Annotated in this window: 87 protein-coding genes and 4 pseudogenes (2 of these 91 cut by a window edge); 44 read left to right on the forward strand and 47 right to left on the reverse strand. The window is 42.4% G+C overall.

Translation table 11 applies throughout. The annotated features are described in order from the left end of the window. Positions 1–1,793: the 3' portion of a Helicase associated domain protein gene (locus tag C825_RS20150; protein WP_010799911.1), read on the forward strand. The gene continues 469 nt to the left of window position 1, outside the view; only the last 1,793 of its 2,262 coding nucleotides appear in the window; its start codon lies beyond the left edge, outside the window; the stop codon is at positions 1,791–1,793. Positions 1,794–1,869: 76 nt separating this feature from the next. On the opposite strand, the gene C825_RS20155 is transcribed toward C825_RS20150, so the two are convergent. The 11 genes and pseudogenes from C825_RS20155 to C825_RS20205 all read right to left on the reverse strand — a co-directional run bounded on the left by C825_RS20155 (position 1,870) and on the right by C825_RS20205 (position 12,889). Then, positions 1,870–2,499 carry an outer membrane beta-barrel protein gene (locus C825_RS20155; RefSeq protein WP_010799912.1) on the reverse strand — a complete coding sequence of 210 codons (630 nt, stop codon included), beginning with the start codon at positions 2,497–2,499 and terminating at the stop codon, positions 1,870–1,872. Positions 2,500–2,529: 30 nt separating this feature from the next. Further along, positions 2,530–3,195 (reverse strand): DUF4136 domain-containing protein, encoded by a 666-nt coding sequence (locus tag C825_RS20160; RefSeq protein ID WP_007652832.1) that lies wholly within the window; start codon positions 3,193–3,195, stop codon positions 2,530–2,532. Positions 3,196–3,419: 224 nt separating this feature from the next. Then, on the reverse strand, positions 3,420–4,100 hold the full coding sequence (locus C825_RS20165) for a YiaD family glycine zipper/OmpA-like lipoprotein (protein ID WP_007652831.1): 681 nt from the start codon (positions 4,098–4,100) through the stop codon (positions 3,420–3,422). A gap of 42 nt (positions 4,101–4,142) precedes the next feature. Beyond that, positions 4,143–4,469 (reverse strand): hypothetical protein, encoded by a 327-nt coding sequence (locus tag C825_RS20170; RefSeq protein ID WP_007652830.1) that lies wholly within the window; start codon positions 4,467–4,469, stop codon positions 4,143–4,145. Positions 4,470–4,543: 74 nt separating this feature from the next. Next, positions 4,544–4,885: a DUF6565 domain-containing protein gene (locus C825_RS20175; RefSeq protein WP_010799913.1), complete on the reverse strand. Its 342-nt coding sequence runs from the start codon at positions 4,883–4,885 to the stop codon at positions 4,544–4,546. A 97-nt stretch (positions 4,886–4,982) separates the two neighbouring features. Continuing rightward, positions 4,983–7,570: pseudogene (clpB, locus tag C825_RS20180) on the reverse strand (ATP-dependent chaperone ClpB). A 262-nt stretch (positions 7,571–7,832) separates the two neighbouring features. Next, a complete protein-coding gene (locus C825_RS20185; protein WP_228100173.1) occupies positions 7,833–8,333 on the reverse strand; it encodes a MutS2/Smr-associated SH3 domain-containing protein in 501 nt (166 codons plus the stop codon). A 36-nt stretch (positions 8,334–8,369) separates the two neighbouring features. Next, on the reverse strand, positions 8,370–9,782 hold the full coding sequence (locus C825_RS20190; protein WP_010799916.1) for an endonuclease MutS2: 1,413 nt from the start codon (positions 9,780–9,782) through the stop codon (positions 8,370–8,372). A 405-nt stretch (positions 9,783–10,187) separates the two neighbouring features. Then, complete coding sequence (locus C825_RS20195; RefSeq protein WP_010799917.1) at positions 10,188–10,952, reverse strand: ADP-ribosylglycohydrolase family protein; 765 nt, start codon at positions 10,950–10,952, stop codon at positions 10,188–10,190. A gap of 30 nt (positions 10,953–10,982) precedes the next feature. Then, a complete protein-coding gene (locus C825_RS20200; protein ID WP_010799918.1) occupies positions 10,983–11,501 on the reverse strand; it encodes a phospholipase D-like domain-containing protein in 519 nt (172 codons plus the stop codon). A 29-nt stretch (positions 11,502–11,530) separates the two neighbouring features. Continuing rightward, positions 11,531–12,889 (reverse strand): DUF4886 domain-containing protein, encoded by a 1,359-nt coding sequence (locus C825_RS20205; RefSeq protein ID WP_010799919.1) that lies wholly within the window; start codon positions 12,887–12,889, stop codon positions 11,531–11,533. A gap of 156 nt (positions 12,890–13,045) precedes the next feature. Here C825_RS20205 and yaaA point away from each other — a divergent pair, with 156 nt between their 5' ends. Together yaaA and C825_RS20215 are read left to right on the forward strand one after the other, a co-directional pair. Continuing rightward, positions 13,046–13,810 (forward strand): peroxide stress protein YaaA, encoded by a 765-nt coding sequence (gene yaaA / locus C825_RS20210; RefSeq protein WP_007652812.1) that lies wholly within the window; start codon positions 13,046–13,048, stop codon positions 13,808–13,810. Between the two features lie 80 nt (positions 13,811–13,890). Beyond that, positions 13,891–14,937, forward strand: coding sequence for a 6-bladed beta-propeller (locus C825_RS20215; protein ID WP_010799920.1), 1,047 nt, complete (start codon positions 13,891–13,893; stop codon positions 14,935–14,937). A 266-nt stretch (positions 14,938–15,203) separates the two neighbouring features. Here the strand turns inward: C825_RS20215 and C825_RS20220 are convergent, their stop codons facing one another. The 3 genes from C825_RS20220 to pheT form a co-directional block, all read right to left on the reverse strand. Next, a complete protein-coding gene (locus C825_RS20220) occupies positions 15,204–15,944 on the reverse strand; it encodes a hypothetical protein (protein WP_010799921.1) in 741 nt (246 codons plus the stop codon). A gap of 132 nt (positions 15,945–16,076) precedes the next feature. Beyond that, a complete protein-coding gene (locus C825_RS20225) occupies positions 16,077–16,808 on the reverse strand; it encodes a YebC/PmpR family DNA-binding transcriptional regulator (protein ID WP_007652801.1) in 732 nt (243 codons plus the stop codon). A gap of 35 nt (positions 16,809–16,843) precedes the next feature. Beyond that, positions 16,844–19,306: a phenylalanine--tRNA ligase subunit beta gene (gene pheT / locus C825_RS20230; RefSeq protein WP_010799922.1), complete on the reverse strand. Its 2,463-nt coding sequence runs from the start codon at positions 19,304–19,306 to the stop codon at positions 16,844–16,846. A gap of 280 nt (positions 19,307–19,586) precedes the next feature. Between pheT and C825_RS20235 the strand changes: the two genes are divergently transcribed. Then, on the forward strand, positions 19,587–21,869 hold the full coding sequence (locus C825_RS20235) for a sensor histidine kinase (protein WP_010799923.1): 2,283 nt from the start codon (positions 19,587–19,589) through the stop codon (positions 21,867–21,869). On the opposite strand, the gene nrfA is transcribed toward C825_RS20235, so the two are convergent. Then, positions 21,841–23,328 carry an ammonia-forming cytochrome c nitrite reductase gene (gene nrfA / locus C825_RS20240; protein WP_010799924.1) on the reverse strand — a complete coding sequence of 496 codons (1,488 nt, stop codon included), beginning with the start codon at positions 23,326–23,328 and terminating at the stop codon, positions 21,841–21,843. The two genes, C825_RS20235 and nrfA, sit on opposite strands and share 29 nt — an antisense overlap. Before the next feature lie 170 nt (positions 23,329–23,498). Here nrfA and trmD point away from each other — a divergent pair, with 170 nt between their 5' ends. After that, a complete protein-coding gene (gene trmD, locus C825_RS20245; protein ID WP_010799925.1) occupies positions 23,499–24,179 on the forward strand; it encodes a tRNA (guanosine(37)-N1)-methyltransferase TrmD in 681 nt (226 codons plus the stop codon). Positions 24,180–24,329: 150 nt separating this feature from the next. On the opposite strand, the gene C825_RS20250 is transcribed toward trmD, so the two are convergent. The 11 genes and pseudogenes from C825_RS20250 to C825_RS27780 form a co-directional block, all read right to left on the reverse strand. After that, positions 24,330–25,886: a hypothetical protein gene (locus C825_RS20250; RefSeq protein ID WP_010799926.1), complete on the reverse strand. Its 1,557-nt coding sequence runs from the start codon at positions 25,884–25,886 to the stop codon at positions 24,330–24,332. Positions 25,887–25,893: 7 nt separating this feature from the next. Further along, entirely contained in the window at positions 25,894–29,883 is a 3,990-nt protein-coding gene (locus tag C825_RS20255; protein WP_010799927.1) for an SUMF1/EgtB/PvdO family nonheme iron enzyme, read from the reverse strand. 175 nt (positions 29,884–30,058) lie between these two features. Then, positions 30,059–31,534 (reverse strand): RagB/SusD family nutrient uptake outer membrane protein, encoded by a 1,476-nt coding sequence (locus tag C825_RS20260; protein ID WP_010799928.1) that lies wholly within the window; start codon positions 31,532–31,534, stop codon positions 30,059–30,061. A gap of 24 nt (positions 31,535–31,558) precedes the next feature. After that, positions 31,559–34,696, reverse strand: a complete 3,138-nt coding sequence (locus C825_RS20265; protein WP_010799929.1) for a SusC/RagA family TonB-linked outer membrane protein — start codon at positions 34,694–34,696, stop codon at positions 31,559–31,561. A gap of 159 nt (positions 34,697–34,855) precedes the next feature. Next, positions 34,856–38,971: a hybrid sensor histidine kinase/response regulator transcription factor gene (locus tag C825_RS20270; protein WP_010799930.1), complete on the reverse strand. Its 4,116-nt coding sequence runs from the start codon at positions 38,969–38,971 to the stop codon at positions 34,856–34,858. An 83-nt stretch (positions 38,972–39,054) separates the two neighbouring features. Then, positions 39,055–41,523: a glycoside hydrolase family 2 TIM barrel-domain containing protein gene (locus tag C825_RS20275; RefSeq protein ID WP_010799931.1), complete on the reverse strand. Its 2,469-nt coding sequence runs from the start codon at positions 41,521–41,523 to the stop codon at positions 39,055–39,057. Between the two features lie 26 nt (positions 41,524–41,549). Next, entirely contained in the window at positions 41,550–42,794 is a 1,245-nt protein-coding gene (locus tag C825_RS20280) for a glycoside hydrolase family protein (RefSeq protein ID WP_010799932.1), read from the reverse strand. A 48-nt stretch (positions 42,795–42,842) separates the two neighbouring features. Continuing rightward, positions 42,843–44,009, reverse strand: a complete 1,167-nt coding sequence (locus tag C825_RS20285; RefSeq protein WP_010799933.1) for an alginate lyase family protein — start codon at positions 44,007–44,009, stop codon at positions 42,843–42,845. Between the two features lie 149 nt (positions 44,010–44,158). Further along, positions 44,159–44,998 (reverse strand): DUF5032 domain-containing protein, encoded by an 840-nt coding sequence (locus C825_RS20290; RefSeq protein WP_010799934.1) that lies wholly within the window; start codon positions 44,996–44,998, stop codon positions 44,159–44,161. Between the two features lie 103 nt (positions 44,999–45,101). Further along, positions 45,102–45,998: a cation:proton antiporter regulatory subunit gene (locus C825_RS27775; RefSeq protein WP_350339014.1), complete on the reverse strand. Its 897-nt coding sequence runs from the start codon at positions 45,996–45,998 to the stop codon at positions 45,102–45,104. Between the two features lie 294 nt (positions 45,999–46,292). Next, positions 46,293–47,362 (reverse strand): annotated as a pseudogene (locus tag C825_RS27780) (cation:proton antiporter); the annotation flags it as partial. Between the two features lie 137 nt (positions 47,363–47,499). Here C825_RS27780 and C825_RS20300 point away from each other — a divergent pair. After that, the gene (locus C825_RS20300) at positions 47,500–48,363 is read left to right on the forward strand and encodes an alpha/beta hydrolase (RefSeq protein WP_010799937.1); all 864 of its coding nucleotides are present in this window, start codon (positions 47,500–47,502) and stop codon (positions 48,361–48,363) included. Between the two features lie 299 nt (positions 48,364–48,662). On the opposite strand, the gene C825_RS20305 is transcribed toward C825_RS20300, so the two are convergent. The 3 genes from C825_RS20305 to C825_RS20315 all read right to left on the reverse strand — a co-directional run bounded on the left by C825_RS20305 (position 48,663) and on the right by C825_RS20315 (position 52,040). Beyond that, complete coding sequence (locus C825_RS20305) at positions 48,663–50,879, reverse strand: GH92 family glycosyl hydrolase (RefSeq protein ID WP_010799939.1); 2,217 nt, start codon at positions 50,877–50,879, stop codon at positions 48,663–48,665. Between the two features lie 103 nt (positions 50,880–50,982). Next, positions 50,983–51,840 carry a twin-arginine translocase subunit TatC gene (gene tatC, locus C825_RS20310; RefSeq protein ID WP_010799940.1) on the reverse strand — a complete coding sequence of 286 codons (858 nt, stop codon included), beginning with the start codon at positions 51,838–51,840 and terminating at the stop codon, positions 50,983–50,985. Between the two features lie 5 nt (positions 51,841–51,845). Next, positions 51,846–52,040, reverse strand: a complete 195-nt coding sequence (locus C825_RS20315) for a Sec-independent protein translocase subunit TatA/TatB (RefSeq protein WP_007652767.1) — start codon at positions 52,038–52,040, stop codon at positions 51,846–51,848. Between the two features lie 140 nt (positions 52,041–52,180). Between C825_RS20315 and fabD the strand changes: the two genes are divergently transcribed. Beyond that, positions 52,181–53,062, forward strand: coding sequence for an ACP S-malonyltransferase (fabD, locus tag C825_RS20320; RefSeq protein WP_010799941.1), 882 nt, complete (start codon positions 52,181–52,183; stop codon positions 53,060–53,062). Positions 53,063–53,174: 112 nt separating this feature from the next. Here fabD and C825_RS20325 read toward each other — a convergent pair whose 3' ends face one another. The 6 genes from C825_RS20325 to C825_RS20350 form a co-directional block, all read right to left on the reverse strand. After that, positions 53,175–53,627, reverse strand: coding sequence for a hypothetical protein (locus C825_RS20325; protein WP_010799942.1), 453 nt, complete (start codon positions 53,625–53,627; stop codon positions 53,175–53,177). Continuing rightward, entirely contained in the window at positions 53,611–53,844 is a 234-nt protein-coding gene (locus C825_RS20330) for a hypothetical protein (protein ID WP_086004272.1), read from the reverse strand. The genes C825_RS20325 and C825_RS20330 overlap by 17 nt, the downstream gene beginning before the upstream one ends. Further along, positions 53,831–54,280 (reverse strand): N-acetylmuramoyl-L-alanine amidase, encoded by a 450-nt coding sequence (locus C825_RS20335; protein ID WP_007652753.1) that lies wholly within the window; start codon positions 54,278–54,280, stop codon positions 53,831–53,833. Before C825_RS20335 ends, C825_RS20330 begins: the two co-directional genes overlap by 14 nt. A 188-nt stretch (positions 54,281–54,468) precedes the next feature. After that, complete coding sequence (locus tag C825_RS20340; RefSeq protein ID WP_010799943.1) at positions 54,469–54,696, reverse strand: DUF4248 domain-containing protein; 228 nt, start codon at positions 54,694–54,696, stop codon at positions 54,469–54,471. After that, positions 54,689–55,303: a DUF6633 family protein gene (locus C825_RS20345; RefSeq protein ID WP_228100169.1), complete on the reverse strand. Its 615-nt coding sequence runs from the start codon at positions 55,301–55,303 to the stop codon at positions 54,689–54,691. The genes C825_RS20340 and C825_RS20345 overlap by 8 nt, the downstream gene beginning before the upstream one ends. Then, on the reverse strand, positions 55,215–55,826 hold the full coding sequence (locus tag C825_RS20350) for a DUF4373 domain-containing protein (protein WP_010799944.1): 612 nt from the start codon (positions 55,824–55,826) through the stop codon (positions 55,215–55,217). The genes C825_RS20345 and C825_RS20350 overlap by 89 nt, the downstream gene beginning before the upstream one ends. A gap of 281 nt (positions 55,827–56,107) precedes the next feature. On the opposite strand from C825_RS20350, the gene C825_RS20355 reads away from it, so the two are divergent. Next, positions 56,108–57,028 (forward strand): Rpn family recombination-promoting nuclease/putative transposase, encoded by a 921-nt coding sequence (locus C825_RS20355; RefSeq protein WP_010799945.1) that lies wholly within the window; start codon positions 56,108–56,110, stop codon positions 57,026–57,028. A 223-nt stretch (positions 57,029–57,251) separates the two neighbouring features. Here C825_RS20355 and C825_RS20360 read toward each other — a convergent pair whose 3' ends face one another. Continuing rightward, a complete protein-coding gene (locus C825_RS20360; RefSeq protein ID WP_010799946.1) occupies positions 57,252–58,346 on the reverse strand; it encodes a hypothetical protein in 1,095 nt (364 codons plus the stop codon). Between the two features lie 306 nt (positions 58,347–58,652). On the opposite strand from C825_RS20360, the gene C825_RS20365 reads away from it, so the two are divergent. The 29 genes and pseudogenes from C825_RS20365 to C825_RS20505 all read left to right on the forward strand — a co-directional run bounded on the left by C825_RS20365 (position 58,653) and on the right by C825_RS20505 (position 88,391). Beyond that, positions 58,653–58,892 carry an NVEALA domain-containing protein gene (locus C825_RS20365; RefSeq protein WP_010799947.1) on the forward strand — a complete coding sequence of 80 codons (240 nt, stop codon included), beginning with the start codon at positions 58,653–58,655 and terminating at the stop codon, positions 58,890–58,892. A gap of 3 nt (positions 58,893–58,895) precedes the next feature. Further along, positions 58,896–59,954 (forward strand): BF3164 family lipoprotein, encoded by a 1,059-nt coding sequence (locus C825_RS20370; RefSeq protein WP_010799948.1) that lies wholly within the window; start codon positions 58,896–58,898, stop codon positions 59,952–59,954. A gap of 8 nt (positions 59,955–59,962) precedes the next feature. After that, positions 59,963–60,844: a DUF1573 domain-containing protein gene (locus C825_RS20375; RefSeq protein ID WP_121719594.1), complete on the forward strand. Its 882-nt coding sequence runs from the start codon at positions 59,963–59,965 to the stop codon at positions 60,842–60,844. Between the two features lie 202 nt (positions 60,845–61,046). Next, positions 61,047–61,328 (forward strand): NVEALA domain-containing protein, encoded by a 282-nt coding sequence (locus C825_RS20380; protein WP_010799950.1) that lies wholly within the window; start codon positions 61,047–61,049, stop codon positions 61,326–61,328. Positions 61,329–61,527: 199 nt separating this feature from the next. Continuing rightward, positions 61,528–62,085, forward strand: a complete 558-nt coding sequence (locus C825_RS20385; protein WP_010799951.1) for a hypothetical protein — start codon at positions 61,528–61,530, stop codon at positions 62,083–62,085. Positions 62,086–62,092: 7 nt separating this feature from the next. Continuing rightward, positions 62,093–63,124 carry a BF3164 family lipoprotein gene (locus C825_RS20390; protein WP_010799952.1) on the forward strand — a complete coding sequence of 344 codons (1,032 nt, stop codon included), beginning with the start codon at positions 62,093–62,095 and terminating at the stop codon, positions 63,122–63,124. 67 nt (positions 63,125–63,191) lie between these two features. Next, positions 63,192–63,783 (forward strand): annotated as a pseudogene (locus C825_RS20395) (DUF1573 domain-containing protein); the annotation flags it as partial. 192 nt (positions 63,784–63,975) lie between these two features. Beyond that, complete coding sequence (locus tag C825_RS20400; RefSeq protein WP_010799955.1) at positions 63,976–64,206, forward strand: NVEALA domain-containing protein; 231 nt, start codon at positions 63,976–63,978, stop codon at positions 64,204–64,206. A 93-nt stretch (positions 64,207–64,299) separates the two neighbouring features. Beyond that, a complete protein-coding gene (locus C825_RS20405; protein ID WP_010799956.1) occupies positions 64,300–65,319 on the forward strand; it encodes a BF3164 family lipoprotein in 1,020 nt (339 codons plus the stop codon). 4 nt (positions 65,320–65,323) lie between these two features. After that, positions 65,324–66,415 carry a DUF4934 domain-containing protein gene (locus tag C825_RS20410; RefSeq protein WP_010799957.1) on the forward strand — a complete coding sequence of 364 codons (1,092 nt, stop codon included), beginning with the start codon at positions 65,324–65,326 and terminating at the stop codon, positions 66,413–66,415. Positions 66,416–66,811: 396 nt separating this feature from the next. After that, positions 66,812–67,936: a transglutaminase-like domain-containing protein gene (locus C825_RS20415; RefSeq protein WP_228110495.1), complete on the forward strand. Its 1,125-nt coding sequence runs from the start codon at positions 66,812–66,814 to the stop codon at positions 67,934–67,936. A 7-nt stretch (positions 67,937–67,943) separates the two neighbouring features. Next, positions 67,944–68,813, forward strand: coding sequence for a signal peptidase I (gene lepB / locus C825_RS20420; RefSeq protein ID WP_010799959.1), 870 nt, complete (start codon positions 67,944–67,946; stop codon positions 68,811–68,813). Between the two features lie 249 nt (positions 68,814–69,062). After that, positions 69,063–69,335 (forward strand): hypothetical protein, encoded by a 273-nt coding sequence (locus C825_RS20425; RefSeq protein ID WP_010799961.1) that lies wholly within the window; start codon positions 69,063–69,065, stop codon positions 69,333–69,335. A 44-nt stretch (positions 69,336–69,379) separates the two neighbouring features. Then, a complete protein-coding gene (locus C825_RS20430) occupies positions 69,380–69,631 on the forward strand; it encodes an NVEALA domain-containing protein (RefSeq protein ID WP_010799962.1) in 252 nt (83 codons plus the stop codon). A 71-nt stretch (positions 69,632–69,702) separates the two neighbouring features. Continuing rightward, the gene (locus C825_RS20435; protein WP_010799963.1) at positions 69,703–71,205 is read left to right on the forward strand and encodes a DUF4221 family protein; all 1,503 of its coding nucleotides are present in this window, start codon (positions 69,703–69,705) and stop codon (positions 71,203–71,205) included. A 42-nt stretch (positions 71,206–71,247) separates the two neighbouring features. Beyond that, positions 71,248–72,129 carry a DUF1573 domain-containing protein gene (locus C825_RS20440; RefSeq protein ID WP_010799964.1) on the forward strand — a complete coding sequence of 294 codons (882 nt, stop codon included), beginning with the start codon at positions 71,248–71,250 and terminating at the stop codon, positions 72,127–72,129. A 218-nt stretch (positions 72,130–72,347) separates the two neighbouring features. After that, positions 72,348–72,578, forward strand: a complete 231-nt coding sequence (locus C825_RS20445) for an NVEALA domain-containing protein (RefSeq protein ID WP_010799965.1) — start codon at positions 72,348–72,350, stop codon at positions 72,576–72,578. Positions 72,579–72,842: 264 nt separating this feature from the next. Next, a complete protein-coding gene (locus C825_RS20450; protein ID WP_250690607.1) occupies positions 72,843–73,928 on the forward strand; it encodes a DUF4221 family protein in 1,086 nt (361 codons plus the stop codon). Between the two features lie 212 nt (positions 73,929–74,140). Next, positions 74,141–75,571, forward strand: a complete 1,431-nt coding sequence (locus C825_RS20455) for a transglutaminase-like domain-containing protein (protein ID WP_228100089.1) — start codon at positions 74,141–74,143, stop codon at positions 75,569–75,571. A 4-nt stretch (positions 75,572–75,575) separates the two neighbouring features. Beyond that, complete coding sequence (lepB, locus tag C825_RS20460; protein WP_010799968.1) at positions 75,576–76,451, forward strand: signal peptidase I; 876 nt, start codon at positions 75,576–75,578, stop codon at positions 76,449–76,451. A 52-nt stretch (positions 76,452–76,503) separates the two neighbouring features. Next, positions 76,504–78,450, forward strand: a complete 1,947-nt coding sequence (locus C825_RS20465) for a transglutaminase-like domain-containing protein (RefSeq protein ID WP_228100088.1) — start codon at positions 76,504–76,506, stop codon at positions 78,448–78,450. 128 nt (positions 78,451–78,578) lie between these two features. Continuing rightward, the gene (locus tag C825_RS20470) at positions 78,579–80,501 is read left to right on the forward strand and encodes a discoidin domain-containing protein (protein ID WP_044214713.1); all 1,923 of its coding nucleotides are present in this window, start codon (positions 78,579–78,581) and stop codon (positions 80,499–80,501) included. Further along, entirely contained in the window at positions 80,498–80,974 is a 477-nt protein-coding gene (locus tag C825_RS20475; protein WP_010799971.1) for a hypothetical protein, read from the forward strand. The genes C825_RS20470 and C825_RS20475 overlap by 4 nt, the downstream gene beginning before the upstream one ends. Positions 80,975–81,126: 152 nt before the next feature. Beyond that, entirely contained in the window at positions 81,127–82,320 is a 1,194-nt protein-coding gene (locus C825_RS20480) for a DUF4934 domain-containing protein (protein ID WP_010799972.1), read from the forward strand. A 137-nt stretch (positions 82,321–82,457) separates the two neighbouring features. Continuing rightward, positions 82,458–82,904 (forward strand): HU family DNA-binding protein, encoded by a 447-nt coding sequence (locus tag C825_RS20485; RefSeq protein WP_010799973.1) that lies wholly within the window; start codon positions 82,458–82,460, stop codon positions 82,902–82,904. Between the two features lie 202 nt (positions 82,905–83,106). Continuing rightward, complete coding sequence (locus tag C825_RS20490) at positions 83,107–85,059, forward strand: hypothetical protein (RefSeq protein ID WP_228100087.1); 1,953 nt, start codon at positions 83,107–83,109, stop codon at positions 85,057–85,059. Positions 85,060–85,091: 32 nt separating this feature from the next. After that, the gene (locus tag C825_RS20495; RefSeq protein WP_010799975.1) at positions 85,092–86,630 is read left to right on the forward strand and encodes an alpha-N-arabinofuranosidase; all 1,539 of its coding nucleotides are present in this window, start codon (positions 85,092–85,094) and stop codon (positions 86,628–86,630) included. Positions 86,631–86,763: 133 nt separating this feature from the next. Next, complete coding sequence (locus C825_RS20500) at positions 86,764–87,675, forward strand: glycosyltransferase family protein (protein ID WP_010799976.1); 912 nt, start codon at positions 86,764–86,766, stop codon at positions 87,673–87,675. Positions 87,676–87,794: 119 nt separating this feature from the next. Next, entirely contained in the window at positions 87,795–88,391 is a 597-nt protein-coding gene (locus C825_RS20505; protein WP_007652692.1) for an RNA polymerase sigma-70 factor, read from the forward strand. 3 nt (positions 88,392–88,394) lie between these two features. On the opposite strand, the gene C825_RS20510 is transcribed toward C825_RS20505, so the two are convergent. The 8 genes and pseudogenes from C825_RS20510 to C825_RS20545 form a co-directional block, all read right to left on the reverse strand. Then, entirely contained in the window at positions 88,395–89,735 is a 1,341-nt protein-coding gene (locus C825_RS20510) for a sulfatase family protein (protein ID WP_010799977.1), read from the reverse strand. 34 nt (positions 89,736–89,769) lie between these two features. Then, entirely contained in the window at positions 89,770–90,672 is a 903-nt protein-coding gene (locus C825_RS20515; protein WP_007652679.1) for an alkaline phosphatase family protein, read from the reverse strand. A gap of 80 nt (positions 90,673–90,752) precedes the next feature. Continuing rightward, positions 90,753–92,573, reverse strand: coding sequence for a RagB/SusD family nutrient uptake outer membrane protein (locus tag C825_RS20520; protein WP_010799978.1), 1,821 nt, complete (start codon positions 92,571–92,573; stop codon positions 90,753–90,755). Positions 92,574–92,609: 36 nt separating this feature from the next. Beyond that, the gene (locus C825_RS20525) at positions 92,610–96,071 is read right to left on the reverse strand and encodes a TonB-dependent receptor (RefSeq protein ID WP_010799979.1); all 3,462 of its coding nucleotides are present in this window, start codon (positions 96,069–96,071) and stop codon (positions 92,610–92,612) included. Between the two features lie 192 nt (positions 96,072–96,263). Then, the gene (locus C825_RS20530; RefSeq protein WP_010799980.1) at positions 96,264–97,283 is read right to left on the reverse strand and encodes a FecR family protein; all 1,020 of its coding nucleotides are present in this window, start codon (positions 97,281–97,283) and stop codon (positions 96,264–96,266) included. Positions 97,284–97,388: 105 nt separating this feature from the next. Beyond that, positions 97,389–98,990 (reverse strand): SusD/RagB family nutrient-binding outer membrane lipoprotein, encoded by a 1,602-nt coding sequence (locus tag C825_RS20535; protein ID WP_010799981.1) that lies wholly within the window; start codon positions 98,988–98,990, stop codon positions 97,389–97,391. A 15-nt stretch (positions 98,991–99,005) separates the two neighbouring features. Next, positions 99,006–102,109 (reverse strand): annotated as a pseudogene (locus tag C825_RS20540) (SusC/RagA family TonB-linked outer membrane protein). 96 nt (positions 102,110–102,205) lie between these two features. Further along, a complete protein-coding gene (locus tag C825_RS20545; protein ID WP_007652667.1) occupies positions 102,206–103,489 on the reverse strand; it encodes a DcaP family trimeric outer membrane transporter in 1,284 nt (427 codons plus the stop codon). 126 nt (positions 103,490–103,615) lie between these two features. Between C825_RS20545 and C825_RS20550 the strand changes: the two genes are divergently transcribed. The 3 genes from C825_RS20550 to C825_RS20560 all read left to right on the forward strand — a co-directional run bounded on the left by C825_RS20550 (position 103,616) and on the right by C825_RS20560 (position 106,602). Next, on the forward strand, positions 103,616–104,287 hold the full coding sequence (locus C825_RS20550) for a peptidylprolyl isomerase (protein WP_007652665.1): 672 nt from the start codon (positions 103,616–103,618) through the stop codon (positions 104,285–104,287). A 19-nt stretch (positions 104,288–104,306) separates the two neighbouring features. After that, positions 104,307–105,065 carry a peptidylprolyl isomerase gene (locus tag C825_RS20555; RefSeq protein ID WP_010799983.1) on the forward strand — a complete coding sequence of 253 codons (759 nt, stop codon included), beginning with the start codon at positions 104,307–104,309 and terminating at the stop codon, positions 105,063–105,065. A 202-nt stretch (positions 105,066–105,267) separates the two neighbouring features. After that, positions 105,268–106,602, forward strand: coding sequence for an MATE family efflux transporter (locus tag C825_RS20560; protein ID WP_010799984.1), 1,335 nt, complete (start codon positions 105,268–105,270; stop codon positions 106,600–106,602). Positions 106,603–106,685: 83 nt separating this feature from the next. On the opposite strand, the gene dpp5 is transcribed toward C825_RS20560, so the two are convergent. After that, entirely contained in the window at positions 106,686–108,791 is a 2,106-nt protein-coding gene (gene dpp5 / locus C825_RS20565) for a dipeptidyl-peptidase Dpp5 (RefSeq protein WP_173012335.1), read from the reverse strand. Between the two features lie 85 nt (positions 108,792–108,876). Between dpp5 and C825_RS20570 the strand changes: the two genes are divergently transcribed. Continuing rightward, a complete protein-coding gene (locus tag C825_RS20570; RefSeq protein ID WP_007652658.1) occupies positions 108,877–109,368 on the forward strand; it encodes an SPOR domain-containing protein in 492 nt (163 codons plus the stop codon). A gap of 234 nt (positions 109,369–109,602) precedes the next feature. Here the strand turns inward: C825_RS20570 and C825_RS20575 are convergent, their stop codons facing one another. Together C825_RS20575 and C825_RS20580 are read right to left on the reverse strand one after the other, a co-directional pair. Next, complete coding sequence (locus C825_RS20575; RefSeq protein ID WP_007652657.1) at positions 109,603–110,481, reverse strand: carbohydrate kinase family protein; 879 nt, start codon at positions 110,479–110,481, stop codon at positions 109,603–109,605. Between the two features lie 172 nt (positions 110,482–110,653). Beyond that, complete coding sequence (locus tag C825_RS20580; RefSeq protein ID WP_010799986.1) at positions 110,654–113,386, reverse strand: hybrid sensor histidine kinase/response regulator transcription factor; 2,733 nt, start codon at positions 113,384–113,386, stop codon at positions 110,654–110,656. A 101-nt stretch (positions 113,387–113,487) separates the two neighbouring features. Between C825_RS20580 and C825_RS20585 the strand changes: the two genes are divergently transcribed. The 3 genes from C825_RS20585 to C825_RS20595 all read left to right on the forward strand — a co-directional run. Then, positions 113,488–113,955, forward strand: a complete 468-nt coding sequence (locus C825_RS20585) for a WbuC family cupin fold metalloprotein (protein ID WP_007652655.1) — start codon at positions 113,488–113,490, stop codon at positions 113,953–113,955. A 3-nt stretch (positions 113,956–113,958) separates the two neighbouring features. Continuing rightward, positions 113,959–114,471: a DUF4833 domain-containing protein gene (locus C825_RS20590; RefSeq protein WP_007652654.1), complete on the forward strand. Its 513-nt coding sequence runs from the start codon at positions 113,959–113,961 to the stop codon at positions 114,469–114,471. Between the two features lie 140 nt (positions 114,472–114,611). After that, on the forward strand, positions 114,612–115,343 hold the 5' portion of the coding sequence (locus tag C825_RS20595; protein ID WP_010799987.1) for a PD-(D/E)XK nuclease domain-containing ATP-binding protein. The gene runs 888 nt beyond the window's last position; the window shows 732 of its 1,620 coding nt (coding positions 1–732); its start codon is at positions 114,612–114,614; the stop codon falls past the right edge of the window.

Here is a 115,343-nt window from a genome sequence, read left to right on the forward strand (position 1 = left end):
CTCCCAACGTTACGATCATTGCCGAGATCAAAAAAGCAATCGGCAGGACAATGCCACATGTCGCCTACCGGACTTTCCAGGCATTAGTCCTGAATCGCGGTACGGTGGGTGAACTCAAAGCGGATCATATCATTATCGACGAGTTCCATCATTTCGGGGCGGAGGTATGGGGACAGGCTGTACAGGAAGTAATTGATAATAATCCGGAGGCCCGTGTACTGGGAATGTCGGCCACTCCGATACGTCCCGAAGAGATGCTCGATACGGTAGAGGTCTATTTCAAGGGAAACCTGTTCCATGAACTGTCTTTGTCTATGGCCTGGTATTATAAGATACTGCCTGTCCCGGTTTTGGTACAAAGTGTATTCGATCTGAATAACCAGCTGGATAAGGTACAGCGAATGTTGAACAGGAGCGACTGTACATCTGAAAGGCGTAAGCGTATTCAGGACAAGATAGACTTTGCCCGTCTCGACTTTCGCGGTTCGTTGAGTGCATCGGAACTGATCCGGCGTTATTTGCCGAAAGAAGTAAAGAAAATGCTTGTTTTCTGTAAAGACAAGGAGGACCTTCAGCATATGATTCCCGAAGTATCGAACTGGCTCGGGCAGGCTGGCTTTGAAACGGAAACATTCGAGATTCATAACGGGCTGAGTAACCGAGAGAATGAAAAGACATTGCGTCGTTTCCGTAGGGAAACAGGAAAACTGCATGTCCTTTTCTCCATAAACATGCTGATTGAAGGATTGCATGTGGAAGGAGTAGATGCCGCCATGTTCCTGCGTCGGACGGAGTCGTATGTGGTAGCCTTGCAACAGTTGGGCCGCTGCCTGAAAGCCGGTTCGGACCGGCATCCGGTAGTGCTAGACTTCGTCAATAATCTTTCGGGCCGTTCTGTTTATGAGGCTATGTCAAGGGAGTTGGCTTATCATCCGGCGATCCGTGCTCCAAAGAGCTTTAAAGGCTTTATGGAATTTGAGGTTACGGGGTTCCTGTCTGATATCCGTGCCCGTGTGGATGATATGCTGGCGGAACTGGATGCATGGCCGGTGATGTATGAACGTTTGATCGAATATAAGGAACGTGAAGGACGCTGGCCGCAGGCGGCCGAAGGAAAGTTGGGAAACTGGTGCAACACCCAGCGGATTGCCCGGAAGAAAGGGACGTTATCGGAAGATTATATCTTGCAGCTGGACCGGATCGGTTTTGAATGGGAGGTACAGGACAGCCGCTGGATGAACTGCTTTGAAGAACTGAAAGCATTTATGGCTGTAGAACACCGTTGTCCCAAACGCGGCGAAAACAAACTGAATACCTGGTGCAATACCCAACGCCAAACACGAAAGAAAGGTCTCCTTTCCAATGAAAGAATCCGGTTGCTCGATTCGATCGGCTTCTGGTGGGAACAGGATCTGGATTCGCTTTGGACGGAAAACTGGCAGCAGGTACTTGCTTACTATAAAAAACACAAACGCTGGCCCAAAAGCAATGAAGGCAAAGCCGGCAGCTGGTGTAACACCCAGCGCAAGAACCGGAAACAGGGTTTACTTTCGGCTGAACGCATCGCCCGGATGGATGCCGAAGGTTTTATCTGGACTATCGATGATGTCTGGATGGAAAACTATGAAAAACTACAACAATTCTTCTCAGAAAACAACCGCTGGCCAACCGCCCGTGAGAACAAACTCGGCAGTTGGTGTTTCGTACAGCGCAGAGCCTTAAAAAAAGGTGAACTCCCTCCTACCCGTAAAAATCTTCTGGATAAGATCGCATTCCCCTGGAATTTAAAATAAAAAACGGGAAACTGCCGCTGCAGCCTCCCGCTTTCTAATAAACTACATAAAACACTTAAAAGAACAAACTTCTATTTTAGAACGCAACACCGAAGCGCACTCCCCAGTTGTTTATTCCGTCCATGGAATAAGTCAGGACTTTACTTTTGTTTGTTGCATAATTATAGTAAGCAGCTACGTGCAAACCGAATTTCTTTTCAGGAGTAAAGAAAATATTCATACCGATTTCAGGAGCTACATAGAATCCCCATTGACGGTCGTACACTTTCATTACATTCATATAAGTCGACATTTCACTGTATTCTGCACCTAATTTAGCTGAAACATAAGGTTCAAACTGTCCTTCGCGGGTAAAGCTATAACGGAATGCAGCACCAAAAGGCAACTGGAATAAAGAATGTTGCTGATCAGAAGTGATAGCAGATGTTTCGCTTACGTTGAGTGTCTGACGGTCAATATATTTATTGTTCGTGTGATAAGAAATAAATGCACCTACTGCAAAATTAGGAACCACATAATAACCGGCTTCACCATGAGCACCCCAACCGCTTGTCTTGTCGGCAAAGTCATTACCGAACGGAGAGTTGATATCCCAGTCGATATTGAAATACATATTGTTTACAACCTGGGCGCCAGCCAGTGAAGGAATCGCTAAACAGGCGATAAGTAAAGCGACTAATTTTATTGATTTATTTATCTTTTTCATAAGACTCAAATTTTACTGATTCGCGTTTAATTATTTCCTGATATATGGTGATTGAACAAATGCCTGATCAATTGCACGGATGGATAGCTGAGTATCGATCTTATTTGAACCGGACAATAAACCTGCCATATATGAAGTCCAGATAACCGGTAACTTTGCATCAGCAGTCTTTGGTGTCGGAGATTTCAGGTCGACCATTTCAGCAAGCAGTGAACCTACGCTGTAGCTGTAAACAACAGGGTACGGATAATACCAGTCGTGCCAGTCATAACCCCATGTCGGTCCCCATCCCGGTCTCCAGTAATTAGGTGCCCAATAACCTGGGTAACCCCACCACCAATAATTGTTGTCATACCAGTTTGTAAAATAATTTACATTTTCAACAAAAGAAACCTGCAAACCCAGATCTGCTGTTTCTTTGTCCATTGTGCGAGTGTAACCACGGCTTTCCATGTTACTGATAATTGTGGAAGTGATATCGTCTGCTTCAGTTGCTGTCCAGTACTGAGGCTTCTCGCTGTTGCCAATTACCAGTACACTATCAGGAATGTAGAATGTGGTGAAAGACTTGAAATCGGTCTTACTATCATGATTTGTGTACACCACGAAATCATTATCCAGCTTTGACATATCCGGATCTTTCTGACAAGATGCCAGTAAAAGGATCAACAAGAAAAAAGGAATAATCTTTTTCATCTCATTTTAACGTTTAAAACAGTTTATACTATTATTTGTGCTTATATATAAGTTACTCATGAAACAACAAGAAATTAAAAAAGGTTCTCTTCGATGTTATTTTGACTGTGTTAATTAACTTGTTGTAAGACTTCAAAACGCTCGTAAACGATAGTTAAAACGAGAAAAGGCCCGGAATAACTTACGCTATTCCAGGCCTTTCGATTATCTTTTAAAATAAATATTTATTTCAATGTCCCCTGTTGAGCATCCTGTATCATCTTTTCGTTGGCAAGGATCAGGATTTCCACACGGCGGTTCAGTGCACGTCCTTCCGGAGTGTCGTTGCTGGCAACAGGATCGTGAACACCTTTGCCTTCATATTCCATGCGGCGACCGCTTACACCCTGGTCTACCATCATATAGTCATATACGCTTTTAGCTCGTTTTTCCGACAAAGTCTGGTTGTAGTCCACCTTACCGGTGTTATCGGTATAACCAACGATCTTGATGTCGGTATCCGGATTTTCGTTCAGGCTGACAGCCAGTTTACGCAATGCACTGCGCGAAGCATCGCTCAATGTACTTGAATTAGTCGCAAACAGGATACCAGAATCGAAAGTAACTTTCAAAGCTTCACCATTATTAATGGTCTCAACGGTTGTTTCGGGAGGAAGAGTTGCTTCCAGCTCCTTCTTCTGTTTATCCATCTTTTTACCAATCAAAGCACCGGCCGTACCACCGACAGCAGCACCGATAACTGCTCCTAATGCTGTATTACCGGCCAATGCACCAATACCTGCACCGGCGGCTGCACCACCACCTACTCCAATGGCTGTTCCTTTACCGGTATTTGTCCATGTTCCGCAACTCGTAAATACTACTGCCATACATAGCAGTACTGATAATAGTTTTAAATGTTTCATCTTTTTGCTCTTTTATAAACTTTATATGAATATAACAGTTTATCAATCGAACATGTTGATAGAATCGCAATATTCAAGTTCGCCCTGCACAATAAAGCCTATTGCCTCGGGATCGAATTTGCCAACACCATCCTTCTGCGCATTCTTTACTACATATTCAATCAATTCATCCTCATCTATTTCAATGTCGGCATCATCGTCAGCATCATCGTTCAGATAACCGCGTGATTCGTAGAAATCGTAGATCAGGTCTACAATATAATTGATATCGTCATTGCTGAATTTGCCTTTCAATTCCTGGGGAAGATAGTTCTGAATAAATTTTACAGATTCGTCTTCATCGTAAATCAAATCGTCTTTGTCGCTCATAACTTTTTCAGTTTAATTGGTTACATACTTATGCAAAGATATTGCTTTAATTGATATTTTAAAATAATTGCAGGCTATTTGATCAATAAGTCCAAAGCATTATTTCCATCTTTCAGTATGTTGTCGATGATGCCGTGCTTGGTCTGGATTGTCAGATAAGTGGCTTTCAACTTTGTGATACCGATCATTTCATCTGTAGAAAGTTCGGAACTATACTTATCATATTTTGTTTCGGCAAATTCGATATATTTCTTTTCCACTTCTTCCCAATCTGCCTTAGAATACTTATCGGCACCAGCCTGTACTTTTTCTACGAACTTCGTGAAGTCCTTTACATACGATTCTTTAGATTCCCCGCAACCGCTTAATGTAAAGAGAGCCATCACAGCAACCATCATCATTAAAAACCTTTTCATATTCTTTTCCTTTTTAGATTAATGTTGCAAATGTAAACAAAAAAAGACCCGGATTTACAACAAACCCGAGTCTTAATCAATTTTCAATTTTTAATTTTCAATTCTTAAAGACCAACCCCTCCCCTTCGCGATCGATCGTGATCGGACGGTTCTTGTCAATCTTCATGCCCAGAATTTCCTTCGACAGTTCGTTGAGGACATACTTCTGGATGGCACGTTTCACAGGACGGGCACCGAACTGGGAATCGTAACCGGCATCCGAGATAAAGTCGAGAGCGGCATCGGTAAAGTTCAAAGCGATACCGTTGTTTGCCAGCATTTTTTTCACACCGTTCAACTGTAAAGTGACAATCTTACGGATCTCTTCCTCGTTCAACGGAGTGAACATGATGATCTCGTCGATACGGTTCAGGAATTCCGGACGGATGTTCTTCTTCAACAGTTCCAGCACCTGGATACGGGTTTCATCGATCACCTTTTCACGGTTGTCGGGCGTAATCTTCTCGAAACTTTCACGAATCAGCGATGAACCCATATTGCTGGTCATGATGATGATGGTGTTCTTGAAGTTTACGACACGGCCCTTGTTGTCCGTCAGACGCCCGTCATCCAATACCTGCAAGAGAATATTGAATACATCCGGATGCGCCTTTTCGATCTCGTCGAAGAGGACAACGGAGTATGGCTTACGACGGATAGCTTCCGTCAACTGACCACCTTCATCGTAACCGACATATCCCGGAGGTGCACCGATCAAACGAGTCGCACTGAATTTTTCCTGATATTCGCTCATATCGATACGCGTCATCATATTTTCATCGTCAAACAGATATTCAGCCAACGCTTTGGCCAACTCTGTCTTACCGACACCTGTCGTACCGAGGAAGATAAAGGAACCAATCGGACGTTTCGGGTCCTGCAATCCGGCACGGCTACGACGTACGGCATCGGCTATCGCACTGATTGCCTCATCCTGACCGATCACACGGGTATGCAGTTCGTCTTCCAAACGAAGCAGTTTGTCCCTTTCGCTCTGCAACATCTTATTAACAGGGATACCTGTCCAACGGGATACTACATCGGCAATATCTTCGCTGTCGACTTCCTCCTTGATCATGGCAGCAGCACCCTGCATCGTATGCAATTTGGCCTGTACTTCCTTGATCTCTTCTTCTTTGGCTTTTACTTTGCCGTAACGGATTTCGGCCACTTTACCGTAGTCGCCTTCGCGTTCAGCTTTGTCGGCTTCGAATTTCAGGTTCTCGATGTCTATCTTGTTCTGCTGAATCTTGTTGATCAATTCTTTTTCGCTTTCCCATTGAGCTTTCTGTTTTCTCTCTTCTTCTTTGAGGTTGGCGATTTCCTTGTTCAACTGCTCCAGCTTGCCTTTGTCGTTCTCACGTTTGATCGCTTCGCGTTCGATTTCCAACTGTTTGATACGACGGGTTACTTCGTCCAATGATTCCGGTACGGAATCTACTTGCAAACGCAGACGGGCGGCAGCCTCATCCATCAAGTCGATTGCCTTATCCGGCAAGAAACGGTCGGTGATATAACGGCTTGAAAGCTGGACGGCCGAAATGATCGCATCGTCTTTGATACGAACCTTATGGTGGTTTTCGTATTTCTCCTTCAAACCACGCAGGATAGAAATGGTATCCAGTTCATCCGGCTCTTCGACCATGACAACCTGAAAACGACGCTCCAGGGCTTTATCCTTTTCAAAATATTTCTGATACTCATCCAGGGTAGTCGCACCAATGGAACGCAATTCGCCACGTGCCAGTGCCGGCTTCAGGATATTGGCGGCATCCATAGCACCGTCGCCCTTTCCGGCCCTACCAATGTATGTATTTCATCAATAAAGAGGATAATCTCACCTTCCGATTTAGTTACTTCATTAACAACCGACTTCAGACGTTCCTCAAATTCACCTTTATATTTAGCACCGGCAATCAAAGCTCCCATATCCAAAGAAAAAATCTGTTTCGATTTCAAATTCTCCGGAACGTCGCCACGTATAATACGATGTGCCAAACCTTCGGCGATAGCGGTCTTACCCACCCCTGGCTCACCGATCAGGATCGGGTTGTTCTTTGTACGACGGCTCAGAATCTGCAATACACGACGGATTTCATCGTCACGGCCAATCACCGGGTCGAGTTTACCGCTACGGGCACGTTCGTTCAGGTTGATAGCGTATTTGCTCAATGAGTCGTATGTATCTTCTGCGGACTGACTGGTTACCTTATTACCTTTACGCAATTCTTCGATCGCTTTTTTCAGTTCATTCTCCGTCACACCAGCATCTTTCAAGATCTGTGAAGCAGTACTCTTCACGGTGAATAAAGCGAGGATAATATGTTCCAGAGAAACATACTGGTCGCCCATCTTACCGGAATAGTCGATTGCTTTCTGCAAAACGGCATTCGATTCGCTTGACAGATAAGGTTCACCGCCGGATACTTTCGGATAGGATTCTATCTGACGATCCAGCACCATGTTCAGATTCTGGATATTCACACCCAGTTTCTGGAAAAGGAAGTTCGTTACGCTCTCGCCCGTCATAATGACAGCCTTAAGCAAATGAACAGGCTCAATCACTTGCTGGTTGTTCTTCTGAACCAACTGAACGGCCTGCTGAACAGCTTCCTGTGATTTGATTGTAAAATTGTTTAAATTCATATGCTATATTATTTTCTTGTTATCTTTATTATTTTCAAATTTCACTGATATATCTACAAAAGAAATACCAGAATAAAAATAAGACATTTTGTCATATTTATACAAAATCAGAGAAAGATACCATGTCGTTCAGTCGGAAGTAACGACACATTACGTACTTTCGAAGAGAAAACAACAAGAAAGCAAAAAAGGTTTGCCGGATAGTGTTATATTCGTTCCGAAAACTGGATCTGAGAAATCACACCCCGAGAATAAGGAGTTTTTATTTTCTCTTTTTACTTACCAGCGTTAACCGTTTCAGGGCAACAGTGCTTCTCATCATGCCGAATGCAACAGTGGCCTGTTTACCCTGTAACTCCAGGATAACGCCGACTGTCGGTTGACCGTCCAATTTCACGCTATCTCCTTTTTCGATAACGGCATTTTCCAAAGATTGCTTCTTTACAGGATTCACCGCTTTATCTTTTGATGACTCAAGAGACCCGGCAGCTTCTATCGCCCTAGCTTCAATCACTTTATGTTCAATGGCTGTTATCTCTTTCCGCTTATCTTCCCAATACAATTTATCCCGTGCGATAGATTGCAGGAAGTTATCCATATTGATAAAATCCTCACCCATTTTAGCAGACGAATCAACAATAATATCTTCCGGAAGACCGATCCTGCGGGCTACTTCAACAGCAAACGAACTTCCCGGACTGCCGATGGAAAGTCGGTATAACGGCTGCATGCGTTCAGCATCGTAAAGCATGGCTCCGTTCACAACCCCGTCTGTCTCATAGGCAAAATGCTTCAGGTTCTAGAAATGAGTTGTTATTACCCCGAAGCTATGTTTCCGGTTAAAACGGTCGAGTATGGTTTCAGCGATAGCACCTCCGATTTGCGGTTCCGTCCCACTACCGAACTCATCTATCAGGATAAGCGTTTTATTATCACAGTTTTCTACAAAAAACTTCATATTGGTCAGATGCGAAGTATAGGTACTAAGACTGTTTTCTATGCTCTGCCCGTCTCCTATATCGACAAAGATATGATCGAATATACCTGTCCGGGAACTTTCATCCACAGGGACAAGAAGTCCGCACTGCAACATATATTGCAGTAAGGCAACCGTTTTCAGACAGAGGGACTTACCACCTGCGTTTGCTCCGGAAACGATCAGTAACCTGTCCTTCCTGTTCAACCTGATATCCAAAGGGAACGCTTCCTTATTCTGTTGACGCAACTGTATATTCAGTAGCGGATGCACAGCCTGTATCCATTCCACCTGTTGTTCATTTTCAAAGACCGGTTTGATCCCATTGATACGCAGGGCAAATGAAGCCTTGGCACGGATAAAGTCCATTTCGCCCATAAAGAGATAGGAACGCATCAGATCAGCAAGATGCGGACGTACCAGATTTGTAAATTCGATCAGTATCCTTGCAACCTCACGGCGTTCATCGTTCTCCAATTCACGAAGACGGCTACTGGCTGCTGCCACTGCTTCCGGTTCGATAAATACCGTTTTACCACTGCCTGAATCGGCATGTACCACACCTTTGATCTTTCGTTTATTGGCTGCATTGACCGGAATCAACATATGACCTTCACGCAGACTGGGTTGTGCATCCCTGCCGATAAGTCCTGCCGCCTGCGGCTCCCGTATCGCTATCTGCATATTACGGGTAATGGCTTTTGCCGCTTCGACCTTGTCCCTGCGTATATCCGCAAGCCGGCGCGAAGCATTATCTTTCACTTGGCAGGATTTATCCAATATGGAATTGGCTTTATCAATCAACAAGGGGAAAACGGTTATCTGACCGGCCATAAATGTCAATGAGGGATACTTCATTCTTCCGGTATCCGTCCTGGCATTATGCAGAAAGGCTACTATATTGCTGATAGTCTGAAGAGAATTCATCAGCCCGGCTATTTCTTCTTCCGAAAGCCATGCTGTTATATCCTCTCCTATCCGATGCAGGGTATCGCGGACATCCAAAAAGAAATCGACCGGGAAATCTTCTTTATTACGCAAGATTTGTAAAAACTCCCCTGTTTGCTCCAACCATCTGGCAATGGTGGCATAGTCTGTCGAAAAGTCCATCGCTGCGACTTTTTCTTCTCCCAGAGTACTTAAACATTTTTCTGTAACAAACTGACGAATTGTATCTATACCTATTCTTTGTTCAAAATTATTCGGGTAAATCATGTTCTCATTACTATATAGCATTGGCCGTCCATCAAATTTATAGACCAATATCTGTTTATAAAATAGTTTATTTAGAAAATGAGATTATCCATATTCCGACAGAATACCAACAAAACGATTGATCCGCCTCTCGCAAATATGCGAAGCTGACCGTTAGTATAATGACATCTCAAAGATCGGAGATGTGAACTCGAAATACGAATTTATACCGATGCACTAAACATAAAAAGGTTATTATATTGTTTTATTTACTCTGTTCGTGCCGCAAAGATAGTTTGTTTTTTTAGATTTACAAGAGGCTTTCTGTCTTTGAGTCATTTTTTTAATACCTTTGCGCTCAGACATTTCCAGTTTGAACGCATTATCTATTATGCTATTATGATGAAAAATGGAGTAAAGTTTCTACCTTTCTTTAATATCTAATGATTATTTATTTCTAAATTCACTTACCACTTTTAGGAATTCATTCGGTAATTTATTGTAAACCTGTTGTTTTATATCTTCCGGCATCCCATAATAAGCCTCTGCAATCCCTCCTGTTATGCAAGCCAGCGTATCGCTATCGCCACCCAGCGAAACAGCCAGGCGGATGGCATGCTCGAAATCCGAACTATCCAGAAAGGCTATGATCGCTTCGGGAACGGTTCCCTGGCAACTAACATCAAAAGAATAGTCCGGACGAATGTCATCGCAGGAACGGTCCAGGTCGTAAGAAAAGGCGGTTTCTATATATTGCTTGATCTCCTGTTTGCTCTTTCCGCTTCGTGCCAGGTAAATAGCGGCAGCAGTGGCTTGTGCTCCTTTTATCCCTTCGGGGTGATTATGAGAGACAATAGCCGTTTCCTTAGCCACTTCCAATGTCTTTTCCAATGAATCGAATTTCCATCCGACAGCACTTACCCGCATCGCCGAACCATTTCCCCAACTATTATAAGGTAACGGATTCTCTTCCATAAGCCAGTAACTAAAACGGCCACCATAACCGCCCATCGGACAAGGATATTCAGCTGAATACCGCTGCATAACCTTCACCAGGTCTCCCCCATTCAGCAACCAGTCCGCAACGGCCACTGTCATGATTGTATCGTCGGTATAATCGCTTTCGTCCGTAAACAGCGGGAAGTCCGTTGTCTTTATATTATCAAACTCATAAACGGAGCCAATGATGTCTCCAGCTATTGCACCTGTCATAATTCTATACTTTTACAAAGTTTCAATTTATTATTCACTAACAATCCTATCCAAACAAAACTTTTTCCGTTTACAGGTCTTACAGGGAATCCCCATCCACAAACAGTCAAATTGGTCGACAGCCTCTTTCACCAGTTCTTCCACCGAAGTAAATATTCCTGCTTCAAAGTTGCGGTTATCTTTTCCTTTCATGCCCAAAGCGGCTCCCGTTAAGTTTGCCGACCCAATATAGGCCTGCTTCAAATCGAATATCAACAGTTTGAAATGGACACGCGGACACAATACACGTTCCATCCGGCTCCAAAGCAAGGGATATTTATCGAAGTCGTCCCGAAAGTTCTGTCCCGGTTCTTTGGCATGGATCAGACGGACCTCCACACCTTCCTTCACCTTCTGTTCCAAAAGCTTCAGCAAGGGGACAGCATCTTTTCCTTCCTTAATATACAGATCTTTAATATCGGCAGTCCCGATCCAGATCGTCCGCCTGGCTTGCCGGATAGCTTCGATAAAGAAGGTATAATGTTGTTCGTTTTTGATGTACTGTAGCATAAATAGTAACTTCTCTGATATGGCCGCAATTAATCGGTTGGTGGCATTACGGTAAAAGGTGTATTACAGGCATTTATAGCTGCCTGTTGGCATATTCTAAAATTCTTTTCCGTAACAGGGACATCTCCATACGCATCAAGGAAAGGAGTATCAGAAAGTTCGACCTTGTAAACAGAAGCTATTAATGCCTGAAACAGCGTGCAAGAGGCAGTGTACCGGCCTATACCGCAATCAAGATGACGATAATCTCTCGTTATATCCAACGGAGAATTGTTCAGGCTCGTATTTCTTAAGTTCTGGATTGCGGTACCGACCGGCACCAGTATATCCACTTCAGATTGGTTCATCATTACTTTCGTCGCATTGGTGATGGCTTTGTACATCTTCTGTTGATTATATCCGTACTTACCAAAATACTCTTCCTGACATCCGGTTCCATATGCCCAGGGCATTTGCCAGGCAATAACAGGTTTGGATTTACGGCATTCATTTTTTGCAATATCGATCAAACTGGAAAAAACAGGCTGATAAGTTTGATACCTTCCCGCATCATAAGAAACTTGTTGAAAGGTTATGATATTCCAATCAGCATATTGTAATGCTTGCTTCAATGTAAAATTATCCGATATAGTCGTCCACTCCATTTTATCATTTGTAACTTGATATATACCGATGGGAGAATTCTCCATATAACCTTCATAAAACTTTCTTAGAGAAGCTCCTCCCGCAATGAGGTGACCGATACAAATATGACTCAAACCAACTGATTTAATAATCCTGGGCAGCCCACTTGTCGCATCTTCCGTAAAACTATTTCCAATACATAATATTTTCAACGAGGCAGGACGGGCAGGAAGATGTTGCTTCTTATCAGACAAATGATTATTACTATTCTGCCTCATAAACCGGAGGATCGTTCTGTCAGAATAATAAAAATAGAAGAAATGCCTTGACTCTATTATATTTTTAAGGACAGGGATGTCAGGCATATCCAAAGGCATACCGGCCTGTATAGTCGTACTTTTTTCGTTTATCGACCAATTTCCTCTGCCATCGACATCTATAGACTGAAGGTTTGATTCGGAATTTGGTATGTTCGATAGGGCCTTTATATCGGTATTGACTCCATTGATCAACCAATTATTATTGTTTCCGATGGTTGTATAAAAGACTTTCTTTCCGCCGGGAAAAGAGATGACACTATTATCGCTGAACAAAATCTCGAAGGAACCGGACGTTTGCTTAATTTCCCGAATGGACAAATCATTTTGCAAAGCCTGAAATAACAGCTCCTGGGAGACCCCAACCCAATCATCGCCTTCCTCTTTTTCCGCACATGAAATATTCAAAAGGAAAAACAAGCAAGCGAACAAAACATGTATCCTCATACCCACATTCATTTTATGCAGGCAAATATATAATATAACTTGATTTAACGGATTTCTGAATAAATAAAAAAATTAAACGCATAAAGATTTAACAACAGCACCAAGTTGTATTTGTTATTGTTACTTTTACCTGTTGAAACAGATAAATAAATTAGTATGCTGATTATATTGACCTCGGCCAAAACAATGACCGGTACATCCAAAATAAAAGCTCCTGCCGGGACGATGCCCCGTTTCGCACAGGAAGCGAATGAGATAGCCCTGAATATGGCACAGTTCTCTACCGACGACCTGAAAAAGATTCTGAAACTAAATCCCAAACTAGCATTGGAGAATTACAACCGGTTTCAGGAATTCCATACCGCAGAGGTACACTCCTTACAGGCATTACTGGCTTATACCGGAGTGGTTTTCAAGAATATCAACCCCAAAGATTTCACGGAAGATGATTTCCTGTATGCAAACGACCATCTGAGGATTGCCTCCATCTGCTACGGACTGCTTCGTCCGCTCGACCTGATCAAGCCTTACCGAATGGAATATGAGGTGAAGCTGCCGGAGTTAGGAGAAGGAAATATGTATAACTATTGGCGTCCGCGTCAGACAGAACTGCTGATCGACGAAGTAAAAAAGAGCGATAACATCCTGATAAACCTTGCCAGCCAGGAAATACAGGGGGCATACGACTGGAAGAAAGTCGGGAGCACCGTCCGCATCATCACACCGGAGTTCAAGGTATGGAAAGACGGAAAAGCGCAGACTATCGTGATCTACATGAAGATGGCCCGCGGACAGATGACACGGTATATACTGAAAAACAGGATCACTGATCCGGAAGCTCTCAAAAATTTCTCCTGGGAAGGATTTACCTACGACGAGAGTCTGTCGAACGGGGATAACTGGGTTTTCCTGCAAAGCTAAATGAAAAGAAATTGCCGCTTTGTTCAATAATCCGGAGATAAAAACGTTATATGTATGTTCCTTTTTAAATGAATGATGAAATGAAAAAGACCTGTTTGCTATTACTTTTGCTCGTTGGAATAATCTACATAAACGAAGGTTACAAGATTATAAGCGAAGATATGCCGGTGAAAAGCACCACCGAAGGCTCCCTCTCAGACGTTGCCGACGAAGTGATCGCCATTCCGCTGGAAACAACATCCGACTGCCGGCTGAAACATGCCACACAGATCAAGCGCGACAGGAATGAATTGTTCCTGGTAAGCAACGGCCAGCTTTTTCATTTCGACTGCTCCGGCAAATTCCTTAGCCGGATCACCAGTAATAAGCATTTCCTGGTTACCGATTACGTCATCGATCCGCTCGAAAAGCAACTGATCGTCATGGACGACCGGGAAAACGTTTATTATTATGATTACGACGGGACATTGCTGGAAAGGAAAAGCCTTGCCGGAATCAATCCATTGAAAACCCCTACCCGCCTGATGTACCATAACCGCCATATATGGATGACGGCACAATCGTTGTCGCCCTCCGAAGAGGGGACCGGCAAACAATGTGTCAACCAGTGGCTTTATAAGTTCGATACGACATTCAACCTGCAGGATGCCCGCAAACTGACGGCTGCCGACCTGGGACGGTTCTATCTGGGTGCCTGCTTTTCTACCGAACTGTCCGTTACCAACGGGAATGTCTACGCCTATTCGCCTTCCACCCAGCCGGACGAGTTGCTGGCAGATACGCTTTACCTGATCAGACGGAACAAACTGAATATACATGAGGAATATTCTTCAATCCTCCCCCTCTGCATAGCCGGACGTTATTTGGTTTCCACTTACTCGGACGCAACTGATACGGATAAGAATTATACGTTCTGTTACGATCGCCGGGAAGACTATGCCTATAATGTAACAGGAGGCTTCGAAGATAATTTCTACCATACGGGAAGGGTTCCCGACCTGAAATCACTGGATATTTATAACAATTCTTTCTGTTATTGCCGTTCAGGAGAAGAAGTAAAGAAAGCATTCCCGGATCGCACGGAAGAAGATAATCCGGTGCTGTTCATTGTTAGGATGAAGGCATAATGAAGGATAAGGTAATTATAGCAAAATAGATATTTCAAATATTGTCAGGTTTGAGCTATCTTGTCCCCGTGCTTAACACGGGGCCGCAGAAGAACCAGCAGTATCAAAAGATACATATAGGATACGGTCTGTACCTTTGCGATCCCGTGTCAAGCACGGGAACGGGATAGCTCAATTTTTCCTAAATTGGCACATTGGCATATTACCACATTGGCTCATTATTTCCTAAGAATGAAATTATTCTACTACAATTACCCCCCTCTTTATCAGAACAATCTGCCGCAAAAGCGCAGTTTCATAACCGGATAAACAGTCAGTTTATCTATGATTTTTGTGAAACTGTCGTCTCCGTCGGTTGAAGTACTACCCAGGATTCCGGCGTCCGTATACACTTTGGGAGTTCCGTGGAACTGAACACCTAATTCAAACTGTACGCCGATACGCTTTTTAGGAACTGCACGTCCGAAACCTACTCCCAGATAAGGGCGGAATCCGGCTGCTTTAAGACCGCCGGCGATATTACCATCCTTGTCTACCGGGATTGTCTGATCACCGATAACAATACCGGCCTTTCCACCTTCGTTCACATATTCCTTCAACTCATCGCTGTGGCCAGTGATCTTCACTAACTTGGAACCGCCGAAATAAGCACCGGCCGTCACAAAGAAAGAAGAACTCAGGAACGGATAGTAGTTCACCAATAATTCTCCGGAAGCACGGCTCATACTACCTTTAAGGTCAAGCGTACTCGGATAGCTTCCCAGATCGGGATCATTCAGTTCCACATCCACATCTGTGCTGATTTTAATACCCGGCATAAACGAAACACCTCCACGGATCGCAAAATGGGGAGTGACCGGAGTCGCTACATCAACGCCAATACCTGTTGTTCCGGCACTTACACCAACTGAGAGAGAATTAAAAATCCCCAGCTCTTTCTGAGCGGAGACATAAGAAGAAATTACACTCATAGCTATGAGTGCACACATAAAAATTACCCTTTTCATAATCCAATAGAGTTATTATTAATACTAGCGGCTGCAAAAGTAATGAAATAAATATAACTTACATAAAAAAAAGAAGTGGTACCGAAATTAATCCGATACCACTTCTTTTTTCTTATAAGGTCAAAGCGAATGTTATTCTTCTCCGCTTTCGTCTTCCTTCATATTATGGAATACATTCTGTACATCGTCATCTTCTTCCAGCTTTTCAATCAGCTTATCCAATGTTTCACGCTGTTCGGCTGTCACTTCTTTCAGATCGTTCGGGATACGAACAAACTCGCTGCTTGTGATTTCGTAACCGTTCTCTTCCAAATATTTCTGGATAGCGGAGTTCTGAGCAAATTCGCCGTAAATAACGACTTCTTCTTCGTCTTCGTCTACTTCATCCACTCCATAATCGATCAGTTCCAGTTCCAGATCTTCCAACGAAATACCATCTTTCTTGTTGATATGGAATACACATTTATGATCGAACAGGAATTCAAGGCTACCGCTTGTACCCAGTGAGCCGCCATGTTTATTGAAATAACTGCGCACATTGGCAACCGTACGGGTTGTATTATCGGTCGCTGTTTCCACGAAGATAGCAATACCGAACGGGCCGTAACCTTCATAAGTCATCTCCTTATAACCGGAGAAATCTTTTTCTACAGCACGCTTAATGGCACGTTCCACATTTTCTTTCGGCATATTCTCCTTCTTTGCATTCTGCATCAAAGCACGCAAATGGGGGTTATTCTCCGGATCAGGACCACCTGCTTTCGCAGCAATAGTGATTTCCTTACCCAGTTTTGTGAATACGCGGGCCATATTACCCCAACGTTTAAATTTTCTTGCTTTACGGAACTCAAACGCTCTTCCCATATTATATCTGTATTATATTATTATAAACTTTTGTCTTATCTCAATGATGCACCCAGTTTGCTTTCCAGATTCTTGCGAATCTTCTGCATGATCGCGTCGATCTGTTTGTCGTTCAATGTCTTCGTTTCATCTTGCAGGTAGAAACTTACAGCATACGATTTCTTTCCGGCCGGCAGGTTCTTGCCTTCGTAAACGTCGAACAGGGAAACCTCCTTCAACAGTTTGCGTTCGCTTTCTTCGGCGATCTTTTCGATCTCAGCAAACTGAACGGACTTATCCAGCAACAAAGCCAGGTCACGTTTTACTGCCGGGAATTTAGAGATCTCGGAGAATGTCACCTTATTCTTCTTTGTTTCCTTCATCAGCAATGTCCAGGACAACTCAGCATAATATACCTCGAAATCAATATCCATAGCCTTGCAGATCTTACGGTTTACGATACCGAACGTACCCAGTTCACGGCCCGAAGTTGTTGTAATACTTACGCCTGTTGAATAAATATCATTGCTCAGGTTTCCGAAGACAACCTTCTTCAGATTCACACCCAGACGGATAAGGATATTTTCCACATAGGCTTTCAGTTCATATACGGTAGCCTTTTCATCTGCATGCGCCCAACTGTTTTCCACACGGTCGCCGCAAACCCATAATCCCAGGCGATAGTCTTCCGAGAATTCGGCCAGTGTAGCGTCTTCACGCTTCTTCTCTACATTATAATCGTAGCAGTTGCCAAATTCAAAGAAACGGATATTGCCGTTTTTACGTTTCACATTATGTTCGATGCTTTCCAGACCACCGAACAACAATGTCTGACGCATACCGTTCAGGTCTGCACTCAGCGGGTTCATCAGCATAACGCAATGAGAAACCGGATAAGTAGTCAGTTCATCGTAATAAGCGGAACGTGTCAGCGAATTGTTCATGATCTCATTGAAACCTGAACCGCAAAGCTGTTCAGAGATCAAATTCTGCAAATCATAGCTACGGTCGGTAGCTGTCTTGTAGCTCAGGTTCGATTTTACACTGTCGCTGAACTCTATATTATTATATCCGTAGATACGGAGGATATCTTCAATTACATCGACATCACGCTGTACGTCGATACGGTAAACCGGCACATGGATGGTCAGACCTTCGGTTGTTTCCGAAACGATTTCCATCTCCAGGCTAGCCAAAATACTCTTAACCGTCTCTACCGGAATGTCCTTACCGATCAGACTGTTGATCTTGTTGTAAGTCAGTTCCACGGTATAAGGCTGTACCGGATTCGGATAAACATCCTGAATAGATCCGGTAATCTTACCACCGGCTACTTCCTGGATCAACAGAGCGGCACGTTTCAATACATAGATCGTATTGTTCGCATCCAGACCGCGTTCGAAGCGGAAAGAAGCATCGGTGTTCAAACCGAAGCGACGAGCTGTCTTACGGATCCATGTCGGATGGAAACAAGCCGATTCAAGGAATACATCCGTAGTCTGCTCCGTCACACCTGAATCCAGGCCGCCGAACACACCACCGATACACATGGCTTCTTCCGTATTGCAGATCATCAGGTCACGATCGGTCAACGTACGTTCAACACCATCCAGGGTGACGAACTTGGTACCTTCCGGCATTGTCTTCACGATCACTTTATCGCCTGTCACCTTGCCTGCATCGAATGAATGCAGAGGCTGTCCCATTTCATGCAATACATAGTTGGTTACGTCCACTACGTTATTGATAGGACGCAAACCGATTATATTCAGACGGTTTTTCAACCATTCCGGACTTTCTTTTACTGTTACGCCCTTGATCGTAACACCGGAGTAACGGGGACATGCCTCCGTATTTTCAACGATCACTTCGATAGCCGGAGTTTCATCGTCGATCTTGAAAGCGTCGACAGACGGACGTTTCAGTTCTGTCGGCTTACCGTTCTGTTTCAGGTAAGCAGCCAAGTCGCGGGCAACACCGAAATGGGAAGTTCCGTCCACACGGTTCGGAGTGATATCCACTTCCAGCACATAGTCGCTCTTTACATTATAATATTCCTTGGCAGGAGTTCCTACAACCGCATCAGCCGGAAGCACGATAATGCCGGCATGGTCTGTTCCGATACCGATCTCATCTTCCGCACAGATCATACCGTTCGACTCAACGCCACGGATTTTTGATCTTTTAATGGTAAAGACTTCGTCACCGTCATAGAGTTTCGTACCGTTCACAGCGACAACCACTTTCTGGCCTGCTGCGACATTGGGCGCACCGCAAACGATTTGCAAAGGTTCTTCCCCACCGACATTCACCGTCGTGATATGCAAGTGGTCAGAATTCGGGTGTTCCACACAAGTCAAAACTTCGCCGATAACCAGTCCTTCCAGTCCACCTTTGATCGTTTGAACTTCTTCTACTCCCCCGGTTTCCAAACCGATAGAGGTTAGTGCTGCTGATACTTCTTCGGGCTGCAAGTCGAAATCAAGATACTCTTTCAGCCAGTTGTAAGATATATTCATTGTTCTAAAATTTATTCAATCAAGTTTCTATGCGTCTGCGAGATTCCCCGCTTGCGGCAATTTGACTGGCAAAAGTACAAATAATAGAATAATTATTCAACGAGTGTACGGACTTTATTCTTACCACAAGCCAAAAAATCTTATTAATCAACGGTTATTTCATTTCCAAATCTTTGTCCAATATAAAAATTCAGCCTAATTTAGAGGCGTAATTCTTACTGAATATCAAAAAATACAAACACACTAGGGATAAAATATTTACTTAATCATTCATAATGTAATGTCTAACAGGATTCTATCAGTGCAATATATACTCATACTTGTCCTATTTTTTATTCTAAATAGCTCATGCAACCAGACAACGCCTCATAAACACATATTAATCATCCAGTCTTACGAAGCCGGCCTCCCGGCATATAAGAAAATGAAAAATATCTTTGCCGAACAATTACGGAAAAGAGACATACATGCAGAGGTCCATACCCTTTATCTGGACGGAACCAAGAAAACGGAGAAAAAACAAAAACTGACTATATATGAGGAACTGAACAGGTTATCATCCTGGAATCCGGATATCATCCTGACCTGTGACGATCCGGCCCTGAATGCCTTACTGACCTGCGACCATCCTTCCGTTAAAACGACTCCGATCGTCTTTACCGGAGCGAACTACCCGAACGTGCCATTCATTCAAAAACAGTCCAACATAACAGGCTTCCGTGACAAACCGGATTACAGAACCAATATAGAACTGATAGAACAACTCATAGGAAAATGTATTGTTGTGCGGGTTACCGACGATATCTATGCAGACAAAATCATCCTGGCAGACATGGATGAACAGATCAAAGATATCTGCAAAACAAACAATATTTTCTCCCCGGACAAAATACGCTTATCCGGAAAACGCGGTACCTCCATCTCCAAAAACAAAAAAATAATACCGGACGCCATGTACATAAGCACGATCAACGGAAAATCGACCCGTTCGTTGATCAAAGGGTTAGGCGAGAACTATTATAACAAGGCCTATTTGGCAATCAAAAGAGATTATCTGACCCTCTCTCTGGGACGTTTCAGTTCTTTCCCCGGTTTTTCGGTCCTCAACGAAATGGTCGGTTATAATTATGGTGTAATCGGAGGATATGTCACCACACAGCAAGAACAAACAACCCTGGCCGCCAACCGTATTGCCGATATACTGAACGGGGCTCCGGTAAGTAACTTTCCACAAATTACGGAGGCAGGCAAAAAGTACATATTCGATTATAAAATACTCGACCAATGGGGAATCAGTCTCAACAAACTGCCGAGAGACAGCGAGATCGTAAATATCCCCTTTTATATCCGTTACCAGTTCTATATTATATGTATAGCAGTTTTACTGGGAATTATACTGATAATTATTATCATTTACCAGCGAATGTTGTATAAGAGAGAGGCTGCCCATAAAAAAGAGGTGCAGGAAAATCTGAAACATGAGAAGGAATTTCTCTCTTTCGCTTTGGAGAGCGGTAACATTTTCACATTCCGGTATAAAAACGGAACCTTCTATTTCGACAAAGAGTTTTATCATTATCTGAATATGCCAGAAGAGCCCATCAGTGCGGAACGTTTCAGCAAGGCTATCCACCAGGACGAACAGGCTGATTTCCAATTAAACAGGTATAAGCTGGATCATGGTTTTCCCTCCCGTCAGATAACCAGAAGAAGATATGATTTTAACGGACAAGGTCATCAGTGGTGGGAATTCCGGTATGCCCAGAACACCAACATAAAGACTGCCGGCAATGATTATTCCGTCGAAGTAAACGGCCTCTGCCTTAATATTCAGCAAATCAAGGAAACAGAAATCAATCTGACCAAGGCCCTGAAAAAGGCGGAAGAATCCGATAAGATGAAATCGGCCTTCCTGGCCAATATGAGCCATGAGATACGTACACCGCTCAACGCCATCGTCGGCTTCTCCCAACTGCTGAGTTCGGATATGGAACTGGAGCAGGATGAAAAAAATGAGTTTATCGGCCTGATAAACACGAATAACGACTTGCTTCTCAAACTGATCAGCGACATTCTGGACCTGTCGCGCATCGAGTCCGGACAAATATCCTTTACCTATGCAGACTGCGATCTGAATCAATTGGTGGAAGATATCTTCAATACACATCGCGTACTGATGCCTCAGGGAGTAGAATTGCTCAAAGAAGTTCCGGAGATTCCGGCCATTATCAACACAGACCGTTTCAGACTGACCCAGGTAGTTACTAATTTCATTAACAATGCGACAAAATTTACCACTCACGGATATATCAAAGTCAAATACGAATACGACACCGAACATATCCTGCTGTCGGTCGAAGATACGGGAAAAGGTATTCCCAAAGATAAGATAAAGCAGGTATTCGAACGTTTCCAGAAACTGGATGAGTTTGCCAAAGGAACCGGTCTCGGACTGGCAATCAGCCTGAGCATTATAAAAACGTTTAAAGGAACCATCCTGTTGGATTCGGAAGAAGGGAAAGGCAGCAAGTTTACTATCTCGCTACCCTATACTCCTCAATAAAACGCTTATTGGCTTTTGCCTCTTTAGTCCATTCCGGTATAACGGTTTTCAGAAATTCATCTTTGGCAGCCAGTTCTGATTTCATATCCAGACCTATATATTTCTGCGCCTTCTTCTTGGTTGAGATATCGGGCATGGGTACTTCTTGATTATAACCGTGTTTGTTCAGTACATCTTTTATGACCAGGCGTGCCTGCATCGTTTTATACAGGCCGTCGCCTAAAATACGTTGTACTTCCTGGGGAGCATGGAAGGCAGCGCCATGGGAAGCGATAGCAAAATCCCAACGCCACTGGGCCTGGCGAAGCAGTTTGAGCACGGGCTCCATCTGGTTATCCGACGCACCCCTGTCCCAGGCAAACTGCGCTTCGATATGTGCTTTCGCCAATTCCTTTTCCAATTTATTACGTAATTCCATGGCTTTGTTCTGCCGGGTATATACGTCCTGACGAAGCACTTCCGCACTTTCATGATGACAGGTCTGGCATGTTTTTTCGATCATCGCCAACGGGCTTTGGATATGATGATTATTATATGACCGGAGCTCTTCCTCGACATACGGCATATGGCACTCACCGCAGGAAACGCCCCGGCGGGCATGGATCCCCATCTGAGCCAGTTCAAAATCCGGATGCTGGGCTTTCAACATGGGAGTTCTACTCAGTTTATTGACATAATCGGAAAAACCTATTTTATCGTAGTAGTTCTCAATAGCTTCGACAGTATACCCGGAATCCCAGGGAAGAACAACCTCTTTATTCTCCCCTTTTAAATAATACTCCGCATGGCACTGAGCACAAACAAGCGAACGCATCCTTCGGTCCGAAGCATCTTCAATGGGATCGCCTTCCCGTTTCAGAGCGTCGATCAGGAACTGACGCGGAACACGCAAATCCATACTCTCCGGATCATGACAATCGCCGCAACCGACAGGATTGACCACTTCCGATCCCCAGTCGTACCATTTCTTTTTATAGAACCCATCCGAACCCACTTCGTCTATCAGCCGTGGAACATCCAGGCTTTTACAGGCCCAACAGGAAGCGGGCTGAGGACCATCATTCGCTTTTCGCGGAGCTCCGGTACGCAAACTATGATAAAGATCTTCAATAGCATACATATGTCCTCTCGGAGACAAATAACTTTTTGAAAAACCATAACCCGCCCACAAGATTACCATTTCGGGCCGCATAGCCAGAATGTCTTCGGCCTGATTACCGTTATACAAACTTTTGAAAGTCGTATCCGCCGTATTTTTCCAACTCTTATATTCGTAGGAATTCGATAAATCCAGTTCATTGGTTTGAAAAAGATCTTCCGTTCCTCCGTTTTCCACTTCATCGATAAATATGATTTCTCCCCTATTTACATAAGAATATCCTGTAGTCACGATTAAAATGGCTATAACAGTTGCGAGCAGCAACACTTTTAAATACCCTACACCTAGTGTTTTTTTCATCAGATATAATTTGCTTATATAAAATCCATATACAAATAGCTTTAATAAGCTTTGATTTTTGAGCTGTTTGATTTAGATTACAAATGTAGTAAAAAGATATTATGGACCAAGAGAATTTTGATAACTATAAAATAAAGCTGTATTTTTGCAGCATAAATAAATGAACCTCTATGCGTATCGACATACTGACCGTACTTCCGGAAATGATCGATGGAATGATTAATTGCTCCATCGTCAAAAGAGCACAGGACAAGGGACTGGCTGAAATCCATCTACATAACCTGCGTGACTACACGACTAACAAATGGCGCCGTGTAGACGATTACCCTTTCGGTGGTGAGGCCGGGATGGTGATGCAGATCGAACCGATCGACCGGGCTATCTCCGCTTTGAAAAGCGAACGGGAGTATGACGAGGTAATTTACACCTCTCCCGACGGGGAAACATTCAACCAGCCGATGGCGAACAGCATGTCCCTGCTCAATAACATGATCATTCTGTGCGGTCATTATAAGGGGGTCGACTACCGTATCCGTGAACATCTGATCACCCGGGAAATATCCGTAGGCGACTATGTCCTGACAGGTGGTGAACTGGCTGCCGCTATTATTACCGATGCGGTTGTCCGCCTGATACCCGGAGCCATCGGTGACGAACAGAGCGCCCTCTCCGATTCTTTCCAGGATAACCTGCTGGCTCCGCCGGTTTATACACGCCCGGCAGATTATAACGGTTGGAAAGTTCCGGATGTGCTTCTCTCCGGCCACCAGCGCAAGATCGACGAATGGCGGTTGCAGCAGGCACAGGAACGGACGGCACGGCTACGACCGGATTTGCTGAAAGGGGAATAAATCGAAACAACTTTTTTGACAAAATAACACCCTACCAGGTATTTTATAAGCATATTGATATGTTAAAAAATATTACCTGGTAGGGTATTTTCATTTACCCGGTATATTAATCCGATTTAGCCGGTAGAGTAGTTACATTTTGATAGTTGCCTATTTTAGCAAAATACTCAAATCATTATTCTTTTGTCGCGCCATCAATTGCGCTATATATAAGGAACGGGGAAATAGATTGATCTCATTCTGTCCTTCCCAGATGCCATTCGGGCGATCGGTAAAATGGCCGGGATACTTCTCTCCTTTCAATCCTATACAATAATTATGCCCCGAAGTCCACGGGTTCTGTACAGCAGCACGGTTCACCCGGCAATTCCACAATACCTGCGTCACGCCTGCCCAACCATGTCCGCTTCCCATCTGGCCGCGGTCCTGTACGTTTATTTCGCCATCGGTGACGATATTATCATACAACGTGCCGACAGACCAACGGTGGTGCGGACCTATATCGGCAAACGTCTGCGAAGCCGTGCAATTATAAAAGACATTCGGACCGCATACCTGTGCACCGGTTACATAATCATGACGGCCTTCCGTCGCCTGGCAGTTCATAAAGAGATTCTGCTGCCCCCAGTTATTGAAGGAATAACGATAGCCTCCGGTAATAAGTGATTTTGCTTCCAGGCAACGACAATCCACAACAGAGACATTTTTAGCAAAACGTTCGCAACTGACAGCCGAGTAGCCGAAATAACGGGCCGTGATGTTCCGCACCCAACAGTTTTCCGCCTTATCCAGTCCAACGGCAATCCAACCGTGTTCCAGGTCTTCATAATCTTCAAACTCGGATTCAAAGCAGATATCCGATATACCGACCTCACTGATACGTCCGTCGAACGTATATTTATAGACTTCGCCGCCTCCAAACTTCTTATCCATCTGCATCACGACAGGGTTGTCGATAAAAAGACGGTTCCCTTCGATCTTCGTGATCTGACGCTCGAAAGCCAGGTTATATTCCTGCGGCGTCCATTGGCGTGTACCTTTCCGTTCCACGATCTGATCCATCTTAATGGCATGGATCCATTCCTGGGTACCGGGACGGTAAACGATCACCCGGTCGCCCACTTTAAAACCTTTTGTCGACGAAACCCGGAATGAATGGGTACCGACCGGCACGAAATCGTCTGTTATCTTCACCCGTGTATCCGGTATTTCCTTCATCGAACCGGCTCCTTCCACCCGGATCAAAGTACGACGCTCTTTACCGGTAGCGATCAGACGGGTTTCATTGATATTATCGCCTTCTCCCATCAACACGATACCACCGGTGTTTATCACGACAGAACCGGCAATCCTGTAAACGCCCCGTTTTAAAAGGATCGTCCCCCGATGGCCGTTTTCATCCGGCTGCCTGCGGGATATTTCATCGACAGCCTCTTGTATCAAGGCTCCGCTATCCCCTTCTTTTACCGGAGAAACGACTTTAACGACCGGATATCGAGGAATACTTTTATCGCCATGATGATAGCCTACCCGGCTGAAATCAGGTATGGTATTGCCGTCTTTATCGGGAATATAAGTCAGAATACCTTCCTCACTGATCCTGACCAGCGAGGACTGCCAGGCCGGCGGCAGCTTCGTCTGTGCATGGCTACAAACGAAAGCTGCTCCGGCCACTAGTCCGATTATGATTTGTTTAAATGCGCTCATTCGATACTTAATCTTCAATGATTACACGGAAACCTACATTATGCACTTTCTGCCAGGGCAGATAAGATTTACGGTAATAGGCTGTCGAAGTTTTCGGATGATCGGTCCAGGAACCGCCGCGTACCACTTTTTCGGTTCCGTTACCTTGTGCCTTCTCGTTATAAGGATAAGGCAGATAGTCGGAACGTGTCCATTCGGCGATATTACCCTGCATATCATACAATCCCCAGGGGTTAGCCTGATAACCACCACCTTTCACCATCAGCATATTGCCGTCGTCGACATTATTGTCTTTCGGCTGGTATGTGTAGTATTTGTACCAGGGATCACCCGGGCTCATCGGTTGCGGGTTCACACCTCTTACCGCCAGCTTGTTCAGTTGTTTGTCACCCATATTTTCATAGGCGGCAAAATCGGTATTCAGCGCCCCGTACCAGAAATCGGATTCACTACCGGCACGACAGGCCCACTCCCACTGCATTTCGGTCGGCAAAGTCACTTTCAAACCGGTTTTCTCACTCAGTTTCTCACAGAAGGCCATCGCCTCTTCCCAACTGACACGGATGGCGGGTTGTTCCGGATTGTTGGCCGGATAACCCTGGTGCACATGATCCTTCCACAGCTGGTTCACGAAACGGCTGTTATGATCGGGGAAAATCGTACGGAACTGCTCGTTACTCACCTCTATCTCCGCCATCCAGAATGCCTTTTTCACCTCCTGTTTGTTGGCCGGAGAGTAATCGGAATGTCCCTTGTTACTTCCCATCACGAACTTACCGGCCGGGATGCGTACAAAGTTCATCACGATACCCGGAGCCAGCTCGATGCTCTTCTTTGTCTCCTGTTCCTTTGCCAGCATGCTCTTAGCGATTGTTGCATCAAACGGCCAGCCTTTCACATTCACTTCTTTATTTTTATATTCCCTGCGTTCCGGTTTTACAGGAGACGGCTTCGGTTGTTTGTCCAGATAATCGGCATAGGCACGGATCTCCGACTGCCAGTCTACACCGGAACCGGCATATTTCTCCGTCAACTCCGTACGACGACTGATCTGCTCTACTCCCTTAAAGATATTTGCTTTAAATTTACTATGATAAGGAGCATTAAAGTCAATCCAGTTATAAAGCGTTTTCCATTCCTTATCGGTCAGTTCAACGCCATGATGTCCGGTTTTCAACATCTTGATCAGCTGGCTGGTCGAGGCATGATATTCGTACGGATTCAAGACTTCGATCTCCGCTTCCGGTCCCTGACGGTGGATATACGGATGAAGATTCAGATAACTTTTGCCAAATCCGGTAAAATCATCGATACGCCCACCGGTAAAATCGGCCAGTTTATTGGAACCGTCATGGCAGGCGATGCAGGCACGGTCCAGCACCGGCTGTACTTCGAGTTCGAACGTGAACGGACGCTGTCCGCCTTCCGGCAATGCGATCGCATGCGGTTTGATAGTCGAAGCGACCACACGTTTCGGGATAGGTATCTGATTCTGGTCTTCGTGGCAACCGATACAGGAGACGGTTTCTCCCGGCATTCCGGTCAGCCAGCTACGCATCCACTGCACGGCACGTCCGCACGAATCCAGCGGCTGAAGCGAGATCGGCGTATTGGCGGGGATAGTGAACAATGCAGAACCATCCTCTTCGACCGGCACCGTACCCAACAGGCGTTTGATATCCCATCCGCTCTGAACACCCTGTGCCCAATGGTCGGACGGAGTTTTATTATAAGCATATTCGTAAGACAACACACGGAATGCTTTCACCGTACCACGGGGTACGCCCTTCAAACCTTCACCTTCGTAAATATCCTGGATAAAGACAGTCGCCTCCTTCGTGCCCGGTTTCGTACGGTCGGGAATAATGGGGGGAACCGGAGTTTTCTTTACCGGTATCGGGTGGATCAATCCTTCACCTTCATACTCGGCAATCAGCGTCAGGTTATCATACACGTCTACCAGATAAATGCCCCATAAAGCATTCGGATTCAATTTGGCGGCAACCAGATAATATTTATCGTTCAACGGATAAGGCTTGATAAACTGAGGCCAGACACCATCCACCAGCCGGTCTTTCACGATCGGTTCGATCTTGCGGTCGCGGAATGGCAGTTCCTGCACCATTCCCAGTTCCGACTTGCGGCCTTTGGAGGGATCGAACAGGATCAGACGGCCGGAACGGGCAACGCCATGGTGTCCGGAGATGATTCCGACAAAACCGGATGCCTGGCCGGGTATCGGTTTCGCGTCGAATGTGCTGTTCGGAAAATAAGAGCCGCTGCCGTAAAGTGCTTTCTGCTCGGTTCCGTCAGGATTCATATGCATCACGAAGCGGGAGAAATAATGTGTCAGGTCGGTGTACTCCCAACGGGTATACATCACCTTGCCATTGTGCATGATGACCGGCGACCAGTTGGCATCCTGGTCGAACGTCAGACGACGCAGGGAACGGTCTTCCGGATTATAAAGCACCATATTACCGACCTCATCATTCCCGTTTACGCAAGGAACACCGTTGTAACCGATATTGGATACGGCAATGATCTTTCCCGAAGGCAACCAGGTCGCATCAAAGAACTCGAGGTCTTTTTCGGGTGATTCAATCAGTTTTTTCAAACCTTTCCCGTCCAGTCCCACTTCGAAAACCTGCCAGCGCTTATCGGTGTCGATCATGGAAAACATCACACGGTCGGCATCCCAATGCAGTTTCAGGTCGGGAACGGACGAACCGTTATCCGGCTTGAAGATGGTACGTGACTGAATGTCGCCGCGAAGATTCGATAGTTCGACGATCTCCGCATCGAATCCGCCACGCGGGGCGGAAGTCTGGTTCGACCAGTTATTATTCTGTGTTCCCAGCGAACGGGGATTGACCTGGCGGGCAGAGGTACCGATATGGTAACGGCCCACGATCAGTTTATCCATATCCAGTTCCGGATTGGCCAGCAGTATTTCCCGTTTTAACTGTAAAGCCTGCCGGGCATCTTTCAGTGTATTTTCATCGTTTGAATAGATACCGGCAAAACCTTTGCCTACCAATCCTTTTAAGGTAGACAATCTGGATTGGTTTACGGCCTGGTCAAACGACTTACTGCGTTTCATATCATTGAAAGCCTCTTCGATGGCCCGCATATTAAGCCAGCTCAGCGATTCCTGCAATTCGTATACTTTCATGGCATCCTGTGCTATATTCAGGTATGCCACCACTTGTTTATCCAGTTCTTTCTCCTGACCGGCAGCGGCGATACGGGCTGTAAAATATTTTTTATCCGCCAGCAGGTCTACGACCGATTCGGCGATATGTTTTTCTATGGTAGCATCATAGGTTGTAACCAGGGCTTTCATGTCGCTTCCGGCAAACGGAAGGAATTGTGCCGATTCAGCCGGATAGTCGGCAATAATATCTTCGGATAACTCTTTGCCCGTTATCCCCTGCAAGCGAAAAATAGCGGTCCCTGCGGAGGAACGGTTTTCCAATCCGATTTCCGCTTCAAAACGGACATATTTTTTATCCAGCGGAACGACGATCTGTGAGTTGGCATTCGCCATAATCGTCCGTTCGTATGTTTTTCCTTTCATAATGACCGGAACACCTTTGGCATTGGCGTTAAAGACCAGGCGGCCTGTACCGGTATCCTTAAAAGTATCTTTCAGATCGTTCAGCCAGACGGAAGAGCCGTCGGTCGCGATCAATCGGGCGTTTGCCCATACAGCCTGGTCGTCGGCAGTTCCGTCGACTGTACCCCAGGTATAAAGTACCATTTCATCCAGTCCGGTCACATCGGCGGTAAACTTCTCGGCAGCTTGTTTCGCCTTGATAACCTTTGAAGAAACCGGAAGGCTGTTCTTTTTCATCTGTTCGTAAGCATTCTGTTTGGCAACGGCAATTTTCTCAGACCAGGAAGCAAGCGTGTTACCCTGCTTTTTCTGCTTTTGAGGAAAAGCGGAAAGCGAAAAGGCCAGGCAGGCTGATAAAACAATTAAACTCTTTTTCATGATATCTGTCTCTTATATTTTACGATGATCTGCACTACCGGTTTATGAAATCCGGTCCCTTTTGTTAGTGGGGGTATCCCACTAACGTTAGCAGAGATGTGCCACTAAAATCGGAAAGAAAGCCCCGCCTTTAACAGCGGAGCTTCTCACCCATACTTAAATTATTATCGAACGATTAATAGTTCGGATTCTGGATCAATACGCCGTTAGAGAAGTCGATCTGCGACTGCGGCAACGGGAAATACTCATGCGCCTTCGACCAGGCAGTCACATGTCCGGACAAGAGAGGATCGAGTTCAAGGCCATTCAGTTTATCCATGATTTTCCAACGTTTCATATCATAGTAACGGATCAACTCAAACGGAGTTTCTACGCGGCGTTCATGGCGGATATTTTCACGCAACTGATCCTGTGTCAGATTGGTTGCCAGGTCAGCCAATCCTGCACGCTTACGCACCTGATTTACCATATCGGCAGCACCACCGATACCTAATTCATTGGCAGCTTCAGCTTTTAAAAGTAGCAATTCACCCCAACGCAGATAGATGAAATCCGTTTCACTACGGAAACTTGCTCCCCATGAATCGCCTTCTTTCATTAACGGGGTCAGATATTTAACCATTGCCTTCTTCAAATCACTTTTAGGTAATGATAGCAATTCACCACCGGGCCACTGATATTTATCATCAAAAGCAACAATCTGACCTAATCGGTTATCACCTTCTTCATAATCATTTGTCAAATTTGCGACAGGGCGAACCGCAGCATAGTCACCATATATACGGTCAAAATCCGTATAATTATTCGGAGCAAGATATTTTATAGAGAAAACAATTTCATTGCTGCCTTCTTGAGTATCGTAAGTGAAATTATCTGCATAACGATCGGTCAGTGAATATCCATTGATTTCATTCAATAAATTATATGCTTCCTGTACCTCGTCCCGATTAGCCACTTTACCATCTTCACCATAAGCATGGTACATCAGGAGACGCGCTTTTAGCCCTTTGGCAGCACCTTTGGTTGCATGCCCACCAGCACCTTTAAAAGTCTTGTCATCCATTTTATCGATAGCCGTCTGCAAATCAGTAATCAAATTTTTGTAAACTGTTTCCAAAGGCTCCTTCGCCATATTCTGAGTTACAAGATCCAGCGGTTCGGTTGGATAAGGCACTTCCCCATAGCACAAATAAAGCAGATAATAACAGTAGGAACGAAGAAATAACACTTCACCTTCGTACTGATTACGTACACTATTCATATCCGCTCCTTCATAGTTTTTCAACTGATAGAGGAATATATTCATACGAGCAATGGCAGAATAGGCCTCGTTGTAAAGGTCAGGAATAAAACCGGTCATCGACGGATCTATATTGTCTGCCTGAATCATATAGGACAAATAGACATAAGAAGACCCGGAACTTCCGTAAGCATTATCCGTTAAACAGTCGAAAACAATCGACCGATGCGACAATGTATTTTGTTGCATGCCTTGATAACAACCGGTCAATGCAGAATCAAAATCAGACTTGGATTGCCAGAAGATACTTTCCGACGGAGTTGTCGTCGGAGGGGTATCCAGAATATCTGAACAGGAAGACATTGTCATCATACCGGCAACCAACAGGGATATATATGATAATTTATTCATTTTCATAATTGCTTTACGATTTAATTAGAATTCAAGATTTACACCAAATGAAATAATACGGTTCTGCGGATAATAGACCAGACGCGTACCTTTTGTCGAATTATAGTTACGTTCCGGGTCACCTCCCTGCGGGAATTTAGTAAATGTCAGCAGATTATCACCGGAGAAGTAGAAACGCAGACGTTCGATCTTCGCTTTGCTTGTCAATGCTTTCGGTAAGGTGTAACCGAATGTCAGGTTCTTCAAACGGAAGTAAGAAGCATTGTATAACCAATAAGTACTTTCACGTTGATTCTTTGCGCCTCCCAGATCGGCAAAATACAAGCGGGGATATTTAGCATCCGTATGCTCTTCTGTCCACATATTGTCTATATAATCCTGAGAGATCGGTGAACCCTGGTAGAAAGGACGTAATCCCCAACCACTGGCATAATGTTTGACTCCCTGCACACCTTGTCCCATCAAAGAAAGATCAAATCCTTTCCAACTGGCAGCCAGGTTCACTGTATATTCGAAGTCCGGTAAACGGCCGTCCAAAACCTTACGGTCATTTTCATCGACTACACCGTCAGGAACCCCATTCGGACCACTGATATCGGCATATTTGATATCACCCGGCAAAGTCTTGTCATTAAATTGCTTAGGAGAATTAGCAACATCTGCTTCATCCTTGAAAATACCGATTGCTTCATATCCGTAATACGACTCGTAAGGTAAGCCCTCCTTATAGATTAAACCTTTAGAAGAGTCAATATAATCAGTACCATATTTTGTCAATTCGTTTCTCGTACGATCAAAGAAGACACCGGCATTATAACTCAACCCTTTAAATACACCTTCCTGAATATATCCGTTATAAGCCAATGACACTTCAATACCTTTATTGACCATTTCACCTGCGTTGATATAAGGAGCTTTCAAACCTAATAATGAATTACTCTGTGCTTCACGCAAAATATCATATGTTCTTTTCTTATACCAATCGAAAGTTACATTGAAACCATTAAAAGCTGTAATATCGATACCAAAGTCACCAATAGAAGTAGATTCCCATTTCAGGTCACGATTAGTAAGAGCTGTCTGAGCCACACCGGCATTCAGGTTTGAATTATCAAAGCTGTAATCCTTACCGGTTGTAACCGAGGCATAATAAGAATAAAGATCTATATTCTGGTTACCCAGGATACCCCATGACCCACGCAACTTCAGGCTGTTCAACCATTCCCAGTTCAGTTCTTTCATCCACTCTTCTTCTGTCACACGCCATCCCAAAGAGAAAGAAGGGAATATCCCCCAGCGAGAATCGGAAGAAATACGGGAAGAACCGTCATAACGAGCATTTACTTCCAACAAATAGCGTTGTTTGAATGCATAGTTTGCACGGAAGAATGCGGACATAATTCCCCACTCCTCTGATTTACCAGAATTAGTCTGTACGGAAGCAATACCGGTATTCAACTCATGCAATGGGAAATCGTAGTTCTGGCGATAGCCGGAAAGGTTGTCCAGTTTATAATATTCCAGATTATAACCGGCCATTACAGAGAAATCATGTTCTTTATTTGGAGTTGCCCAGTCATATTTCAAATAAGTATACAAGTTATAATAAGAACTATTATTCATCGTACTGGTTAATCCTGTACCTCCGGTATTCAGCGTTCCATTCTGTTTGCCATCGTGATAATAATAGATCGGTGTAGCCATAGCTCCCCAAATTTTTTCATGTTGCTGTTTGTAACGCATGGCACCTTTTGTATACCACGTCAAACCTTTGATCGGATTTACTTCCAACCAGGCCTGTGCATTTACATCCGTATTGACATTCGTCTTAAAATTTTCAGTTTCTACAATGGCAACCATATTCTTATTGTTAGACTCAAAAGAAAATGCCTTTGAAGCATAACGTTTAATTCCTGTACCATCATCCGGGAGCCAAGGCATATAAGTTGGAGCCTGCGAAATTGTAGACAGGTAAGCATCCGTATCACCCTGGCGTGTTTCCTGACGATTGCTGCGGCTACCGGTAAAATACATTCCAAATTTTACCCAATCATTTACTCGTGAAGTAAGATCAAGTGTTGCATTGTAACGTTTAAACTCCGAACCTTTCAATGTTCCGGGCTGATTGACCATACTTAAAGATGCATTATAAGATGTTTTACCAGTTGTACCTGCAATACTCAGATTATGCTGTTGTACAAATGCAGGATTAAACATATAGTCAAGCCAGTTGAAACTCGGGTACTTGGTTGGATCAGACGGATTAGTATAATTAGCAATCATTTCATCCGAATAACGGTCGGTAGCCGGAGCACCGGAATTATCTTTAGCCATATTAAAATACTTCATATAGGTAGGAGAATCCCAAATCAGATCTAACAAAGTAGTCGGATTGTAAACAGCAAAGTTTCCGTTATAGCGGATAGAAACACGTTCTTTCACCTCCGAACCATTCTTTGTAGTAATCAAAATCACACCGTTTGCAGCACGCGAACCATAAATAGAAGCCGAAGCAGCATCCTTCAACACAGAAACACTTTCAATAATGTTCGGGTCGAGGGAGGCGAGGTCTCCCTCGACACCGTTAATCAGGATTAACGGATCGGAACCGGTACCGGAATAAGTACCCTGACCACGTACACGGATCTGAACTGATTCGCTACCTGGCTGACCTTTATCGGAAGTGATACGCAAACCCGGCATCTGGCCTTGCAACATGGTAGATGTATTGGCTACTGGACGTTTGGCAATTTCTTCTCCCGTCACGGCAGAAACGGCACCGGTCAGGTTCACCTTTTTCTGCGTACCGTAACCTACTACGACTACTTCATCCAAATTCTGGGTATCTTCATGGAGAGTAATTTTCAGGCGGGCATCACTTGTTACTTTTATTTCCTGGTCTTTGTAACCAAGATACTTTACTAATAAAACATCGCCGGTTTTAGCCGGGACAGTGAAGTTCCCTTCTACATCTGTAATAATACCTGTGGTTGTTCCTTTCACTAGTACAGATACCCCGATCATCGGCTCTCCGAATTCATCCAGAACGATTCCGGAGATAGTCTGTGTTTGCGCGAACAAACTTAGACTTGAGTTAAACGCCACCATTAATAATAATAATCGCCAAAACGATTGAGTGGCCCTTTTGATTTCTTTTTTCATTTAATCATGGATTTAATTAGACTTAAAATTTCAACAAATTCAATAACACAAAGAAACATATTCTCTTTTTTACAAAAGAAAACATGCTTCCAATTTAGTATTAAATTATTCTATATGAATAGATTGATACAAAAGTGACAGAAAAGTGATACGATTTTATCAGCAGCCCTGTTCCTGATTGTTTTTCATCTGCACAAATTCAGTGGGAGTGCATCCATAAAAAGCCTTAAAGGAATTGGAGAAGTAAGAGTGACTGTTAAATCCAAGATGTGACGCAATTTCAGAAACATTCATTTCGGATTCTTTCAACAATTTTGCCGCCATCTCGAGGCGTTTGTTACGGATCAGTTCCATCGGTGAAAGTTCGGTGATGGATTTGAGTTTACGATAGAGATTTGCACGACTGATACCGATTTCCGTGCATAATAATTCGACATCCAGCTTTTCATTGGATATGTTTTTCTCGATCACATCAAACAGTTTCTGGGAGAAACGTTCGTCGGCCGACTTCACCTCGATCCCCATCACATCCGGGGAGAAACGTTTTCCATAGAGTTTTTTCAATTGCTCCCTCGAGGCCAGCAGGCTGCGGATACGTGTCTGCAACACGTCCATATTGAATGGTTTCACAATATAATCGTCCGCTCCCGCCTGGAATCCTTCCTTGATATGGACTACCATCGAACGGGCAGTCATCAGAATAACCGGGATATGTCCGATGCGGATGTCATTCTTGATCATCGTACACAGTTCCAGTCCGTCGCGCTTCGGCATCATGATATCGCTAAGTACCAGGTCTGGGAAATCCTGCACTACTTTTTCGTAAGCCCTCACCCCATCGGCTGCTTCAATGACAATATATTCGGCTTCCAGGCTTTTCTTCAGATAATCACGTACATCCTTATCATCCTCGACCAGCAAAATCTTATATTTAGGTTGATCTTTATTCTCCGTCACCGGCAACGAGACCGATATATCCTCCGTATTCGTTATTTCCGCAATTTTATCTATTTCCCTGCTCTCTATCTGTTCTTCAGAGAATGCCGAACGGGATACCGGAAGGATAACGACAAAGCAAGCACCTTTTGTTTCCGTATGATCCACATAAATTACCCCACGATGGAGTTGTACAATCGTATAAACAAGACTCAGGCCGATACCTGTCCCCGACAAATTAATACCGGACGTTTCAGGAATCTGATAGAAAGGAGTGAATATCTTATCCGCCTCTCCTTCTTCAATCCCTTTACCGGAATCTTTGACTTTCAGGATTACGTACTGACTATTTTCATCTTTATACAATCCGTCGGTCCGTTTCGGGTCCAGTTCTTTCAAGGTTACTTCCGACACCTCCATAAGAACAGATTCACCGGAAGCCGTATATTTGAAGGCATTCGACAAGAGGTTAAAGACAACTTTTTCCAAGAGGGATTTATCAAACCAGCCATTGATCGTTTTAGGAGTACAATTCAGGGTGAATTTGACTTCATTGGTCAAAGCAATCTGATTGAACGCATAATAGATTTCTTTGATATATTCGCAGATATCTCCTTCACTTACCTTCAGGTCCATGCTACCCGCCTGGTTCTTATGCAGGTCCATCAGCTGATTGACAAGAAGCAAAAGTTTTTGGGCGTTCTTATAAATAATGGATAGCTTGTCATGCAACTCTGCCGGAATATCCACCCGTTTGACCAGTTCTTCAAACGGAGTGATAATCAGCATTAAAGGGGTACGCAACTCATGAGAGAAGTTTGTGAACAGGCGTATCTTTGCCTGATGAAATTCTTCCTGTTTTTGTTTCTCCAGTTGTTTCATCTTCAGCCCGGCTTCCAGGTTACGTTTGATATTTACATAATAAAGAATTCCGTAAATAATAGCCGCTAAAGCAATAACATAAAACAGATAAGCATACCAGGTCCTCCACAGAGGCGGCTGCACGATAATAATCAATGAACGTCCTTCCTCATTCCAGACACCGTCATTATTAGAGGCTTTTACGAGAAAAACATATTTGCCGGGACTCAGGTTGGTATAAAATGCGGAATTACGTTCTCCTACATAGTTCCAATCCGTATCATATCCTTCCAGTTTATAAGCATACTGATTTTGCGTCGCATAAATATAATTCAAGGCCTGGTAAGTGATTGAAAAGTTATTTTCATTATAAGCCAAGCGGATCGTTTCCATGCCGTCCAATACTTTATCCAGGATAGCAGACTCATCGCCGACTTCCACCGGATGGTTGTTTACAGATAATTGCTCCAGCACCACAGGCGGAATATTATTATTTTTATCCATCGCCTCCACATGGAATGTCACAAAACCGTTGCTTCCGGCAAAACAAAGACTTCCATCCGGCAAGGCGATGCCACTATGCAATGTAAATTCACGAATATCTATTCCGTTATGACGATGATAATTCCTGACTTCATCTTTCGCCGGATCAAACATGATCAGGCCGTTTACCGTACTCATCCATAACCGCTGATCGCTGCTTTCCACCAACGTACAGATATTATTGTCCAGCAAACCTTCCCTGACAGTCATTATCCGCCGGATCGCTTTCGATTCATCCAGTTGAAAAATACCACCTCCGTAGGTTGATCCCCATATCTCACCGGATTTAGTCCGGACAATCGCCGATATATAGTTATTGGGAATCCTGTATTTCTCAACAGAAGCCTCATTGGAATATTTTGTCAGCTGTTTTTTATGCGTATCGAAGCGGAGCAATCCTTCGGCCGTACTTCCCAGCAAAAAGACACCGTCTTCTTCTTCCAGAATACAACGTACATTTGAAAAATAGATCGGTTCATCTACATTATTACAAAAGGTAGTAACCAGGGAATCATTCACAAAACAGGTCAGTCCAAATTCGGTCGATGCGCCACCCACCCACAAAACACCATTATGATCGCGAATGATAGAATAGATGGAATATTCAATCGGATACTGATGATACAAGGAAAACTTTTTGGTTTTGATATTAAACTTGTAGATTTCCCCTTTAGTCGTTCCGCACCAGACATAGCCGTCTTCGTAAAAAACGGATTTAATGATATTCGTATTAAATGCGAACCGGACGGAAGGATCGATCAGGTAATAATGTGACTCATTCGTCCGCTTATTATAATTCAATAATCCATACCCTTCCGTTGCTATCCATAAATCTTCAGGAGATTCATACGTAATCGCTCCGTAAATACCAGTCCTGATATTCAATTCTTCCTGCGGTTTATGAAGGACAAAGCGGTTTGTGAATTTATTCAGATAATTAACCCCTCCGGCAAATGTCCCGACCCACAGCGTTTTATCCCGGTCTACACAAAAACAATAAACCGAATAATGGCTCAACGACTTGTTTATATCATCGTAACCGGCCACCTTTACAATCCGTTCGGTCGCTTTATCCAAATCAAAAATGCCATCAAACGTACCGATCAGCAACTTCCCCTGCCATTCGATTATACAACGCACCGAGTTATTGCTCAATCCGCTGTTTAAATTAGTATATGAGGTCACCTCGTTATCACGCAGATTGATTTTATTCAATCCGCTATTCTTACAGCCAACCCATATCTGCTTCTTATCATCTTCATAAATGGAAGTAATATTGTTGTTATTCAATGGCATATTTTTAGATTCACTCGTAAACTGACTGATCAGATTCATCTGATGGTCACATAGGAGCAATCCTTTGTTTCTTGTACCGATCCAAAATCTGCCTGAGCTATCTTCCAGCAAAGTCACTATCATTGCTCTTTCAGTATCATCTTCTATAGGGATATATTCAAAATGGTCTCCCTCCCTGTTATAGCGATTCAACCCCTCCCAGGTTCCAACCCACAGACAACCCGAACGGTCGGTGTATACCGTAGAAATACTATTGGCAACCAATCCGTTTGTCTCCAGGTTATAGCGTTTAATCTCATTTGTGTTCAGATCTATCCGGTTCAGTCCATTATTGGTTCCTACCCAGAGGTAACCTTCCTGATCTTCGGTAATGGAGGTGACGGAGTTATTCGACAGGCTCTGCTCATTTCCGTCTTCCCGATGATAGATTTTATATTCTTTTCCATTAAAACGGTTCAGTCCGTTTTTGGTGGCAAACCACAAATATCCTCTCGAATCCTGATAAATAGTCATCACAGAGAGTTGGGAAATCCCTTCATTCAGATCTGAATTAAAAGAATACAGATAGTTTGTCTTTTCTGCATACAGTGTTAGTACGGAAAGGATTAGAAATAGTATAGATAAAGATTTCCTGATCATACTTGTTGTATCTGATTTATGTAGAACAAAAATAGTAAAAGTTTTGGTTAATGATCAAGAGAAAAGTAACATTCAAATCAGATTTACTGTATTTCCATAAATACAGTCGGTATCCCCTCTGACTTAACGGCTACTATGCTCTTTCCTTTATTCAGATTTACTTTGATGCGGGCCCTGCCGTTATAGGCCTGAACCTTACGGCTGCCGGTAGATGTTCCCTGATTCTGAATCAATGTTCCATCACCTACCAGTTCAAATTCAATATACTTTTTTGAATCGAGGCAGCGAACGCCTTCCTTATCGTAAAGCTGAGCTTCCAACAACGCCATATCGCCTTCACGTGATACGATATGTACTGTAACAGAGGCTTCTTCTCCCCATTTTGCCGTCTGATATTCCTGGCTGATCTCATCCGTAATCTTTGTCTTTCCTTTTACGGCCACAGCACGGATCTCGTTCTTTCCTTCTTCATATACACAATTCCAACGCAGTCCGGCCGCCGGATAATCCTGACTGTTGCGTTTCTTCACACCCTGGCTGACACCGTTCATGAACAACTCCACCTCGTCGCAGTTTGAATAGACCAATATTTCTTTGCGGTCTCCGTGGTTACCCCAGCGCACCGGCCAGCTATGCCCGTAAATATGTACCATAGGCTCAGTCGTCCAGTATGACTGAAAGACATAATAACTTTCTTTCGGAGTGAAATCACGCTCTATTACCCCTTTCTGATTCACATACGGGACCGGATTTTCAGGACGAACAGGAGTTGAGAAATCCTTGAACGGCCAGTAAGCAGCCCCAGTCAGCCACGGCATTGTTTCCTGCTCTTTCAGATGCCAGTCGATCAGGCGGACAATATAACTTTCCGACCAGTCGCCATCCTTCGATGCACGGGCGGCACCTCCGTATAAAGAAGCATCCCCGGCACGTTCGTCGGCACCATTACCAGACTCAATACCTTTCAGATTGGCAAATACATTCTCTGAATGACGGCGGGCATGGCTGTCTCCTCCCCACTCCACATGCAGGAAACGTTTTACCTTCTGCATCTCCTGTTCCGAAACGGATTTATAATCGGTAAATACCCCACGATACCATCCCGCCCAGATAGAAGGAGAATAAACATCCACTATATCACTACAAAACTCGCAACGACGGATAGCCGTCATGCGTGTATCATCCAAACTATGAGCCAAGTCATGCAATTCCTTCATAAAAGTACGGATAGCCCCTTTATCGAACTCACTGAAATCGTTGGGCCAATCGTTTTCGTTGCCCAGTCCCCAGATAATAACGGCCGGGTGATTATGATGCTGATCGATCATATTAGTCAGCATACGGCGGGCCTGTTCCTTATATACCGGACCTCCCAGGCCTCCGCGGCACCAGGGTATTTCTTCCCAGACAAGGATACCCAATGAATCACAAAGTTGAAGGATAATATCTGATTGCTGGTAATGTCCGAGACGGATAAAGTTTACACCCATATCCTTCATCAGCTGCATTTCCGTACGCATCATATCTTCAGTCATTGCCTGAGCTACTCCGGCATGATCTTCATGGCGGTGCGTTCCCTGAAGCAAAAGACGCCGGCCATTCAGGAAGAACGGGCCTTTTTCCTGAAATTCGAATTGGCGGAAACCGAAGCGTTCTTCCGCTGTCAATGTCTGTCCGTCAGCATTTATAGTCAATTCGCAAGTATAAAGGTTGGGAGAATCCACGTCCCACAAGACGGGGTTCTTCACTTTTACTTCTGTCAGGAATTGATTGCCAAGAGGCAGAACATTTTCTATCGTTTGAGTAAATATCCGTTTGCGATTTGCATCATATACAGAGACAGTCACATCCGCCTTCCGTATATCCATCGGATTATAGAAAGAGGCTTTGACTTTTACAGAACCTTCTTTCCGGTTTGCCGAAAGTTCCGGTTCCAGGCGAATCTGTTCAAAAGAGGCTTTCGGTAGATAAACCAGGTTCAGGTAACGATACAGACCTCCGTAGAGATTAAAATCAGACAAATCGGACGGGATCATTTCCAGATCGCGCGAGTTATCGCAACGGATAGACAGAGGTATTTTTCCTTTGAAACGCTTCACCAGCTTATCATCCGCCATAAATGACTTCACGGCTTCCGTAATATCGACACTCCAACCGTCGTAACCACCTGTATGTTCTCCGACTAATGTGGTGTAAACATATACTTTTGTCTTCTGTCCGGCTCCTTCAAAATCCAATACGACACGGCCATCCGCATACGGATTATCAATTGTCAGTAGTGTTTTATACCAACCCGGTCCCTGATAATAATTCACATCGGGATCTACGGCATCTTCGGCATTAAAACAGTGGGGAAGAGTGACCTTTTGCCAGATAGGAACTGTCTCCGGACTTCCCGGTGAAGCAGGACGCACAACTTCCCAGATTCCGCCCAGATCACCTTTCAGGTATTCCCAGTTATCCGTTAATCGTATTTTTTGTTTAGATGGTACTTTCCCTGCCATCAAAAAGCAACAAAACAGGAAAAGACAGGAAAAAAGAATGTTTCTCATTATTTATTCGTTTTATATTAGTTAATTTACAATATTGCCGTTCCTTCTTTTTCCAGTTTCTGTTTCCGGAGGAGGGCTTCCAGATAATAATAATCAGCATATACAATCGAGACATCCACCTCCACATTGTGCATTTTAGAACCTGTGCTATGCAACAGCAGGAAGCCTCTGTCTTTGCCGGCTGCCGCACGGTAATTTGCTGACAGGTTCTCTAAGATTGTATTTGCTTTTGTAATATAATCCTGACGTTTAGCCGGGTCATACATGCTTAACTCATATAAAGCAGAAGCTGTAACAGTTGCAGCAGAAGCATCGCGAGGCTCATTGGGTATTCCCGGAGCATTGAAATCCCAATAAGGAACAAGGTCTTCGGGCAATGTCGGACTGGAAAAGATATAATTCTCTATATGCTTCGCCTGTTCCAGAAACTCAGGCAAACCCGTTTCACGGTAACACACGGTATATCCGTAAAGTCCCCAGGCCTGTCCGCGCGACCAGGCCGATTCATGTGCATATCCCTGATGCGTATGTTTATGCAGCACTGCTCCGGTAATCGTATCATAGTCAACCACATGGTAAGAACTGTAATCATCGCGGAAATGATTCTTCATTGTCGTACGGGCATGATTTACGGCTACATTATAAAACAGAGAATCACCGCTTGTCCTGAACGCCCAGAAAAGAAGTTCCAGGTTCATCATATTATCGATAATAACCGGACAATCCCATTTATCCCGGCTATGGTCCCATGAGCGGATTATCCCTGCACCCTCTTTATAACGGGTAGTCAAGGTATAAGCAGCCTGCAACAGAACATCCTTATAAGCCGCATCACCCGTCAGCCGGTAACCGTTTCCGAAACTGCAATAGACCTTAAAGCCCATATCGTGCGTTCCGCCGTTCATCTTCTCACGTTCGATCAAGGCAGTTTGCTGCTGCGCCTTTTCTTTCCAGAAATCATCCCTGGTATATTCATACATGTACCAAAGTTCCCCCGGGAAAAATCCACTCGTCCAATCGCGGGAAATAACCATATGCAACGTACCGTCCGGTTCGACATTACGCGGACTGGCCAACGGGCCCAGGTTTTGTTTATCACGTAATTCCTGCTTTTGTCTCGGTTCCGCACAACGGGCAGCATCCATCTCGACAAAAGCCTGCTTGAATTGTGTTCCGGCAAAAGCAAAGTTCTCCTGAACCAGATCGGGTTTCTCGATTCCACAGGAAGCCATAGCAGCCAGTAACAGAAAAATAGGAGTTTTGAATTTCATATTTCTTCAACTAAATAAGATAAATCAATAATAACTAAAACAGAATAATCACAACCACAACAGCGGATGGCGAAGGGGAAAATTCCGTATCACCTCATCATTCTCCGGAAAATGTTCCAGCTCCGACCAAAGGGAGAAATAATCTTCATCAGGCGTATCGCAGACGCTGAACAGCAAAGCGGTATGCGCCACCGGCCATTCATCCCAATACATCACATCTTTTTCAAACGGCCAGGCAGACTTATCCTTTATATAGGGGCACAGCCAGGCCACCCCTTTCTGCATATTCCGTCCGTCTTTCGTTGTATATTGCCAGAGATTATTTGTATCATCGGAAAGGATATGGCACACTGTTGCCATAGCATCCAGATTGAAGAGAGAATATCCGTACGGTTTGGTTCTCGCCAATTCCAACGGAAAACTGCCATCCGTATCCATCTGTCCCGGTAACAGAACTGTTTGATAACGTTCGCGGCAGAAGTCCAGCACCTCTCTATTCCCGGTATACTTTGCAAACTGGGCCGCCTGCATCACCCAGCAGGTACCATGGTTGTTTTTGGCATTCATCTCATCCTTTCCGTAAGGATGGTTCGTCAGCCAGTATAAATAGTTGGAAAACCAGTCTTTGGTAGCAACGGCATCTTCACAGGAAAGCAAACCGGCCTGTTCCATTACGATCAGTGACTGCACGACTTCCAACAGATGAATAGTATCGATTATTCCTATTCCACGGCCCGTAACAATTCCTTTTATTGCCTGGGCGTATTGAAGATCGGGATTCATCCGTGTCTCCGGATCAATGAACCAGGCACGGATATGTTTTAATGCCTGTACAATATATTTCTCATCTTTCGTCACGATCCAGGCAGAAGTCAAGTCTCCTACAATCGAACTGAAACGGATCATTGCATGGCGATGAGCAACAAAATTATCCGGATTCGTTTCCCCGTCACGCCGGATATAGGCACTGTCAGGATTAACCGGATCAGGCCACCAGTAATCACCTTCCGAATAAAAATCGTGTACCCCTCCGGCGCTTCTTTCAGCGACAAAAGAAGTAATGGTGACAGGTTCTTGCGTTAAAGCCAGGTCTCCCCGGGTTATAATTTCCGTATGCAACAAATCTGATACCCGCTTTTGCAATCGCGTTCCGTCAGAACAACGACAGCATACAAGTATTGTTGCAGAAATTAATAATAACAATTTTAGATTCATGGCATAGACAGATTATTTTCTGTCCAAAATTACGCCAAGCATCTCTTTCCGGTTTTTAATATTATCGCAAAAGCTTGCAGATTTGTTACAAAAATGACATTTGATGAGATAATTATACAATACCGACAGATAATACTATCCGATCTTATTTAGTTTGTTTCATAATTATAAACAAAAGAATATTCATACGTATTCTGTCCGGCATCCAGACCTTCTACTGATTTTATATCTTCTGTAATAACCATGCCAGTGATATAGTCACCGACTGTCTGATAACGAAAAGTATATTCAGCACCATTTTTACTCTCGCCCAACGAATAACGGCTGGCCGATTCCGGTAAATTGCGGTTAGAGGTCCCGTATAACGAATTCAAAGGATTTACTAAATCCGGTGTTATCGGTCTCAATGTATTTAGCACACGGAACGGGAAATTGGCTGGGCACAACTGGCTACCATAGGTATAACTCACCTCATCACGCGGAAGATACTGATAAACGGTTACATTCCCGTTAGTCCACGTATATTTATCCAAAGATACCGGATCATTTTTCTTATATCCTCCTTCTTCCAACGGACGTTGAAAAATCCAATCAGCTTCAGTCAGATTGCTACGATCATATTTATATCGATATTCATTCTTCACATATTCCGCATTCGGGACATATTCATTGATAGCCCATTCCTGCTTATTTACGACCACATTTCCACTTATCTGAAAATCTTCCGTATGCACATTTGAAGCATCGATCACAGAGATCTTATTTCCAGTATAAATCAAGTTAAAAGTACCTTTGGAAGTCGTTATCTTACTAACATTACCATCCTGATTGTAAATTATATCCAAAGAATATTCAGGGAAATCGGCCCCATTCTTTTTACAGGTAATCTTTGTTAACTTATTCAACTTCGGAAGAGAAGGTTTATCATCATCTCCGCAAGAGATCAAACCAATCACTAAAATCAACATCAAGCATACACACTTTTTCATAAGTTCTACTTTTATAATTCAACATCACAAAAGTAAAACATTTGGCAAAATAAAGGCGGAAGTAACCAATTTTAAGTAATCTCTACATTTTAATAACATGGATTCACTCCCCTTTTATCAGCAGCTGTATCTTATTTTTATCGCCCACTACCCAGACCAGATCATCCGGTTCGAACACCGTATCGTTATCCGGCGTCATCAGCGAATCCCCGTTACGTTCGATCGCAACGATCAGGCAGTTGTACCGCCGTCCTACGTTCGACTGCATGATACTCTGTCCGAGGAACGGGAAACTGTCATCGACTACAAACGAATTGACCGTAATCTCTTTCGGCTGCCCGGCCGAACAATCGGAACCGTTCTCCTGATCTTCCAGCTTAGCCTGGAAGGCTTTCAACTGTTCGTCGGTCCCTACTACGACCACCTTATCCTGCGGATAAATATGATCGGAACCACCGGGGATATAGATTTTATGATCGCCACGGATGATCTCTACGATACTTACTCCAAAATCTTTTCTGAGCGGTATGTCCGACAGCGCTTTCCCTGCATAAGGAGAACAAGGGGAAACCGGTACTACGGCCAGGTGTATATCTTTATCACTTAACTGATTATTAAAACTGGTCTTCAACGGATTACGTTTCCGGTCGACCTCTTCCCTACGGTTCAGGTTAGTAAGAAAATGGGCTTCCAGCCTGGAATACTGGTTCAGGTCACGGCGGAACAGAATGATAAGGATCAAGACTCCTACTGCTATAATCGCCCCCACGCCATATTGCACATGATAATATTTAATCAGTACGATCGAAACAAACAAAATGGCGACAAACACCCTGAACAACACTAACGCCACCAGTTTCCCATGATTATATTTATTATCCTTCCACAGGCTCATAAACAACTCCGGCGAATTATTCTTGTTCGCCACCAATCCGGCCAGAAACGGTACCATCAGAAGAAGCGTCAGTACACTCATAACGATACTCCCCCACATATCCATCGCCGGAAACTTTTCTACCAGCAACGGATGAATAACCTGGGTAGACAGCAACAGAATAGCCGTCAGTAACACCGAATGAATCAATACTTTTCCTACATAAATCTTTAATAGCTTACGCCAGTCGCTTTCATGGTTAATCGTTTTTGTACCCGAAGAATAGCGGTCCAGAAAATCGCGCGTCTTATCCGGCAACACCTTGTACAGCCACTCCGCAAACGGTCCCGACAAACGGATAAAATAAGGAGTCGTAAAAGTCGTTATCACCGACACAGCAACGATAATCGGATAAACATACTCGTCGAGCACCTTCAACGACACCCCTAAAGCCGCAATGATAAAGGCAAATTCACCGATCTGAGCCAGACTGAAACCCGACTGAATAGATGTTTTCAGCGGTTGTCCGGACAGAAGTACTCCGAAAGACGAAAAGAAAGCCTTCCCCACGATCGTCACCAAAGTGATCAGAATGACAGGCCATGCATATTGCACCAGGACAGCCGGATCGACCAGCATACCTACCGACACAAAAAAGATGGCGCCAAACAAATCCTTGACAGGCTTGATAATATGTTCGATGCGCTCTGCCTCTATCGTTTCGGCGAGGATAGACCCCATGATAAAGGCCCCAAAGCAGCCGAGAAACCCGTTTTCGTCGCTACCACCACCATTCCCAGACACAAGCCCAGGGCAATAACCAGTAACGTTTCATCATTCATCAGCTTCTTCACCTTTTTCAGGAAAGCCGGAATAATAAATATACCTACCAGAAACCAGAGAATCAGGAAAAAGGCGACCTTCAGGATACTGCCGATCATTTCCTCCCCGGCAAACTCCTGGCTCACCGCCATCGTTGAAAGCAAGACCATCATAATAATGGCAACCAGGTCCTCGACGACCAACGTCCCGAACACAATCCCCGTAAACCGCTGGCTCCGCAACCCCAGATCATCAAAAGCCTTTATAATGATCGTTGTCGACGACATCGACAGCATCCCGCCCAGAAATATGGAATTCATCGTAGACCATCCCAGCAGATGCCCGACCAGATAACCGACGATCAGCATCGTTATCACCTCGGTCATCGCCGTAATAAAAGCGGTAGAACCGACATTCATCAACTTTTTGAAACTAAACTCAAGTCCCAGGGCAAACAGCAGGAAGACGACTCCCATTTCCGCCCACAAATTAATATTTTCAACGTCTACTACCGTAGGAAAAATCTGTACATAAGGCCCGGCCAGTAAACCGGCGACGATATACCCCAGTACCAGGGGTTGTTTCAGCCATTTAAATAATAAAGTTATTATCCCTGCGGATATAAGAATCAATGCGAGATCGGAAATCAAATCAGGTAAATGCGACATACAATATATTATTGATTAATCTGTTAGCTAACAAAAATAACATTTTTCCGTATTTTATCAAGTACAGCCAATGCTTTTTTATAACTTTGCTAGAAATAAATAAAAACATCTATCTATTTACTTAAATCTGTTAGTATATGAAAAACAAGATTATTCTCTTTCTTGTTCTGTGTTTCTGTTTTAATTTAGCAGGATTCGCACAAAGTACCGTTCATGAATCGGTCAAGTTCCAAAGTAAAAAGTTAGGAAAAGAAGTCTCCTACTCGATCTATCTCCCGGACGGATACAACAGCTCCGAACGTTATTATCCGGTGCTTTACCTGCTGCACGGTTATACCGATAATGAAACCATGTGGATACAAACCGGGCAGATGCAGGAAATTACCGACCGTGCCATCTGTAGCGACCAGGCCGTGCCTATGATCGTTGTCATGCCGGATGCCTGGGATACCTGGTATATCAACCAATACGACGGAAAGGTACCCTACGAAGACATGTTTTTTGAAGAGTTGATCCCCCATATCGAAAAGACCTACCGCGCCCGCAGTAACAAAGAGTTCCGTGCCATCGCCGGACTGTCGATGGGAGGTTACGGTTCGTTCCTTTACACCCTGCATCATCCGGATATGTTTTCCGCCTGTGCCCCGCTTAGTGCCGCTATTTTCGACGACAGCGTGATGGAACGTCGCCAAGCTGAATCACACAAAGACCTCTTCGGCCGCCTGTTCGGTCCCGGACTGGATTACTGGCACAAAAACAGCGTCTTAAAAATGCTTTCCGAACTGGATAAAGAGAATCTGCCCCGCATCCGTTATTACATCGACTGCGGAGACCAGGACGGTCTGCTGGATGGTAATTTCCAGGCCCATAAGATCATGCGGGAGAAAGGGATGAAACATGAATTTCGTGTCAGAGGCGGCGGACATACCTGGTTATACTGGCGCACGGCATTGCCCAACGTCCTGGAATTTGTCAGCGGAACATTCCGGAGAAATCAATAGTAATCAGTACCAAGATCCTCCGAAACATACCGGTGCGCCCCACTATGCACAACAATTACATACTCACATTCCTGCGCCTGAAGACACGCTACTGCTTAGCTTCACAATAACACGCAGATGACGCAGATTGGACAGATGAGCACAGATTTTTATTTTAATTTTAAACATTGATCTGTGCTCATCTGCTTTATCTATGTCATCTGTGGACCATATAGATACTTGATACATTAAATTCAATTATTTCTAAATTGGCATATTGGCTCATGTTTTCTATAATGGAACTATTGCCCATCAACTCATCATTTCTTATACCAAACCTGCCCTGGCTGATTTCCCATTTCAAACTCAAGCGTTGCGCCGCTCATGATCTGGTCGTGGGTGATATAGCTCTTGTCGTAAGGCTGGCCATTCAGTTTGACTGACTGGATATAGATATTCTCCGCATTTACTCCCGGAGCTAAAATCTTAAATACTTTACCATCCGCCAAATGCATTTTTACTTCCGGGAACAAAGGAGTTCCTATCTCATACTGTCCGCCTACCGGATCGACAGGATAAAATCCCATCGCACTGAAAACGAACCAGGCCGACATCTGTCCGCAATCCTCATTGCCACAGATACCATCCGGAGCATTCAGATACAAATCATGCAAAACCTGAGCCACATACTTCTGCGTCTTCCAGGGTTGTCCCACCTTATTATACAGATAAATAACATGATGGCTCGGTTCGTTGCCATGCGCATATTGTCCGATCATACCTGTACTGAAAATTGGCAGGTCTTCTTTCGCATCCGGAGCATACGTAAACATGCTATCCAGCTTTTCCGTGAAACGCTCCTTGCTGCCCAGCAAACCGATCAAGCCGTCCAGATCCTGCGGAACATACCAGAAATACTGCCATGCATTACTTTCGCAGATATCTTCCGTATAATCTTTTGCATTGAACGGAGTTACGAAATTCCCCTTTTCATCACGCGGCTGCATAAAGGTCGTTTCAGGATTATAGACATTGCGATAGTTCTGTGAACGTTTATAGAATTCATCCGCAATCGCTTTCTTTCCCATCTTTTCCGCCATACGGGCAATGCAATAGTCATCGTAGGCATATTCCATTGTTTTGGATAACGACCAGTTCTCCCATTTTTCCGGATCACTGTTAGCCGGTACATATCCCAACTTCTTATACTCCCCGATACCCCGGTAATCATCCCGGTTCGCCGTAGCAACACATGCCTGTAAAGCCAGTTCCGGATTAAAAGTACTGATTCCTTTCAGGTAAGCATCCACAATCACAGGAACAGCGTGATAACCGATCATCATATTCGTTTCATGCCCATACAGGTTCCACAAAGGAAGGGCGCCATTCTGTTCGTAGAATTTCAGGAAACCCTGAATCATATCGTTCACACGTTTCGGGTCCGTATACGTATACAACGGATGGGCTGCCCGGTAAGTATCCCACAAAGAGAAGGTCGAATAATTATTCCAACCGTCAGCCTTATGTATCTGATTGTCCGGACCATAGTACGAGCCGTCCACGTCACTGAAAATAGTCGGAGCGATCATCGTATGATACATGGCGGTATAGAACTTAACCAGGTCATCCGTATTATTGCCGTTCACTTCAATCTTCGACAATTCTTTGTTCCAGCGGGCGACAGCCTCCGTATGATAACGGTCGAAATCGTTGACCGGCACTTCTGCCTGAAGGTTCTTTGCCGCACCTTCCATGCTCACACCCGAAATAGCCGTATTCACCAGAATCTCTTCGTCCTTTTCCGTATTGAAATCGAAACGAGCTACATAGGCAGTACCGATACGGCCTTTATCCTTCGTCACAATCGCCGTTGTATCCATATGGTAAGCTACAAACGGTTTGGAGAAACGGGTCTGGAAATAGACATGTTGGTCGGGCGACCATCCCTGTGAAAAACGGTAACCGCGGATAGTAACGGAATCGACCACCTCGATATAAGAATCAAGCGTAAAATCCCAGTTCATCGCCTTCTTCAGATTCAGGAAAACGGAAGCTTCTGCCTTCGGGAACGTATAACGCTGGATACCGCAACGTTCGGTAGCCGTCAACTCGACATTAATATTATAGTCTTTCAGCAATACCCGGTAATAACCGGCCGAAACAGCCTCGTCATTATGTGAAAAAGTGGAATAAATACCCAGCGGTGCTTCAGCCTCTTTATACGGGCGGGTCACCGGCATAAAGGAGATATCATATAAATCCCCTGCCCCGGTACCGGAAAGATGCGTATGGCTGAAACCAGCAATCGTCGTATCCGGATAAAAATAACCTGAGATACGGTCCCATCCGGGCAACCCGTTATCAGGACTTAACTGCACCATACCGAAAGGAGCCTGTGCTCCCGGATAAGTATTCCCGGTAAAATCAGTACCGATCATAGGATTAACATACTGCGCATAATCCGCCTCCTGTTGTTTCTCCGGCGTGCAGGCCATCAAAGCCAGCAAGGAGACCGCCAATAAAGTGATGTGCCTCATTTGTTTATAAATTGTTTAAGTCTTGACAAATATACAAAAAGAGACGTAACATTTAAACAATGTACGTCTCTTTCTATAACTAAATTCCAATGTCTATGGTTTATTAACCTTCATTTTCTTCTTCGTCCTCTTCATCCGGTTCTTCTACCGGTGGTTTTCTTACAAAGAATGCACTTAACTCGTACAAACCGTAAAGCGGGAAGAACACGACACTCAGTGTAAACGGATCGCTACTTGGTGTTATAAATGCTGCGGCAACAAGCAATCCCACAATGGCATGGCGCCTGTACTTATGGAAAAATCCTCTGTGCAGCAATCCCAGCTTCGACAACAACCACGATACCAACGGCATTTCGAAAACAATCCCCATCACAAAGATCAGCATCAGGAAGTTATCCATATACGAATCCAGGGAAACCTGTTCCTTAATGTCAGGACTCAGCTGATAGGTTGCCAAAAAGCGGAGCGTCATCGGGAATACCATAAAATATCCCACCGCACATCCGAAGAAAAACATAATTGTTCCGAAAAAGAATACCCAACGAATATTCCTTTTTTCATTCTCATACAAAGCCGGGCTGATAAACTTCCATACTTCATACATCAAGTAAGGAAAAGTCAGAACCAAAGCCAGCCAAAAAGAAGTTGTCATGTGAGTGAAGAACTGGGATGCCAGTTTGATATTGATGATCTCCACATGAAAATCATCATTACAGAAATCCGGCAATACATCCAACCAGGGACTTACATTGATCATCCATTGGTTTAATTCACACAACCACTGATAAAGAATAAAATCGGAACGACAAGGTGCCGTGATAACGTGATTAAAGATATCACGCATAAAAGCAAAACTACCGATAGCAAAAACAAAGAGCGCCAGAATAGAACGGAATAAAGTCCAACGAAGTTCTTCCAGGTGGTCCCAGAAGGACATTTCATCTTGTTCCAATTCTTCCATTTCGTCTACTTCTTATCGTTGTCGTCCAGCTTAATGTCGTCTTCTAATCCTTTTACACCGTCTTTAAAGTTCTTCACACCTTTACCGATACCTTTCATCAGTTCAGGAATTTTCTTTCCACCGAAAAGTAACAACACAACAATGGCGATGATAACGATTTCGCCTGTACCTAAATTTCCTAAAAATAGTAATTCGTTCATGATATTATAAATATTAGTCGTTAATATTCTCCTTTTAATAGGGGCAAAGATACTATTTGTAACGAATAGTCACTCCATTATTCTAAATTTATTACCTTTGCACCGTCTTAAAAAACTGAAATTAGAAAAAGATTAGAAAGATGAAAGCTTATGTATTTCCCGGTCAGGGTGCACAGTTTGTCGGAATGGGAAAAGACCTTTACGATAACAATCCCCTTGCAAAAGAGATGTTTGAGAAAGCAAACGAAATTCTCGGTTTCCGCATTACAGATCTGATGTTCGCAGGAACAGACGAAGATCTGAGACAAACCAAGGTTACACAGCCTGCCATATTCTTACACTCGGTTATCCTCGCTAAAACTTTAGGCGACCAGTTCCAACCGGATATGACAGCCGGCCACTCCCTGGGTGAGTTCTCTGCACTTGTTGCAGCCGGAGCACTGTCTTTTGAAGATGGTCTGGTATTGGTTTCCAAACGTGCCATGGCTATGCAGAAAGCTTGCGAAGCCACTCCTTCCACGATGGCTGCTGTACTGGCTTTGCCGGATGCAACAGTTGAAGAAATCTGCGCAAGTATTACAGACGAAGTAGTTGTTTGTGCAAACTACAACTGTCCGGGTCAGCTGGTTATCTCCGGTTCAATCCCCGGTATCGACGCTGCCTGCGAAAAGATGCTGGCTGCCGGTGCAAAACGTGCATTGAAGTTGAAAGTTGGGGGTGCATTCCACTCTCCGCTGATGGAGCCGGCCCGTGCCGAACTAGCTGCCGCTATCGAAGCAACTCCGATCCACAAACCTTCTTGCCCTGTTTACCAGAACGTAAGCACAAAAGGCGAAACCAACCCTGAAACAATCAAGGCCAACCTGATCGCCCAGCTGACAGCTCCGGTTCGTTGGACTCAGAGCGTTCAGAACATGATCGCCGACGGTGCCGACCATTTCATCGAATTAGGCCCAGGTGCAGTTCTGCAAGGATTAGTCAAGAAAATCAATAAAGAAATGACTACGGAAGGTATGCAATAAGCTACAAATCCATGTATATAAAAAAGGTTGGCAAAAGAATATTGCCAACCTTTTTTTATTCTTAAATATGACTTCTACGATATACTTAATGATGCAAAATTTATCAGATAGTTCATATTTTTCTAATCTTAAACCAAACTCCCAATAACAATACCCCACCCAGCACCCACCAAACCGGCAAGCGCCCCAGCGACCAGCCGCTTTCTTTCTGCTCCGTAGCCACTGTTTCCCGCAACCAGCGGCCTTCCTGCCGCGAAAGTGAAAGCAGGGTATCCTGACTGACAGAAACCTGCCGGCAGTCCGCGACAGCACGCCTTATTTGCCCTACATGCTGCCTGCCATTGCTGTCAGGAGCCGAAAACGAGACCTCCTCCCACCGGAGCGTCGTTTGCATATCAGACTTCCATACACGTTCCGCCCACAAGCTGTCGTACCGTTCCACAATCAACGAATCCCTCTCCCCGAACGTCCGCTCCGCCACCGTTTTCCTCCCCGCAACACAGCCACCGCCGGCCACCAGCATACACAAACAGCTCCCGATCAATCCTTTACTCTCCATTCTCATCTCTTCTGATCTTATATTTATAACTATAATCTACCCCGAACAACGCCCCTGAAAACGTCGACACCTCACCGAATCCCACCAACACCGAGTTATGTATCTCCCCTGCCGGACTGCACCAAAACCCCATAAACAACAATACAACACCTGCCAGCGACAACAAAACCGCCACCCATAACTGGCAACCAAGCGACCAACCCCTTCTTTTACAATATCCCATACTCCTCCTCCGCATCAAAACAAGGACACTCTTTCAACCATTCATCCCGCGTGATCTTCCCGTCGCCATTCCGGTCGGGCGACAAATCACGGTGCCCGCAGATCCGGCATCCCGGATACTGCACCAACAGCAGCAGCAACAATCCCCTGATAGACAATTTCTGCCTCTCCGTACGCGTATCTTTCGAATGCCCGCCGGCATCCAGCCCACCTTCGTAACAAATCCCCAGGCTGAACGCGTTATATCCTTTCACATGTGCCGGAATCTGCTCCGGCGGACGCATCGGTACGACCTCACCCGAACGGCGGATATAATAATTATAACCGGCCGAAAAGAAACCACGCGCCTTATGGTCACGTTCCAGCTGTTCCGGCGTATACTCCATCGTCTCACGGGTAGCCGAACAATGCAAAACAATCAGATTAATTTTTCTCATGATTCAATTCCATTTATTGTTAATATGAAGGCAAATGTACAGGAAGGGAAAAGTATGGAATCGGTTTAAATGGGAATAGCAGGGAATAAGAGGGAATAAAACAGATTTTACCGGGAACCGGAGTATTCAGGCAAAGAGACAAGGATTGAACCCGAACACGTTCACCGTCCCGCTTCGTTTATTTATTATCAAATATTCCAGCTCTCAGGATCGCCCAGATGATCCACCAGGATCTCCACCTGGCGCGGCGTAAACATACGCTGCCCCTTGCGGTAACCTGCTTTCTTCAGATCCTCCAGCAACTCTTCATCCCGTCTGATCCACAACGACAACTGTGCAGAAGCCGATTTCAGTAAAATACCCGGGAAATACAACCGGGCCAGTTCCGTATGCCCCCATACCTTGCTCTTATCCATGATTGTTTTGTTTTTGTTGTTTTTCTTTCAGTTGCAAATATTCCTCGTAAGTGATACCGCCGGACGACACATTCTCCGGTTTCTCCTCCTTCTTTCGTGCCGCCTTATAACGGTTTGTCTCCGTCAGGCGTTCGCCCATAAACTGCATCAGCGCACTGGTGACAGTCAACGCATCCACCATCCCGTAAAAACGGCCGTAACGCCCGCATTTCAGCCGATGGAAAAACAACAGCAATTCCGTCACTTTCAAATAAGGATATTCCGCCAACACCAGACGCGACAACTCGCGCTGGCGGTTGACCGGCATTTTCTCTTTCACCCCGACGAACAAGTTAATATCTTCCAGCAGAGCGCATATAAACACCATGACCACCAACTCGCCATACCCCAGGCAAACCGTTTCCAGCATGGGAGCCGTACCGAAATAAGCACGCTCGGTATAACGGGCGGCCATTACCTGCATATCCGGTTTAAACGTATTCAGGAATTTCTCCGCATTCCCATAACGAGCCGTCATATCAGCAACTTCTTGTTGCTTCTTCAGCCATGCGGAGGAGTTCTTCCCGTCGGGCAGCTTCTCCGTTATCGTCTGAAAATCGAGTTTCATTTGATTTTCCATATTGTGTAGATTGATTTACATTTACATTTTGATTTCCATTTCCATTTTCCGGGGTTTTCGTTACAGAAACCGGAGTTTCTGTTGCAATAACCGGGGTTTCTGCAACAATAACCCCTTCATTCGCCCAATTATCCGGTATTTCGAGATCCGGATCGATCTTTATTCCGAGTCTTTTACTGATCTCCCGGAAGCGTCTCTGTATCGCCAGCGAAGAAAGTACCTGCCGGTATTCCAGCAGTTCCCTGTCGAACAACTGAAGATCTATACAATAAAGGACCGCCTCACTGACCGTAGCCTCGTCCAACCCCAGGATAACAGAGATATCGAAACAGAAATCACTGTCGTAAGAGATATAATACCCCTTCTCCCGGTAAATTTCACAAAGGATCGCTAAATAAATACAGATGCCCTTACACCCGTACTTTCGGAGCAGGCGTTGTATTTTCCTGTCCGAATACAGGTCCGTATCCAGCGGAAAATAGCCCAGTCCTTTTTTTAATGGTCTAGCCATAATTTTAATTTTTAAAATGTTGATTACCTGAAGCACCAACGGTTAACAAATCCGGTGCGAAAGAAAGGAAGTGATTTACAATAAAAGTCTTTGGCGTGTACAAAAACAGTAAAAGTTGAACTCCAAACTCCCGTTTAAAATTCAACCCTTAGACTCTTTATGCGGTAAACATAGGAAAATATATTTTTAAAACCTATTTTTCCGGTAAAAATCGGGATAATATGCTTTTAGATGAAAAAAAAACATATCTTTGTATCGTAACAATTTAAATATGAACAACTATGAAAAATGATTCTGCTTTGGTCCGTTTCGATTGGGCCGTAAAGCGCCTTTTACGTAATAAATCAAACTTTGTTGTGTTGGAAGGCTTTTTGTCCACTTTACTTGGGCAAGAAATACGTATTGTCAAAATGCTGGAAAGCGAAAGCAACAAGGATAGTGTCGATGATAAATTCAACCGGGTAGATATGCTGGCAGAAGACAGCAAAGGGGAACTCATCATCATTGAGGTACAGAACAACCGTGAACTGGATTATTTCCATCGTATGTTATACGGAGCATCCAAAGCCATTACCGATTATATCAATGAAGGCCAGGAATATGGTGTTATTCGTAAAGTATATTCAATCAACATCGTTTATTTTGAATTAGGGCAAGGCAAAGACTATGTCTATCATGGTCGTACCAGCTTTAAAGGAATCCATTACAATGACATTCTTCAGTTGTCCGTACGCCAACGTGAACAGTTTGTACGACACGAAGCCGGAGATATTTTTCCTGAATATTACGTATTACGAGTAGACGGTTTTAACCAACAGGCGAAAACGCCTTTGGACGAATGGATTGCTTTCCTGAAAACCGGCGAGATCGATAAAAACAGTACGGTTCACGGTTTACAAGAAGCACGCGAACGATTGCGGATAGACCAGTTAGACGAGAAAGACAGACGACAATATTATGCAGATATGGAAGCTATACGTTATCAACGCAGTGTGATCAAAACCGGATGGATTGAAGGCCGGGCCGAAGGAATAGCGGAAGGGAAAGCGGAAGGAATAGTTGAAGGGAGAGCAGAAGGGAAAGCAGAAGGGAAAGCAGAGCAACAACGACTTATAGCTATAAACCTGAAGCAGAACGGAGTCGACCCTCTCATTATTGCACGATCTACCGGCTTGTCGATAGAAGAAATAGAACAGCTCTAAAGACCTGACACGGCATAAAACATATTCCCGGGGAGGCTCTTCTCGCCGGGATTTTTATAGCAATACATACAAAATCCCAAATTGCCATTTTGATAGTGAATAACGATTTTGAAAATCGCTTTGATACGTTAAAAAATATTACCCGGTAGGGTATTTTATTTTACCCGGTATATTAATCCGATTTACCCGGTTGGGTAGTGTCATTTTGATAGTTGGAGAATAACTATTCGGAGACTGTTAAACAATACCCTTCTCCATGAATATTTTCTATTGATATAACCGGAATTTTTTCTTGCAATTTTTTTTCCAACTTTTTGACTTGTATACTTATTGTACTATTGTTTGTATCGCTGTTATTCCATACATCGTTTTTCAGCTGAACAAATCCGACACCTACATTTATGTTTTTAACAAAACACACAAACAGTTTTAAGTTCAATCCTTTTAAACGTAATACTATTTCACCGTCAAATTTGACATCTCCGGTTGTTTCATCCAGAAGAATCTTATCCGTAACACTCAGCCATTCTCTTGTAGTCGGTTGTAGAGGTTTGATAACGTCTATCGTCTCGCTTTCCACTACCCTTTCAGGTTCCGACTGATCAACCAATCCCACATTTTCAACAGGAGATATAAGAGCCTTTTTCTTTACGCATAATCTTATTGTATAGGATATAAGCCAACATAAAACACCTAGAGAGATCGATATAAAAATCCTAAAATAAACTAAACTCACCGACTCCTTCAACAAATAATCGAATGGACATTTAATGAACCCTTGCAAACTGACAGCATAATCACAAGCTGGGATTTCCATTTTTTTAACAGGTAAAGCCACATATAAAAAATCCCGGGAAATATCCTTGCTATACATAACCACATTTTTAGAATTACTGTAAAAGTCTTTTCCTACAGATTTTACAGCTACTTCTGCCGGGATATCGGCTTGTTGCAAAACCGCTTGAAACAGACTATCGATAACCGATACCTGTATTGGAACAGAATCACTAAGATAATGCTGCAGCAAATTATATTTATAGGATGCTTTCGAAGCAAATTCTTTCTTTTGGGTATACTTTCCTTCCGATGTACAAACAGAGGTAGTATCTACAGGATGTTTTTCACGCTTCACCCTCTTAACAATAACTCTTTCCTCTTTTATCCGCATATCGATATCCACTTCAACCACCTCTTCGAAAAGAGAATAGACCTTTATTTTTATTTTATCATACACTTCATAGCAGACTATACCTTCTCCTACGAGAATGAATAAAATAAAAAGCCCCCAATACATTGCCACTTTCCAAGTTTTTTTCATAAAGAGATCCTATTTGCCTTTACAAAAATAAGAATAATTTTCAAGACAATAAGCCTAATTTGATCATAATCAATATATGCAATTTATATAAAACTTCAAATACAGCATTATCAAACAGATAAAATATATCTGCATATTAGATGCATACTTTTTGCATATATTTTACATATAAATTTTCAACAAAACATGCCCTAGTTGACGTCATTATTTTACACAAAGCTTGATATTCAAGATTTTAAACTCACCAAAAAGTTTGTAATTCAAAATATAAATTCTAAATTTGCTAGTGAATCAATTTTATAAACAATGAAAAAAAAGACATTTAAATTAGTATTAGGATTAGTAACCATTATTGCTGCCGGTTATTTATACACAAAACAAAGCAGTGAAAATAACATGACAGATTTGGTTTATGCAAACATCGAAGCCCTGGCAAATCCGGAAGATGATGACGATTATATGGATGTTCTATGCTTAGGGTGGGGTTCTGTCGATTGTTATGGAGACTGGGTGAAAACAAAAGTTATCAACTTCAGTTTAAAATAATCAATGAAGTATCCTTTATCCATATTATTAATAGGTATTAGTTATCTGACCGCCTGTTCGAGTTCTCCGGATTCGCACTTTCCAAGATACTCGGATTTTCCCAAAACCAAGGCGCTCAGTGCACAGGTAATCAACCTGGATACTATCCTGTTCCGCTACCCCTTCCGGGTAGCGGTCAGGGACAGTATCGCTGTTGTCATGGACCTACATAATATGGACCATTATTTGCATGCATTTACCTATCCGGGATGGAAACACATCACCTCATTCGGTAGACGTGGAGAGGCTCCACAAGAAATGCTATCGGCTATCAGCATCCAATTCAACTCCTTAGACTCTTTATGGGCACTCGAAGCCAATAAGATGGAGATTACACGTTGGAAAATCTCTTCGACTAACGGTTCAGCGGAACGGGTCGAAGAGATCAAATTAGATAAGAAATTAGTCCGTTCGCTCGACTTTCATACGATGGAATCGGGATTTTTAGTTCCCGACTACATGGGTGAGCACCGTTTTTGGGAAGTAGACGGCAATGGTAAAGCCATCCAAAACCACGGCACTATTCCCAGCGAAGCAGCAGAAGAAGAGACATCGCGTCCGGCATTGGTACAAGCTTGGCGTCCCTTCATGGACTATAATCCCGATAATGGTATATTGGCAATGGTCACCCAATTGGGAGAAACACTGGAAATTTACAATTTAAAAGACAGTACGCATAAAGTTTTATATGGCCCAAACGGAGAGCCCGAGTTCAAAACAGCGCGTGACGGTTCAGGTGTTCCGGACGGAATTATGGGATTCAATGATATAAAAGTTACCGACAAATACATTTATGCCGTATTTCAGGGAATCAAGTTAAAAGATGATTTGGCAGCCTATAAGCAGGGAAAAGAACTGGAAGACGGAGGCAGATTTATTTATGTTTTCGATCTGAAAGGAAATCCGGTACAAAAATATACCCTTGACCATGCGATACATGGCATTGATGTAAACGAAAAAACAAATACGATTATCGCCACCGAGGTGAAAAGCGATGACCCGATTATAGAATTTAAGATTTAGCAAACGATATGAAAGCCTTTTATCTTTACATATTATTAATAGCAACCACCTTCTTTTCCTGCCACAACGAACAGAAAGAGAAGGAAAATAAGATTGCGCATCTAGTCACCGAATGGCAAGGGAAACAAATACAGTTCCCTGAAAACCTGACCTTCACACGCTATCTGACAGATACTACGGATTTCCAAATCCCACAATCTGAATACAAGGTATTAATATATGTAGACTCTATCGGTTGCACCAGTTGCAAACTGCAACTTCATAAATGGAAGGAACTGATCGAATACACTGATTCAGTAACACAAGGAAAAGTTCCTTTCCTCTTCTTCATGCATCCTAAAGATGCCAAAGAAATACGTTACCTCCTGAAACGAGACGCATTCGATCGCCCTATCTGTATTGATATAGACGATCGACTAAACAAACTGAACAAATTCCCGGCAGACATAACTTTCCAGACATTCCTGCTGGATAAGGACAATAAAGTCACTGTATTAGGAAATCCGGTACACAACACGGCAGTGAAAGAACTGTATCTGAAACAGATTACAGGTAAGGACAGTCCGAATAAGAATATACCTAAAACAACAGCCGAAGCAACAAAGACAGAAATCGACTTCGGAACTTTCGACAAATCGGAAGTAAAGGAGACAACCATAGAAATAAAAAACACCGGGGACAATCCCCTTGTGATAGTGGACGTAAGTACCACCTGTGGCTGCACAGCAGCCACCTATGACAAACGACCTGCAAAACCCGGAGAAACCCTTCGGGTGGGAATTAAGATGACACCGAAAGACACAGGTTTCTTCGATGAAGTCGTGACGATCAAGTACAATAGTATTAACAATCAACCTATCAAGGTTGGAATAAAGGGGAATGTTCGGTGATCGAACGAATGGGAGTTTGCTGCATCCGACCAAGAATGTATTAGCAAACTCCCCGTCTCCCTTTACAAATATGAAAGGAAGTGTATTATGGTTATATAACCGACAAAACAGAATGAATTATTTCATTCGACTATCTAATCTGAAGAATAGTAGGCAAAGATAAAAAATAACCCGATCAAATAACTAATAAAAAGATTAAGATATGAAGCTTAAGATTTTTTGGGCAGTCCTGTTTACTTCCATAGCTCTTGCAGCAGGCTGGAATTACAGCCAGAGTAAAAATAATGTAGAACTCAATGATTTGGCACTGGCCAATGTGGAAGCATTGGCTTGGGGTGAAACAGGAGGTGACCATTGCTTTAGAATATGGTATCAAGAAGATGTATTTGGTGGAACAGGGACTGCTTTTATAGCAAAAGTATGTGAAACTTGTTATTTCAAATATCTCAATTCTGCGTCAGGATCTTCAACTTGCAACTTTTAATAGAGATAAATATTAAAAACAAGTCTTAAGGCCTGTTTGTTTTTACTCGTTCCTGTTTTGAGGATTATTTTCAAGGATGTTTTTTTGTTTTCATGTGAAACATAGTAGGCTATGTGAGATTGAAAACATAGAGATAGCCCCAAAAAGAGACTCAAAACAGGACAAAACACAAAATAAGTTCTTAATATTCTAACGTATCATGAAAAATACAACTAAACAAATATTATTTATTCTACTTTATTTATTAATTTCATTCACAATTCATGCTCAGAGTAATTTGACATGGATAGAGGTGAATACCGATAAATATTCAATAAAAATACCATCAGATTGGACACAAAAAATAGACTTGCCTGTAAGGAAGGCAAAATCCGGATTAATAATTGATAAACAAATGTTTGACACGCCCAAAGAAAAAGGATACATATGTATTGATGTTACTAAATATGACTACGATAAAGGGATAAGCTGTGATGATATATACAAGATGGATTCATTAGACCATAAAAGAATATTTAATGGAACAACAACAAAACAAGCTATTCCCAATCCTTGCAAAATTTATTTTATTATCAATTATCATGCTGATAACCCTTTTTTAAAAAAGATAGAATACATGAAAAAACACACTTGGTTATATGAACAAGGGAAATCTGTTTATGCATTAACTGCTATGTATGAAAAGGAGACTTTTAAAGATTACCCTAACCTTTTGGAAATCATTAATAATATACAAAAATCGTTCACACTAAAATAAAAGAAATATGAAATACTACATATTAATATCTACGATTATATTTTTATTGAACGGATGTAGTCAATCATCATCCCAATTGACTTACATTAAAGAGAGTAAAATAGGGACTCAATTAAATGCTATTACTCATAAAATCCCACCTGTATTATTAAGTCCATTCTCACTTTGTGTAACAAATGACAAACTTGTAGTCTTAGAATCAAAGTCTGATACTCTTTTCAAAGTCTTTAATGTCAATAATTTTCAACATATATACAATGCTGGAACCAGAGGAGGAGGGCCCAATGAATTTCTAACAATTGCTCCGCATTATTTTTTACCCACCGATAAAGGGTTTAAAGTCCTATTCACAGAAACTAACGATATTAATGAATATGCAGTAACTGATTCAGAAATCACATTAGAAAAAACAAATAACCTAAAAATAGAAAGGAAGGGATTGAATGGACTAAGCTATTTAAATAATGAAAAATATATCATGACAAGTGATTTCAACTCAGATCATGAATATGAAATACTTAATAACGCAAGTGGAGAAATAAGTTCAATGGGAAAATACCCCGAAGATAGTCAAACTGCAGACAAAAAGGGAATCGAAAGATACACATCATATTTAAAAAATGGAGTAGCACACCCCACAGGTGCATATTTTGCCTCATTCTATCTCAATTTTAAACGCATGAAGATTTATGACGCAAACGGGAATATGAAAAAAGATGTCATTTTGAAAATAGAACCATACAATTCGAATATATCTGATGAAATAAAAGAGAGTATGGTATACTATTACACATCCCCCGCTGCTGACGACAAATACATATATGTATTATGCGCAAATAAAAATAGAAATGACTATTTCAAAAAAATGCCTGAGTTACAAATATGGGATTGGGAAGGGAATCTTATTTCAAGGCATCAATGTGATAAAAATATATCAATGATCACACTTGATAAAAAAAGAAACAAAATATATGCTGTTGATTATTATATAGAAGATGAGATATATGAATATGATCTTAAGTTTATTCATAACAATTAATAATTTATTCATTCATAACTACTAAAAAAATAACACTATGAGCAGTAAATATCAAGGCTGTTTGGTAACAAACGGGAACGTTCCTTTCTTGTTTTTCTTTCATCCAAAAGATATGACAGACATACGTTATCTGCTAAAAAGCCACAATTTCGATCGCCCCCGTCTGCATTGATACAGATGACCGGATAAACAAACGGAACAAGTTCCCGGCAGATATGAATTTCCAGACATTCCTGTTGGATAAAAACAACAAAGTCATAATTTTAGGGAACCCGGCCAAAAACTCGACCGTAAAAGATTTGTATCTAAAACAGATTACAGGTAAGGACAGTCCGAACAAAAATATACCGAAAACAACAGCCGAAGCAACAAAGACAGAAATCGACTTCGGTACTTTCGACAAATCGGAAATAAAAGAAACAACCATAGAGGTTAAAAACACAGGGGAGAGTCCCCTCGTGATAGTGGACGTTAGTACCACCTGCGGCTGCACGGCAGCCACCTATGACAAACGGCCTGCAAAACCCGGAGAATCTCTTCGGGTAGGAATTAAGATGACACCGAAAGACACAGGTTTCTTCGATGAAGTCGTGAAGATCAAGTACAATAGTATTAACAATCAACCTGTCAAAGTAAAGATAAAGGGGAATGTTCGGTGATCGAACGAATGGGAGTTTGCTGCACGAGAGCAAATAGTACAAGCAAACTCCCGGAGACCCCGAAAAAGAGGTGTATGATGTTTATATAACTGACAAAACAGAATGAATCACTTCATTTGACTATCTAATCTGAAGAAGAGTAGGCAAAGATAGAAAATAAACTGAATTTTAATTTAATAAGAGACTAAGATCATGAAAAAAAAGATCTTTGGGGTAGCGCTTATCGCTGCTATGGCTCTTGCAGCCGGCTGGAATTTCAACCAGAGCAAAAATGAAGTGGAGTTGTCAGATTTGGCACTGGCTAATGTGGAGGCATTGGCTAGATATGAAGGCCAAAATGACAGATGTACTGAATTTTCTTCATTTAGATGTATTTCTAATGGAGTAGTATATGATCAAATGTATCCATCAGCTGGTTTGTAAATTCTTTTTTAACCAAGATTTAGGTTAGTCTAAATAATAGGTTAGTCTAAATAATAGATTTAGGCTAACCTATTTTAAATATTAATTAATATCATGAAAAACATCATACTGATATCGCTACTATTACTTGTATCATCTTGTAACAGGCAAGATATAAACATTTTTGTCTTACCAGAAGAAACACCTATTAAAGGTTCTGATTATTTGAATGAAATGATTATGACTTTACCTTTGGGTATAGATATCATAGATGATAAACTTTTGATATTTATGCATAAAGATGAACATGTAATAAGAATTGTGGATGCAAATACAGGTGCCGAGATTAACCAAACTGGCATATTCGGAAACGGACCGGGAGAATTCATACAACCAGTATATTGTGGTTTCAATAAAAACAAAGATATATATATATATAATGAAGGACAAAAAAATCTTAGAAAATATACATGGGAAGAAATTATAAAAACACCGGTACTACCAAAACGAGAAGGCATACCATTAAAAAACGGGGAGACTCTCATTATTTCAGGAAGAATGCTAAATAATGAAAATTTGATAGGATCAGTTGCTGTTGGCACGTCAAAGCCAATAGCAATCTTTGATAAGGGTTTGAATATCAGAGAAAATATAGGAAATGTACCTGATAAAGCACATCAAAGCAAAGCCTTGGTTTCATATTGGGGATCAATCAGTACTTTTGATAATAAATTTGTATTTGCTATGGCTTCATTAGGTTATATAGCTTGTTATGAACAAGATCAAGATGGAATAAGCAAGATGCTGTGGGATAGTTATGCCGAAAAACCTCATTATAAAGGAGATCAGTTAGACCTAAAGCATTTAATGCTAGGATTTACCGATGTAAAAATGACAAAAAACTATATTTTCTGTAGTTATTTCGGTCAAAAATTTGTATTCGATAACCGAAGAAACATAAAAGTAAGAAATATTTTAGTATTTGACCATAGTGGTAAATTACTAAAAAATTTCTACTCAGATAGAAGTGTTGCTAAAATTACAGTATCAGAAGATGAAAATACACTATATGCAATTACAGAAGAGCCTGAAGTTGCTATTATAAAGTTTGATATTAGTAAGTTAATAAAATAATATTATGAATAAATGGATCATACTTTTATGTGGAGTACTGGTAGCATGCAGTAATTCACAAACAAAAACTGTAAAAGAGGAGAGTTTCTATCAAATTGAGTTAAGTTCCCTATTGGATAAAGGGGCAGCTCAAAAAATCAGCTTAGATAAATGGAGCAAAAAAATCCATTATATACCTCTAGAAACAAATGACTCAATACAGATCAAATCTATTAACAAAATTATTTTAGATAACGATAAACTATTAATTGTTCATTCAGATAGAATATCTTTGTTTAATTTGGATGGTAAATATCTATATGATATAGGTCGGAAGGGAGAAGGTATAAAAGAATATTTTCGACTATACAATTTGATTCTACGAAATGACACTATTTTTGTCAATGAAGGTTATGATCTCAAACAATATAATTGGACAGGGACATATTTAGGTAAAATGCAAATTCCTCATATACGACATATGTTGGATCTATACCCATTATCCAATTCAAACGTATTTTTAGGATATATAGACAATTTCACAGGACAAAAAGACAAACGATTTGCATTTTTCCACGATACAACAGCATTTAAAATTATCCCTAATTTAGAAAAATATGAGAGAGTTACAGATTGTATGGTATGGAGCTTTTCTCCTGAAATGAAACCATTTAGTGGAGTTGTATCAGCTTTCAAGGAACTATTCAATGATACAATATACCAAGTAGATATTGATTATAATTTATCTCCATATGCAGTCATTAATCTAGGTAAATATAAAGCAAAAAAAGACTTCATTTTTTCTCTTACTCCAGAAATGATTTTAAAAAAAGACTTCGACATATTTAATGATAAAATAGCAATCTCAGCTACTGGAGAAAAAGATAATATTATCTACATGGTCCATTATAATGTAGATGACCCTTATACATTCAGTTTTGATAAAAATAGCAAAAAGACTTATTATCAACAAATCATATATCCAAATGATCAATATCAATTTAAAGATGAAAGCTTTTTTGTTCCACGCTTCATATCCACAGATGGCAAATATCTGATTGATTTCGAATTTACAAACAACAACGATAAACCTGTAATCGTACTGGTCGAACGTTAATTATTAACTATAAATTGAATGATCATGAAAACTTATATTCCTTTCTTTGTTTTGTGTATCCTTATCTCTTGTTCTACGCCTCATCAAAAGAAAATCAGCTTGGAACAGGCGCTTTCCTTTGCCGGAGAGAACAGAATAGAATTGGAAAAAGTTTTCGAACATTACAAAAATGATTCGCTGAAATTGAAAGCAGCAGAATATCTAATCACAAATATGCCCCTGCATTTTTCCAGAGTCGAATACTACTTATCGCCGGAAGGTAAACAATATATACCGGATATTGCTTGCTTTCCGGATAAGGAAGCTGTAAAAATGCATTGCGACTCGCTACGGAACAGAGGATACACAATCCAGGGAAATAACATCTATGACAGTAAAACACTCAAAAGCGATTTTTTGATCCGGAATATCGATCTGGCTTTCCAAGTTCGGGAAAAGCCTTGGGCAAAAGATATTCCTTTCGAGGATTTTTGCCGGTATATCCTCCCTTACAGGACCCAAGTAGAACCCGTTTCCAACATGCGTCGGGAATTCATGGAAAAATATTTACCTCTGATTGATTCGGGAAAAGTTAACAATGCCATTGATGCCTGCAAAATAATCAATTCACAATTAATGAAAGAGTTGGTTTACAAAGATACAGGTTCTCCTCTCTATCCTACCGTCGAAAGCACATATCACTCTGGCAGAGGCAGTTGTGAAGATTTGTGTAACTTGGCCACATTATTAATGCGTGCTGTAGGCATTCCTGTTGCCGTACAACTTACCACCTGGACCAAAATGGATTTAGCGCATAGTTGGGGTGTTGTATTGCATGATGGAAAGTTTTATAATTTCAGCCCAGTCTACGGTCAACCTGACACATATAGAGAAAAACTTGAAACTACCAGCTATCTGAAACCCGCCAAGGTATATCGGTTGTTATTTGATCCCGAATTTAAGGAAACCGATATTAAAGACGACGGTTATATCACAAATCTGAAAAGTCCATTATTAAGAGATGTGACAAAGGAAGAAGGATATCAGGTTCTGGATATTTGTATCGAGACAGACAAACCTGTATCTTCTTCCATAAAACAGATTTATCTCTGTACATACAATGATTATGATTGGAAACCACTTGCCATAGGTAGCCGAAAAGGTTCTACATGCAGATTTAAAGATATTGTAGGTAATAATATTTTTATTATTGCCGAAGTCTCAAACACACAGTCTTTACAGTATATTACCGCTCCTTTCATCTTAAAAAAAGATGGCGACATTCATAAATTAATTCCTCAAAAAGAATTAAGTCAATCCTTTACGTTTAACAAACGTAAAAATAAATTGAATCAAAAACATACGTTACATTACTGGGATGCAGACAAAAATGGGTTTATCTCTTTAGAAGAGATGAGTTCGACAGATACAACACAGACGTACAATCAAATACCGAAAAATGCTCTATTATGGTTTACTGTTCCGGAAAGAATCGTGAATCAAAGGGTATTTTATATTGAAAACGATAGTATAAAATATTAGTCACCATATGAAAAAGCAAACACATAAACTGATCAATAAAGTCATTGACATTGTCTTCTGGCTATGTATGACAGTTACTCTATGGTTTGTTGTACAGGTATTCATCTTTGCCTCTTTCAAAATCCCCAGCGATTCGATGGAACCGGGATTAATTACAGGAGACAATATACTTGTCTGGAAACCGACCGTTGGACCTCGCATATTCAACCTGTTTGCCTCCATGAGAAACGAACAAACAGAGATTTATCGCATTCCCGGTTTCAAAAAGATAAAACGCAATGATATTCTGGTTTTCAATTTTCCGCATCCAAACAGTTGGGATAAAATTGAAATGCATATACTCAAATATTACATCAAACGGTGTGTCGGAATACCGGGAGATACCTTATCCATCCGAAACGGATTCTTTCATGTGGAAGGCGTACAAACGCCTCTCGGCAACATGGAGTCACAAAAAGGAATAGCTGCGACTGAGAAATTTCAAGACGGCATATTCCAGAGTTTCCCATTCGACAGCATCATCGGTTGGAACATCAAAGATTTCGGACCGCTCTATATACCGGCAAAAGGTGATTCCGTTACTTTAGATCGTACAAACTTCCGATTATATAAAAAACTGATCGAATGGGAACAACAGGAAAGCCTTCAATACAAAGATTCTATGACTTTTCTTAACGGAAAGCCGATCTACGGATATCGTTTCCAAGAAAACTATTATTTCATGGCAGGCGACAAAGGCATGAACTCACAGGATTCACGTTATTGGGGATTACTACCTGAAGAATATATCGTTGGAAAAGCATGGATTATATGGAAATCGGTAGACCCATATACGGATAAATTCAGATGGGACAGATTTTTGAAAATTATTCACTAAGTAATCGTTTAAAATTATATGCTAATATGATTAATTTTTTATATCTTAGCGTCCATGGCTGGACGAATAAAGATAATTGGAGAATGTACACAGGCTACTGTCACCATACCGGCAATCAGAAAACCGTTCTTGCCCACCACAACATGACGTTTAATACCTTATAGATATCAACGAAGAAACAAACACGATCGTCGCCACCGAGGCGAAAAGCGATGATCCGATTATAGAATTTAAGATTTAGAACACGATATGAAAGCCTTTTATCTTTACATATTATTAATAGCAACCTCCTTCTTTTCCTGCCACAACGAACAGAAAGAGAAGGAAAATAAGATTGCACATCTGGTCAGCGAATGGCAAGGGAAACAAATACAGTTTCCTGAGGTACATAACACGGCAGTGAAAGAACTGTATCTGAAACAGATTACAGGTAAGGACAGTCCGAATAACCGACAAAACAGAATGATACAGGTGTCATTCGACTATCTAATCCGAATAACAGTAGGCAAAGATAGAAAATAGCCTGATAAATAACGATTAATATGGACAATTAAACAAATACATATATGAAAAAGTTATTTGGTGTCATTGCTATAGCTGCTATCGCAGCTGCAGCTGGCTGGAATTTCTGTCAGAACCAAGACAAAGTGGAACTGTCCGACTTGGCTCTTGCCAATATAGAAGCGTTGGCCAGAAATGAAGGTAGCGGTAAGACTTGTTATACTTATTGCTGCCAAACAAACTATAACGCATGCCTCGATGCACTTCATGCAGAAGGATGTACAAGTATGAACATAACATTAAATACAGGTTGTTAATCGATATTTGATCAGGTATGAAGCCATTAGTCATAATCTTTGTACCTGATCTATAAAATACATTATTTCATATGAAGATAACACATTTCAACAAAATATCACAAGTTATTCTATGTGTTGTATTTCTAATATCATGTAATACACCTAAGGATAGAACTGAAACCATCATAAGTTCTTCTTTAATTAATATTGATACATTATCCGTCAATATCAATGAGAATTATATGCAAAATTATACCTCATTAAAAAATCGAATTTATAACGATCAACTTTACGCTTATAATATTCATCAACATACAATAGATATTTTTGATTTCACTACACAAAATTTCACCTCTAAGATAAAACTACAAAAAGAAGGTGCCGATGGAATACCTAATATAAACTCATTTATTGTTACAAATGAATATATTATTACACAAAATGAATCCAATTACACAATAATTGATCACAACGGGCATATTATAAAAAAAATCTCAAAAGAAATACTAACCAATAATTTAAACAACAAAGATTACTTATTGGATGCACCTAATAATATATCAATTAGCAACTTCGAAGACATAACATATGACTCTAACGATAAAAAATTGATAGTTCCTATAAGCACATTAGACCCATTTAAACTAAAAGGTAAGTATTGCTTAGCTAGTATAGATATAAATAGTGAAGAAATCTCATTATTTCCAATTACTTATCCAGACAATTTCAGCAACGAGTATTATGGAAAACTTTCCAAACCAAACCCATTAATTGCCAATAACAAAATCATCTATAATTTTAGTTACTCTTCTAATGTATATTCATTTGACAAAAAAAATAAAACAATAAGCTCATACAATATCACAAGCAATTTCACCAAAAACAAATCTGAACAACTTGATAAAAATGCAAATATAAAAAAACAGTTAGATCATTATTTTCACTCCTTATTTTTTCATGGATTACAATACGATCATTACAGGAATATATTTTATCGTATACACACGGATAAAAGTAACGACATATCTGTTTTCAACAATAAAGAAACATACTTAACTATCATTTCTGAAAATCTTCAAAAAATATCAGAAATAAAATTACCTACAAATCTATATCCGATATTCAACATAACAGAAAAAGGTCTAATATTCCAATTTATGGCAGGATTATATGAGGATAAATATTCCTATATGATTATCACATCTCCATATATTATGCCTGTAAAAAAAATAGAAATTCCTCATAAAACAGAGACAACACCAGCAATAGAAAAACCGACAGTACATAATTCTATCGAAATTATATCAACAGATAACATAAAAAATTTTATTACTAAAAATTTAGTTTATCCTACTCTTGAATTGGAAAATAACGTAGAAGGCGCTGTTTTTATTATTTTAGATAGCGACAGTTCTGGAGCAATAATTAATTGCAAAATTTCTGACATTGCAACAACAACTGATAATAAAGCCCTTAGAAATGAAGCCATACGTATAGCTAAATTAATAAAGCGCGTAGAGCCAAATTCAATATTTAGTTTTCATGTTAATTTCAACAAAAAAGAATATTTATCACAAAAAAATAAAAACTAAAAAACATGACCCTATCATAGAATTTAAGATTTAGAAAATGATATGAAAGCCTGGAATCTAACCATATTAACACTAGTATTACTACTCTTCTCCTGCCACAACAAGCAGAAAGAGAAGGAAAATAAGATTGCGCATCTGGTCAGCGAATGGCAAGGGAAACAAATACAGTTTCCTGAAAACCTGACCTTCACACGCTATCTGACAGATACTACGGATTTCCAAATCCCACAATCTGAATACAAGGTATTAATATATGTAGACTCTATCGGTTGCACCAGTTGCAAACTGCAACTTCATAAATGGAAGGAACTGATCGAATACACTGATTCAGTAACACAAGGAAAAGTTCCTTTCCTCTTCTTCATGCATCCTAAAGATGCCAAAGAAATACGTTACCTCCTGAAACGAGACGCATTTGATCACCCTGTCTGTATTGACATAGACGATCAACTAAACAAATTAAACAAGTTCCCGGCAGACATAACTTTCCAGACATTCTTGTTGGATAAGGACAATAAAGTTGCTGTATTAGGAAATCCGGTACATAACACGGCTGTGAAAGAACTGTATCTGAAACAGATTACAGGTAAGGACAGTCCGAACAAAAACATACCGAAAACAACAGCCGAAGCAACAAAGACAGAAATCGACTTCGGAACTTTCGACAAATCGGAAGTAAAGGAGACAACCATAGAAATAAAAAACACCGGGGACAATCCCCTTGTGATAGTGGACGTAAGTACCACCTGTGGCTGCACAGCAGCCACCTATGACAAACGACCTGCAAAACCCGGAGAAACCCTTCGGGTAGGAATTAAGATGACACCGAAAGACACAGGTTTCTTCGATGAAGTCGTTACGATCAAGTATAACAGCTTGAATAATCAACATGTTAAACTAAAGATAAAGGGGAATGTTCGGTGATCGAACGAATGGGAGTTTGCTGCATCTCTGGCAAGAATGTACAAGCAAACTCCCGAAGTCCCCTTGCAATACAGAAAGGAGGTATATCATGGTAACATAACCGACAAAATAGAATGATACAGGTGTCATTCGACTATCTAATCCGAAGAATAGTAGGCAAAGATAGAAAATAGCCTGATTAAATAATGATTTTAATAAATAATTAAACATATACGGATATGAAAAAGTTATTCGGCATCATGGCTCTAGCTGCGATAGCAGCTGCAGCAGGTTGGAATTTCAGCCAAAGTCAGAACAAGATGGAACTGTCAGACTTGGCACTAGCTAATATAAATGCATTAGCAGAACAAGAATGTACACCATCTGTTGGAGGTTCTTGTTGGTGGACAGATGAAAGCTATACAAAATGTTGTGAAGGAGGATGGTTTGGTTGTAAACCTTGTGATTAAAACCGTTCATAGAGATGTGTTAAAAGTTTGTTTTATTATAATTCATTTATTCCTTTTTTATACAAAATGAATATCAATATACACTAAACCACTTCTAACACATCTCTTAAACAAATTTATATATGAAATTTAACGAGTAAAAAAAATCGTATTTTAACAAATTAATATATAAACAATAATTTTTCAACGATATAAAATTCTTAATATTTATAATATGAAAATCATTAAAATAATACTTTCGTGTCTTATACTGACATCTATTTCATGCTCAGAAAAAAGCCAAATAAAAAAATACACTTTAAAAAAACTGAAAAAAAACTTTCATTTGTTTTAGATTCTGATACCAAAAATGAACTACGTGTCTATTCTATATATAAAGAAAAAGAAGGGAAAGAGTATTTTACATTTCAAAATCCAAACACCAATACAATTCTATTTTATAACCTTCAAAAACAAAATTTAGAATTTAAAGTAAATTTTCCTATAGATGGTAATAATGGTATAGGATTTGCTAATGGATATTATATTCATAATTTAGATAGCATTTACGTGCCAAACAGAGATATTAAGGAAATCTCACTCGTTAACAAAAATGGTACTTTAATAACTAAATATTCCTATGATAAAGATGTCGCACCCGAAAATTTATCTATATTCAGTATTTCTGCGTCTTATCAAAAACAGGCAGAAGTTATCGGACGAACAATGTATCTATATTCAGGCCCCAATCGTTTTAATGACCATGATCCAGTTTCTATTAAATTTAACATGGACTCATACGATATTTCTGCCTTACCTTTTGATTATCCAGAATATCCAGGTTCAGATAACAAATTAAAAAAATTCGGATTAGAAACTGCTTTTAGTCGTTGTTTTGATGGAAAACATTTTATTTACTCTTTCTATTATGATGAAAACATATATATAGCATCTATAGAGCATGATTCCATAAAAAAAATACCAGTAAAAAGCAAATATTTTGACAAAGTAATATTACCTGGAGAATTAACCGCAACCCCACAAGATTTTTGTGAAAATCCATGGTATGGTAATTTGTTATATGACAAATATCGTAACATCTACTATCGAATATCTTATCCAAAGGAAAGTATAGATAAAAATATTCGACCAGGAGAATTATTAAGTTATGGTCGTAAAAATTTTTCAATCATCATTTTAGATAAAAATTTCAATAAAATAGGAGAAACATTATTTCCAGACTTCACATATAATTCTCGCATAATGATAATCTTGAAAGATGGCTTATATATATCAGACAGTCACTATCTTAACCCTAAATTCAGTGATGACATCTTAAGCTTTCAACATTTCAAATTAACAGAATTATGATTAAAAAAATAATCATTACATTATTAAATACAGTATAAAACTATAAATCAAAAATATATGACTTAGAATAATGTATAAATAAACAAACACATATGCACAATCTGAGAAATAAAGTAAATAGGGGATTGTTGATGAAAAATCTTTTTACAAAAGGTATAAACATCTTATTAGCTGTTTTTCTAATAGCTTGTAATACGCAGCATGATAAAAAAATGGAACAAGCTCTCGAGAATGCCCAAGAAAACCGGCAAGAACTTGAAAAAGTATTTAGCCATTATGAAAAGGATTCAACAAAACTCGCTGCTGCTCGTTTCCTGATTGAGAATATGTCCTATCATTTCACACAGGAACAATATTATACTTCTTCCGAAAAAGAACGATATCGACCGGACGTTGTAAATTTCGACGGATTTCAATCCGTAAAAAGTCACTGTGACTCATTAACAAGAAGAGGATACAAAATCAAAACACATAACAAATACGATATATCGACACTTGACAGTCACTTTCTTATTGATAACATAGAACTGGCTTTTACTGTCTGGCAAAAGCCATGGGCAAAAAATGTTTCATTCAATGATTTCTGCAAATACATCCTCCCCTACCGCGCACAATGTGAAGAGGTTTCTCATTTGAGAAGAGAAATTATGGAACGTTTCGTTCCCATACTGGATTCAGCGAAAGTAAAAACTCCCTTAGAGGCATGCTTCGTACTTAATGAGCATCTGAAAGGCATTATGAAATATGGACAGACTGGTCTTCCACTCTATCCGACCATTGACGAAACCTACCGTTCCGGAATCAGCCAATGCGAAGGATTATGCAATCTGGGTACTTTTATAATGAGAGCTTGCGGCATTCCGGTTACAGTAGAACAAACGACCTGGACTAAAATGGACTTGGGCCATAGCTGGTGCGTAGTTTTAGACAATAGAAAATTCTACAGCTTCGGACCGGGAGAAGATCAACCCGACACACATGCCCGCTCTTTCTCAGAAGTCAGACATAGACGACCGGCTAAAGTCTATCGTTCACGTTTTGATCCTGACTTTTCTATAATGGATAAAAAAGACGACGGATATGTTACGACTCTAAAAAGTCCTCTAATCTATGATGTTACTAATGAATATCTGGATAAAACGACATTGATAAAGGTTTCTGTCGACAAAAATAACAGAAAAAAAGGAAAATCAAATCAAGTCTATTTATGTACTTATAACTATTATGAATGGTGCCCGATAGCGATCGGACATAGAAAAGATACCGTTTGTTATTTCGAAAACGTTGTTGGAGATAATATATTTATGGTTGCCGATTCACCGGATGGGAATAAATTACGAAATATTACTGCCCCTTTTTATACGGATAAAGATGGAAATATTCGTAAATTTATCCCTCAAAAAGAACATAAACAAACATTCACATTGAATAAGCGTAAGAAAAAACTGGATCAGGAACATACACTACACTTTTGGGATACAGAGAAAGAACGTTTTATCCCGTTAGAATATGCAAGTTCAACTGATACAACACAAACATACGATCAAATACCCGCTAGTGCATTATTATGGTTCACTATTCCGGAAAGGATCGTTAACCAACGGATATTTTTTATTGAAAACGACAGTATAAAAAGCTATTAATTCGATGAAAGAGAATAGAAAAATACACAACCTGATCAACAAAGCCATCAATATTGTCTTCTGGCTATGTATGACAGTTACTCTATGGTTTGTTTTACAGGTATTTATCTTTGCCTCTTTCAAAATCCCTAGCGACTCGATGGAACCGGGATTAATTACAGGAGACAATATACTTGTCTGGAAACCGACCGTTGGACCTCGCTTATTCAACCTGTTTGCCTCCATGAGAAACGAACAGACAGATATTTATCGCATTCCAGGTTTCAATAAGATAAAACGCAATGATATTCTGGTTTTCAATTTTCCGCATCCAAACAGTTGGGATAAAATTGAAATGCATATACTCAAATATTATATCAAACGGTGTGTCGGAATACCGGGAGATACCCTATCCATCCGAAACGGATTCTTTCATGTGGAAGGCGTACAAACGCCTCTCGGCAATATGGATTCACAAAAAGGAATAGCTGCAACTGAGAAATTTCAAGACGGCATATTCCAGAGTTTCCCATTCGACAGCATCATCGGTTGGAACATCAAAGATTTCGGACCGCTCTATATACCGGCAAAAGGCGATTCCATTACTTTAGATCGTACAAACTTCCGGTTATATAAAAAACTGATCGAATGGGAACAACAGGAAAGCCTTCAATACAAAGATTCTATGACTTTTCTTAACGGAAAGCCGATCTACGGATATCGTTTCCAAGAAAACTATTATTTCATGGCAGGCGACAAAGGCCTAAACTCACAGGATTCACGTTATTGGGGATTACTACCTGAAGAATATATCGTCGGGAAAGCATGGATTATATGGAAATCGGTAGACCCATATACGGATAAATTCAGATGGGACAGATTTTTGAAAATTATTCACTAATAGAATTGATTATTAAGTAATCCCTTCATCTATGTATCAAAATTACAGTAATATGAAATTAAATCTGTTTGCCACAATTGTACTTGGGTTGTATCTGTTTCTTTTATCGGGATGCAGCAACACCAACAATAGACAATTGGAATTAGCCTTACAAACCGCAGGAAATAACCGGCAACAACTTGAAAAAGTTATACAACATTATCAAGGAGATAAACAGAAAGAAGATGCTGCAAGGTTTCTGATACGGAATATGTTGGGAAAATACTATCAGGAAGGAGATCGAATTGATAAATTCCACCAGTTTATCGACTCTGCATACCAGATAAAACAAGAAGAATACGACCAGCAGACTATAAATGACACTTATAGGACAAACAACGAACACCAACAAAACGACGCTAAACGACAAGCAGACTTGCAACAACTAAATGCAAATTTCCTGATTACACAGATAGATGCAGCTTTTCAAGTATGGCAAAAACCCTGGAACAAACATCTTTCTTTTGATGAGTTTTGCGAATGGATACTCCCCTACCGGATTGGAAACGAATTGCCGGAGATATGGAGGGAAGAATACTATAATGCCTTTTCCGGATTATTAACGGACAGCATATTGACTGCCCGTGATGCCTGTATTGCCATCAACAATGAACTGATTAAATTACCGATCCATGTCTTTAACGATTTCCCAAAACCGGCGGACATAAAACCCAGTAGCCTTATCCATATAAAATTCGGTTTATGCGGGGACTATACCAACCTGGCAATATATGCCATGCGATCTGTAGGGATACCTGTTACAACAGGAAGTATTCCGCATTGGGGACATAGCAATAATAGCCACGCGTTCAATCTTCTAAATGGCGAAGACGGAAACTATTATGATTTTGCTGGAGGTGAGCACCATCCAGGGGATCATCTCAAACGTTTTGATGGCATACCGAAAGTCTATCAGAAAACATTTTCCGTACAACAGACTTCTTTAGTGATGACAAATACATCTAAAGAAGAAATTCCTGCATTCTTCAAAAATCCTTTCATGAAAGATATTACGGACCATTTTCCTGTTATTCATCCGCAGACCGTATCCATTCCATTGAATAGAACCTGCCACAATAAATATGCCTATCTATGCGTATTTGATCCGCAAGGGTGGTTCCCGGTAGATTGGGGAAAGATATCCGATAAGAAATTGACATTCAACCATATCGGTCCTGATATTATCTATCAGGTCAACAGTTATGAGGATAACTCTTTGCAACCGTTAAGTTCTCCCTTTGTCGTCGATTCCACCGGAAAGGTTACTATTTTCGAATGCCGGAGAGAAAAAGAAGACCTGTACCTCGAACGCAAATACCGCGAACCCAAACATCTCGAAGCCATACCTCCGGCATTCGTTGGTGGCAGATTCCAGGGATCGGATTATGCGGATTTCCGGATAGCGGAAGATTTATATACGTTCACAGAAGCTCCAAGTTTCAAGTATACCACTATCGAGGTGAATCCTAAAAAAAGTTACAAATATTACAGATACCAGTCTTCTCCCAATCTACGGGGAAATATGGCTGAACTGGAATTTTACGATACAAATAGTCAGCAAATACTAAAAGGGGAAATTATCGGAACAGACAACACCAGCATCTACAACCCGCATGCAACCAAATATAATGTATTCGACGGAGACCCTCTCACCTTCTTCCACACACGCGACAGCATGAGTTGGGCAGGTCTGGCATTATCCAAGCCGACACATATAAACAAAATACGCTATATCATCCGGAATGATGACAACGGAATACGAAAAGGAAATCTCTATGAACTTTTCTATATAGATGAATCGGGTGCATGGGCCTCTGCCGGAAAACAAACGGCAGAGCAGGATGAATTATTAATATATAAACAGATCCCCCAAGGTACTTTATACTGGCTACGCAATTATACCAGAGGAAAAGAAGAACGGATATTTACGTATGAGAAGGGGAAACAGGTTTGGTGGTAAAAATAAGTCATAATTATTCAACACAATATTTTCAAAACTAACAAAATATGAACTCACAGGATTCGCGCTATTGGAGATTACTACCCGAAGAGTATATTGTCGGTAAAACCTGGATTATCCGGAAAACAATGAAAAAAGTATTTATAACAGGAATAAACATACTATTAGCCGTTTTTCTCATCGCTTGCGCTTCATCGGATAGCAAACGTCTGGAGCAAGCACTCTTGTTTGCCGGAGATAACCGGGGCGAACTGGAAAAGGTATTAAGCCATTATGAGAATAATCCGGAAAAACTGGAAGCCGCCCGTTTCCTGATCCGTAATATGCCCCGATGGTACGGATATGAAGGATGGCAACTGGATTCTATCAAACCGGTATTGATACAAAAAGATAAAGGAGAAGCCGTTCCTAAAGAGGTGATAACAAAATGGCAACGGGTTTCTTTCTATTCACTGCCGAAAGTATATGACGCCAAAGTGATCACGGCTGATTACCTGATCGAGAATATCGACCTTGCCTTCGATGTGTGGAAAAGGTATCCGTGGAACCGGAATCTGGGATTCGATAATTTTTGCGAACTGATCCTTCCTTACCGGATCGGAGACGAGCCGTTGTCATCCTGGCGGAAGCTGTACCATGATTATTATACGGCCATACTCGACTCGGCTTATCAGGGGAATGATGTGATTGAGGCTTGCAAAGCCGTCGATAAAGATCTGAAAAGAGTTTATTACCGTTGGAACACGGATTTTAACATACCTCATCAAAGTGCGGACTTCCTGTTCTATCATCGCGTCGGTTTCTGTAGGGAGGCTTGCGATGTCACACTTTATGCCATGCGTGCCTGCGGTATTCCTGTCGCCAGTGAATATTTCGTTTATTCTCCAGAATACCAACATCCTCACTTCTGGACTGTGTTACGCGATACGACCGGAAAGTTCATCCAGTTCGGTTTCAATGAGTTTGAAGCATCCCGCATAAATCCGGGTACCGATGGCAGAAAAAAGGGGAAAGTCTACCGCTACTGCTTCGGAGCACAGGATGAACCGTTTTCCGGAATTACAAAAGACAATAAAGTGCCGGCTTTATTCAGGGATCGTTTTATCAAAGATGTGACAGCCAATTATTTCGGTGAGAATGAAGTATCCGTCTCCGTGCAGTCTGCATACGAAGATTATATCTATCTGGGCGTTTTCAGTCCGGGCGGATGGATTCCGGTCGATATCGCACACAACAACAAGGGGAATGTGACTTTCCGAAATCTGGAACCGGATGTTATTTACCAGCCTTTGATCTCGGACGGGCAAAACCACCGGGCGGCAGGTTATCCGTTTATTTATAAGAATGAAACAGTTCATTTGCTAAAGCCGGATACGACCTCCATGAAAAAAGTTATACTGAAAAGAAAAATGTCGCTTATGCCAACTATTGCCGAATTTCTTTATCGGGCCATTATCGGATCAAAAATAGAAGTGAGTGCAGATCTTTCTTTTACCCGACCGGATCTGGTATATCAGTTCAATGATACATTGGATTACAATTATTATGAACTGACTCCACCGGATATTAACAAGAAATACAGATACATAAAATATATCGCTCCATCAGGAAAACGAATGGAACTCAGTGAGCTTTCTGTTTTCAAGGATTCCTTATGCAAAGAACAGATTCCATTAAAACGAATGAACGATATAGAACCTGTACGGGCATTGGATCATATAACAGACAGAGACATACTCAGCTATTTTCAGGCAAGAGATACTTCTTGTTTTATCACATATGATCTGGGAAAAACAACAACGATTGGAAAAGTCGTTTTCTCACCACGAAACGATGACAATTATGTCTGGCCGGGAGATGAATACGAGCTCTTCTATCAAGACGGAGTAAACGGGTGGAAATCGCTCGGGGTTCAAACGGCTACCGGGTGGGAACTGGAATACCGTGTTCCGGACAATGCGTTGTTATGGCTGCGCGACCGGACCAAAGGACGGGAGGAACAGGTGTTTATTTACAAAAAGGGGAAACAGTATTTTACGGTTGATTTATGAAATACAGACAATATATAAGTTACTCACTGCTCGCTATCAGCGGAATCTTTCTGCTGTGCACCGTTTTTGCTACAGACACAGGACTGGCTAACGGGCTGGTCACAGGAAAAGTTCTTTGGTTTCATCTGGCGATGTTGCTACTGGCTGCATGCAGTCTGGTGGCGACTGTTCTGACGAAATCGGTAAAACCATTTGTCTTTTCGGTCGCAGACGGATTGGTGATGATTTTGGCGGCTATTGTTGCACTTACTTATAACTGGCAACTGGATCCCGAACCGGAGAAAATGCTGTTTGGCGGGCAATTAGTCGTATTGTGGTTTCTTATCAAACTTTACTCGGAACCAGGATTCTTTCAAAAAGACAAGTTCTTCAATGCGGCAAATGCCGTACTGGAAAAGGAACCAAAAGTAAAGAGCACGGCTATCCGGGAAATGCGGGAAGAGGTCAAGATATTAATTCAAAACAGAAAATAAGTTTTATTCGGCATAATATTTTCAATAGGTAAGAAGTTTTCTATATCTTTACAAGCAAGGTGATTAAGCAAAAATACCTGAATTAAAATCTATCAGTGAAAATATAAATGAAGAATACAATCCGGTTATATGTTTGATGAAATTAAAGTAATATGAAAAGCATTTATACAATCTTAGTTATGCTTCTGACAATAATGGCAGGATGCGGTGGTAACAAAAAATCTGACTGTCAAAAGGAAGACTCTGATACTATTGCTATACCGGATACTTTTATTACGATTGACGTTAGTAAAAAATATCCTCTAAAAGAGTTAATTCTTCAGGATATTATGGATGTGGAATATATTGCATTAGAATCCACGGACGAATTTCTTTGTCAAGGCATCGTACAAGCCATAGGTAAAGAAATCATATTAGTGAAAAATGTCATCAACGATGGCGATATCTTTATCTTCGACCGAAATGGCAAAGGTTTGAGAAAGTTTAACCGGAAAGGGCAAGGTTCTGAGGAATATATATTCAACCTAAGTGCCTTCGTAGATGATAACAGCGGTGAAATATACATTGATGAAATAATAAGAAACGTTCTGGTATATGATTTTCAGGGAATTTTTTTAAAAAGTATCCCCAGAGGCGATAACAAATGGATTAATGCTACGAATTACAACCAGGATTATTTGATTGCCAGGGAATCACCTTCCATCCAGATACAAAATAAAACGGATTACCAACGTTTTGTTATCATTTCCAAACAAGACGGGAACATTGCTAAAGATTTTCGAATCTATTTTAAGAAGAAAGTTGAATGGGGAATAACCAACCGCACAGAAAATGCAGGGGGTGCCCCTCGTCTTTATCCTATCGTTCCTTACAATGATAGTTGGCTGCTAACGGAACCCTCGTCCGATACAATATTCAAACTCTCACCGGATTACAGTCTGACTCCTTTCATAGCCAGAACACCATCTATACAATCGATGAAACCAGCCGTATTCCTTTTACCATGTATATTTACCGATCGCTACTATTTTATGGAAACAGTAACGATGGATGCCGACATTTTAAGGAATGAGAAATTCCCAAAAACACATTTAATGTATGACAGAATAGATAATACATTATTCGAATATACTGTATTCAATGATGATTTTTCTGAAAAAGTCCCCGTGAACTTAACTATGCAGGAAACTACAAATAGTGAAATCGCCTTTTGTCAAAAATTAGAACCCCACGAACTTATTGAGGCTTACGAAAAAGGGCAATTAAAAGGGAAGTTGAAAGAAATTGCTGCGGAGTTGGAAGAAGATTCAAATCCTGTAATTATGCTGGTAAAATATAAAAAATAACTTCTATACCCTCTTATTCCCTTTTAAACCTATCTATCTCCATCTAAACCATTTTTGTGTTTCGGCTGGAAGTTACTTTTGTAATGTTTTCGAAAACAGATGAAGTAATTTCTATTAACACTTAAAAAATTAAAATTATGTCAGTAAAGTATCGTTTAGTCGAACGTAACAACATGGGGAAAGACAAAGAAGAAACCCCGAAAAAGTTATATGCACAACCGGTTTATTCGGATTTGGTAGGATTTGAAGAATTATTGGGTGAGATCAGTGAAGCCGGTATTCCTTCCAACCAGGTAAAAGGGGTTATGGACCGTATGAACTACCTGATCAAAAAACATTTGGCAGCCGGACGACGGGTACAGTTCGGTGAATTCGGAAACTTCCGTTACGGGGTTGGTTCTACCGGAGCTGCTGAAAAAGAGGAATTTCAAACCAATATGATAAAAATCCCACGAATCATTTTCAGTCCGGGAGCGACCTTGCGTAAAGCTCGTAAGGATGCCAATTTCGAGAGAAAGGAAGAGATTGTTACCAAAAATGACAGCGGTGGCAACGGTGGCGGCGACAGACCGGAAATTGAATAGACGATCTGATTTCAAGTTGCTGTAATGTAAAAAGGGAGTGCTTCTACGTTTTGAGGCACTCCCTTCTTTTATCCCTTCCATATATATTATAAATTCCTCTGTCAAAATAAGAATCATTTCCTTTGGCTTTGTCCTGATATTTACATACATTTGTTGGCAGTAACCTTGTTAGAATGAAGACTTTAGACAAAATCACATATTTATGAGACTACACTTATTCTATTTCGTTCTATGCTTTATCCTTTTGTCCTGCCAGTCTGATAAATATCACTGGAAAAACCAGGATGACAGAATGGTTCTCATGTCCGGAAAAACGGTTGTCGGAGAGTTGAACCCTTCCGTAACAAAAGGAATGAATCGTACAGATCAGATTGAAATGCTCGATTCCTGTACGTTTAAGATCACCTGCCAATACACAGCATTGGAAGACATGGAAACAGCCAGGATTAACCTGGATTTCGTACACAAATCCGCCTCCGATTACTGGATGATACCTTCCGTCTCTTACAACGGAAACAACTGGGGACGGGGAAAAGAGCCCAAAGGTGCACAGCAAAACGGGAAATGGCGAACTTATTCCTACCGCAGCACACCCATTCCCGGAGCAACCTACTCGGAAGGAACACGGTTTGCCGTTGCCATGTGGAGCGACGTCCCCCAGAATGAAAAAGAGAGTATCTCCTGTTCCCTGATGCCGGACAGGGAGACCACTACCCACCGGCTTATCTGGCCGGAAGAAGAAATGCCGGTCATGTATGCAGCCAGGGACCGCTACAAACCGGGATATCAGAAACAGGAAAAATTATCCAAAGGGGAAACGGTCACATTGACCGCTTATCTCTCCGTCTGCGACGTGCAGCCTCATCATTATGCCATGCATAACTTTTTGCACGAAGCCTGGGAGCGTGCCGACAAACAAGGGACAGCTATTTATCCACCCGCCAAAATATGGGAACTGGGCCTCCGGTATGCTAAAGAATATCTTTGGACGAAAGAGGGTGCTTTCAGTGGATTTACAATCGGTTTCTCGCCGGATAAAAGCGGGGAATGGAGTAAACGGAAAGGATACGAAATAGGTTGGTGCGGACAAAATGCGTCTTTTGCCAATTCACTGCTTTTCGATTATATCAAACATAATAACAAAGAATCTCTGGACAAAGGGGTAGCCACCCTCGATGCATGGGCCAAACTCTGCCGGCTGCCCAACGGACTTTTTATCACGAACTATGACCGTATCTCCGGCCAGAGAAGCCAGATCGACAATGTCGTCATAGATGCCTGCAACCTGGGAACGGCCGCCCTGAATTATTTCGAAGCGACTGAACTGGTGAAAGCCTGCGGACTGGAAAGACCGGATTATGAAAGCCTGGCTTTCGGTATCTGCGATTTCGTCAGAAACGACCAGCAGGACAACGGAGTATATGGTCGCGGCTGGTATCCGAACGGAGAATGTTTCTACCGGGAAGGGACTATCGGTTGTTTTATGGTTCCCCCCATGCTCGAAGCATTCTCACGTTCGAAAGACTCCACCTATTTATCTTCCGCAACCCGGGCTTACGATCATTATGTGAGCGAACTGAAAACAAAAGGATATTCTACGGCTGGGGCTTTGGATACCTGGTGTATCGACAAGGAGTCATCCATTTCCCTCCTGCGCTCGGCTTTGAAGCTGTATAACCTGACAAGCAACAAAGAATACCTCGATGATGCCGTTGCCGTCTCCTACTATCTGTCCACCTGGTTGTGGCATTATAACGGCATTTATCCGGAAAACGACAACTTCACCCAATACAACTATAAGACTTTCGGTGCAACTTCGGTTTCCGTGCAGCATCATCACCTGGACCCGTACGCTTTGTTCTGGGTGCCGGAATGGTTCGAGCTGACGAAACTGACAGGAGACAGCCAGTGGAAAGAAAAAGCGATTGCCATCTGGAATAACGGTTGCCAACTGATATCCGACGGTACACTGGTGATAAACGGACGTGTCCGCCCTGTCGGTTCCCAGAATGAAGCCTATCTGCAAAGTCACTGGAACTGGGATGCCGCACCTCATTTCGACCGGATCAATTCATGGCTGGTGGCCTGGCCCGGTGCTTTCAGGCTGGAAACTTTGAGGAAGCTGGATGCTATCGATGCACCACAAATACAGTAAAAAGTTGTATGTGAACATTAAAAAATAATATCATGAGAAAGTTATTCATCAGTGCCCTTGCTTTTCTGGCACTCCCTTTGTTTGCTCAAAAAGAGGCAAGCATCCGTGTGTATCCCCAGCAAGGAACACAACAAATCAGCAAACACATCTACGGACAGTTTGCCGAGCATCTCGGAACTTGTATTTATGGCGGCCTTTGGGTGGGTCCCGACTCTGACATACCTAATACACAAGGGTATCGTAATGATGTGCTCAACGCCCTGAAAAAGTTGCAAATCCCCAACCTCCGCTGGCCGGGCGGCTGCTTTGCCGATGAGTATCACTGGATGGACGGTATAGGCCCGAAAGAGAACCGTCCGAAAATGGTCAACAACAACTGGGGCGGAACGATCGAAGATAACAGTTTCGGAACCCATGAGTTCCTCAACCTCTGCGAGCTGCTGGGATGCGAACCTTACATCAGTGCCAATGTTGGAAGCGGTACGGTGGAAGAAATGGCCAAATGGATTGAATATATGACTTCGGAAGGTGACAGCCCGATGGCACGCCTGCGCCGTCAAAATGGCCGCGACAAAGCCTGGAACGTAAAATTCATCGGGGTCGGTAACGAAAGCTGGGGCTGCGGAGGCAGCATGCGCCCGGAATATTATGCCGACCTGTACCGCCGCTACTCTACCTACTGCCGCAACTACGACGGAAACCGTTTATTCAAAATTGCCAGCGGTGCCAGCGACTACGATTATAACTGGACGGAAGTACTAATGAAAAACGTTGGCGGCCGCATGGACGGGCTTTCCCTACATTACTACACCGTTTCCGGTTGGAACGGCAGCAAAGGCTCGGCAACAAATTTCAACAAAGACGATTATTACTGGACAATGGGGAAATGCCTGGAAATAGAAGATGTGATAAAAAAGCATATCACGATCATGGATAAGTACAACCCTAAAAAGAACGTAGCCCTGATGCTTGACGAATGGGGTACCTGGTGGGACGAAGAACCCGGAACCATCAACGGCCATCTTTACCAGCAGAATACCATGCGCGACGCTTTCGTTGCCGCCTTGTCCCTGAACGTATTCCATAAATACACCGACCGTCTGAAAATGACCAACATCGCCCAGATCGTCAACGTACTCCAATCCATGATCCTGACCAACGGCCCGAAGATGTTACTGACACCTACTTATCATGTATTTGAAATGTACAAAGTGCATCAGGATGCTACATTCCTGCCGATGGACCTGATCTGTGACAAAGCCCGGGTACGCGACAACCGCGAAGTCCCGATGCTGAACGCATCCGCTTCCAAAGATAAAAACGGTCTGATCCACATCACGCTGGCAAACGTAGACATCGACAATACGCAAAACATCACGCTTGACCTGCAAGGCCAGAAAATATCGGGCGTAAATGGCCGCATCCTGACCTCCGCCTCCATCAACGATCATAATACGTTCGAAAAACCGGACGCAGTAAAACCGGTGGCTTTCAACGGTGCCAAAGTGGAGAAAGGGCAGCTGAAAATCAATATTCCGGCCAAATCCATCGTTGTATTGGAAGTGAAGTGAATTTTTCAGGGTAAGGATATTTTATTTCGGCCGACATCTCAAATCAGAAGAATATTATCTTGCCGTTCGTAAATAGTTTTCTACCTTTGTCAGCAAAATGAAAAATACACTATCTAATTAAAATAAAAGAATTATGAAACCTACATTATTTCTATTGGCAGCCGGTATGGGCAGCCGCTATGGAGGATTAAAACAATTGGACGGACTAGGTCCTAACGGAGAAACAATTATGGATTACTCAATCTATGATGCTATTCAGGCTGGTTTCGGAAAGCTTGTCTTTGTTATCCGTAAAGATTTTGAACAGGATTTTCGTGATAAGATCATCTCAAAATATGAAGGTCATATTCCTTGTGAATTAGTATTCCAGGCATTGGATAACCTCCCCGAAGGATTTACCTGCCCGCCGGAACGTACAAAACCGTGGGGAACAAACCATGCCGTAATGATGGGTGACGGTGTGATCAACGAACCGTTCGCTGTAATCAACTGCGACGACTTCTACGGCCGCGACTCTTTCCAGGTAATGGGTAAGTATCTGGCTGCATTGCCTGACGGTTCCAAAAACACCTATGCAATGGTAGGTTTCCGTGTAGGAAATACATTGAGCGAAAGCGGAACCGTTTCACGCGGTATTTGCGGTACGGACGAAAACCAACTGCTGACATCAGTCGTTGAGCGTACCAAAATCCAGCGTATAGATGGCGAAGTAAAATATATCGACGACAACGGCGAATGGACAGCTACTCCCGACACCACTCCGGTCAGCATGAATTTCTGGGGCTTTACTCCTGATTATTTCGCTTACAGCAATGAATTCTTCAAAACATTCCTGAGTGATCCGAAAAACATGGAAAACCTGAAGAGCGAATTCTTCATCCCGCTGATGGTTGATAAACTGATTAGTGACAAGACTGCCACTGTAAAAGTTTTGGATACAAACAGTAAATGGTTCGGTGTCACATATCCGGAAGACCGCCAAGAAGTAGTCGACAAGATTCAGGCACTGGTTGATGTTGGTGAATATCCTGAAAAGTTGTTCTGATAAAACAGAAACACTACATAAAATTCCCGGTGGAACTACTATTTCTCAGTTATTCTGCCGGGAATTTCTTTTATTCTAGAAAAAAACGTAATATTGTCTCAAATTAGGAATTTGTGTACATGAACTTCAAAGAAAAGACAGACACAGAATTAGCCACACTACTCATTCGGGACAATGAAGCGGCTTTCAGTGAGTTATATGTGCGCTATAAAGATAAGTTATACTATTTTTGCCTCCATCTGCTCAAATCGAAAGAAGAAGCGAACGACATTGTACAGGAAATATTTATCCGCTTGTGGGAATCGCGCTCCTTTATCAATCCTGAGTTGTCCTTTTCTTCTTTCCTTTATACGATGGCCCGGAACCGCATACTCAATTATTTCCGGGATATCGATATTGATGAGAAAGTGAAACAAATACTGTCTGCACAAAAAATTACGGAAGAAGAAGCGATTGACTCCAAAATCATCTATACTGAATATCAGATGATTCTCCAGAATGCAATCAGTCAACTCCCCCCGCAACGTCAAAAGATTTTTAATATGAGCCGTATCGAAAGTATGTCTCATAAAGAAATTGCTGCCGAATTAGGTATTTCAGTCAACACCGTACAGGAACATATTTCTGAGGCGCTCAAATTCATAAAAGTCTATTTCAGCAAGCACGCAGACATTTCTATAAGCCTGTTGCTGGCAGCCTTTATCCTATACAAATAATACTCAGTTTTTACTGAAAAAATCACCGGTCGTTTTCACTTCCTCCAGCTTTTCTTCTATCAGGGATGTCAATTCCTTCACAACCTCAGGATATTTGGTTGCCAGATTATATTTTTCAGAAGGATCGGTATTAATGTTAAACAGTAACGGTAATTCTCCTTTAAAATAATCCAGTCCCAATTGGCTGTATGTTTTCACATGCAGCTTCCATTGTCCTTTACGTACCGCCATCAGCTGATGGTCGATACCAAAATAGAAGTATGGAGTTTCCGGTTTCGGAGCCACATTTTCGTATCCGAGATAAGAGGCTATATTCTTTCCGTCAATAACACGGTCGGTTGGAATCGCTGCCCCTCCCATCCATACGGAAGTAGCGAAAACATCCATGGAAGTAATAACTTCTTCATTCACCTGCCCGTTCAAATGGTCGGGCCAGCTAACAAAACAAGGTACGCGGACCCCTCCTTCCCAGGTACTGCCTTTACCGTCACGGAAGATACCGGCCGAACCGCCTTCCTCGTTCCGGGGCAACCAGGGACCGTTATCACTCATAAACCAAACAATCGTATTCTTGTCTATTCCTTCTTTTTTAAGAGCAGACAAAATTTCTCCCACTCCCCAGTCGATTTCTTCCACAGCATCGCCGTAAGTACCTCTCTTAGATTTGCCTATAAAAGCTTTTCCGGGATATAACGGGACATGAGGCATTGCATAAGGAACATATACAAAAAAGTTTTCTTTCTTATGTTTCTTAATGAACGATATAGCTTTTTCCGTGTAAAGGGCCGTCAGTTCCGACTGGTCCGGATTCATTCTAAGCGTATCATTCCCACACATCAAAGCAATATCCGGATATTTCGGGGGAATCATATCATTGCTATACGGAAGGCCGACATATTCATCAAAACCATTCTGCAAAGGCAGATATTCTTTCTTCGTACTACCTAAATGCCATTTACCATAAATAGCCGTAGCATAACCTTGTTCCTTCAGAAGTTCGGCTATTGTCAATTCCCGGGGATGAATACCTCTCTCCGCATCCGGACTCAAGACCCACCGGAAACCGGCACGAACCGGATAACGTCCCGTCAACAAAGAATAACGGCTTGCCGTTGAAGCCGGTGATGCACTGTAATAATTCGTGAAACGCATACCGTCCAGAGCCATCCGGTCCAGATTGGGTGTTTTTATATCCGGATGTCCGGTCACTCCTATATCACCATACCCCATATCGTCACAATAGATAATAACGATATTCGGACGGTCATTCTTATTTTCTTTAGCTGCAGCCTGACACAAAGATACCGACAGCAAAGCCAAACTTATTTTTATATGATTATTCATTCGTACTTTTATTTTTAGACGCGAGCTTCTCATGTTATTTGAAAACCTGTACCATCGGGCGGCCAATCCATACCTGCGGTTGTTTCAGGTTAAAAATATGAGCGATAGTAGCAGCCGTATCAAACTGCATCATACTTTCTGTAAATTCATACCCTTTCTTGATTCCTTTTCCGGAAATAATGAAAGCTGTTTCCATTTCCTGCATAGTCTTACCACCATGTCCTTTTTTGATTCCTCCGTGGTCGGATGTAACAATAAAGATCGTATCATCCAATATTCCGGCTTCTTTAACAGCTTCTACTATCTGGGCGATATAGCCATCCAGAACTTTCAACATATTATAGTATTCAGGAGTATCATGTCCGTCTGCATGCCCCACATGATCCGGATTATCAAAGATAACCGCACACAAGTTCGGTTTGGCCGATTTGATATAATCGACTGCATAACGAGCTGTTGCATCCGGTTCTTTCGATGCTTCCGCTACATGTTTGTCATAGCTCAAAGCCAGTGTATCTATCACATAACGAATACCTTTCCATTCGCAAACGCAACCGATCTCCGCTTTGGCGTCCGATTCACGTAAAAGGCCGAATACTGTTGGAAATATGCCATCTTTACTCAATACACGCGACGGCAGTTCAGGAGTCCGTGAACCCCACTCCGTATATCCGTGTAGCTCAGGACCAGCCCCCATAAACATAGAAGCCCAGTTCACAGCGCTGGAAGAAGGCAGCACGCTTCTTTTTTTCAAAGTATAGGAACCTTCAGCCATTAATTTCTTCACGGTGGGCATTTCAGCTTTTTCCACACTATAAGCCCCCCAACCATCGAGACCGATCAATACTACATGTTTAGCTTTCCATTTAGCAGCAAATGAAACATTGGCAAATAGAAAAACAAAAGCAACGATATATAAATATTTTCTAGTGTTCATATTTATTATATAAAAAAATAAAGGTTGTCCCTATGAGAACATTGTCCGCAGAAACAACCTTTAAAAGTAATTGATGTTAATTATTCAGCGGTTTCCCAACCGGGGTTTTGTTTCAGTTTAGGATTCAAGGCAATTTCCTGTGTCGGAATCGGTTCCAGATAATATTTTTCCAACCAACCCGATGGTTTGGCAAACAAGATGGAATAGCCTTCATCGGCACCTCCGAGAATATTGAGTTTACTACCATAGTCACTGCTTTTTACCCATGCACCTAATGGTTGTTTATTCACATATTCTCCTTTTTTCCAACGTTTTAAATCACGGAAACGGAAACCGTCGCCCATCAATTCGATACGACGTTCACGACGAATTTCCCACAAAACAGGATCTACGCTCTGGTCTCTATTCAAATCGAAAGAAGCATCTATTTCCGATACATTCATAGCAGGAATAACCGCACGAACACGAAGTTTATTAATAGTGGCATCAGCTACAGATTGAGAGAATTCGCCCAATTCAAATTTAGCTTCTGCATAATTCAACATTACTTCTTCTATACCGAAAAGCAAATAATCGACGGTAGAGGAACGCAACGCCATATTATCGACGTGACGGTTATAATATTTCCAGAAATAGAAACCTAAGTGAGTAACCAGGAATCCCTGCCCGTTCGGATAGTTACGGAAGTGCGGAAAACCGGAAACCTGATAGCCGACGAAGTTAGAAACCGGCAAACTCTTACCCGTTGCCGAACCACCTATTTCTTCCATAAAGTCAATATATTCACGATCGCTGGCCACTCCTGTATGCTCCCAACCGAATGATGTACCGGCAGCACCAGTCAATTTTACTTTATACGGAGGAACTACCGTCCAATATAAACGACGGTCACGATGACGGAACTGAGCATTCAAATCCTTATCACCTTCATATACCTTACTGGTAGAAACCGGACGTCCGTCTGAACACAAATAGCTGTCAACTGCATCTTTTGTCAGATCGACATACCAGGCAGAAGAACGGATAACACGTGTAATACTATGTGTTACCATATCCGTTTCATATTGTTTTGCCAGGATCACACCTGCTTTTCCGACCAATTCTTCCGAGTTGTAAAGGTCATCATAATTAGGCATGATAGAAGGATAAGCACTCATCAACTTTTCTGAAGCATTAGCACAAGCTCTCAAATACGTTTCGCTATCATTCAATCCATGATATTTACGCCAGGTACCTTCAAATAATCCGAAACGTGAAATTAGAGCTCTGACCACATGAACATTAATTGTATTTGTTCCTGTACCACCTTCTTTGATGTGTTCTTCCGCCCATTGCAGATCTTCCAGGATATGCTTAGCGACTTCGTCTCGCGGAGTACGTTCACAATAAAGATCCTCCGTATCCGTATCACTCAGCACTTTGTCGATCCAAGGCACATCGCCATAAGCAGCCATCATATCGAAATAACGTAACGCTCTGAAAAAGTAGCCGACACTTCTCCAGTGGTCTTTATCGACATCACTCATGGAAGAACCATCAATATTCTGCAACATTATATTGACACGACGGATATACGTAAAACTCCAAGAACTACTGGTTGCCGGTAACTTCTTTAACTGATAAGCATAATCGGATTCTCCGCCGGAATTGGCATAAATTATATTATCCGTATTATATTCGCTCGAGATATTAGCCGGAGTGTAACCGCCATCTGTTGGAAATCCGTCGAAATATTCATATAATCCCCAGGCATACGTTTTGAAGTTGTCGCTGGTTTTAAAGGCTGTTGCTTCTGTTTGTTCATCCAAAGGATATTTATCCAGAAAATCGCTCGAACATCCCGACAACCCCCAACCGGTTAAAGCAATGACCGGTAATACTATATATTTTTTCAAATTCATATTCTCTCTTTTTAATAGTTTCATAATAATACAGAATTACAAGCTTATACTGAAGCCAAAAGCATACGAACTCATAAACGGATATCCCAATCCGTTCGCTTTACTGTCAACAGCCGGATCCAGTCCCTTTGGCATATGATCGAACGTAAACGGATTTTCTGCAGAAACATACACTCTCAGGTTATTGATACCAATTTTAGAAATAATGTTTTGAGGAATGGTATATCCCAATGTCAGGTTCTTTACCCGCAGATAAGCACCGTTAGTCAGATATTTTGTCTGGGCGCGCACATTCGCTGCATAATTGGTATTTCTCATACCCGTTTCATACAAACGCGGGAAGAAAGCTCCTGTATTTTCGGAAGTCCAGTAATCCAATTGATGTTTATAAATCGTACCGAATTCATAATAATACGGGAAGATCAAATCGTTGGTCAACCATTTATCACACTTTCCGACTCCTTGCAAAAGGAAGGAGAAACTGAAATTATTCCATGACAAGCCGCCATTAATACCATATTGGAAACGTAATGAGTTATTGCCAATAATCTTACGATCCCCCGGATCATAAATCGTTTCATTTCCCGCATTAATGATACCATTGCCGTCCAAATCCTTATACATCATATCTCCCGGATTCGGTTTCACACCTTCCACGTGAGGAATACCGTCTTTTAAAGTACCATTCTTCAAATTTGCATCTAAAGAACCTTCTACGAAATCATCTACTGTATAAAGACGATCTGTTACATATCCCCATATTTCACCGAGACGCTGTCCCTCTACATACGTTTTGTTATCAGAAGTACGAATTACACCGGCTACATTATTTTTAAACTTAGTAATATATGCTTTATAATCATACAGGTTGAAACCGATATTATAATGTACTTTACCAATCTGGTCACGCCATGCCAACTCCAATTCGAAACCGGTAGATTTCAAATCGGCCACATTCTGCAACGGAGCGTTAGCTCCCAAAGTGGCAGGTAACTGTGACCCACTGGTCAACATATCCTTCGTATCGCGACGGAAAAGGTCGAAATTGGCAGAAAGACGATTCTTCAAGGCACTCAAGTCGAAACCAATATTTAACGTACGAACCGTTTCCCAAGTAAAATTTCCACTGACTAACCCTGGTTGTTTTAATGTAATAGGCTGATTATTATTATCCAACCATGTAGATTTTACCGATTCCATACTCGGAACAAACTGATAAGGATCAATATTCTGATTACCTACCGTACCAATTGATCCCCTGATTTTAAATTCCGGAATATAATCGCGCAACGGTTCCATGAAACTCTCCTCCATTACTCTCCATCCAACAGATAAAGAAGGGAAGAATCCCCAACGACTACCCGACGGAAATTTGGAAGAAGCATCATAACGTCCATTCAACTCAACCAAATAACGATTATCAAAATCATAATTCAGACGTCCGAAAAAACCCATCACGGCATATTCAGAAAAGCCATCATATGCTTTCTGTACTCCGGTCGACTGCGAGATAGAAGGCATATCATCATTAATCATATTTGAAGTTTCCGCTTTCAAATAATCATAGTGATAAGACTCCTGGTTATATCCCAACAATAATGTGAAATTATTCTTTGCCAAACTCTTTGCATAAGAACCGTAAATATTCAAAGCCGTATAATTCTTTACGGCACGCTGACGTTTATAAGTCGAATAATCGGAAGTATACTCTTCTGAAAATTTATCAGCATTGGCAAAACGAATACGTTTTGAATAATTTGTTTCCGTATTATACAAATTGTCATACGTAAATTCTGCATTCAAAATCATATCTTTGATAGGCGTTGCAATCAATTTGGCAAACACACGTGTATCCGAAATACCGATCGTGTTCTGTCCACCTAAACGCGTCAAATTACCTGCCGTACCGGAATACAGGTCTTCACCATTAATATTAATCAAACCTTCCGGATTATACGATGGAGCCCATACGGCTTTTGAATAATTAGCGCCACTAGGCAATCCTTTATCCGATTTATAATAACTAAGATCCAGCTGTCCAGTCAACCAATTCGTAATCTTCGAACTGATAAATCCTTTCGCATTGTAACGCTTATAGCTATCCATATCGGTAGTCATTACACCGTCAGAACCGGTATATCCCAAAGAAACGCGATAAGAAGAACGCTCACTACCACCGCTAATCGAGAAATCGTGTTTTTGCTGGAAACCGGTTTCCGACAAGAAATCGTTCATAATATCAGTCTGTGCCAATTGATAACGCATGCCGCCATCTTCTGCATATCCTTCCGGATAAGCAGAAGGATTAGCCTGATAATTATGCAATAAATCCAACCATGTATCTACCGACTGACCTGAATAATACGTAATATATCCCATATCGGAATAAGCTTGAACCGTCTGAAGCGGAGTCGCTTTTACCGGCAAATTCGACGGTCTGGAAAATGAGAAATTATTACTGTAAGTCATTTGTACTTTCTGCTCTTTCTGAGCACCCTTCGTTGTAATCAAGACAACACCAAACGCAGAACGAGCACCATAAATAGAAGCGGAAGCCGCATCTTTCAATACTGTAACAGACTCGATATCATTCGGGTTTATCAAGTTTAAAGTTCCTTGGAACGGAACATTATCCACCAGAATAAGTGGTTCTCCGCCATTGATACTCGTTGTACCACGAATATTAAAATCCAAACCGCCACCAGGTTCACCGCTACCGGAAGTAACCTGTAAACCCGGAACCGCTCCCTGTAATAAAGCACCTGTAGTCGGAACCGGACGGTCTCCCATCACCTCATCCATTTTAACACTACTTACAGAACCGGTCAGATTAGCCTTCTTCTGTTTCGCAAAACCGACTACAACGACTTCATCTAAAGCCTGGGTGTCTTCAATCAATGCAACTTCCACATTTTGTTGTCCTTTTCCTATCGGCATTTCTTTTGTCAGATAACCAATATATGAGACAACTAAAGTACCCTGCTCCGGAACTTCCAGAGAGAAATTACCATCCATATCCGTCACTGTACCACTCGTTGTACCTTTTACAAACACATTCGCACCGATAATGGGTTCACCATGATTATCGCGAATAGTACCTGTTACTTTCTTCACTTTCTGTTCAACAGCCGGAAAAGAAGTGTTAGCTTGTCCCCTGCTGACCGATATGGTATTATTGATCTTTTTAAAAGACAATCCCGTCTGACGGGATAATTCGTGTAAAATAGTATCTATCGTACCTTCTTTAATTTGTACGCTTACATTTTTTAATCCTTTTAAGACAGATTCGTCATAAAAGAAATTAAAACCGGTGATTTTACTTAACTGTTCAAAAGCGTCACTGACAGACGTTTGTTTCACCACATACGTGATATCGTTTTCTTTAAGACTTTGCCCTAAAGCTCCTTCCGCACAGAGTAACTGAGACGACAGAGCGATAGCACAAACGGTTAACGAAGTTCGCATAAGAGTCTTGTTATAGATTAGATTATAATTCATACATTTGTAATGTTTTAATAAATGATGTTTGTTAAGACAGGCAGAAACACCTTACAACCCAGTGGCTCAATACTGTTTTAAAGGTTTCTGCTGAAATTTAGTGAAGGCAGTAGTGTAGCAGCACTACTGCTTTTTTCATGTACGCTACTATCAAATGTTTATCATAGGCATTCTATTTTTTAGTGTTAGACTTTAATGTTTCTCATATAATATAATATTACCTCCTTCACGTTTACTTCGAAGTCCTGTTGTAAAACAGATAGCTTCAATAACAGCCTCAATGCTCTTGTTATCATGAGTACCAGTTATGCGATAATCACAATTTTTACATTGCAGAATCACTTTCCGGTTATATGTACGATTGATTGTTTTGATTACTTCACGGATCGGCTCTTTGTTAAAATATAAAGAACCATGTATCCATTTTATATAATTATTTTCCTCTATGCTTTCCTTACGGACATTTCCATCTATTTTATTGATTGAAAGATGTTCATTCGGTGAAACGGCCAGTTGGAGATCTTGGTCGGCAACATTTACTCTGACTTTTCCTGTCGACACCGTCAGTTTAATGAATTCATCTTCTTTATAAGATTTAAAATCGAAAGAGGTACCCAATACTTTTACCCGGGCTTCTCCACTTCTTATAATGAAAGGTTTATCCGGATTAGGAGTCACATCGAAGAATCCCTCTCCTTCCATCTCTATAATACGTTCCTCTTTATTAAAATTGCTGGGAATTATTAGTTTTGTATCAGAGTTAAGGATTACTTTAGTACCATCTGCCAGAAGTAAACTTTTCTTTTCACCTTTCGCAGACATTTTTTCCGCATAAGTAACAACCGGCTGCGGACGATCAAGGACTTTCAGTAAACCTAACGTCACACTGAAAGCTAGAATTAAAATAGCTGCAACCCTGTAAAAACCGTTTAAACGGTTTTTACTTCTAACTCCAGAGTTAGAAGTAAACTTATTCTTTTGTTTTATTTCAGATAACAAAGAAGAAACTTCCCGGCGCAGTTCATTTTCTCTTTCTTCATTCGGATGAGACATATCCTTATCTATTGCATCCCAAAGCGGTTGTACAACCAAATCGAGATCAATATGGTTATCCGGAGACTTCAACCATTGAAGTAAAGTACGCAACTCCTGCTCCGTACATTGATCTTTTATGTACTTCTGAAGAAGAGATATGATTACTGTGTCTTGCATATGTTTCCTTAATAATAGTACCTTTTTCAGGTTCGTTTATAAAGGATACACACAACACTTTCCTATCTAGGGGTGCCTCGCTCTTATTTAACACATATTAATACTTTAGAAGTTTCTCCCCTTATCCCACCATATTCTTGTCCCGGCATGATCGGGACCATCCAAAGCCTTCACAAGCGAGTTGTAAAGCGGGATATCCGTATCGATCAGATCGGCAGGAAAGTTTAGACGCCGGATCATAATTTCCGTATCGATACAACCGTTTTTACTGTTATTTATTTTCACAGGGAAAAGACGGGGATAGCCGGTACGCCTCTGTTCCGACCAAGCTTCACAACCCTCCGGGAAAACCGCCAGCCATTTCTGGGTGATGATTTTCTCCAGTTTGATTTCATTGGGGGCCGTTTCAATCCATTTGGGAGAGACTTTGCATCGAGCTTCTATATTGTTGGAAGTGTCAAAGGCATCTATATAATCTGCACCGGTGCGTTCAGACTGAAGATAATCCTCCAGACCGCCTGCTCCCCACTGGATAAATGAAGTCGATATTCCCTGGCGATAGTTATCCCCTGCATTCTCCGTCGTCCAGCCTCTCAATGCAGCTTCGGCACGTAAAAACCAAACTTCGGCGGCAGTCATCAATATGGGTTCGGTCGATTTATTCACATATATCTTCGAATGAGAAGCATATAATAAATGAGAGAAACAGGTACCTTGCCGTATTCCTTTGTATTTTCCATGCAGAACCGTTTCTCCGGTGTCTTCCGCACAGGGCTCAAAAAAGAATTCACGGCGAGGGTCTTCGTAACCATTCAAAACAGATTCCATGGATGCGTTCATATAGACTTCATTCCATATCCGGTTTATTTCTCCCAACGGATTCTGATAACCGTTCCGGATTGAAACGACCAACCGGTCTTTTACCGTTTCGAAAACTCCGTAAGGATTATGGAACGCTTTCAGAAATTCACTGCGGGCCTTTTCAGGATCGGCCATTGCTATCCGTATCGCCAGGCGCATCCGTAATGAATTGGCAAACTTCAGCCAGGAAGTGTAGTTTCCGTCCAGCAGAATATCAAAATCCGAAAGGTCGGGAACAACCGTTTTGCTCCGGAGATGTTCGGTTATCAACCCGACCGCTATATCCAGGTCCCGGAAGAAAGCATCATATGCCTCTTTTTGTGTATCGGCAGAATAAACACCGTCGTCGTTTCCGAATGTAGAATATATGACAGGACCATACATATCGGATATTCTGTGCATGACCTCCACTTTCAGAATCTTCGTTATTGCGTAGACTTCCGGGTAATTGACACGGGTAGAGTCTTCCAGTTTATCTATCTGCGGAAGGATATAAGCGTAGGTGTATCCCCAGTTCGTACCATTCCAACCGTCCTGCAAGTTATAATCGGAATTGCTGCTTCCACCGTTATGGGGTTTATAATCGTGCATATACCCGCTGAACATATCTGCATTCAAATTCTGCATAATCTGGTAAGGCCAGTTCTTTCCCTTTCCGAAATCATAATTGAAATAGATTCCCTGCTGAATGATTCCCAACGGAATACCCAGATTATTGAAATCGACAGTCATATCCTCATCGGTGATTCCGGACTGGTCTGTATTCATCTCCTGGAAATGTCCCGTACAGGATGGGAAAAACAGGAAAAGAATAAAAAGGAAGGTTGCTATCTTTCTGTTTATCATCTGCATACTCCTGAATTAAAAATCACATTTTATACTGAAACCAAAACTTCTGGTGGTCGGCATACCGTAGACCTCTATTCCCTGATTATCATTTCCCGTTGAAAGAATCAAATCAGGGTCGAAAGGGGCTTTCTTATAAAGGAAAAAGAGATTACGGGCAGTGAAAGCCAGGTGAACCTGCCTGATAGCTTTCGTCGCCTCCAACCATTTCCCGGGCAAGGCATAGCCGAGCGAACATTCACGCAGACGGATATTGGTCGCATCGTACATATAATATTCGGTTACTCCCGCACGTCCTCCCACTACATTTTTATAAAAGCTTTTTACATCTTCTATCCTGTTTCCTTCCAGCATGACAAAGCCGGCATTACGGGCATCAGCCGTAATCTGAGTCACGCCGAACATATCCATATCGGCCTGCGTCTGCGACAAGACTTCACCACCAAAACGGCTGTCTATCAGAAATGAAAGAGACAGGTTCCTGTAAGTAAACGTATTATTCCAGCCCATTGTGAATTTGGGATTTGCATTTCCTACTTTAATCAGGTTTCCTTCGCCTTCCACCTGGGGCAGACCTTTTTTGCCACCTTCCGTTTCATAAAGGATATGCCCGTTCTCATCACGGCGAAATGCTTTCCCATAGATATCCCCGAAAGAACCGCCCTCCACCAGCTTCATTGCATAACTGGAAGAGAAGCCTCTCGGACCATAAATAAAGACTGGCAATTCTTCATGCAGCCTGACTACTTTATTTTTATTGGTCGAATAGTTCAGCGACGATTTCCATTCGAAATCTTTACCGACAACCGGCAATGCGGAAACACTGACCTCCCAACCGATATTTTGGATATCTCCTGCATTGACATAACGATAAGCATATTTGTCTCCCGACTTGGCGGGGAGTTTGAAGAACTGGTTACGGGTATTCGTCTTATAATACGTCCCGCTAAAACTGATACGGTCGTTCAGGAAACGCCATTCCGTACCCAACTCCCCGAAGTTGTCATTTCGGGTTTCATATTTTCGAACGGGGCGGAATCGGCATATTCTATTTCGCCACCGGCTCCCACATGCGAAACTGGGTTTGTTATATATAAAGGTATGTCGTTACCGACCTTGCTCCATACGGCTCTCAGCTTGCCAAACGAAATAAAATCCGGCAACCGGAACATCTTGCTCATCACCCAGGCCCCGCCTACCGACGGATAGAAAAAGCCTTTCTTTTCATTCGGAGTAAAGGCCAGCGTACTCGACCAGTCGTTCCGGGCTGTCAGGTCTAGGAAGAAAATGTCCTTGTAACCGACCTGCGCAGTAGCAAACAGCGACTGCAACTGACGGTGGGCATCGATCTGCTGGTCGATATAAGCTGAACCGTCCATAATGATATTCGCCACATTAAACACATTGGCATATTTCAATGATGCCGTTTTCGAATCATAACGCAAGGAGTTCACCAGTTTGTCGTTGATGCTCGCTCCTATCACACCGTTCAGGGAAAACTGTCCGAATTTCTTTTCAAAGGAACCGATAATATCCCCGTACAAAAGTGTTTCCTGATAATCCGCCTCGATATACCTGCCGTTCTGACCGGACAAAGCCGGGGCTGTGGAGGCATAAAACATCTGACGCACCTTATCCGACAGATAGTCGAGACTGCCGCGTGCCTGTATCTTAAACCAGTCCGTCACTTTGAGTTCGGCATTCAGCGACAGGATCGTACGGGTACGGGAATCTTTGCTCCGGATACGGTTTGTGACCCAATACGGGTTCTGTTCAAAATCCTGGGTATCGGAATGCCAGTTCTGTTCGTTAAGGTTCCGGGACGGGTTCCATACTTCATAGTTCTCCTTGTATTCGGATATATCCACACCTCGCGGGAAACGATAAAGTCCCACCAGCGAATTCATATAGAAGCCACCGCTGGGATTGCGGTTCTTCGTTGTTTGCCGCAGGAATGAAGCACTTCCGTCCAGCTTCAGACGGTCGTCAAACAGGAAAGCCGTCTCTCTGAGAGATATATTATGTTTTGACAGGCTGTTATGTTCGATGATACCTTTTCCCGTTGTATTGGCATAGGAGAAATAAGTCTGGTATTTCTTGTTACCTGCACTTACGGAAAAAGAAGAGATAGAGGTCAGACCAGTCTTGAAGAATCCGCCCGCATTATCATATACCGGCAAGTCGGCTTTCTTTCCCCAGCTTTCCACGTTGTCGGACACTCCGTATTCGTTCTGGAACTCCGGCAGGCAAAAGGCTTTATCAAACATCAGGCTGGTTGAAAAGGATATCTTACGGATATCCGGATTGCCTTTCTTCGTTGTAATCAGGATAACACCATTAGCCGCCTGGCTGCCATACAAGGCGGCTGCCGGTGAGCCTTTCAGGATACTGATACTTTCAACGTCTTCGGGATTCAGATTAGAGATACCGTCACCGCCATCACGGTTTCCGGCATCGGCAGTACCGCCAATAGCGGAAAAAGCCTGTTCATTGGCAGAATTAAGAATAGGGACACCGTCTATGACATACAAAGGCTGGTTGTTACCTACCACCGAGCGGATGCCACGCATCAGGACTTTAGAAGAACTGCCCAGGCCGGAAGCAGCCTTGTTTATTTGTACCCCCGCTACTTTTCCGGCAAGCGTATTAATCATATTCGGGTCTTTCACCCGGTTCAGTTCCTCGCCATCAACCTGTTCGACGGAATAGGTCAGCGAGGCTTCTTTTCTTTTTATACCCAGGGCGGTTACGACAACATTCTCCAGAAACAATACATCTTCTTCCAACACGACTTCCAGATATTGCTGTTCGCGGACAGGAATATGTTTGGTTTTATAACCGATAAAAGAGAAGATCAATGTAGCCTCTTCTCCCACTGACAGCGAGTAATTACCTCCCGCATCCGCTACGACACCGTTTGTCGTGCCTTCTTCCACCACATTTGTTCCCGCTAACGGCTTACCGCCGGAATCAACAACCCGTCCGGTAACTTTCTTTTCAAAAGGGAATGCTCCGGCCGCATCCCGAGCAGATACAACCGGAGTATTCTCTCCTTTCGCATATATTGATAATAACAATAGCAGCGATAGAATCGCAAGCTGCCTCATCTGAAAATTCATATTGCCTCTTTAATTATCCCTCAATAGCCACAAAGGTATACAAAAAAGCAACACGACAAAGAGGCGCTTTGACTTTTAACGGTTTTACCCGTTCGACTAGAAACTATACTGTACTGCCAGATTCAGACGATTGGCATGGCGAGTCTGATCATTAAAGTCCGTGCGCCATCCTCTCAGATATTCGGCACCGACCTGCAAGTCGGGAGTGATATTCCAGAACAGGTTGGCTACCAGATATTGTCCGTAGCGGTATTGTTCGGAAGGAGTCGACGGGTAATCGTTTTCACTATATAAACGTGACTGGCTGTAAGTACTCGAAACAAACACATTCGGAGTAATATTGTATTGCAGGCCGGCATACCATCCCATCATCGGAAGAACCTGCATACGTCCGGCTTTGTCGGGATCGGGAACAATATCCACATTCAGATTACTCAGGTCGTTCATGTACTGGCTGATACCCCGACCGTAAACACCTTGTCCGTACACCTGTACTTTGCTGCAAAGGTTGAATGTGGTGGAGAGCAACACGCCCCAGCCTGTTTCCGATTCGGCTTTATTAGCAACCAGGTTATCATATGTCATACTTCTGACGATAGCGGCGGCACGCAGATGGCTCTTAGAGTTCCAGCCATATTGCAGATAGGCGGGGAAGTTCGGCATGCGTTGCGAACCGATACTCAGGTTATCATTGGTCAGTCCGTCCACCACCGGCATTTCCACACCGACACCGGCTTTCCATCCTTTCCCGAACGAACGTTCGTAACGGAACTGGGTAGCATGATAAATCGCCATCCCGTTCGGACCGGCAAAGTCGATCGTCGGAGGAATAGCCGCCAGGTCCATAAACGAACCATAGTCATATCCGAGTGTGAATCCCAGCAAGGAAGCATACGCATTTCTCAGTTCAAAGCCCTTACCGTTTCCACGGAAATTACCGGCCGTATAGACAACGAAGTCGCCCAGATGTTTGGTGTGTCCCACCAGTTTAAGGAAGACCGTGCTGGTTGTTGCATCCATCTGGAACTGGTTTCTGACATGCGACGCACCTTTGTTGGGGATCAGTGCGGGATAGAAATCAATATCTTTGGAGATTCCGCCAAAATCATATTCGGCTGTTGCCTTCACGTATCCTCCGATACCGAGAGCGAAACGCCCCTTACGGTCGGTCAGCAGGAAACGGGGAATGCCCGGTTCATGGAAACGCTGATTCTGGGTTTCGTTCAGTATCCGGATAATTTCATCACCCGCCTTATCACGGGATATAAACAGGATTGAATTCGGCTCCTCATCCTTAATGATCACTTTCTGAGCCTGGGCATGGGTGGATAACAGTCCGACCCCGAGCAACAAAGCTGCTCCTTTAACAAATGCTTTCATAAATGTGTTTTGTTTAGACGTTTTACCAGTAAGGAACAAGCATTGCATGAAAAGGTTGTGTTAAAAGGTTGCGTTAACGACTAAAAGTAACTATTTTTGTTGCCTTAATAACAAAATAAAACGAAGATGAAAAAGCTGTTTGCTATAGGTTTACTCCTAATCGGATTATTGTCATCCCTTCATTTGCAAGCGCAGGAAGTTGAGACCCTTGTTCAGATCGATACCGACATGGGAAAGATCAAAGTGAAGTTATTTAACGACACGCCCCAGCACAGGGATAATTTTATCAAAAATGTGAAAGAGAAGCGCTACGACGGCCTCCTGTTCCACCGTGTCATCAAACAATTCATGGTACAAGGCGGAGACATCAACTCGAAAGATGCACCTATCGAACAGCATCTGGGGGACGGCGACCCGGGTTACACCATCCCGGCAGAGATCGTCTATCCGAAATATTTCCACAAACGCGGTATGCTCTGTGCCGCCCGTACCAGCGACGACGAGAATCCGGAACGCGCCTCATCGGGTACACAGTTCTACATCGTTACCGGAAAATTCTATACGGAAATGGAACTGGACAAGATGGAGGAAAAAGATAATAAAACCTTTACTCCCGAACAACGGGAAGCCTATATGCTTGAAGGGGGCGCTCCCCACCTGGACGGGACCTACACCATCTTCGGCGAAGTAATAAAAGGCATGAAAGTTGTCGATAAAATCCAGTTTGTCGAAACAAATGAGGACGACAGGCCGTTAAAGAATATAAAGATCAAGACAATGACGATTGTCGATAAATAATCATTAAACGAAACGAAAAATGGAAACAAACGAAACACAGGTTCTGATGAAGACCAACCTGGGTAACATCAAACTAAAATTATACAACGAAACACCGCAACATCGCGACAACTTTATCAAACTGGTAAAGGAAGGCACTTACAACGGCCTGCTTTTCCACCGTGTCATCAAGGATTTCATGATCCAGGGTGGTGATGTCACCTCTAAAGATGCTCCGATGAGCAAACAACTGGGTGCCGGCGACCTGGGATATACGGTCCCTGCCGAGTTCGTTTATCCGAAATATTTCCACAAAAAAGGAGCACTCTCAGCAGCCCGTACTAGCGATGAAGTGAATCCGGAAAGAGAATCTTCCGCTTCCCAGTTCTATATCGTAACCGGAAAAGTTTATTCCGACAGCGAACTGGCCCAGATGGAAAAGCAGAAAGAAGGCCGCCTGAAACAGTCTATTTTCGCCCGTCTGCAAAAAGAGAATGCTGCGAAGATCAAAGCAGCTTACCAAAGTGGTGACAAAGCCGAACTGGCCATCATCCGTGATACCCTGGTCGGAAAAACAGAACTGGAAGCTGAAAAGCGCAAAGAGGAGGCCAAGCTGACTCCGGAACAGCGCGAGGCATACAAAACAATCGGCGGTGTTCCTTTTCTGGATAACGAATATACGGTATACGGCGAAGTGGTAGAAGGACTGGACGTAGTGGACGCCATCCAGAACGTAAAGACCAACCGCCAGGACCGTCCATTGGAAAATGTGGTTATCGAATCAGTGGAAATAATTTAATACGATCCTTTTCCGGAAAATACACAACATCTTTCCGGAGAATATCCAATGTTTTTATATTTAGAGGTAGGTCTAAATCAATTTAGAGGTACGTGTAATTCAATTTAGACCTACCTCTAAATTAAATTAGACCTACCTCTTTCTGAAAACTCATCAGATACTTACCACTCTTTTATGCTGATGAACCGACTAAAAGAATGCAATGATACAACTCTCTGCTTACAAAGAACATTATAAAGAAACAATCCGTCTGGGTGTCCCGATCATGTTGGGGCAGCTGGGCATTATTATTGTCGGTTTTGCCGACAACATCATGGTGGGACATCACAGTACAGCCGAACTGGCCGCCGCTTCTTTTGTCAATAACTTCTTTAACCTGGCTTTTATCTTCGGGATGGGTTTCTCATACGGCCTCACTCCTATTATCGGCGGTTTGCATGCCAACAAGGAATATCACAAAGCCGGAGAGACATTGAAGAACAGTCTTTTTATCAACTTCATCGTCGGGGTATTGTTAAGTACTTTGATGCTCCTGCTCCTGTTGAACATCGATATTTTAAAACAGCCGGAAGAGTTGATGCCATATATCGTTCCCTACTATATCTTACAGCTTTTCTCGGTGATATTCGCCATGCTGTTCAATTCGTTTAAGCAGTTCAGCGACGGTACGACCGATACGGTTACTCCGATGTGGATCATGCTCGGGGCGAACGTGTTGAATATTATAGGGAACTATTTTCTTATCTATGGAAAATGCGGCGTTCCGGAGATGGGACTGACCGGGGCAGGTATCTCCACACTTGTCAGTCGTATCCTTACATTTATTGTTTTCTGTGTTTTATTTGCCCGGAGGGAAAAATATAAAGAATTCCTGACCGGATTCAAAAATGGAGTCGTTAACCGCCTGAACCTCTCCAACCTGATACGTTTAGGCTTTCCGGTGGGATTGTTAATGGGGGTTGAAACGGGTTCGTTCAGTCTGAGTGTTATTATGATGGGATGGATAGGGAGCACCGCACTGGCCGCCCATCAGGTGTTAGGCGTAATCACGACACTCGGATTCATGGTCTATTACGGGATAGCTGCCGCCGTTACAATTCGCGTAAGTGTATTCAAAGGATACAGTGACTGGCTGAATATCCGTCAGGCTTCTTTTGCCGGACTACATCTGATTATGGGAGTGGCTGTATTATTCGTATTCTTTATTATACTGTTCCATAAGAATATGGGATACTTATTTACTCCCGAACATGAGGTCGTAGCTATGGTAGCCCTCCTATCCTGGTCAGTCGTGTTGTATCAGTTCGGCGACGGATTACAAATCTTATTTGCCAATGCACTACGAGGGATAGCCGATGTGAAATATATGGCTTACTGCGCATTTGCCTGCCATTTCGGACTGGCACTGCCAATCGGTTATGTCTGCGGATTTATCTTCGATTGGGGAGCCATCGGGATTTGGTGCGGATTCCCGATAAGCCTGACAACGTTAGGCGTATTGCTTTGGAGGCGGTTCGATAAACTGACGATAAGATAGCCGGATAAGATTTATTATTCAGATATTACAAAAAAGGGGAACCCGACTGCCGGAACTCCCCTTTTGCTATATAAAAGCGATTCTTATTTCTTCACCCACTGATCGAGCCATTCAAAGAATGTGCGCTGCCAGAGCACGCCGTTCTGCGGTTTCAATACCCAGTGGTTTTCATCCGGATAGATTAACAATTCGGCAGGAACACCGCGTAGCACGGCTGCATTGAAGGCTGCCATTCCCTGACCGGCAAGGATACGATAGTCTTTTTCTCCGTGGATACACAAGATTGGCGTATCCCATTTGTCTACGAATAAATGCGGAGAGTTGGCAAATGTGCGTTGTGCCACCGGATTGTTCTTTTCCCAGTAAGCGCCGCCCATATCCCAGTTGGCAAACCACATTTCTTCCGTTTCCAAATACTGCATTTCCATATTGAAGATACCGTCATGGGCAATGAATGCTTTGAAACGTTTGTCATGATGACCGGCTAACCAGTAAACGGAGAAACCTCCGAAGCTGGCTCCGACGCAACCCAGACGATCGTTATCCACATACGGTTCTTTCGCCATTTCATCAATAGCCGTGAAATAGTCTTTCATACACTGACCACCGTAATCACCGCTGATCTGTTCGTTCCATTCCATGCCGAAGCCCGGAAGACCGCGACGGTTCGGAGCGACAATGATATAATCGTTAGCCGCCATAATCTGAAAGTTCCAACGATAAGACCAGAACTGGCTGACCGGACTTTGCGGGCCACCTTCGCAGAACAGCAAAGTCGGATATTTCTTGTTCGGATCGAAGTCAGGCGGATAAATTACCCAGGCCAGCATCTGCTTACCATCGGTTGTCTTCATCCAGCGTCCTTCTACCTTACCCATGGTCAGCTGGTCGTAAATCTGCTTGTTTTCGGTAGTCAGCTGAGCTACCTTATTATTATCAGCCAGGTCGATAGAATAGATTTCATCGCCCATGCTCATAGAGTGGCGCTTAACAATCAACTTGTTTTCTCCCAGCAAGTTCACTGAATCGTAATCATAGGTACCGGAAGTAAGCTGAGTCAGTTTATTGCCGTTGTCCAGTTCAATCTTATATACCTGCGACTCACCATGCCATACTCCCGTAAAATAAAGCGTACGGGCATCGGCACTCCAACAGAAACCGTCTACATTTGAATCGAAGTCCTTGCTGACAAATGTCTTTTCACCCGTCTCCAGGTTCATAACCATCAGGCGATTCTGATCCGATTCATACCCGTCGCGTTCCATACTCTGCCAGGCAATATATTTACCGTCAGGCGAATACTGCGGATTGGTATCGTATCCCATAATACCTTCGCTGATATTTACAGTCTGCTTGGTATTCAGGTCATATACATAAATATCCGAATTAGTGGAAAGAGCATATTCCTTACCGGTCTTCTTACGGGAAGTGTATGCAATCTTATCGGAGGTCGTATTCCAGGCTAGCTGCTCGATACCACCGAAAGGTTTCATCGGTGATTCGTACGGTTCACCTTCCAGCACATCAATCGGACTGCCGACCTTATTTCCATCAAAATCAGCAATAAACGGATGGGGAGCTGTCGTTACCCATTCATCCCAATGCTTATACATCAAATCCGTCACAATGATACCGCTGGCTTTATCCAAATCCGGATACTTGTCTTTTGTGCTCGGAACCGTCTTTACCTGCGAAATAAACAGGACCTTCTTTTCATCCGGAGAGAAAGCGAAGCCTTCGATATCGCCGTCATAATTGGATAACTGTTTCCGTCCGGTTCCGTCCGGATTCATTTCCCAAAGCTGGCTGCTTCCGCTTTCGCCGGAAAGGAAAGCAATCTTTGTGCCCCCTTTAATCCAGGTTGCTTCATTTTCAGAAAATGAAGTGTGGGTAATCTGTTTGTTATCAGAACCATCGGCGTTCATGACGAACACTTCACGGTTGCTGCTGTTGAGAGGAACACTGTAGTAAGCTACCGTGTAAACTACTTTCTGTCCGTCGGGCGAAACATTCATGCCGCCGATACGTCCCATGGCCCAAAGCGCCTCGGGCGTCATCCGGCCATCGGCAATCTTGATTTCCGAACGTCCGATAACTGGCTTTGTGTCTTCTGCTTTCTTAGCTTCCTGATTACAAGCACCTAGTAATACGGATGTTGCCATAACCATTGTTGCAATAGATTTATTCATGTACATTATAATATATTATATTCTGTGTGCGAAATTAGTAAATATAATTTATATCTTTGCACAAGTAATTTAAGAACTGAACAGTATGAATAAGATTTGGTTATTTGGAGCCGCTATAAGTATGGTATTAGCATTCGGCTCATGTAAACCTAAACAGAGTGCTTATAAGGCTGCTTACGAACAAGCCAAAGAAAAAGAGTCTACAGCTCCTGTTGAGGTAGTAGAACAAGAAGAAGAGATTGTTGAAGAGGTTGCCCCGGTTTCCAAACCCAGAACATCTACAGCAACGACTCGCTCGGAAAGAATCAGCGCTGCACAGGGTGAAGACGCCAGCCGTCTGAAACGTTACAGTGTAGTTATCGGTAGCTTCAAGAACAAGACAAATGCTTACTCTTTGAAAGAGCGTATGCAGAATGCAGGCTACAATGCGGTATTAGGTGAAAACGAACAAGGTATGCTGCGTGTAATCGTTGCCAGCTTCGATGATAAAGCTGATGCAGCCGACAGCCGCGATGCTATCAAAGCTAAATATGCACCTGATTTCCAGGATGCTTGGTTGCTGGAAAGACAATACTAATAAGGCGTCTGCAAGTAAAACAGGCAAACATTATTATCGATACATGGAAAGGGATATCCTTCGGGATAATCCCTTTTCGTGCGTTTGGAGTTATCCCTTCAGTACAAACGTTTTTAAAAACATAAAAGGCCCGGTAATACCGGACCTTTTAACCAACCTAAATTAAAAACCTAAAACTAACCATCTTTTTGCCTTAAACAATTAACCTATACATATATAAGTATCTTCTATTTCTTATTCGTAAACCGGCCATGCTCCTTTATGGGAACAAACAAAAGCCGATATTTTTACAGCACATTCGTGGGCTTCTCTCAATGTCTGCCCTTTCAATAACGACATCACCAAGGCTGCCGAAAAAGCATCTCCTGCTCCTACCGTATCCACTACATCCACTTTTGGAGTAGCTAAGGTAGATACTTCGTCGGGGGTGTAAACCGTACTGTAATCAGCACCCGCCGTCAGAACAACCATTCGCAGGTTATAGTTCTCCATAAACCAGTTAGCCACCTCTTCTTCGGTTCCTTTCAAACCAAACAGGTTTTTCAGCTCCGACATTTCATCATCATTCATTTTCAGCACGTTCGCCAGGTACAAAGATTCTTCAATCAATACCTTATTATAATAATGTTGCCGCAGGTTAATATCAAACAACCGGTACGCCGAATCGGGAGCAAACGAAAGAATAGCCTGAATCGTTTCACGGGATTGTTGACAACGCTGTCCCAAAGCACCGAAGCAGATAGCATCCGCACGTTCTGCCAGGTCTACCGCATCAGAGGTAGGCGACATATGATCCCAGGCTACACGTTCCGTTATTGTGTAATGGGGAATACCGTCATCCTCTATATCCACATGTACCGTTCCTGTAGGATACGGTAACTTTTCTATTAAATACTGAATTTTGTACTTATCCAGTTCGCTCAATATATCCCTTCCGTTATCATCATCACCAATGGCACTGATAGCATACCCTTCGGCTCCCAAACGGGAAGCATGGTAAACAAAATTAATCGGTGCGCCGCCTGCCGTCTTACCTGTGGGAAGCAAATCCCAAAGAAGTTCGCCAATACCGACCACTACCGGTTTTTTATTTTGTTGCTTCATCTGTTCCATGATATAGTAATTCTTTGTAATACGAGATTTTTGTTCCTTATGTTTGATGATGCAAAACTAAGGAACGGAACAGAAGCAGACGATAACGGATGCTACAAAAAGAATAACATTCGTTACATAAAAGGTTTATTTTCAACAGGCTTATAGTATCGTTACATAAATGTAACGAGTGTTATCCTTTCTCCTGATATTCGGTTGGTGTAATATTATACACCGCTTTAAAGCATTTGGAGAAATAAGGAGGGGAACTGAAACCGGTTGCATAAGCAGCCTCATTGACATTACAGTCTTTCTGACGCAACAAGGCAGCGGCTTGCTTCAAACGGTAGTTACGGAGGAAATCGGTAGGCGTCACACCTGTCAGTTCTTTTACTTTCCGGTAGAGATGCACACGCGACAGGCCAAGCATTTCGCTCGCTTTTTCGATACTGAAGTTTGAATCAGGATAAGATTCCTCGATCAATGCCATGAACTTACGCATAAACAATTCGTCCATACTTTCCGCCTTATCCGTTTTCAATCCGGAAGCGGCAGGTGATTGAAGTTCCTGGGCGAATGCATTCCTCAGCCGGGCACGTTCTTCCAGCAGACGGACGATCCGGAGTTTTACTTCTTCAATATTAAACGGTTTCTGGATAAACTCATCGGCACCGCTGGCAATACCATACATTCGCTGTTTATCATCGGAAAGGGCGGTGAGCAATATAACCGGTATATGGCTGAAAACAATATCTGATTTAATCCGCTTACACAATTCATAACCATTCATTTCGGGCATCATCACGTCACTGATTACCAGCGACACATTTTCTTTTGCCAGTATATCCACGGCTACCAAACCATTCTCTGCTGTCAGGATACGGAAATTCGGTTTCAGTTCTTTTTGCAGATACGCATTAATATCCGGATCGTCTTCAACAATCAGGATCGTATAATCGTAGGTACGGTTCACAATCTCATCCATTTCACGGGTATCCAGATTGGCTACGCCGCTCGACAATTCTGTTACGGAAGGGGCAAACACACAGGATTCATCAAAGTGAGATTTTCCTTTGGGCAACTCGACAAAAAAGACGGTACGTTTCCCCGGTTCACTTTCCACACGGATACTTCCTTTATGCATACCGACAAACTCATGAGTCAGATGCAGACCAATCCCCGTTCCGGTAAGATGGTCGGCGGTAAAAAACTGATCGAAAACGGAAGACAGGTTCTGCGGCTGAATTCCCTTCCCGTTATCTTCTACCGAAAGGATAACATATCCCGCATGATCCTGCAAACGGATTGTAACAGTCCCTCCGTCGGGTGTAAACTTAAAGGCATTCGACAACAGATTGGCCAGTATCTTTTCCATCTTATCCGTATCCACCCACAACATTACGGAAGAGACATCATGTTGAAACGAGTATTGTATCTGTTTGCTCTGTGCCATATTATCAAAATAGGAACTGACATCTTCGATAAAGGTAACCAGATCTATTTCCGTCACCCGCATATCCATCTTGTTACTTTCTACCTTACGGAAGTCGAGCAGCTGGCTGACAACACGTTTCAGGCGGTCGGCATTCTTCTTTATGATATGTATGTCGTCGGCAAGCGGAGAATCGGGAGGCAATTCTTTCGATAGCTTATTCAACGGCCCGAGTATCAGTGTTAGCGGTGTTTTGATCTCATGGGATACATTTGTGAAGAACTGTAATTTGCGGGTAGTAGCCTGTTCGATCTTCCGGTTGGCAACAGCCAGTTCTTCGCGTTGCTGTTCCACCTGTATATTAGTTCGCTTCAGTTCATGGTTCTTACGCTGTACCTTGCGGAAGATATGTATTACATAAAGAGCCAGTAGGCCCACTACTCCCAGCAACAATAGGATCAAACCGACTGAATTTTGTAAAAAACGATATTCCGAAAGCATCTCTTCCAGATTATTCCGCTGTTTCTCGATCTGTTCCTGATAATCAGCCAACTGTTCGGTCTGCAAATATAAAGTACCTGCATTATCTTTGTCAATCAGGGCCGATGTCAATGCGTATTGTTTGGAAACAGGCTGCCCGTTCAGTATCTGCCAGGCAACCTTTATCGCAGTAGTTCCTCCGGTTGGATAAACGAACGAGGCAGTCAGATGACCGTTACTTACCGCTTCGATCCCTTTACCCTTACCCGGCAAAGCATCTATGCCGATAAACTTTATCCTTTTTACCGCCAGCGAATCTATCTCCATAATAGCCTCCCGCGCAGCCAATGCCATCACATCATTATGAGCATACACGATATCAATATCATCAAAGAGACCAAGTGTTGCTATATTTTCTTTTGTTTCTTTCGCATGCCAACGCCCGTACACAGTTTTCAGAATCACATTATCATTATGGATAAGAGCATCACTAAAACCGTTATGCCTGTCGCGGGCAGAAGAAGAACCTTCGCGCCCCCACACTTCGACAATCGTTGTCTTCCTTTTCTTCAGCAATGAATTGATAAACAATCCGGCTGCACGGCCAATCTCATAATTGTCCGCACCGATAAAAGTCGTATATTCTTCCGAATAAATCTTCCGATCTATTATAATAGTAGGAATCCCCGCCCGGAAAGCCTCTACGGCTGCGGTTGTGACAGGTTCCGATTCGTTGGCAGATATAATGACCAGGTCTACCCGTTGTTTGATAAACTCACGTATCTGTTTGATCTGAGTGTCATTGTCTTCACCGGCATCTTTTATTTGCAGAGTCAGTCCAGGATACTCAGAAGCTTTTACCTGCATATCCAGCACCATCGCTTTCCGCCAGCTATCATTGATAGAACTATGGGAAACGCCCACAACAAATTTCTTTTCTCCTTCCCGTTTACAGGAAATTGTTAGAGACAAGATACATATCAACAGACAAAAGCGGTATATAATGAGTTTCATGAAGTAGCCGATTTTCAGGGTTTCGTACAAAAGTACGGATTATCGGCATAACAGACAAAATTTATTTTGTACATTCGTCCCTCAAATAATTGTTGCATAACATGAAAATAATAAATAAACAACTACTCGACGAGACCAGCGAGCGTGCCAAACAGTCACCTCGCTTACGTATGAATTACAACTTCCACGAACAACTGGACGATCCTGTAAACCGCCTGCTGAATGCCATGGAGCCGGATACTTATATCCGCCCTCACCGCCATCTGAATCCGGATAAAGACGAAATTTTCCTGCTGCTCCGTGGGAAAGCCATGCTATTTATTTTTGATAATGACGGAAATATCACAGAGAAACTTCTGCTCGACCCGCTTGCCGGATCGTATGGCGCAGAAATCAAACCCGGCATCTGGCATAGCCTGCTCGTATTGGAATCGGGAACAGTTATTTATGAAGTAAAACCGGGGCCTTTCGCGCCTTTACATCCGGAGAATATGGCTCCGTGGAGTCCGGAACCGGATGATGAAAAAGGAATCGACGAATATTTAACTTATCTTACTTCCAACTTATAAGCGATGAAAACGATTTATTTAACCCTGTTCCTTTCACTCATTACAGTGATGCATGCCTCCAATCCGGATGACAGTACCTACCCGACTGCCGAACGGCTTTTCCATATCGCCCGAAGCCTTAACAAAAATCTGGTATGTTACGATGTGAATCTGGAGAACGGCAAACTGAATACGAAAGTCCCCCTAAACATCTACTGGGTAAACCGGGAAGAACGAGTGGGAGAAACCAACGAGCTAAGCTATTTTCAGCGTAAGATGGCTTACGGCTATAAACTGGTTTCGGAAGGCAACGACACCAGCGAAGTGACCCTGACCGCCTACTCCGGCAAGAAGCTGACAATCTGCAAAAGAGATTCCAGATATGTCTGCATGACAACGATCGACAACCAACCGGCCATACTCGAATCACTCTACGTAAAAGGCAAGCCCAATAATCCGTTAGGCGTTGAATACGTGGAATTGCAGGGAACGGCAATCGAGACAGGGGCAAAGGTGACGGAGAGAGTCAGTAAATAACGATATTCAAAACAACATGACGAACGCGACGAAGAAATGAAACATCCGGACACAGAAAACCTTCGCTGTATGTTTGGCATCAGCCGATAAAAAGGTATATTTGCGTTCGGATGGTTCCGTTTTAATAAAAGACAAGTATCATGAGTAAATTATATCCTATTGGTATTCAGAATTTTGAGAAGCTTCGCAAAGACGGTTACTTCTACGTAGATAAGACAGCGCTGCTATACCGGCTGGTAAAAACAGGCAGTTACTACTTCCTCAGTCGCCCGCGCCGCTTCGGTAAGAGTCTGATGATCTCCACCCTTCAAGCTTACTTTGAAGGGAAGAAAGAACTGTTTGAAGGTCTGGCCATCGAACAGCTTGAAAAAGATTGGGTGAAACGGCCCGTGCTACATCTTGATCTGAATATAGAGAAGTATAACACACCGGAGAGTCTAGATAAAATTCTCAACGACACATTGGTACAGTGGGAGGAACTTTATGGAACCCGCCCTTCGGAAACCTCTTTCTCCCTACGGTTTGCCGGAATTATCCGCCGTGCCTGCGAAAAAAGCGGTGAACGTGTTGCCATCCTTGTTGACGAGTACGACAAGCCGATGCTTCAGGCTATCGGCGACGTAGAACTGCAAAAGGCTTTTCGTACTACGCTGAAGCCTTTCTACGGCGTACTCAAATCCATGGACGGCTACATCAAATTCGCATTGCTGACAGGAGTCACCAAATTTGGTAAAGTAAGCGTATTCAGCGACCTGAACAACCTGAATGATATCTCGATGGACGACCTTTATGTCGAGCTCTGTGGCATCACCGAAAAGGAAATACATACCAACTTTGAGGATGAGCTTCACGAACTGGCCGATGCGCAGCGG

The sequence above is a fragment of the Parabacteroides sp. ASF519 genome (assembly GCF_000364265.2).
In the GTDB taxonomy this organism is placed as follows: domain Bacteria; phylum Bacteroidota; class Bacteroidia; order Bacteroidales; family Tannerellaceae; genus Parabacteroides; species Parabacteroides goldsteinii.

Bases quoted from the DNA above. Each gene is read 5' to 3' on its own strand.
- C825_RS20155 (WP_010799912.1), bottom strand. From the start codon at position 2,499: ATGAAAAAGATAAATAAATCAATAAAATTAGTCGCTTTACTTATCGCC.
- C825_RS20160 (WP_007652832.1), bottom strand. From the start codon at position 3,195: ATGAAAAAGATTATTCCTTTTTTCTTGTTGATCCTTTTACTGGCATCT.
- C825_RS20165 (WP_007652831.1), bottom strand. From the start codon at position 4,100: ATGAAACATTTAAAACTATTATCAGTACTGCTATGTATGGCAGTAGTA.
- C825_RS20170 (WP_007652830.1), bottom strand. From the start codon at position 4,469: ATGAGCGACAAAGACGATTTGATTTACGATGAAGACGAATCTGTAAAA.
- C825_RS20175 (WP_010799913.1), bottom strand. From the start codon at position 4,885: ATGAAAAGGTTTTTAATGATGATGGTTGCTGTGATGGCTCTCTTTACA.
- C825_RS20190 (WP_010799916.1), bottom strand. From the start codon at position 9,782: ATGCTATATAGTAATGAGAACATGATTTACCCGAATAATTTTGAACAA.
- C825_RS20195 (WP_010799917.1), bottom strand. From the start codon at position 10,952: ATGACAGGTGCAATAGCTGGAGACATCATTGGCTCCGTTTATGAGTTT.
- C825_RS20200 (WP_010799918.1), bottom strand. From the start codon at position 11,501: ATGCTACAGTACATCAAAAACGAACAACATTATACCTTCTTTATCGAA.
- C825_RS20205 (WP_010799919.1), bottom strand. From the start codon at position 12,889: ATGAGGATACATGTTTTGTTCGCTTGCTTGTTTTTCCTTTTGAATATT.
- yaaA (WP_007652812.1), top strand. From the start codon at position 13,046: ATGCTGATTATATTGACCTCGGCCAAAACAATGACCGGTACATCCAAA.
- C825_RS20215 (WP_010799920.1), top strand. From the start codon at position 13,891: ATGAAAAAGACCTGTTTGCTATTACTTTTGCTCGTTGGAATAATCTAC.
- C825_RS20220 (WP_010799921.1), bottom strand. From the start codon at position 15,944: ATGAAAAGGGTAATTTTTATGTGTGCACTCATAGCTATGAGTGTAATT.
- C825_RS20225 (WP_007652801.1), bottom strand. From the start codon at position 16,808: ATGGGAAGAGCGTTTGAGTTCCGTAAAGCAAGAAAATTTAAACGTTGG.
- pheT (WP_010799922.1), bottom strand. From the start codon at position 19,306: ATGAATATATCTTACAACTGGCTGAAAGAGTATCTTGATTTCGACTTG.
- C825_RS20235 (WP_010799923.1), top strand. From the start codon at position 19,587: ATGTCTAACAGGATTCTATCAGTGCAATATATACTCATACTTGTCCTA.
- nrfA (WP_010799924.1), bottom strand. From the start codon at position 23,328: ATGAAAAAAACACTAGGTGTAGGGTATTTAAAAGTGTTGCTGCTCGCA.
- trmD (WP_010799925.1), top strand. From the start codon at position 23,499: ATGCGTATCGACATACTGACCGTACTTCCGGAAATGATCGATGGAATG.
- C825_RS20250 (WP_010799926.1), bottom strand. From the start codon at position 25,886: ATGAGCGCATTTAAACAAATCATAATCGGACTAGTGGCCGGAGCAGCT.
- C825_RS20255 (WP_010799927.1), bottom strand. From the start codon at position 29,883: ATGAAAAAGAGTTTAATTGTTTTATCAGCCTGCCTGGCCTTTTCGCTT.
- C825_RS20260 (WP_010799928.1), bottom strand. From the start codon at position 31,534: ATGAATAAATTATCATATATATCCCTGTTGGTTGCCGGTATGATGACA.
- C825_RS20265 (WP_010799929.1), bottom strand. From the start codon at position 34,696: ATGAAAAAAGAAATCAAAAGGGCCACTCAATCGTTTTGGCGATTATTA.
- C825_RS20270 (WP_010799930.1), bottom strand. From the start codon at position 38,971: ATGATCAGGAAATCTTTATCTATACTATTTCTAATCCTTTCCGTACTA.
- C825_RS20275 (WP_010799931.1), bottom strand. From the start codon at position 41,523: ATGAGAAACATTCTTTTTTCCTGTCTTTTCCTGTTTTGTTGCTTTTTG.
- C825_RS20280 (WP_010799932.1), bottom strand. From the start codon at position 42,794: ATGAAATTCAAAACTCCTATTTTTCTGTTACTGGCTGCTATGGCTTCC.
- C825_RS20285 (WP_010799933.1), bottom strand. From the start codon at position 44,009: ATGAATCTAAAATTGTTATTATTAATTTCTGCAACAATACTTGTATGC.
- C825_RS20290 (WP_010799934.1), bottom strand. From the start codon at position 44,998: ATGAAAAAGTGTGTATGCTTGATGTTGATTTTAGTGATTGGTTTGATC.
- C825_RS27775 (WP_350339014.1), bottom strand. From the start codon at position 45,998: ATGGATATGTGGGGGAGTATCGTTATGAGTGTACTGACGCTTCTTCTG.
- C825_RS20300 (WP_010799937.1), top strand. From the start codon at position 47,500: ATGAAAAACAAGATTATTCTCTTTCTTGTTCTGTGTTTCTGTTTTAAT.
- C825_RS20305 (WP_010799939.1), bottom strand. From the start codon at position 50,879: ATGAGGCACATCACTTTATTGGCGGTCTCCTTGCTGGCTTTGATGGCC.
- tatC (WP_010799940.1), bottom strand. From the start codon at position 51,840: ATGGAAGAATTGGAACAAGATGAAATGTCCTTCTGGGACCACCTGGAA.
- C825_RS20315 (WP_007652767.1), bottom strand. From the start codon at position 52,040: ATGAACGAATTACTATTTTTAGGAAATTTAGGTACAGGCGAAATCGTT.
- fabD (WP_010799941.1), top strand. From the start codon at position 52,181: ATGAAAGCTTATGTATTTCCCGGTCAGGGTGCACAGTTTGTCGGAATG.
- C825_RS20325 (WP_010799942.1), bottom strand. From the start codon at position 53,627: ATGAGAATGGAGAGTAAAGGATTGATCGGGAGCTGTTTGTGTATGCTG.
- C825_RS20330 (WP_086004272.1), bottom strand. From the start codon at position 53,844: ATGGGATATTGTAAAAGAAGGGGTTGGTCGCTTGGTTGCCAGTTATGG.
- C825_RS20335 (WP_007652753.1), bottom strand. From the start codon at position 54,280: ATGAGAAAAATTAATCTGATTGTTTTGCATTGTTCGGCTACCCGTGAG.
- C825_RS20340 (WP_010799943.1), bottom strand. From the start codon at position 54,696: ATGGATAAGAGCAAGGTATGGGGGCATACGGAACTGGCCCGGTTGTAT.
- C825_RS20345 (WP_228100169.1), bottom strand. From the start codon at position 55,303: ATGAAACTCGATTTTCAGACGATAACGGAGAAGCTGCCCGACGGGAAG.
- C825_RS20350 (WP_010799944.1), bottom strand. From the start codon at position 55,826: ATGGCTAGACCATTAAAAAAAGGACTGGGCTATTTTCCGCTGGATACG.
- C825_RS20355 (WP_010799945.1), top strand. From the start codon at position 56,108: ATGAAAAATGATTCTGCTTTGGTCCGTTTCGATTGGGCCGTAAAGCGC.
- C825_RS20360 (WP_010799946.1), bottom strand. From the start codon at position 58,346: ATGAAAAAAACTTGGAAAGTGGCAATGTATTGGGGGCTTTTTATTTTA.
- C825_RS20365 (WP_010799947.1), top strand. From the start codon at position 58,653: ATGAAAAAAAAGACATTTAAATTAGTATTAGGATTAGTAACCATTATT.
- C825_RS20370 (WP_010799948.1), top strand. From the start codon at position 58,896: ATGAAGTATCCTTTATCCATATTATTAATAGGTATTAGTTATCTGACC.
- C825_RS20375 (WP_121719594.1), top strand. From the start codon at position 59,963: ATGAAAGCCTTTTATCTTTACATATTATTAATAGCAACCACCTTCTTT.
- C825_RS20380 (WP_010799950.1), top strand. From the start codon at position 61,047: ATGAAGCTTAAGATTTTTTGGGCAGTCCTGTTTACTTCCATAGCTCTT.
- C825_RS20385 (WP_010799951.1), top strand. From the start codon at position 61,528: ATGAAAAATACAACTAAACAAATATTATTTATTCTACTTTATTTATTA.
- C825_RS20390 (WP_010799952.1), top strand. From the start codon at position 62,093: ATGAAATACTACATATTAATATCTACGATTATATTTTTATTGAACGGA.
- C825_RS20400 (WP_010799955.1), top strand. From the start codon at position 63,976: ATGAAAAAAAAGATCTTTGGGGTAGCGCTTATCGCTGCTATGGCTCTT.
- C825_RS20405 (WP_010799956.1), top strand. From the start codon at position 64,300: ATGAAAAACATCATACTGATATCGCTACTATTACTTGTATCATCTTGT.
- C825_RS20410 (WP_010799957.1), top strand. From the start codon at position 65,324: ATGAATAAATGGATCATACTTTTATGTGGAGTACTGGTAGCATGCAGT.
- lepB (WP_010799959.1), top strand. From the start codon at position 67,944: ATGAAAAAGCAAACACATAAACTGATCAATAAAGTCATTGACATTGTC.
- C825_RS20425 (WP_010799961.1), top strand. From the start codon at position 69,063: ATGAAAGCCTTTTATCTTTACATATTATTAATAGCAACCTCCTTCTTT.
- C825_RS20430 (WP_010799962.1), top strand. From the start codon at position 69,380: ATGAAAAAGTTATTTGGTGTCATTGCTATAGCTGCTATCGCAGCTGCA.
- C825_RS20435 (WP_010799963.1), top strand. From the start codon at position 69,703: ATGAAGATAACACATTTCAACAAAATATCACAAGTTATTCTATGTGTT.
- C825_RS20440 (WP_010799964.1), top strand. From the start codon at position 71,248: ATGAAAGCCTGGAATCTAACCATATTAACACTAGTATTACTACTCTTC.
- C825_RS20445 (WP_010799965.1), top strand. From the start codon at position 72,348: ATGAAAAAGTTATTCGGCATCATGGCTCTAGCTGCGATAGCAGCTGCA.
- C825_RS20450 (WP_250690607.1), top strand. From the start codon at position 72,843: ATGCTCAGAAAAAAGCCAAATAAAAAAATACACTTTAAAAAAACTGAA.
- C825_RS20455 (WP_228100089.1), top strand. From the start codon at position 74,141: ATGGAACAAGCTCTCGAGAATGCCCAAGAAAACCGGCAAGAACTTGAA.
- lepB (WP_010799968.1), top strand. From the start codon at position 75,576: ATGAAAGAGAATAGAAAAATACACAACCTGATCAACAAAGCCATCAAT.
- C825_RS20465 (WP_228100088.1), top strand. From the start codon at position 76,504: ATGAAATTAAATCTGTTTGCCACAATTGTACTTGGGTTGTATCTGTTT.
- C825_RS20470 (WP_044214713.1), top strand. From the start codon at position 78,579: ATGAAAAAAGTATTTATAACAGGAATAAACATACTATTAGCCGTTTTT.
- C825_RS20475 (WP_010799971.1), top strand. From the start codon at position 80,498: ATGAAATACAGACAATATATAAGTTACTCACTGCTCGCTATCAGCGGA.
- C825_RS20480 (WP_010799972.1), top strand. From the start codon at position 81,127: ATGAAAAGCATTTATACAATCTTAGTTATGCTTCTGACAATAATGGCA.
- C825_RS20485 (WP_010799973.1), top strand. From the start codon at position 82,458: ATGTCAGTAAAGTATCGTTTAGTCGAACGTAACAACATGGGGAAAGAC.
- C825_RS20490 (WP_228100087.1), top strand. From the start codon at position 83,107: ATGAGACTACACTTATTCTATTTCGTTCTATGCTTTATCCTTTTGTCC.
- C825_RS20495 (WP_010799975.1), top strand. From the start codon at position 85,092: ATGAGAAAGTTATTCATCAGTGCCCTTGCTTTTCTGGCACTCCCTTTG.
- C825_RS20500 (WP_010799976.1), top strand. From the start codon at position 86,764: ATGAAACCTACATTATTTCTATTGGCAGCCGGTATGGGCAGCCGCTAT.
- C825_RS20505 (WP_007652692.1), top strand. From the start codon at position 87,795: ATGAACTTCAAAGAAAAGACAGACACAGAATTAGCCACACTACTCATT.
- C825_RS20510 (WP_010799977.1), bottom strand. From the start codon at position 89,735: ATGAATAATCATATAAAAATAAGTTTGGCTTTGCTGTCGGTATCTTTG.
- C825_RS20515 (WP_007652679.1), bottom strand. From the start codon at position 90,672: ATGAACACTAGAAAATATTTATATATCGTTGCTTTTGTTTTTCTATTT.
- C825_RS20520 (WP_010799978.1), bottom strand. From the start codon at position 92,573: ATGAATTTGAAAAAATATATAGTATTACCGGTCATTGCTTTAACCGGT.
- C825_RS20525 (WP_010799979.1), bottom strand. From the start codon at position 96,071: ATGAATTATAATCTAATCTATAACAAGACTCTTATGCGAACTTCGTTA.
- C825_RS20530 (WP_010799980.1), bottom strand. From the start codon at position 97,283: ATGCAAGACACAGTAATCATATCTCTTCTTCAGAAGTACATAAAAGAT.
- C825_RS20535 (WP_010799981.1), bottom strand. From the start codon at position 98,990: ATGATAAACAGAAAGATAGCAACCTTCCTTTTTATTCTTTTCCTGTTT.
- C825_RS20545 (WP_007652667.1), bottom strand. From the start codon at position 103,489: ATGAAAGCATTTGTTAAAGGAGCAGCTTTGTTGCTCGGGGTCGGACTG.
- C825_RS20550 (WP_007652665.1), top strand. From the start codon at position 103,616: ATGAAAAAGCTGTTTGCTATAGGTTTACTCCTAATCGGATTATTGTCA.
- C825_RS20555 (WP_010799983.1), top strand. From the start codon at position 104,307: ATGGAAACAAACGAAACACAGGTTCTGATGAAGACCAACCTGGGTAAC.
- C825_RS20560 (WP_010799984.1), top strand. From the start codon at position 105,268: ATGATACAACTCTCTGCTTACAAAGAACATTATAAAGAAACAATCCGT.
- dpp5 (WP_173012335.1), bottom strand. From the start codon at position 108,791: ATGAATAAATCTATTGCAACAATGGTTATGGCAACATCCGTATTACTA.
- C825_RS20570 (WP_007652658.1), top strand. From the start codon at position 108,877: ATGAATAAGATTTGGTTATTTGGAGCCGCTATAAGTATGGTATTAGCA.
- C825_RS20575 (WP_007652657.1), bottom strand. From the start codon at position 110,481: ATGGAACAGATGAAGCAACAAAATAAAAAACCGGTAGTGGTCGGTATT.
- C825_RS20580 (WP_010799986.1), bottom strand. From the start codon at position 113,386: ATGAAACTCATTATATACCGCTTTTGTCTGTTGATATGTATCTTGTCT.
- C825_RS20585 (WP_007652655.1), top strand. From the start codon at position 113,488: ATGAAAATAATAAATAAACAACTACTCGACGAGACCAGCGAGCGTGCC.
- C825_RS20590 (WP_007652654.1), top strand. From the start codon at position 113,959: ATGAAAACGATTTATTTAACCCTGTTCCTTTCACTCATTACAGTGATG.